85 protein-coding genes, 1 tRNA gene and 2 pseudogenes are annotated in these 84,192 nt (G+C 66.3%); 69 read left to right on the top strand and 19 right to left on the bottom strand.

Translation table 11 applies throughout. The features are described 5' to 3' along the window. From WKF39_RS12150 to WKF39_RS12140, 3 genes and pseudogenes are all read left to right on the top strand, one after another. Positions 1 to 611: pseudogene (locus tag WKF39_RS12150) on the top strand (excinuclease ABC subunit UvrA); the annotation flags it as partial. Between the two features lie 129 nt (positions 612 to 740). Continuing rightward, complete coding sequence (locus WKF39_RS12145) at positions 741 to 3,146, top strand: sodium-translocating pyrophosphatase (protein ID WP_340388729.1); 2,406 nt, start codon at positions 741 to 743, stop codon at positions 3,144 to 3,146. Positions 3,147 to 3,223: 77 nt separating this feature from the next. Further along, on the top strand, positions 3,224 to 4,690 hold the full coding sequence (locus WKF39_RS12140; RefSeq protein ID WP_340388726.1) for a methyltransferase: 1,467 nt from the start codon (positions 3,224 to 3,226) through the stop codon (positions 4,688 to 4,690). Between the two features lie 30 nt (positions 4,691 to 4,720). Here WKF39_RS12140 and WKF39_RS12135 read toward each other — a convergent pair whose 3' ends face one another. Further along, positions 4,721 to 5,938, bottom strand: a complete 1,218-nt coding sequence (locus WKF39_RS12135) for an MFS transporter (RefSeq protein ID WP_340388724.1) — start codon at positions 5,936 to 5,938, stop codon at positions 4,721 to 4,723. Between the two features lie 92 nt (positions 5,939 to 6,030). On the opposite strand from WKF39_RS12135, the gene topA reads away from it, so the two are divergent. Genes topA through WKF39_RS12105 form a run of 6 tightly spaced genes read left to right on the top strand, consistent with a single transcriptional unit; the run spans position 6,031 to position 13,750 of the window. Next, complete coding sequence (gene topA / locus WKF39_RS12130) at positions 6,031 to 8,763, top strand: type I DNA topoisomerase (RefSeq protein ID WP_340388722.1); 2,733 nt, start codon at positions 6,031 to 6,033, stop codon at positions 8,761 to 8,763. Between the two features lie 22 nt (positions 8,764 to 8,785). Then, the gene (locus WKF39_RS12125) at positions 8,786 to 9,955 is read left to right on the top strand and encodes a low temperature requirement protein A (protein WP_340388720.1); all 1,170 of its coding nucleotides are present in this window, start codon (positions 8,786 to 8,788) and stop codon (positions 9,953 to 9,955) included. A gap of 9 nt (positions 9,956 to 9,964) precedes the next feature. Then, positions 9,965 to 10,399, top strand: coding sequence for an MmcQ/YjbR family DNA-binding protein (locus WKF39_RS12120; protein WP_340388718.1), 435 nt, complete (start codon positions 9,965 to 9,967; stop codon positions 10,397 to 10,399). Between the two features lie 38 nt (positions 10,400 to 10,437). Then, positions 10,438 to 11,079 (top strand): dTMP kinase, encoded by a 642-nt coding sequence (tmk, locus tag WKF39_RS12115; protein WP_340388716.1) that lies wholly within the window; start codon positions 10,438 to 10,440, stop codon positions 11,077 to 11,079. Next, positions 11,076 to 12,224, top strand: coding sequence for a DNA polymerase III subunit delta' (locus tag WKF39_RS12110; protein WP_340388714.1), 1,149 nt, complete (start codon positions 11,076 to 11,078; stop codon positions 12,222 to 12,224). Before tmk ends, WKF39_RS12110 begins: the two co-directional genes overlap by 4 nt. Beyond that, complete coding sequence (locus WKF39_RS12105) at positions 12,221 to 13,750, top strand: alpha/beta hydrolase (RefSeq protein ID WP_340388712.1); 1,530 nt, start codon at positions 12,221 to 12,223, stop codon at positions 13,748 to 13,750. Before WKF39_RS12110 ends, WKF39_RS12105 begins: the two co-directional genes overlap by 4 nt. 32 nt (positions 13,751 to 13,782) lie before the next feature. Here WKF39_RS12105 and WKF39_RS12100 read toward each other — a convergent pair whose 3' ends face one another. Next, positions 13,783 to 14,070, bottom strand: a complete 288-nt coding sequence (locus WKF39_RS12100) for a chorismate mutase (protein ID WP_340388710.1) — start codon at positions 14,068 to 14,070, stop codon at positions 13,783 to 13,785. Between the two features lie 95 nt (positions 14,071 to 14,165). Between WKF39_RS12100 and WKF39_RS12095 the strand changes: the two genes are divergently transcribed. Next, positions 14,166 to 14,241 (top strand) — tRNA-Thr (locus WKF39_RS12095). 290 nt (positions 14,242 to 14,531) lie between these two features. On the opposite strand, the gene WKF39_RS12090 is transcribed toward WKF39_RS12095, so the two are convergent. Continuing rightward, complete coding sequence (locus WKF39_RS12090) at positions 14,532 to 15,833, bottom strand: NAD(P)-binding domain-containing protein (RefSeq protein ID WP_340388737.1); 1,302 nt, start codon at positions 15,831 to 15,833, stop codon at positions 14,532 to 14,534. Positions 15,834 to 15,966: 133 nt separating this feature from the next. Here WKF39_RS12090 and WKF39_RS12085 point away from each other — a divergent pair, with 133 nt between their 5' ends. Then, positions 15,967 to 16,314 carry a metalloregulator ArsR/SmtB family transcription factor gene (locus WKF39_RS12085; RefSeq protein WP_340388708.1) on the top strand — a complete coding sequence of 116 codons (348 nt, stop codon included), beginning with the start codon at positions 15,967 to 15,969 and terminating at the stop codon, positions 16,312 to 16,314. A gap of 6 nt (positions 16,315 to 16,320) precedes the next feature. Here WKF39_RS12085 and WKF39_RS12080 read toward each other — a convergent pair. The 5 genes and pseudogenes from WKF39_RS12080 to WKF39_RS12060 form a co-directional block, all read right to left on the bottom strand. Continuing rightward, positions 16,321 to 16,490, bottom strand: a pseudogene (locus WKF39_RS12080) (YnfA family protein); the annotation flags it as partial. A 178-nt stretch (positions 16,491 to 16,668) separates the two neighbouring features. After that, positions 16,669 to 17,100, bottom strand: coding sequence for a MerR family transcriptional regulator (locus WKF39_RS12075; protein ID WP_340388706.1), 432 nt, complete (start codon positions 17,098 to 17,100; stop codon positions 16,669 to 16,671). A 540-nt stretch (positions 17,101 to 17,640) separates the two neighbouring features. Then, complete coding sequence (locus tag WKF39_RS12070; protein WP_340388704.1) at positions 17,641 to 18,165, bottom strand: N-acetyltransferase family protein; 525 nt, start codon at positions 18,163 to 18,165, stop codon at positions 17,641 to 17,643. A gap of 228 nt (positions 18,166 to 18,393) precedes the next feature. Beyond that, complete coding sequence (locus tag WKF39_RS12065; RefSeq protein ID WP_340388702.1) at positions 18,394 to 20,001, bottom strand: VCBS repeat-containing protein; 1,608 nt, start codon at positions 19,999 to 20,001, stop codon at positions 18,394 to 18,396. A 471-nt stretch (positions 20,002 to 20,472) separates the two neighbouring features. Beyond that, positions 20,473 to 21,492, bottom strand: coding sequence for a porin PorA family protein (locus tag WKF39_RS12060; protein WP_340388700.1), 1,020 nt, complete (start codon positions 21,490 to 21,492; stop codon positions 20,473 to 20,475). A 230-nt stretch (positions 21,493 to 21,722) separates the two neighbouring features. Between WKF39_RS12060 and WKF39_RS12055 the strand changes: the two genes are divergently transcribed. From WKF39_RS12055 to WKF39_RS11915, 29 genes are all read left to right on the top strand, one after another. Next, positions 21,723 to 23,318, top strand: coding sequence for a bifunctional 3-(3-hydroxy-phenyl)propionate/3-hydroxycinnamic acid hydroxylase (locus tag WKF39_RS12055; protein WP_340388698.1), 1,596 nt, complete (start codon positions 21,723 to 21,725; stop codon positions 23,316 to 23,318). Between the two features lie 43 nt (positions 23,319 to 23,361). Then, positions 23,362 to 23,667: a hypothetical protein gene (locus tag WKF39_RS12050; RefSeq protein ID WP_340388696.1), complete on the top strand. Its 306-nt coding sequence runs from the start codon at positions 23,362 to 23,364 to the stop codon at positions 23,665 to 23,667. A gap of 60 nt (positions 23,668 to 23,727) precedes the next feature. After that, positions 23,728 to 24,528, top strand: a complete 801-nt coding sequence (locus WKF39_RS12045; protein WP_340388735.1) for an IclR family transcriptional regulator — start codon at positions 23,728 to 23,730, stop codon at positions 24,526 to 24,528. A gap of 36 nt (positions 24,529 to 24,564) precedes the next feature. Further along, the gene (locus WKF39_RS12040) at positions 24,565 to 25,026 is read left to right on the top strand and encodes a MarR family transcriptional regulator (RefSeq protein ID WP_340388695.1); all 462 of its coding nucleotides are present in this window, start codon (positions 24,565 to 24,567) and stop codon (positions 25,024 to 25,026) included. Positions 25,027 to 25,316: 290 nt separating this feature from the next. Then, positions 25,317 to 26,063, top strand: a complete 747-nt coding sequence (locus WKF39_RS12035) for a hypothetical protein (protein ID WP_340388693.1) — start codon at positions 25,317 to 25,319, stop codon at positions 26,061 to 26,063. Further along, the gene (locus WKF39_RS12030; protein ID WP_340388691.1) at positions 26,063 to 26,605 is read left to right on the top strand and encodes a hypothetical protein; all 543 of its coding nucleotides are present in this window, start codon (positions 26,063 to 26,065) and stop codon (positions 26,603 to 26,605) included. The genes WKF39_RS12035 and WKF39_RS12030 overlap by 1 nt, the downstream gene beginning before the upstream one ends. Before the next feature lie 56 nt (positions 26,606 to 26,661). Then, a complete protein-coding gene (locus tag WKF39_RS12025) occupies positions 26,662 to 26,931 on the top strand; it encodes a hypothetical protein (RefSeq protein ID WP_340388689.1) in 270 nt (89 codons plus the stop codon). Beyond that, on the top strand, positions 26,928 to 27,941 hold the full coding sequence (locus WKF39_RS12020) for a TAXI family TRAP transporter solute-binding subunit (RefSeq protein WP_340388687.1): 1,014 nt from the start codon (positions 26,928 to 26,930) through the stop codon (positions 27,939 to 27,941). Before WKF39_RS12025 ends, WKF39_RS12020 begins: the two co-directional genes overlap by 4 nt. 3 nt (positions 27,942 to 27,944) lie before the next feature. Next, a complete protein-coding gene (locus WKF39_RS12015; protein WP_340388686.1) occupies positions 27,945 to 28,946 on the top strand; it encodes an NAD(P)/FAD-dependent oxidoreductase in 1,002 nt (333 codons plus the stop codon). 2 nt (positions 28,947 to 28,948) lie between these two features. Beyond that, positions 28,949 to 29,284, top strand: a complete 336-nt coding sequence (locus tag WKF39_RS12010) for a ferredoxin family protein (RefSeq protein ID WP_340388684.1) — start codon at positions 28,949 to 28,951, stop codon at positions 29,282 to 29,284. Continuing rightward, a complete protein-coding gene (locus WKF39_RS12005) occupies positions 29,281 to 29,982 on the top strand; it encodes a class II aldolase/adducin family protein (RefSeq protein ID WP_340388682.1) in 702 nt (233 codons plus the stop codon). The genes WKF39_RS12010 and WKF39_RS12005 overlap by 4 nt, the downstream gene beginning before the upstream one ends. Continuing rightward, positions 29,979 to 30,677 (top strand): maleylpyruvate isomerase N-terminal domain-containing protein, encoded by a 699-nt coding sequence (locus WKF39_RS12000; RefSeq protein WP_340388680.1) that lies wholly within the window; start codon positions 29,979 to 29,981, stop codon positions 30,675 to 30,677. Before WKF39_RS12005 ends, WKF39_RS12000 begins: the two co-directional genes overlap by 4 nt. 33 nt (positions 30,678 to 30,710) lie before the next feature. Beyond that, positions 30,711 to 31,346, top strand: coding sequence for an MBL fold metallo-hydrolase (locus tag WKF39_RS11995; RefSeq protein ID WP_340388678.1), 636 nt, complete (start codon positions 30,711 to 30,713; stop codon positions 31,344 to 31,346). Further along, positions 31,336 to 32,433: a cupin domain-containing protein gene (locus tag WKF39_RS11990; protein WP_340388676.1), complete on the top strand. Its 1,098-nt coding sequence runs from the start codon at positions 31,336 to 31,338 to the stop codon at positions 32,431 to 32,433. Before WKF39_RS11995 ends, WKF39_RS11990 begins: the two co-directional genes overlap by 11 nt. Beyond that, a complete protein-coding gene (locus WKF39_RS11985) occupies positions 32,430 to 33,134 on the top strand; it encodes a maleylpyruvate isomerase N-terminal domain-containing protein (protein WP_340388674.1) in 705 nt (234 codons plus the stop codon). The genes WKF39_RS11990 and WKF39_RS11985 overlap by 4 nt, the downstream gene beginning before the upstream one ends. Further along, on the top strand, positions 33,131 to 34,345 hold the full coding sequence (locus WKF39_RS11980) for an FAD-dependent monooxygenase (RefSeq protein WP_340388672.1): 1,215 nt from the start codon (positions 33,131 to 33,133) through the stop codon (positions 34,343 to 34,345). The genes WKF39_RS11985 and WKF39_RS11980 overlap by 4 nt, the downstream gene beginning before the upstream one ends. Continuing rightward, a complete protein-coding gene (locus WKF39_RS11975; RefSeq protein WP_340388670.1) occupies positions 34,342 to 35,253 on the top strand; it encodes a fumarylacetoacetate hydrolase family protein in 912 nt (303 codons plus the stop codon). The genes WKF39_RS11980 and WKF39_RS11975 overlap by 4 nt, the downstream gene beginning before the upstream one ends. Positions 35,254 to 35,290: 37 nt before the next feature. Then, positions 35,291 to 35,752 (top strand): DUF1772 domain-containing protein, encoded by a 462-nt coding sequence (locus WKF39_RS11970; RefSeq protein ID WP_340388668.1) that lies wholly within the window; start codon positions 35,291 to 35,293, stop codon positions 35,750 to 35,752. A gap of 174 nt (positions 35,753 to 35,926) precedes the next feature. After that, complete coding sequence (locus WKF39_RS11965; RefSeq protein ID WP_340388666.1) at positions 35,927 to 36,697, top strand: ABC transporter permease; 771 nt, start codon at positions 35,927 to 35,929, stop codon at positions 36,695 to 36,697. Next, the gene (locus tag WKF39_RS11960; RefSeq protein WP_340388664.1) at positions 36,694 to 37,581 is read left to right on the top strand and encodes an ABC transporter permease; all 888 of its coding nucleotides are present in this window, start codon (positions 36,694 to 36,696) and stop codon (positions 37,579 to 37,581) included. The genes WKF39_RS11965 and WKF39_RS11960 overlap by 4 nt, the downstream gene beginning before the upstream one ends. Then, on the top strand, positions 37,581 to 38,795 hold the full coding sequence (locus tag WKF39_RS11955; RefSeq protein WP_340388662.1) for an MCE family protein: 1,215 nt from the start codon (positions 37,581 to 37,583) through the stop codon (positions 38,793 to 38,795). The genes WKF39_RS11960 and WKF39_RS11955 overlap by 1 nt, the downstream gene beginning before the upstream one ends. A 26-nt stretch (positions 38,796 to 38,821) precedes the next feature. Beyond that, entirely contained in the window at positions 38,822 to 39,832 is a 1,011-nt protein-coding gene (locus WKF39_RS11950; RefSeq protein WP_340388660.1) for an MCE family protein, read from the top strand. Beyond that, complete coding sequence (locus WKF39_RS11945; RefSeq protein ID WP_340388658.1) at positions 39,829 to 40,836, top strand: MCE family protein; 1,008 nt, start codon at positions 39,829 to 39,831, stop codon at positions 40,834 to 40,836. The genes WKF39_RS11950 and WKF39_RS11945 overlap by 4 nt, the downstream gene beginning before the upstream one ends. Then, positions 40,833 to 42,047 carry an MCE family protein gene (locus WKF39_RS11940; protein WP_340388656.1) on the top strand — a complete coding sequence of 405 codons (1,215 nt, stop codon included), beginning with the start codon at positions 40,833 to 40,835 and terminating at the stop codon, positions 42,045 to 42,047. Before WKF39_RS11945 ends, WKF39_RS11940 begins: the two co-directional genes overlap by 4 nt. Continuing rightward, positions 42,044 to 43,270, top strand: coding sequence for an MCE family protein (locus WKF39_RS11935; protein ID WP_340388654.1), 1,227 nt, complete (start codon positions 42,044 to 42,046; stop codon positions 43,268 to 43,270). Before WKF39_RS11940 ends, WKF39_RS11935 begins: the two co-directional genes overlap by 4 nt. Further along, positions 43,270 to 44,631, top strand: a complete 1,362-nt coding sequence (locus WKF39_RS11930) for an MlaD family protein (RefSeq protein ID WP_340388652.1) — start codon at positions 43,270 to 43,272, stop codon at positions 44,629 to 44,631. The genes WKF39_RS11935 and WKF39_RS11930 overlap by 1 nt, the downstream gene beginning before the upstream one ends. Further along, positions 44,628 to 45,116, top strand: a complete 489-nt coding sequence (locus tag WKF39_RS11925; RefSeq protein ID WP_340388650.1) for a hypothetical protein — start codon at positions 44,628 to 44,630, stop codon at positions 45,114 to 45,116. The genes WKF39_RS11930 and WKF39_RS11925 overlap by 4 nt, the downstream gene beginning before the upstream one ends. Beyond that, on the top strand, positions 45,113 to 45,646 hold the full coding sequence (locus WKF39_RS11920; RefSeq protein ID WP_340388648.1) for a hypothetical protein: 534 nt from the start codon (positions 45,113 to 45,115) through the stop codon (positions 45,644 to 45,646). Before WKF39_RS11925 ends, WKF39_RS11920 begins: the two co-directional genes overlap by 4 nt. A gap of 164 nt (positions 45,647 to 45,810) precedes the next feature. After that, positions 45,811 to 46,593 carry an IclR family transcriptional regulator gene (locus tag WKF39_RS11915; RefSeq protein ID WP_340388733.1) on the top strand — a complete coding sequence of 261 codons (783 nt, stop codon included), beginning with the start codon at positions 45,811 to 45,813 and terminating at the stop codon, positions 46,591 to 46,593. Positions 46,594 to 46,673: 80 nt separating this feature from the next. Here WKF39_RS11915 and WKF39_RS11910 read toward each other — a convergent pair whose 3' ends face one another. Next, complete coding sequence (locus WKF39_RS11910; RefSeq protein WP_340388647.1) at positions 46,674 to 47,393, bottom strand: FCD domain-containing protein; 720 nt, start codon at positions 47,391 to 47,393, stop codon at positions 46,674 to 46,676. Positions 47,394 to 47,586: 193 nt separating this feature from the next. Between WKF39_RS11910 and WKF39_RS11905 the strand changes: the two genes are divergently transcribed. Further along, the gene (locus tag WKF39_RS11905; RefSeq protein ID WP_340388645.1) at positions 47,587 to 48,459 is read left to right on the top strand and encodes a fumarylacetoacetate hydrolase family protein; all 873 of its coding nucleotides are present in this window, start codon (positions 47,587 to 47,589) and stop codon (positions 48,457 to 48,459) included. A gap of 1 nt (position 48,460) precedes the next feature. Beyond that, positions 48,461 to 49,384 (top strand): VOC family protein, encoded by a 924-nt coding sequence (locus WKF39_RS11900; RefSeq protein WP_340388644.1) that lies wholly within the window; start codon positions 48,461 to 48,463, stop codon positions 49,382 to 49,384. Between the two features lie 124 nt (positions 49,385 to 49,508). Here the strand turns inward: WKF39_RS11900 and hppD are convergent, their stop codons facing one another. Beyond that, positions 49,509 to 50,708, bottom strand: coding sequence for a 4-hydroxyphenylpyruvate dioxygenase (gene hppD, locus WKF39_RS11895; RefSeq protein ID WP_340388642.1), 1,200 nt, complete (start codon positions 50,706 to 50,708; stop codon positions 49,509 to 49,511). Positions 50,709 to 50,828: 120 nt separating this feature from the next. Here hppD and WKF39_RS11890 point away from each other — a divergent pair, with 120 nt between their 5' ends. Further along, positions 50,829 to 51,317, top strand: coding sequence for an Lrp/AsnC family transcriptional regulator (locus tag WKF39_RS11890; RefSeq protein WP_340388640.1), 489 nt, complete (start codon positions 50,829 to 50,831; stop codon positions 51,315 to 51,317). A 93-nt stretch (positions 51,318 to 51,410) separates the two neighbouring features. On the opposite strand, the gene WKF39_RS11885 is transcribed toward WKF39_RS11890, so the two are convergent. After that, positions 51,411 to 52,574, bottom strand: a complete 1,164-nt coding sequence (locus WKF39_RS11885) for a pyridoxal phosphate-dependent aminotransferase (protein ID WP_340388638.1) — start codon at positions 52,572 to 52,574, stop codon at positions 51,411 to 51,413. 35 nt (positions 52,575 to 52,609) lie between these two features. Here WKF39_RS11885 and WKF39_RS11880 point away from each other — a divergent pair, with 35 nt between their 5' ends. The 7 genes from WKF39_RS11880 to fbaA all read left to right on the top strand — a co-directional run bounded on the left by WKF39_RS11880 (position 52,610) and on the right by fbaA (position 58,918). Continuing rightward, entirely contained in the window at positions 52,610 to 53,776 is a 1,167-nt protein-coding gene (locus WKF39_RS11880; protein WP_340388636.1) for an MFS transporter, read from the top strand. 232 nt (positions 53,777 to 54,008) lie between these two features. After that, positions 54,009 to 54,686 carry a sortase gene (locus tag WKF39_RS11875; RefSeq protein ID WP_340388634.1) on the top strand — a complete coding sequence of 226 codons (678 nt, stop codon included), beginning with the start codon at positions 54,009 to 54,011 and terminating at the stop codon, positions 54,684 to 54,686. Between the two features lie 19 nt (positions 54,687 to 54,705). Beyond that, on the top strand, positions 54,706 to 55,362 hold the full coding sequence (gene pyrE / locus WKF39_RS11870) for an orotate phosphoribosyltransferase (RefSeq protein WP_340388632.1): 657 nt from the start codon (positions 54,706 to 54,708) through the stop codon (positions 55,360 to 55,362). Then, the gene (locus WKF39_RS11865) at positions 55,359 to 55,988 is read left to right on the top strand and encodes a TrmH family RNA methyltransferase (protein ID WP_340388630.1); all 630 of its coding nucleotides are present in this window, start codon (positions 55,359 to 55,361) and stop codon (positions 55,986 to 55,988) included. Before pyrE ends, WKF39_RS11865 begins: the two co-directional genes overlap by 4 nt. Then, a complete protein-coding gene (locus WKF39_RS11860; RefSeq protein WP_340388628.1) occupies positions 55,985 to 56,446 on the top strand; it encodes a GNAT family N-acetyltransferase in 462 nt (153 codons plus the stop codon). The genes WKF39_RS11865 and WKF39_RS11860 overlap by 4 nt, the downstream gene beginning before the upstream one ends. 22 nt (positions 56,447 to 56,468) lie before the next feature. Then, positions 56,469 to 57,827 carry an FAD-dependent oxidoreductase gene (locus tag WKF39_RS11855; protein ID WP_340388626.1) on the top strand — a complete coding sequence of 453 codons (1,359 nt, stop codon included), beginning with the start codon at positions 56,469 to 56,471 and terminating at the stop codon, positions 57,825 to 57,827. Positions 57,828 to 57,898: 71 nt separating this feature from the next. Then, positions 57,899 to 58,918 carry a class II fructose-bisphosphate aldolase gene (gene fbaA / locus WKF39_RS11850; RefSeq protein WP_340388624.1) on the top strand — a complete coding sequence of 340 codons (1,020 nt, stop codon included), beginning with the start codon at positions 57,899 to 57,901 and terminating at the stop codon, positions 58,916 to 58,918. Here fbaA and WKF39_RS11845 read toward each other — a convergent pair. Next, a complete protein-coding gene (locus WKF39_RS11845) occupies positions 58,915 to 59,349 on the bottom strand; it encodes a MarR family transcriptional regulator (RefSeq protein ID WP_340388622.1) in 435 nt (144 codons plus the stop codon). The genes fbaA and WKF39_RS11845 overlap by 4 nt on opposite strands. 84 nt (positions 59,350 to 59,433) lie before the next feature. On the opposite strand from WKF39_RS11845, the gene WKF39_RS11840 reads away from it, so the two are divergent. Next, entirely contained in the window at positions 59,434 to 60,894 is a 1,461-nt protein-coding gene (locus WKF39_RS11840; protein ID WP_340388620.1) for an MFS transporter, read from the top strand. 9 nt (positions 60,895 to 60,903) lie between these two features. Beyond that, positions 60,904 to 61,317, top strand: coding sequence for a DUF3151 domain-containing protein (locus tag WKF39_RS11835; RefSeq protein ID WP_340388617.1), 414 nt, complete (start codon positions 60,904 to 60,906; stop codon positions 61,315 to 61,317). Positions 61,318 to 61,335: 18 nt separating this feature from the next. Here WKF39_RS11835 and WKF39_RS11830 read toward each other — a convergent pair whose 3' ends face one another. Together WKF39_RS11830 and WKF39_RS11825 are read right to left on the bottom strand one after the other, a co-directional pair. Further along, the gene (locus WKF39_RS11830; protein WP_340388616.1) at positions 61,336 to 62,223 is read right to left on the bottom strand and encodes a YegS/Rv2252/BmrU family lipid kinase; all 888 of its coding nucleotides are present in this window, start codon (positions 62,221 to 62,223) and stop codon (positions 61,336 to 61,338) included. 12 nt (positions 62,224 to 62,235) lie between these two features. Beyond that, complete coding sequence (locus WKF39_RS11825) at positions 62,236 to 63,213, bottom strand: DMT family transporter (protein WP_340388614.1); 978 nt, start codon at positions 63,211 to 63,213, stop codon at positions 62,236 to 62,238. A 39-nt stretch (positions 63,214 to 63,252) separates the two neighbouring features. On the opposite strand from WKF39_RS11825, the gene WKF39_RS11820 reads away from it, so the two are divergent. The 5 genes from WKF39_RS11820 to WKF39_RS11800 all read left to right on the top strand — a co-directional run bounded on the left by WKF39_RS11820 (position 63,253) and on the right by WKF39_RS11800 (position 68,766). Continuing rightward, positions 63,253 to 63,786: a CGNR zinc finger domain-containing protein gene (locus tag WKF39_RS11820; RefSeq protein WP_340388612.1), complete on the top strand. Its 534-nt coding sequence runs from the start codon at positions 63,253 to 63,255 to the stop codon at positions 63,784 to 63,786. A gap of 89 nt (positions 63,787 to 63,875) precedes the next feature. Beyond that, entirely contained in the window at positions 63,876 to 65,159 is a 1,284-nt protein-coding gene (locus tag WKF39_RS11815; RefSeq protein ID WP_340388610.1) for an adenylosuccinate synthase, read from the top strand. 29 nt (positions 65,160 to 65,188) lie between these two features. Then, positions 65,189 to 66,457 (top strand): phosphoribosylamine--glycine ligase, encoded by a 1,269-nt coding sequence (gene purD / locus WKF39_RS11810; protein ID WP_340388608.1) that lies wholly within the window; start codon positions 65,189 to 65,191, stop codon positions 66,455 to 66,457. Beyond that, positions 66,454 to 67,875 carry an adenylosuccinate lyase gene (purB, locus tag WKF39_RS11805; protein WP_340388606.1) on the top strand — a complete coding sequence of 474 codons (1,422 nt, stop codon included), beginning with the start codon at positions 66,454 to 66,456 and terminating at the stop codon, positions 67,873 to 67,875. The genes purD and purB overlap by 4 nt, the downstream gene beginning before the upstream one ends. Positions 67,876 to 67,902: 27 nt before the next feature. Further along, entirely contained in the window at positions 67,903 to 68,766 is an 864-nt protein-coding gene (locus WKF39_RS11800) for a phosphoribosylaminoimidazolesuccinocarboxamide synthase (RefSeq protein ID WP_340388604.1), read from the top strand. Positions 68,767 to 68,769: 3 nt separating this feature from the next. On the opposite strand, the gene WKF39_RS11795 is transcribed toward WKF39_RS11800, so the two are convergent. Next, positions 68,770 to 69,681 carry a serine/threonine-protein kinase gene (locus WKF39_RS11795; RefSeq protein WP_340388602.1) on the bottom strand — a complete coding sequence of 304 codons (912 nt, stop codon included), beginning with the start codon at positions 69,679 to 69,681 and terminating at the stop codon, positions 68,770 to 68,772. Positions 69,682 to 69,723: 42 nt separating this feature from the next. Between WKF39_RS11795 and WKF39_RS11790 the strand changes: the two genes are divergently transcribed. Both WKF39_RS11790 and WKF39_RS11785 read left to right on the top strand, forming a co-directional pair. Then, positions 69,724 to 70,272, top strand: coding sequence for an RNA polymerase sigma factor (locus WKF39_RS11790; RefSeq protein ID WP_340388601.1), 549 nt, complete (start codon positions 69,724 to 69,726; stop codon positions 70,270 to 70,272). 63 nt (positions 70,273 to 70,335) lie between these two features. After that, entirely contained in the window at positions 70,336 to 71,040 is a 705-nt protein-coding gene (locus WKF39_RS11785) for a hypothetical protein (RefSeq protein WP_340388599.1), read from the top strand. Between the two features lie 16 nt (positions 71,041 to 71,056). On the opposite strand, the gene WKF39_RS11780 is transcribed toward WKF39_RS11785, so the two are convergent. Further along, positions 71,057 to 71,701, bottom strand: a complete 645-nt coding sequence (locus WKF39_RS11780; protein ID WP_340388597.1) for a carboxypeptidase-like regulatory domain-containing protein — start codon at positions 71,699 to 71,701, stop codon at positions 71,057 to 71,059. A gap of 124 nt (positions 71,702 to 71,825) precedes the next feature. On the opposite strand from WKF39_RS11780, the gene WKF39_RS11775 reads away from it, so the two are divergent. From WKF39_RS11775 to WKF39_RS11740, 8 genes are all read left to right on the top strand, one after another. Continuing rightward, the gene (locus WKF39_RS11775) at positions 71,826 to 73,382 is read left to right on the top strand and encodes a long-chain fatty acid--CoA ligase (RefSeq protein ID WP_340388595.1); all 1,557 of its coding nucleotides are present in this window, start codon (positions 71,826 to 71,828) and stop codon (positions 73,380 to 73,382) included. Positions 73,383 to 73,446: 64 nt separating this feature from the next. Further along, positions 73,447 to 73,689, top strand: coding sequence for a phosphoribosylformylglycinamidine synthase subunit PurS (purS, locus tag WKF39_RS11770; protein WP_340388593.1), 243 nt, complete (start codon positions 73,447 to 73,449; stop codon positions 73,687 to 73,689). A gap of 28 nt (positions 73,690 to 73,717) precedes the next feature. Further along, positions 73,718 to 74,389: a phosphoribosylformylglycinamidine synthase subunit PurQ gene (purQ, locus tag WKF39_RS11765; RefSeq protein WP_340388591.1), complete on the top strand. Its 672-nt coding sequence runs from the start codon at positions 73,718 to 73,720 to the stop codon at positions 74,387 to 74,389. A 109-nt stretch (positions 74,390 to 74,498) separates the two neighbouring features. Then, entirely contained in the window at positions 74,499 to 75,122 is a 624-nt protein-coding gene (locus tag WKF39_RS11760; protein ID WP_340388731.1) for a TOPRIM nucleotidyl transferase/hydrolase domain-containing protein, read from the top strand. A gap of 48 nt (positions 75,123 to 75,170) precedes the next feature. Next, on the top strand, positions 75,171 to 75,389 hold the full coding sequence (locus WKF39_RS11755) for a hypothetical protein (RefSeq protein ID WP_340388589.1): 219 nt from the start codon (positions 75,171 to 75,173) through the stop codon (positions 75,387 to 75,389). Further along, the gene (locus WKF39_RS11750; RefSeq protein ID WP_340388587.1) at positions 75,386 to 75,682 is read left to right on the top strand and encodes a GNAT family N-acetyltransferase; all 297 of its coding nucleotides are present in this window, start codon (positions 75,386 to 75,388) and stop codon (positions 75,680 to 75,682) included. The genes WKF39_RS11755 and WKF39_RS11750 overlap by 4 nt, the downstream gene beginning before the upstream one ends. Positions 75,683 to 75,844: 162 nt before the next feature. Next, positions 75,845 to 77,257, top strand: coding sequence for a DEAD/DEAH box helicase (locus WKF39_RS11745; protein WP_340388585.1), 1,413 nt, complete (start codon positions 75,845 to 75,847; stop codon positions 77,255 to 77,257). A 108-nt stretch (positions 77,258 to 77,365) separates the two neighbouring features. Further along, a complete protein-coding gene (locus WKF39_RS11740) occupies positions 77,366 to 78,598 on the top strand; it encodes an Nramp family divalent metal transporter (RefSeq protein WP_340388583.1) in 1,233 nt (410 codons plus the stop codon). 95 nt (positions 78,599 to 78,693) lie between these two features. Here WKF39_RS11740 and WKF39_RS11735 read toward each other — a convergent pair whose 3' ends face one another. Genes WKF39_RS11735 through WKF39_RS11725 form a run of 3 tightly spaced genes read right to left on the bottom strand, consistent with a single transcriptional unit; the run spans position 78,694 to position 81,953 of the window. After that, complete coding sequence (locus tag WKF39_RS11735; protein WP_340388581.1) at positions 78,694 to 80,010, bottom strand: aminotransferase class I/II-fold pyridoxal phosphate-dependent enzyme; 1,317 nt, start codon at positions 80,008 to 80,010, stop codon at positions 78,694 to 78,696. A gap of 49 nt (positions 80,011 to 80,059) precedes the next feature. Next, positions 80,060 to 80,485, bottom strand: coding sequence for a heme-binding protein (locus WKF39_RS11730; protein ID WP_340388579.1), 426 nt, complete (start codon positions 80,483 to 80,485; stop codon positions 80,060 to 80,062). A gap of 4 nt (positions 80,486 to 80,489) precedes the next feature. Further along, entirely contained in the window at positions 80,490 to 81,953 is a 1,464-nt protein-coding gene (locus WKF39_RS11725; protein WP_340388577.1) for an APC family permease, read from the bottom strand. 164 nt (positions 81,954 to 82,117) lie between these two features. Here WKF39_RS11725 and WKF39_RS11720 point away from each other — a divergent pair, with 164 nt between their 5' ends. Both WKF39_RS11720 and WKF39_RS11715 read left to right on the top strand, forming a co-directional pair. Beyond that, positions 82,118 to 83,185: an alpha/beta fold hydrolase gene (locus WKF39_RS11720; RefSeq protein ID WP_340388575.1), complete on the top strand. Its 1,068-nt coding sequence runs from the start codon at positions 82,118 to 82,120 to the stop codon at positions 83,183 to 83,185. 3 nt (positions 83,186 to 83,188) lie between these two features. Continuing rightward, the gene (locus tag WKF39_RS11715) at positions 83,189 to 84,049 is read left to right on the top strand and encodes a DNA-formamidopyrimidine glycosylase family protein (RefSeq protein ID WP_340388573.1); all 861 of its coding nucleotides are present in this window, start codon (positions 83,189 to 83,191) and stop codon (positions 84,047 to 84,049) included. Positions 84,050 to 84,192: the final 143 nt, after the last annotated feature.

The following is an 84,192-nucleotide window of genomic DNA, read 5'->3' as shown; positions in this document are numbered from 1 at the left end:
ACGGCGCCGGCGTCATCTACACCGACCTGGCGATGATGGCCGGCGTCGCCACCACTTGCGAGGAGTGCGAGGGGAAGCGGTTCCAGGCCGAGGTCCTGGAGTACAAGTTCGGCGGGAAGGACATCAGCGAGGTGCTCGCGATGCCGGTCACCGAGGCCGAGGCGTTCTTCGCCGCCGGCGAGGCGAAGACGCCGGCAGCGCACAAGATCCTCACCCGGCTCGTCGACGTCGGCCTCGGCTACCTCAGCCTCGGCCAGCCGCTCACGACGCTGTCCGGCGGCGAACGGCAGCGACTCAAGCTGGCGGCACGAATGGTCGAGAAGGGCAGTGTCTCGAGTGTCTACGTCCTCGACGAGCCGACCACCGGCCTCCACCTCGCCGACGTCGAGCAGCTGCTCGGCCTGCTCGACCGGCTCGTCGAGTCCGGCAAGTCGGTCATCGTCATCGAGCACCACCAGGCCGTCATGGCGCACGCCGACTGGATCATCGACCTCGGTCCCGGAGCCGGCCAGGACGGCGGCCGGATCGTCTTCGAGGGCACGCCAGCCGATCTCGTCGCCGACCGCTCGACCCTGACCGGCGAGCACCTGGCGACCTACGTAGGGAGCTGAACCCGGCAGGGATGAGTGAGCGCCGCGAGCCCCTCGATGCTCACATACCGACCCCCATGTAACCTCCGTCACGTTGGGCTGGTTGGCTAGCCCACGGTATGTCCTGCCCCCACTCATGGAGGATTTTTCATGGCGAACGCGACTTTTGTTGCGGCAGCCACTGACCTCGATCTCTCGAACGACAACACGATCATCGTGGCTGTCGTTGCGGGAGTCGGCGTCATTGCGCTGATCATGGCGGCGGTTTTCCGCGCCGAAGTACTCAAGGCCTCTGAAGGCACCGAGAAGATGCAGGAGATCGGGCTCGCGGTCCAGGAGGGCGCATCTGCCTACCTCGGCCGTATGTTCAAGACCCTCGCAGGATTCGCGGTCCTCGCCTTCGGACTGCTGTTCCTGCTGCCTGGCGACGCAGACATCAGGATCGGCAGGTCGCTGTTCTTCCTGCTCGGTGCCGGGTTCTCAGCCGTGATCGGCTACCTCGGCATGTGGCTCGCGACGCGCGCGAACATCCGCGTCGCCGCTGCTGCCCAATATGAAGGTCGCGAGAAGGCCATGCGCATCGCCTTCCGCACCGGTGGCACGGTCGGCATGCTGACGGTGGGCCTCGGCCTGCTCGGCGCAGCTGCGGTCGTGCTGATCTATCAGGGCGAGGCACCTTCTGTGCTCGAAGGCTTCGGCTTCGGCGCCGCGCTACTCGCGATGTTCATGCGAGTTGGCGGCGGCATCTTCACCAAGGCTGCCGACGTCGGCGCAGACCTCGTGGGCAAGGTCGAGCAGAACATCCCCGAGGACGACCCGCGCAACGCCGCGACGATCGCCGACAACGTGGGCGACAACGTCGGCGACTGCGCCGGCATGGCCGCCGACCTGTTCGAGTCCTACGCCGTCACCCTGGTCGCCGCGCTGATCCTCGGCTCGGTCGCGTTCGGCGAAGAAGGTCTCGTGCTCCCGCTCGTGATCCCCGCAATCGGTGCGATCACAGCGATCATCGGCGTCTACATCACCCGTCCGCGTGTGGGCGAGCCCGGCCTGACCACGATCAACCGGTCGTTCTACATCTCGGCCGTGATCTCCGCGATCGCGACGGCCGGCTTCGCGTGGGCCTACCTGCCGACCAAGTTCAGTGAGCTGTCGTTCGCCTCCGGCGAGGAGTCGAGCCAGCTCGTGACGCAGTTCTTCGGGAACTCCTCGACCGAGAACCTCGACGGCAACCCGCGCCTCATCGCGATCGTCGCGGTCCTGATCGGCATCGTGCTCGCTGCCCTGATCCTCGCCTTGACCGGCTACTTCACCGGTACCGAGACACGTCCGGTCAAGGATGTCGGCAAGACATCGCTCACCGGTGCGGCCACCGTGATCCTGTCCGGCCTCTCGGTCGGCTTCGAGTCCGCGGTCTACACCGCGCTGGTCATCGGCGCGGCGGTCTTCGGCGCGTTCCTGCTCGGCAGCGGCTCGATCATCGTCTCGCTGTTCGCGGTCGCGCTGGCCGGTTGTGGTCTGCTCACGACCGTCGGCGTCATCGTCGCGATGGACACCTTCGGCCCGGTGAGTGACAACGCACAGGGCATTGCCGAGATGTCGGGCGACGTCGACGCCGAAGGCGCACAGATCCTCACCGAGCTCGATGCCGTGGGCAACACGACCAAGGCCATCACCAAGGGCATCGCGATCGCCACGGCTGTCCTGGCCGCGACCGCGTTGTTCGGCTCGTTCGCCGACGGGATCAAGGACGAGTTCTCCCGCATCCTGCGTGGCATCAACATCGATGACCCCACGGCAGTCGAGAAGTTTGCCAAGACCCTCGAGCCCAGCGATGTCACGGCTCTGCAGGGCGTCCTCAACGTCGGCGATCCGAGCAACCTGGTCGGACTCATCATCGGCTCGGCGGTGGTCTTCCTGTTCTCCGGACTGGCGATCAGCGCCGTCGGCCGGGCCGCCGGCGCAGTCGTCTATGAGGTGCGCCGCCAGTTCAAGGAGATCCCGGGCATCATGGAGGGCACCGGCCGACCCGAGTACGGCAAGGTCGTCGACATCTGCACGCGCGACTCGCTGCGTGAGCTGGCAACGCCCGGCATCCTGGCGATCTTCGCCCCGATCGCGGTCGGCTTCGGCCTCGGCGTCGGGCCGCTCGGCTGCTACCTGGCCGGTGCGATCGGCACGGGACTGCTGATGGCGGTCTTCCTCGCCAACTCCGGTGGCGCGTGGGACAACGCCAAGAAGCTCGTTGAGGACGGCAACCATGGTGGCAAGGGATCGCCCGCCCACGAGGCGACGATCGTCGGTGACACCGTCGGTGACCCGTTCAAGGACACTGCTGGACCGGCGATCAACCCGTTGCTCAAGGTCATGAACCTGGTCGCTCTGCTGATCGTCCCGCTGATCATCAAGTACTCCTACGGCGAAGACGAGAGCGCGTGGCTCCGCTACACGATCGCCGGCGTCTCAGCGGCGATCATCGCTATCGCGGTCTACGTCTCCAAGCGTCGCCCGATCGCGCTCGAGGCAGGACCGGTCGAGGAGACCGTCACCGTCTAGACGGATCATCCGCGAACGGCGCAGACCTCGGGGTCTGCGCCGTTCGCGCGTCCGGGCCTCTCTGACAGGCTGGGTGGATGCTTGACCTTCGGTATGCCGACCAGCTCCGCGCGGCCCTGACCCGGGCCGACTTCACGGTCGACGCGGTCTTCGCGCTGCTCGGCGAGGACGCGCACCGGGCCCTTGCGCGCAATCAGACCGTCCCCGCCCGCCGGGCGACCAGGGGTGGTGGCGCCCTGGCGACCCTCGTCCGGCTGTTCGCCCTTCAGGTCGGTGTCGACCGTCATCGCGCCGACTCAGCACTGCCGGGACTCGTCGACCCGCTCATCGCGGCCGACATGTTGCAGGCCTCGGGCAGCGAGGTTCGCGCGCTCGTGGACGTACGCCCCTATGGCGACGAGGGCCACGACTGGTGGATCGTTTGTGACCCGACGCCGGGCCTGGACGAGCGGCCGACCCCGATGAACCCCGAGCATGTGCTCGGCATCAGCGAGGCCTCGTCCTCGCTGGCCCAGTTGACGGTCCGCGAGCCGGTTGGCACGGCGCTGGACCTCGGAACGGGTTGCGGCGTGCAGGCCCTGCACCTCGCGCAGCACGCCGAGCGAGTCGTGGCCACGGATGTGAACCCCCGAGCGCTGGCGATGGCACGGCTGACCGCGGCGCTCAACGGTCTCGACATCGACGTACGTGACGGGAGCCTGTTCGAGCCGGTCGCGGGAGAGGCCTTCGACCTCATCGCGACCAATCCGCCGTTCGTCATCTCACCGCCTGGCAACGAGGTGCTGGTCTATCGGGACTCCGGGATGCCCGGCGACAGCGTCGTGCGGCACCTGGTCGAGAATGCCGCGACACATCTCAATGACGGCGGTTGGTGCCAGGTCCTGGCCAACTGGGCCCACCGCGCCGGCACCGATTGGCACAGCGGCCTCGAGGAATGGTTCACCGGTCAACCCCTCGATGCATGGGTCGTGCAACGAGAGCTCGTCGATCCTGCGGAGTACGTCGAGATGTGGCTGGCCGATGCGGGCCTCGCGTCGGCGCCGGACCATGCGCAGCGCTACGACGCCTGGCTCGACTGGTTCGCCGAGGTCGGCATCGAGGCAGTCGGCTTCGGCTGGCTGAGCATGCGCAGGACCGATTCCACGCCGGTCCGACGTCTCGAGGAATGGGCTGGTGAGATTGCGCCGCCGGTCGCCCCTGCCGTCGCAGCCTGGGGCCTGCGGACCGACCTCCTGCGCGGGCTCGGCGATGACGAACTGCTCGGCCGCGCGTTCGTCCAGGCCCCCGATCTCGTCGAGGAGACCCGCGGCCCGGTCGGCGCAGAGCACCCCGAGGCCATCGTGCTGCGACTCCAGCAGGGCGTCCGCCGGGCGCGACAGGTCGACACGGTCGAGGCCGGCCTGGTCAGTGCGAGCGAGGGGGACCTGACGGCGGGTCAGATCCTCGACGCGCTGGCCTCGCTGCTGGATCTGGACGCGGCCACGGTGCGGCGGACATATGCCGGCTCGGTCCGCGAGCTGGTCGCAGATGGCTTCCTGAGCTGAGGGAAGCAGCGTCGGTGACCGAAGGGCTGGCTACTCGACCGGCGATATCTCGTTGACCGACGCATAGTGCTCGGGCCGGTATGCCGGGATCAGCTGACCGCCCCAGCAGATTAGCGCGATCCCGGTGGCGATCGCACCGCCGACGACGAACGCGCCCCAGGCGCCGACGCCGTCGATCGCCACACCGACGACCGGGGAGCTCGTGGCGGCGCCGATCGTGAACGCCGTGCCCTGCCAGCCCATCGCCTCGCCTCGGCGCTCCTCGGGCACGAGCTTGGCGATCCACTCGGCGGCCGCGGTCATGGTGGGAGCGCACAGGAAGCCGGTGGGGATGACCCACAACGAGAGCGACCAGACCTCGCCGCCGAGCCCCACCGGGATCGTGGTCAGGCCGAGCGCGAGCAGGAGATAGGTCGGGCGGATCGACCGGCTGAGTGAGCCGTAGATCAGACCCCCCACGAGTGAGGACAGGCCCCACAGGGCGTAGGTGAAACCGATCGCGCCGACCTCGTCGAGCTCGCGCAGCTCGGCGATGATGCCGAGGTCCGTGCCGATCAGCGCCGCCATCGTGCCGCCGGAGATCAGGAAGAGGAAGACCACCGGCACGGACATGAACGGCGTGCGCGTGACGACGTGACCAGGCTCCGCGGGCGGGGTGCTGCCGCCGGGCGAGCGGGTCGGCGGGTTGAGCCGCCAGAAGATGAGTCCGGCGAGGACCTCGCACCCGCCGATCGCATAGAGCGCCACATCCGCACCGGCCTGGGTCACCAGCAGCACCCCGGCAGCCGGACCGATGATGAAGCTTGCCTCGGCGATGATCGAGTCGGCCGAGAAGGCCGTCCGCCGCCGGCTCTCCTCGACCATCACGCTGAGGGAGAGGCGAACGATCGAGAAGACCGGGATGAGGAAGCGCCCCATCAGCAGCGACAGCGGGATCAGCCAGACATACGTCGACAGCGTGGCCACGGGATAGAGGATTGCCACCGCGACGATTGACGGCAGGATCGCTCGCCGCATGCCCAGCCGGTCGATCAGCCGGCCGCGCCAGGGGGAGCCGATCGCGGCTCCGACCGTGGTGGCGGCGGCGATGATGCCGGCCTGTGCGTACGTGCCGTCAAGGTCCTCGACGACGTAGAGCGTGAACACCAGCGGGGCGGCCAGGGCCGGGATACGTGCGAAGAACGCGGCGACGAACAGCGCACGCACACGGCGGTCCGCCCACAGCACCGCATATCCCGAAAAGGCCACAGGACATTCTGTCACCGACAGCCGACAGCTCTGACCGGCGAGCGGGGATCTGACCCTGCGGTGCATGAACTCTTGACAGGACGCGTTAGCGTATGGCGCGTCCCACCCTCACAGGAGTTTCCTTGACCAGTCTCGTCATCGTCGAGTCCCCCAACAAGGTCCGCAGCATCGCGGGCTACCTCGGGGACGGCTACGTCGTGGACTCCTCGGTCGGCCACATCCGCGATCTGCCGCGTGGTGCCGACGAGGTGCCGGCCGCGTTCAAGGGCGAGACCTGGGCCCGGCTCGGCGTCAACATCGACTCGGAGTTCGAGCCGATCTATGTCGTCTCGGCCGACAAGAAGTCGCAGATGACCAAGCTCAAGAAGCTCCTCAAGTCTGCTGACGAGCTCGTGCTCGCGACAGATGAGGACCGCGAGGGCGAGGCCATTGCGTGGCATCTGCTCGACGAGCTCAAGCCCAAGGTGCCGGTCAAGCGCATCGTGTTCAACGAGATCACGAAGGAGGCGATCCTGTACGCCATCGCCCACCCCCGTGATGTCGACATGGATCTGGTCGACGCCCAAGAGACCCGCCGCATCCTCGACCGCCTCTACGGCTACGAAGTCAGCCCGGTCCTGTGGAAGAAGGTCATGAGCGGTCTGTCCGCGGGCCGCGTGCAGTCGGTGGCGACGCGGCTGGTGGTCGAGCGCGAGCGGGAGCGCATGCTCTTCCGGGTCGCGTCCTACTGGGACCTCGAGGCCAGGTTCGACGCTGGCGAGGGATTTGATCCGCGCCAGTTCCCGGCCAAGCTCGCGAGCGTCGATGGCAAGCGGGTCGCTGCCGGCAGCCACTTCGACAACACGGGCGAGCTGACCTCCGACAAGGTCGTCCATCTCGACGAGGGCAGGGCAGGTGCCCTCGCCGACGCCCTCGCCGATCGACCCTTCACGGTCCGGTCGGTCGAGGAGAAGCCCTACACACGCCGCCCCTACGCGCCGTTCCGCACCACGACGATGCAGCAGGAAGCCTCGCGCAAGTTCGGCTTCGGCGCCGCGCGCACGATGCAGGTCGCACAGCGGCTCTACGAGGGTGGCCACATCACCTATATGCGTACGGACTCGACAACCCTGTCGCAGACCGCACTCAATGGCGCCCGGGCCCAGGTCAAGGAGCTCTACGGAGCGGCCTACCTCCCGGAGAAGCCCCGGATCTATGCCAGCAAGGTCAAGAACGCGCAGGAGGCCCACGAGGCCATCCGTCCCGCGGGGGAGAAGTTCAAGACCCCCGAGCAGACCGGGCTGAGCGGCGACGAGCGCCGGCTCTACGAGCTCATCTGGAAGCGCACGATCGCCTCCCAGATGGCCGACGCCAAGGGCAACTCGGTCTCGATCCGCATCGGCGCGACCGCTTCGACCGGTGAAGAGGTCCTCTTCGCCAGCTCGGGCCGTACGATCACGTTCTACGGATTCCTCAAGGCATACGTCGAGTCACACGACGACAGCGACACCGAGGGCGACGACCAGCAGACCAAGCTGCCGAATCTCTCCGAGGGCCAGACCGTCGAGGCCGCCGAGCTCGGCAAGGCCGGCCACGAGACCAAGCCGCCGTCGCGATTCACCGAGGCGAGCCTCATCAGTGAGCTCGAGACTCGGGAGATCGGTCGCCCATCGACATATGCGTCGATCGTCGGGACGATCCAGAACCGAGGCTACGTCTACAAGAAGGGCACCGCGCTGGTGCCGGCGTGGATCGCGTTCTCGGTCATCCGCCTCTTGGAGCAGCATTTCGGCCGGCTCATCGAATACTCCTTCACCGCCGAGCTCGAGGACGTGCTCGACGAGGTCGCGGGCGGCCGTGAGGACCGGCTCAAGGTCCTGACCGATTTTTGGACCGGCGAGGGCGAGGGCAACACGGGCCTCAAGCGCCTGGTCGAGAACCTCCCCGACATCGATGCCCGTGGGCTCGCGACCTTCCCGCTCGGCGAGGGCATCGACGTGCGGGTCGGTCGCTACGGCCCCTATGTCGAAGGTCCTCCGTTCACCGAGGACGCCGAGGGCAAGCAGGTTCCAACCCGTGCCAACGTGCCCGAGGATCTCCCGCCGGACGAGCTGAACCTCGACAAGGCCAGAGAGCTTCTGGCGACGCCGGCGGGACTGGAGAAGGAGCTCGGCCAGCACCCCGAGACTGGGCTGGCTGTCGTGGCCAAGAACGGTCGCTATGGTCCCTACGTCACCGAGGCTCTGCCGGCCGACGCCAAGAAGGCCGACAAGCCCCGGACCGCGAGCCTGTTCAAGGACATGGACCTCGACTCGATCACGCTCGAGCAGGCGGTCCAGCTGCTGACGCTGCCGCGCGTGGTCTACGTCGACGACGGCACCGAGGTCACGGCGCAGAACGGTCGCTACGGGCCCTACCTCAAGAAGGGCACCGACTCCCGCTCGCTGGATCGCGAGGAGCAGCTCCTCACGATCACCGAGGACGAGGTTCGAGCGATCTACGCGCAGCCCAAGACATACGGACGTCGGGCCGCCGCTGCTCCGCTCAAGGAGCTCGGCGCCGACCCGGTCAGCGGGTCGCCGGTCGTGGCCAAGGACGGGCGATTCGGGATGTACGTCACCGATGGCGAATACAACGCGACGCTCCGAAAGGACGACTCGCTCGAGACCCTGACCCCGGAACGAGCGTTCGAGCTGTTGGCCGAGCGTCGCGCCAAGGGCCCGGCCAAGAAGGGCGGCAAGAAGACGGCGAAGAAGTCGGCAGCCAAGAAGAAGACCGCCGCCAAGAAGACCGCGAAGAAGGCTCCGGCCAAGAAGGCCGCAGCGAAGAAGACCCCGACCCGATAGCGCTCGCAGGAGGAAAGCCCCGATGATCGCACCGATCCTCCGGCCTCTCGCGCGGCGTGACCCGCAGGAGCAGCACCGCACGGCCTCACCGCTCGAGCTGTTCACGGATCTTTGCTATGTCGTCGCGATCGCGCAGGCCGCGCTCTCGCTGCACCACGAGGTCTCGGCGGGCCACCCCGGCCACGGTCTGGTCTGGTTTTCGATCTCGTTCTTCGCGATCTTCTGGGCGTGGCTCAACTTCGTGTGGTTCAACTCCGCCTACGACCCGGACGACACCACCAATCGCCTTCTGACGCTGCTGCAGATCTTCGGCTCGTTGGTCCTGGCCGCCGGCATCCCCAGGATGTTCGAGGAGGACCTCACCCTCGGGATCATCGGCTACGTCATCATGCGGGTCGGGCTCGTCCTGATGTGGGTGAGGGCCGCGGCGGGTCATCCCGAACGTCGCCGGACGGCGCTCCGCTATGCGATCGGTTTGATCGCAGTCCAGACCGGTTGGGTCGTGGCGCTGCTGGCGACGCAGGGCCACCTGCCGATCTGGCTGTTCGTCATCGGCGTCTCGCTCGACTTCGCCGTGCCGTTCTATGCCGAGCGGGCCGGAGCGACGCCGTGGCACCCGCACCACATCGCGGAGCGCTACGGGCTGTTCTTCATCATCGTCCTCGGCGAGACGATCCTCTCGGTGACGATCGCCCTGCAGGTCGCATTCGATGAGGGGAAGCCGCCGCCCGAGCTCTGGTATGTCGTGGGTGGTGGCGTGCTCGTCACGTTCGCCGGGTGGTGGCTCTACTTCGCTCGCGACAACGCCGACATCCTGAGCGGCAACCGGGTGGGATTCGTGTGGGGATTCGGCCACTACGTGATCTTCGGAGCCGCTGCCGCGGTCGGCGCGGGACTGGCCGCGCGCGTGGACTTCTACACGGATCACTCCAAGGTGTCCGATGACATGAGCAGCGCCTTCGTGACGGTCCCGGCCGCGGCATTCCTCGCGGCCCTGTGGCTCGTCTCCATCCGCCTGCACGACTCGTCGGCGCGCACCCTCGTGCCGTTCGGCCTGGCGGTCGCGGCGCTGCTCGCGACCACCTATGTGCCCTACTCCGAGCTCTGGGCCGGCCTGATCTTCGTGCTGTTGCTCGTCGCGGAGCTGCGTCTGACGACCGGATCGGATGAGACTGTCCGAGCCGCGTCCTAGATTGACGGCATGCCTGATGTCGCACTGGACGTGGTCGAGCGTCTGCGTGCGATCTGTCTTGGGCTCCCCGAGGCATACGAGGAGACGGCCTGGACCGGTGTCCGGTGGCGTGTGCGGACCAAGACCTTCGCCCATGTGTTGGTGATCGACGACGGCAAGCCTGGCCCCTATGCACGCTTCGTCTCGACCGATGGCCCGGTGACGGTGGTGACGTTCCGGGCGCCGGGTGAGGAGCTCGAGGCGTTCCGGCAGTCCCCGCAGCCGTTCTTCGTCGCCCGCTGGGGTCGTGACGTCGTGGGCCTGGAGCTGCACGGCGACACCGACTGGGATGAGCTTGGCGAGCTGCTGACCGACAGCTTCCGGGTCATGGCCCCGCAAGGACTCGCCGCTCGGGCCAACCTGCCCACGGTCCAGGCGTCGACCTTCGACCCGACCAACGGTTGAGGACGAGCCCGTCAGGGTCGCCGACTAGGCTCACCTCCATGGATCCGCTCTTCACCGAAACCGGGGTGTTCCTCGCCCTCGAGGGAGGGGAAGGTGCGGGCAAGTCGACCCAGGCCGCTCTGCTGGTCGAGTGGCTCGAGACCCTCGGCCACCGCGTGCTGCTGACCCGGGAACCCGGTGGCACGGAGGTCGGCAAGATCTTGCGCCACATCGTGCTCGACAACGACACGGGTGAGCTGTCGCCACGCACCGAAGCGCTGCTCTATGCCGCCGACAAGGCCGAGCACGTGGATCAGGTGGTGCTGCCGGCCTTGGCCGAGGGCACGATCGTGTTGACCGACCGCTACGTCGACTCGACCCTCGCCTATCAAGGCGCCGGCCGACACCTCGACATCGCCGAGGTCGAGCATGTCGCACGCTGGGCGACCTCGTCGTTGCGGCCACACCTGACGGTCGTGCTCGACATCGATCCGACGATCGGGCATGAGCGATTCGAGGGGGCGGACCGCATCGAGGCCGAGCCGCTGGAGTTCCACCAGCGCGTACGCCAGCACTTCCTCGACCTCGCCGCCGCCGACCCCCAGCACTATCTCGTGGTCGGCGGTGGCGGCACTCCCGCCGAGATCCATGCCACGATCCGCGCTTCCGTGGAGCCGTGGCTGGGTCAGGCGACGGCATGAGCATGACGGTGTGGAGTGACCTGGTCGGGCAGGAGCCGGTGGTCGAGACGCTGCAGGGTGCCGTCGCTTCGGCCGGCGGTGATGGCCGGTCGATGACCCACGCCTGGCTGTTCACCGGTCCTCCTGGTTCGGGCCGCTCCAATGCCGCCGGCGCCTTCGCCGCTGCTCTGCAGTGCCAGCGGGGCGGTTGCGGCGAGTGCCACTCCTGCACGACGGCACGGGCCGGAAGCCATCCCGACATCACCAGGATCTCGACCGACGGACTGTCGATCGTGGTCGACGACATCCGTGAGTATGTCCGGGCGTCGTCGTTGCGACCGGCGCTCGGCCGGTGGCAGGTGCTGATCATCGAGGATGCCGACCGGCTCACCGAAAAGGCGGCTGGCGCTCTGCTCAAGGCGATCGAGGAGCCGGCGAGTCATACCGTGTGGATGCTGTGCGCCCCGGCCGCCGACGACGTCATCATCACGATCCGCTCCCGCTCGCGGCTGGTCACGCTGCGCACTCCGTCGACCGCTGCGATCGAGGGACTGCTGGTCGGGCGTGACGGGGTTGAGCCTGAGCTGGCGCACGCGGTCGCGGCGGCGTCCCAGGGTCACATCGGCAGGGCCCGCGGCCTCGCGCGCGACTCCGGTTCACGCGAGCGTCGCCGCGCCATCCTGGCCCTGCCCGCATCGATCCACGACCTGGGCGACTGCCTGCGTGCGGCAGGTCAGATCAACGACGAGGCGACGACCCGCGCCAACGCATACTGTGACCCGACCGACGAGCGCGAGCTCGCCGATCTGCGCCAGGGCTGGGGTGTCGAGGAGCGAGGCAGACGGCCCGCCGGATTCGCTGGCGCGTTGTCGGCGCTGGAGAAGGACCAGAAGCGCCGCCGCACCCGCCTCGCCCGCGACTCGATCGACGGGGTCCTGCTCGACCTGCTGTCTTTTTGCCGTGATGTCCTCACGGTCCAGTGCGCGACCGGTGTCGAGCTGGTCAACGCCGATGTGTCCGCCGACATCCACGAGATCTCCCGCGTGTGGACCCCCGAATCGACGATCCACACGATCGATGCGATCGTCGAGTGTCGGGCTGCCCTGACCGCAAACGCCGCTCCGCTGCTTGCTCTTGAACGGATGATGATGGGACTACGCCGGTGACCCGCTCCAGAACTCTGATCGTGATCTCGGTCGTGGCCGCCCTCGCCCTCCTGGTGGGAGTCGTGGTCGTCGCCGCCGTGATGACCCGGGCCGACTGGAAAGCGCCCGAACCGGCGGCGAAGTCAGCACCGTCCGGGCTCGAGAAGTTCTACGACCAGAAGCTCAGCTGGTCGGACTGCGAAGACTCCGCCAAGTGCGCGTGGATCAAGGTGCCGATCGACTATGCCGAGCCAGCGGGTGCCACGACCCGGCTGCGAGCTGTCGTGCATCCGGCGACCCGCGGCACCGCAAAGCGCAGCATCCTGGTCAATCCCGGTGGTCCCGGTGGTTCGGCGATCGGATTCGCCTCATCGATGTCGTCGAGCTTCGGCGCGGACGTGCGGCGCACCTTCGACATCGTCGGTGTCGACCCTCGCGGGGTGGGCAGGAGCACCCCGCTGAAGTGCCTCCCGGCCAAGGGCTTCGACGCATTCACCACGACCGACCCCGATCCCGACGACGACGGGGAGATCGCGGCGCTGCGCCAGAGCATCACCGACCTCGGCGATGCGTGTGCGGACAACTCCGGTGACCTGTCCGCTCACGTGTCGACGGTCGAGGCGGCCAAGGACATGGACGTCGTACGCGCGTTGCTGGGGCGCTCCAAGCTCGACTGGTTCGGAGCCTCGTACGGGACCCAGCTGGGCGCGGTCTATGCCCAGCTGTTCCCCACCAAGGTCGGTCGCATGGTGCTCGACGGCGCCGTCGATCCGACGTTGGACGCGGCCGGATCCAGCCTGGGCCAGACCACCGGTTTCCAGCGGGCGCTCGATGCCTATGCCGAGGACTGCGTCGAGCAGTCGTCCTGCCCGCTGGGCAAGGATGTCGATGCCGGGCTGGCCAAGATCGCTGACCTGATGAAGGCACTGGAATCGGCGCCCATGAAGGCCACGGCAGATCGCCAACTCACCGAGGCTCAGGCGTTCTACGGCATTGCGGTGACGCTCTATGACAAGACCTCGTGGCCCTATCTCTCCGATGCCCTCACCGCGGCGTTCAACGGTGACGGCAGTGTCCTGCTGGGGTTCTCCGACTTCTACTTCGATCGACAAAAGGACGGCAGCTACGGCGACAACAGCGGCCAGGTGATCTATGCGGTCAACTGCCTCGATGCGTCCAAGCCGCTGACCCAGCCCGAGACCGAAGCGCTCATCCCGCGCTTCGAGAAGGCCTCGCCGGTCTTCGGCCGGGCACTCGCCTGGGGTGCCCTCGCGTGCGCTGACTGGCCCATCAAGGCGACGAACCCGTTGCCCAAGATCACGGCGGACGGCGCGCCCTCGATCCTCGTGCTCGGCACGACCCGCGATCCGGCCACCCCTTATGAGTGGGCCGAGGCGCTGGCGTCGCAGCTGTCGTCCGGTGTGCTCGTCACCCGAGTGGGCGACGGTCATACGGCCTACAACTCCGGCAACGAGTGCATCACCGACGCGGTCGATGCCTTCTTCACCAAGGGCACGGTGCCCAAGGATGGTCTGACCTGCAAGTAGCCGGTCGATCGCCTCGGGACATGCCCGGGTGGTCAGCCGCGGACGGCCTCGTGGTGGTGGATCACTTCGTCGATGATGAAGTTGAGGAACTTCTCGGCGAACGCCGGGTCCAGATCGGCCTCTATGGCCAAGGCTCGGAGCCGGGTGATCTGCCGTGCCTCACGCTCGGGATCGGCAGGCGGTAGGTCGTGCTCAGCCTTGAGCTTGCCCACCCGCTTGGTGTACTTGAATCGCTCGGCGAGCACGTGGATCAACGCGGCATCGATGTTGTCGATGCTCGCCCTGATCTCGTTGAGCTCGGCCTGCGTCGTATCGGTCACACGTGCGATCCTACGGTGCGAGGCCGATGTGATGTCGGGGCGATCAGCCGCTAGACTCAGTGATCGGTTCGGCGGGCGATCCCCGGCGAACCTCGGCCGCTTTAGCTCAGTTGGTAGAGCGTTTCACTCGTAATGAAAAGGTCGTCAGTTCGATTCTGACAAGCGGCTCCACGAATTATTGATCTTCCCCCGCGGACCGCGCGCCCCCACCGGTCCGAACCGGCTCAATCCGGTCTCGTCGGCGCTGGTCCCGAGGTAGTGAAAAGATACTTCTGCGTCGTGCTCAGGTCAGCGTGTCCGAGCCAAGCCTGGACGGTCGTGGGGATACACCGGCCTCGAGCCACAGGCGCGCCTCGGCGTGTCGCAGGTCGTGGAGTCGTCGATGCTCGGCCTGTCGACGCGGTTCTTCCAGAGAGTGATCCAACCAGACACCGCTGGGATGTCAGGTCCCGACGTTGAGGCTACTGGCCGCCGGGGCGACCGAGTGTGATGAGCTCGGGTGCCACCGGAGTCCCGCAGCAACCGCCGCTCTGCTCGGTCTCGTCGTCGAAGACGCCGGCCCCTCCACACACACCGGTGTCGGGAAGTGTCAGCTCGACGCGGGCGGCGGCTTGGTGGTCGCCGGCGATGGCCGCGGCGACCGATCGGGTCTGTTCGAAACCGGTGAGGGCAAGGAAGGAAGTCGCGCGCCCGTATGACTTCATCCCGACGAAGAAGAAGCCGACCTCGGGCTGGGCCAGCTCCTTGGCGCCGTGCGGATAGACGGTGCCGCAAGAGTGCTCGTTGGGGTCGATGAGTGGCGCGAGGTCGCGTGGCGCCTGCAGTACCGGGTCGAGGTCGAGGCGAATCTCCGAGAGCATCTGAAGATCGGGCCGGAAACCGGTCAGCACGATGGCCTCGTCGACGCGATCTACGGTCTGGCCGTCGAACGATCTGATTGTCAGTAGGCCATCGGCATCACGGTCAACTCTTGCCGTCCGGAAGCCGTTGAGAGTCGTGACGGGTCCCTTGGATACTGCTTCCTGTGCCAGCTGACCCAACGCTCCGCGCTCGGGCAGCTCGTCCTGACCGCTGCCGGCGAACGCGTCGCCGACGGTCGCACGTCGCACCAGCCAGCTGACCCGGGTGCCAGGCGCATCTTTCGCCAACGCCGTCAGCGCGATGAGTGCCCCTTTCGCGGATGCTCCGGTGCCGGCGACCACGACGTGTTTTCCCGCATATCGGACAGATTGGTCGCGCAGGTCCGGGATGCGGTAGCTGATTCGGTCAGCTGCCTCCGCCTCGCCGATGGCGAGCACGCCGTCGCCGCCGAGCGGATTAGGGTCGGTCCAGGTGCCCGAGGCATCGACGACCGCTCTCGCCACGATGTGTCCAGCACCCTCGGGGGAGCGGACGTGGACCGTGAATGGTGCTTCATCGCGGCCGGAGCTGACGAGGCGGTCCCGGGATTGCTTTGCCACGGAGGTGACAGTCGTGCCGTACCGGACGGCATCGCCGAGCACGTCGGCCAGCGGCTGGAGATAGCTGCGGACCCAGTCCGAGCCGGTTGGGTACCGCTTGAGGTCTGGCGTGGCCCACCCTGCATCCGCCAGAAGTTTTTCGGCCGCCGGGTCGATGAGCTCGGACCACGCCGAGAACAGGCGCACATGACCCCACTCGCTCACCGCTGAGCCAGCAGTCGGCCCCGCCTCGAGCACGAGCACGTCCATCTCGCGACTGCGCAGATGCGCGGCGGCAGCAAGACCAGCAGGTCCGGCTCCGATGACGACGACGGGCGGGGGGGGTGGTGTCGAGCTCAGGCATTTCGAAACTCCTCGAAGTTCATTGACGTTTGTCGATGGAGTCGACTCTACCTATACATCGAAGAATGTCAATCTATGGCTTACACTGGCACTCATGGCGACCACGATTCCTGTCCTCGACGCTTCGACCGCCGCGTGCTGCTCACCCATCACCGGTGGCGTGATGAGCGCCGAGGAGGCAGCGGAGCTGGCTGCGAAGTTCAAGGCAATAGGTGACCCGACGCGGCTGCGGCTACTGTCGCTCGTCGCTGCGGCCGAGGGCGGTGAATCTTGCGTGTGCGACCTCAACGAACCGCTCGATCTGTCACAGCCAACGGTTTCGCACCACTTGAAGATCCTCGTCAACGCCGGTCTGCTGACACGGACCAAGCGGGGAACATGGTCGTACTACTCGCTCGTTCCCGGCGCGCTGCCGACACTCGCGGACACGATGCGCGTCTAGGGCCGCCTACGCGTTGTGTGGGCCGTACATGATGACGGCGACGCCGACCAGGCAAATGAGTGCGCCGGACACGTTCCAACGATCTGGTTTGAGACCGTCGGCGACCACCCCCAAGCGAGGGAGCCCGCGACGAAGACGCCGCCGTATGCGGCGAGGATGCGGCCGAAGTTCGCATCCGAAGGTCAATCCTTGCGGACGGTCAGGTGAGCGGTTGCGACAGGCGGGCAGTCGATTTCATCAGGAGTTGCTAGAAGGTCGGGTCAAGGTGATCTCGACATCCTGCGGGCCAGGTTCGGCGGCGCACGTTGTTGTCGCGTTCCCGCGCCGAACAGGTGCCTGTCCTTCAGTGAGACTTCACGGGCTGTCCCCTTTCGGGCCTGCGCCTATGTGGACAAAAGGAAGTGGGCAGCAGTCGGACTGGGCGCACTGGGCCAAGTCGTCGCAGCCAGCGTCCCGCGCTGCAAGGAGGCTGGCGCGGATGGCGTTCAGGTCGGCGATCTTCTGGTCGACCTCGGCGAGCTTGGTTTCGGTACGCGACTGGAGGCCCGCGCCGTGGTGGTGCTTGCCCGCCTCGAGCAGATCGGCAACCTCATCGAGGGTGAAGCCAAGACGTTGCGCCGCCTTGATGATGCGCAACGTGGTGACGGTCTCCTCGGGGTAAAGGCGATGACCTCCCAACGAGCGTTCGGGCTCTTCGATGATGCCGCGCCGCTCGTAATATCGAAGTGTCTGCACGTTCACACCGACTGCCGCGGCGACCTGACTGGAACGAAGTGAAGTGGTCATGCCGACCGCCCGACAAGCGATGTAGCCCTGGCTGCGATGGCGTCGAGCACCTGCCGGTGGGTGTCGCCTGTCGATACGGTCATGGTGACCCGGCCGTCAGTGATCGTGAAACCGAAGGTGAAGAACGAGCAGCATCCGGTCTCCGATGTAGCCAGCTCGGCTGCACGTGCAGCTACAACGGGTTCTGCTCGCAAGTTGAATGTCACGACGTGTGAGGAGGTGCGTTCGACACCGAGAACGTCATGCGTGAAGAGGTCATCGAATTCAGCGCGACGCAAGGGTTGCTCGGCCGTGGGCATCGTGCAAGCGGCCGGTATCCAGTCATCCTGGCCAAGAAGATTCGAGTCCATATGTTGACTGTAAACCTGTACCTGAGTACAGGATGCAAATGAGGCGCCCTCAGGGATTTGAAGGAGTCACCCGCGGTCACCACCAACGAGCGATTCGATCAGGCCCTCGATGCGGACCGTGACGAGATCGAGCGAAGGGTGCTCGAACTGCTACCCAGTCTTCGCTCGCACGGGTAGGCACTTCTGACAGTCAGCTGAGCCCTACCGCGTCGCTCCTTCGCTCGATCAGCACGGTGTCGCGCCACTGGCCCGAGTGGGGTCCGGTGGCTGACTTGGCTATCCGGTGACGGGTTCCGACTGCGCGAAATCCGTGGCGCTCGTGAAGCGCGGCGCTGCTGAGATTCTCGGGAAAGATGCTCGACTGGATGGTCCAGATTCCACCTTCCTCAGTCGAGCTGATGAGCTCGGACAAGAGGACGGATCCGATTCGTTGGCCTCTCGCCAGCGGCGCGACGTAGATCGAGTGCTCGACCACGCCCGCGTACGCAGATCGACTTGAGATGGGTGAGCAGGCTGCCCATCCCACCACGTCGCCATCGTGGCTGACGGCGACGAGCCTATGGTCATTGAGTCTGGTGCGATCGAACTCGGCCCAAGATGGGGTGGTCGACTCGAAGGTCGCGTTGCCCTCTGAGATGCCGGCCGCGTAGATCGACTCGACGGCTGGCCAGTCCGCCTCGGTCATCGGAACCACGGGCATGTCAGCGATCTTCATGTCCACCATTGTCGCCGCCGAGTGCGTCCCGCGCGCCCAGGGCTTACGCCAACTGACCGACACTCCCGCTGGACCTGCGGAAATGTGGTGAGGGGCGCTGGGTGGCTTGATTCACCCGGCGCCCCTCTCATATTTCTCTCACGACGTGCGCGCCTGAACGGCCCTGCTGGACCGCCGCGAGCGCTGTGCCCGAAGCCACAGCCACGAGCGCCCCGAACCGCCGGGACCCTACGAACCGCTCAGCGCGCGGCCGAGCTCGGCGCCCTTGCGCGACAGTCCCCTCACCCCGGTGCTGTCGAGATTCAGGGCGACGCTGCCGCTGGCCTTCGGTCCGCCGGCCATGATCGAGAGCTGGTGGAACTGGCCCGCGGCCTCGATCGTGCCGATCTTCTCCAGCGGCGCGCCGATGATGAGGCTGCCCTGGGTCTTGCTCTGCACATTCGCGATCGAGACGGCCCTGCCGAGCGCATCCTGCAGCTCGGCCGTTCCGGCGACGTCGGGCGTGTTCTGGTGGTACCGGGCACCACCCTCCCCGGCAGTCGTCAGCCCAGATGAGCTGCCGAGAAGGATGATCGCCGAGCCGGCCCCACGTTTGCCGTCGATCGTGTCGAACGGGACACCGATCGCCAGGTCGTCGGTCGGTCCGGCGTCGAGCCTGCCCATCGCGAGCGCTGCGCCGAACGAGTCGTCCTCCTCGGGGGTTCCCACGACGCCCGTGTCGCCTTGGTCCCAGCTCGTGACGCCTGCGGAGGTCAACCCGCTCGGCGAGCCCTTGACGACTGCCACGGAGCCGCCCAGCCCCTTCTTCGGCATCCCTACGGCGAGATCGTCCCGGCCATCGGCATTCACGTCGCCCGCGGCCATGATGTTGCCGAAGACGCGTTGCTCACCCTCTCCGTCGTGATCGGGGATGAAGTCGTCAACCCCGAGAGCAGGTCCATTGAGGGGGCCTTGGCTGGGGACGAGGCCGCTGGACGTGCCCTCGACGAGCTGCACCAGGCCCTCGCCGTACGCGATCGCAAGCTCCTCGACCCCGTTGCCGTCGAAGTCGCCGATTGCGAGCGTCTTGCCGACCTCCCCCTGATTCGCGGGGATCCCGGCGCTGCTCCGGTCGAGCACCAGCTTCTGGGTCGTGCTCAGCCCGCCGCTCCCTCCGAGCAGCACGGCGACGGTCCCACGACCGCCCTCGTTCCCGACCGGCTTCACCGGGACGCCAAGCGCGAGATCGGTGACATTGTCGTCGTTCAGGTCACCGGCCTGGAGGATGAAGCCGAAGCCTTGGTCCGCGGGAGTGCCCGGTGCGCCCAGGAGCTGTTCGTAGGTGATGCGCGTGCTTCCTATCGTCTTGAGCCCGGTCTTGGAGCCGTAGAAGATGAAGAGGGATCCGGAGTTGGCCTGCGCCGTGGCTCCGACTGCGAGGTCGGCGCACCCGTCATTGTTGTAGTCGCCGAACTCCACGCCGCTGCCGAACTGCTCGTAGTCCGACGACGAGCCTGCCACGCCGGGCTCGGCCTGGTCGAGGTACTGGTCGTCCAGCGCCGTGCCCGACTGGGCAACCGCGAGTCCCTTCGGGCGACCGTAGAACACGTGCACGGCACCCTTGCCGAAGGACCTGCCGGCCTCGCTGACGGCGACCTCGGCGTAGCCGTCACCGTTGACGTCACCTTCGACGCCAGACGTACAGACCGCTGCAGCGGCAGGGGAAGCGAGTGCCAGCGTCAGGCCGCCGACCATCAGGCCGCCGGCGGTCGCCACTCGCAGAAACGAAGAAGAGGTCAATCGGGCGAGTATGCCTCGGGATTCCGGCCGCGTCGACAGGGCTTTCTGCTGCTTCATGACGATCTCCTGGTCTCGGTGCTCCCCATGGAGCGCCGTCATACGCAGAGATGCACGGGACTGCGCAGAAGTTGTCGACAACGAGTCCCCAACTTCTGAAGTCCGGAGTCTGAGGGGCATTGTCGCCTCGGCGGGGTATGAGGTTGAGGCTCTGATCGTCAAGCGGCCTCTCACCTTTTGTCTCACACACGGTCTGGTATCTCACGAACTCGTGCGGACGCTTGTCTGGCCGTCCTCCGGCTCTTCGGCCGACGTCCGGAGGTAGTGAAGATATCGCTGGGTCGTCATCAGATCCGCGTATCGATCCCTTGCCCTCGGTCATCGACGTCACCAATGGCCACCTGGCGTCCAAGGGCCCGCCCATTGCACATCACAATGGGCGGGCCCCCGGCGCGCCGGGGCAGGTGCTCCACCCTCAAGACGGCGTTTGGAGCAGATAGGTCCCGGTTGAGGTGAGCGGCATGTGCGGCGTCAGGTGATAGGTGTCCCATCTTGGTGTCCCGACCTGCGGCGCTCTCGCACGACCGCAACGGCAACCAGGAGCAGCCCCAGGATGAGGAGCCCGAGCGGGAGAATGGTGTCCACGAGGCGAATCAGTTGGCCGGTCGATGCTGCATCGTTGGACAGGCTCTTGACACTCTCCGGGGTCATGGATGCCTTCACGTCGAACACCGGCATGATCGGCACCGCGGTTCCATCGACTTCGAGCGCCATGGTCGTCTTCAGCTGCAGATCTTGGCCGACTGGGAATCCGGTCGCTTGGTCGGCTGCGACCTTGATGTAGGTGTCGGACAGGTAGGTCATCGGGACGGGGTCCGGAAGGGAATCGAGGGAGGCCCCGAGCTGCTCCTGGAGGTCTTTCGGAAGCGTGCTGGCGATGCCTGCCACAGCCTGCTTCGGCAGCACCGGGGGTAGGTTGGCGAGAATCTTCGGGTCCTTGGTGGGGCCGGTCGCCGTCACCGTGTAGTTGTGGACTTCGAGGTCTCGCACGGAATCGGAGCTCTTGTAGTCCGCCTTGAAGCACTTCTGCGTCGATGGGTCGTAGAACGTGTACGAGTCGTTGGCCTTCGGCGCCAGCGGGAATCCAATCGCTAGGCACCCGGAAGACTTCTCGACCTTCGTGTCGTTGAACGAGGAACGCATCTGCAACGAGCTTCGGTCGACGGCATACGTGTGCTCGATGGGGCTGGTGACCTGTTCACCCTTGATGATCTGATCGTCGCTGACCGCGGCCGTGTCGCCGGTCGCCTTCTCCACCTTGATCCGGCGTTGAATGGTGATGGGCACGTCTTGCAGGAAGATCTCCTGCATGTCGCCGGCCTGTAGCGCCTCGGCGTTCAGCAGGCTGGCTGTTCTTGCATAGGCGAGCTTGATGTTGGTGTCGTCGGGAAACTTCGTGAGCTCAGGCGCGAGCACGTACTCCACCGCGGCGGCTCCCACGATCAAAGCCGCGCCAGCGACCCCCAGTACTACTGAAAAGCGTCTTGCCATGTCTATGTCCCTCCTCGATGTGACCGCGCGCGTGCGCGGTCAGGCTCGACCAGCCCGGCCGAACACAGACGCATCTAATCAATAACTACGGATATGATCAATAGCCTCGAAAAAGGGGTATGCTCGCTCGAGTTGGGGGAGGCAGGCCACTTGTCGGGACCGGGACCATCCCTGGCTCCCTGGCTCGCCAGATCTGTTGGCCACATCTGCATCCGAAAGGAACTGAACCGATGACACTTGGATCGACCGCGAGCGGTCACACGGAGGCCGAGTTTGACGTCGTCGTGGTGGGCGGTGGCCCTGTCGGCAAAATGGCAGCGCTCATGCTGGGACGTCGAGGGCACTCTGTCCTTGTGCTCGAGCGCAAGGAAGAGACCTACCCGCTTCCCAGAGCGGTCGCCCACGATGCGGAGATTGCTCGGCTGCTACAGAGCGTCGGCATGCCCGTGGACTCGATCCCCGACGCCATCGAGCCCTACGACGACCTCTACGTGTGGGTCAATGCCGCCGGAGAGACCCTGCACCTCGTCGACTGGCGAGGCTACGACACCTCCGGCTGGAACAACACGTACTTCTACAACCAGCCAGCGGTGGAGCGACACCTGGAGGCGGAACTCGAGAATTGCACGGGCGTCACCATGAGACGCGGATCCGTGGCCACGGTCGGCGCGCAGGATGAGAGCGGGGTGACAGTCACCTCGGGCGATCAGACATATCGTGCTCGGTACGTGGTGGCAGCGGACGGCGCCAACAGCGCAACCCGTCGCCACGTTGGTATCGAGTGGACCGATCTCGGCTACTTCTTCGACTGGCTGGTGGTGGACGTGATCCCCGGCGCCGACATGGAGGAGCTGACGATCGCCAAGCAGGTCGCGGACCCGGTTCGTCCGGTCACCGTGGTGCCCGCCGGCCCGGGACGTCGGCGCTGGGAGTTCATGCGGCTTGAGGGTGAGACCAATGACGAGCTGACTGATCCCGATCGCATCTGGCAACTGCTCGAACCATTCGGCGTGCACCCTGACAATGCACAGATTGAGCGCGGTGTCGTGTACACCTTCGCGTCGGGGTGGGCCTCCAGTTTCCGCCAGGGTCGGGTGCTGCTGGCAGGCGACGCTGCGCACCTGATGCCGCCTTTCGCCGGACAGGGCCTTGCGGCCGGTCTGCGTGACTGCATGAATCTTTCGTGGAAGCTTGATCTGGTCCTTCGAGGTGTTCTCGACGACGAGGTGCTCGACACCTACGGTTCCGAGCGGTCGGCTCACGTGTCGGACTTCATCGACTTTTCAATCATGCTCGGCAAAATCATCTGCATCCTCGATCCCGATGAGGCAGCCCAGCGAGATGCGGCGATGATCGCCGAGCTTGCTTCGGGCCGGGAGCCTGAGCCGCCGCCGCGGCCCCGTCTGGGTGCTGGTCTTTACCGTGGAGACCAGGGCGGATACCTGTCGTGGCAGGGGCGTATCGACGTCGAGGACCGAACAGACGTGCGGTTCGACGACGTGTTCGGCGCTGCCGCGCTCATCATCCGTGATCGTGAGGACGCTGAGAGCCTGTCGGGGGAGCAGATCGGGCGACTCAACCAGCTCGGCATCACCGTGACCTGCTTCGATGATGCATTCGCCGGCGCCGAAGGCGTGCAGGCCTTCGGTGATGCGCGGGGAACGTATGCCGAGTGGTTCACGTCAATCGATGCCGACGCAGTCCTTGTCCGACCGGATCTGTATGTCTTCGCAGCCGAGTCGGGGCCGGGCGCGGCGCCCCGCCTGGCCGATGCCTATTCGAGCGCTGTCGGCGCACCAGCGTCTGTCTCCCAGGCATCTTCATGAGCATCCTGACCCGCCCATCGCATCCCAACGAGGAGAAGGCCACATGAACAGATGGATCGGCACCTGGGACGTCGAGCAGTCATCGATCGTCGGCACCTTCGTCATGGACATGATTGTCACCGAGCACCAGGGTGGAGTCGACGTCGCATTCCAGTCGCCGCAGGTCGTGGCGACGGTGTCAGACATCGTGTGCGACGAAGAGACCCTCACCATGACCATCAACCTGACCAAGCCGCTCAAGGGCAAGGCAGCGGCGGACTTGGCGCTGACCGGCCCCGACTCCTTCGGGGGCACCGGCAAGATCAAGTTCCTGCCTGCCTCGAAGTTCAAGGGCGTGCGCCGCGCCTAGGGATCGGAAGGCATTCATGAGACGAGGCGTGCCGGGGGGCTCTCATCGCGGGTGCCTGACATGATGGTCGCGATGGACAGCCTGGAGCACGGCAGCGAGAGTCTGGAGCGACGTCCGGACGTCATCGGTGCCGTCGCGAACGCCCTCGAGCTGCTCCAGCTCTTCACGGACGGGCCCAGCATCCAGGTCGGCCAGGCCAGCAAACGACTGGCGCTCTCGCGGTCCACCGTCCACCGGCTCCTGAACACCCTCAGCACCTACGGCTATGTCGTGCATGACCCGGCCGCTCGTGTCTATCGACCGGGTCCCGTGCTTGCCGGCATCGGACTGGTCGCTGTGCGGAGCAGCGACCTCCGCGCGATCGGGCAGGCTTCGGTGTCGAAGCTTGCTGCGCAGACAGGTGAAACGGCCCACCTGAGTGTGCTGCGTGGCGCCGAGATCGTCTGCATCGACAGCGTCGAAAGTGGCCAGACGGTTCGCACCGGCAGCCGCATGGGATGGACCCTGCCCGCTCACGCCACGGCCGCGGGCCGCGCGCTGCTCGCAGAGCTGTCTGATCGTGAGCTGATGGCCGTCTTCCCGAGCGAGACCATCGCCAAGACCGGCCAGACGCCCGCCATGCAGAGGGTCGACCTGCTCGCCGAGCTCGAGCTGGTGCGCGCGCGTCGCTATGCCACCAACTTCGGCGAGAGCGAGCCCGACGTGAGCGCCGTGGGAGTGGTGCTCAGGGACCGCCGGGACCGCGCGAGGGCCGCGCTCTCCGTGACGGCCCCCCGCACACGAGGCGATGAGAAGTGGATGCGTCGAACGGCTGAGATCGCGGTCGCGGTCGCCGACGAGTTCCGAGGAGCCATCGGCTGAGAGACGCACCCCTGCGTCCCGTGTCAGCATGGGTGAATGTTTCGTAGAGACACCCGGCCCATCGACGAGCTCATGTTCGAGATCTTTCGAGTCAACGATCGCCTGATAGCGGCAGGGGACGCAACGGTCAAGACCGTCGGGCTCACCAGCGCCCGGTGGTTGGTGCTGGGCGCGATCGCGCTGTCGAACACACCACTTCCCGTGGCGCAGATCGCCAGGAACATGGGACTCAGCCGGCAGGCAGTCCAGCGGTCGACCAATGAGATGGTCGCTCTCGGACTGGTGGAGACCCAGGAGAATCCTGAACGGCGGGGTTCCAAGGTCATCGCGATGACGGACGCGGGCCGGTCCTCCTACGAGGCAGCCCTGGAGCTCTGGCGTACCGAGTGGACGGGGGCGATGGAAGAAATCCTTACCGACGACGAGATCATCTCGACGATGCGCCTGCTCCGCCGACTTCGCGGGCTGGTCCAGTCTGAGCACCGCAAAGCCCTCTGACAACTACTTGTCATTTCTTCCCGTCGCAGAGGCGGGTATTGGCGGCCCATATGGGCTGCACGCGGTGGTAGAACGTCGCACAGAGACCCACGACAATTTTTGTGCGAGTTTTTCGTCTGTCCAATTCCACTGCAATCGCAGGCACAGTTGAGAGTTGATGCTGTCGGCCGCTCCAACGACCCGAAGAATGCCGTGAGGCTTGCCACATCGCGAAGCGCGGGTTACAGTCGTTTCAGAAAGTGCTTGTATGTGTCGTTCTGCGCGACATGTCCAGATCAAAGGAGATCCCCGTGTCGTTGGTCGTTGACACCCCAGGTGCCGCAGTCCTGCCAGAGATCGCGGCCACCCGTCACGTCGAACCGCCCTCGGGCGAACGTGAACCGTTGAAGGTCAGCATCTACGAGCGCATGTCGAAGTCGAATGCGCAGCTGATGCCGATATTCCCCTACGACGAAGCGGGGGCCATGGTTCCGTGCGGTGCTGTGCTCTACGGGGGGGCGGATCGGACCCACCCGCACTTCTTCCACTGGAACACCGTGTCGGAGCTCCTCGTCGCCTGGGGTTCGAACGAAGCGATGATCGCCAGCGGATCCCTCATGGCGACGCAACCTTTCCACGGCGTCAACTCGTTCCTGCGTGATGAGAAGAAGGAGGGCACGTTCGCGTTGGTCACGATCACGCAGCGGCAGTCGTCCGAGGCTGGTCAGCGCGAGGCCCTCACAGCCAAGTGCGAGAGCTGCAAGAAGGACATCCTCCGGTTCGAGTACGAATCCGCTCCTCACGGTGCCCCCGACTTCGAGGCCGCGGCCTACACCGAGGCCGACGACGTGTTCCGCCAGTTTTCGACGCAGTGGGGAGGTGTCGAGTTCGTGAGGCAGCGTAACTCCGATGCCGTGCGCATCTGCGAGCACTGCGGCCACGAGAACTCGGTGTTCGAGATGTCGGCGTGGGGCTGGGACCGCATGGTGAGCCAGACCTCCGTCGCCAACGCCGCCTATCAGTCACTCAAGGCGAGCGCCGAGGAGGTGCTCGGCTGATGGCGCGGCGGAGGATGGTGCAGGCGTTCCAGGCTGCGAAGGACATCGGCAACTACGCGGACGTGCCGGTGATGCCGGTCGACGTCGACCCCCAGATCACCCTTTCGCGAAACTCCGAACAGCAGCCTTTCTTCATCGCGTTCGAGGAAGACACAGTGATCGCCCTGATGTCAGGGTCCGCGACAGTCCGCATGCGCGACTCGAACGTCAACAGCTGGTCGATGATCACCGGGGACCACGTCTATGTCCCAGCGGGCACACCGCACCTGCTCGAGCCGAACGAGGAGAGCGTGCTGCTCCGCTACATCGGCAACGAGCCCGCCTACCGGGCAGCCGTCTTCGCCTGCGAGGCCTGCGGAGGGGAGCTGCACCGCCTCGAATGGCAGCAGGACCTCGAGGTCGACGCCGTCGCCATCTATTCGGAGGTAGTGCGGCGCTTCAACGAGGACTCCACAGTCCGGACCTGCCGATCCTGCAGCACCGTGGCCGCCGAGATCTCGGTCGAACGGCTGGGCTGGCCGGCCGAGGTCTCGACCGGCTGAACCCTCCCACCTGAACGAAGACCCCCGCTTCATCCCATCGCAGGAAAGAGACACCCATGACCGTTTACGTCAGCGTCCACCAGGCCCCCCCGCTTGCACCTGAGGAGGTCTCCTCCTACGTGCCCGAGATCAAGCAGAACACCTACGCCGAGTTCCAGCAGTGCTTCATCAACATGGAGCTGGGATACATCGTCACCGTCTACGAGTCCGAGTCCGAGGAGGAAGTCCGCAAGGAGTTCGACCGCATCGGGTGGCCCGTGGACACGGTGACCGAGGTCCACTTCTCGGTCGATGCGGCCGGGCTCAACGCGATCCCGGACGAGTGACCGCGGCAAACACTCAGGCGGCCGGGCCTCATCTCTCGTCTCCGGTCAACCTGAGGTTCAAGGCTGATTGGGGGCAGGCCAACCTCACCCGGATATCCGGGTGGCTCGCGCAAGAGGTCGGGGACCGCTCCCCCCGCGAGTCTCAGTTCTCGATCCACGCAGGCCGTGGTGGGATCGACGCGGTCGATGCGCTGCGCGACGGTAGCGTCGACATCGCGCTGGTCACACCCGCCGCGGCAGGACGCTTGCTCCTCGAGGGTGCCGGACCCACCGATAACCCGGCGGCGCCGTGGCTTCGGTCCCTCGGCAAGATCGCGCACCGGGACCGGCTCGTCGTCGCCGTGGACGCCGCACTGCCGGTGCACTGTGTCGCCGATCTGGCCGCCGTCGCGGCTGACCTCGTCATCGGCACATCTGCCGACGACGGCGTCAACGCGATCGGCTTGGCAGCACACCACGGACTGAAGCTGGCGGGCGCCGACCCGGCGCAGCTCCGACGGGACGGCGCTGCGTTCGTCTACGAGGAGCGACCTTTCCCGCTCATCCATGCGTTCGCCACCGGTTCGATCAACGTGCTGATCCAGGAGGCCGTGATGATGCCCGCGTGGCAGCGGATCACCGAGCGTCGCCCGGTCCGTTATCTCGAATGGGGTGACGACGTGCTCGACGGGTTCGCAGCACTCGGGTGGCCGAGCGCCGTCGTGGAGGCGGGATACCTCCCATCGCTCGACAAGGACCTGCTGACCCTCGACTTCGCCGACTTCCTGTTGTTGTGTTGCGAGGACCTCGACGACGAGGTTGCCTACCTGACGACCTGGTGCATGGTCGAGACGAGACTCGCGCTCGAGGGGCAGTACAAGCACATGCCTCCTGACCGGACTCCCGTCGGATATCCCCTCGATCCCGCCGAGATGCAGAAGACGCCAGTGCCCCTCCACGCCGGGGCCGCACGGGCCTACCTGGACCTGGCGGATTCGGGCCCACTCACCGACGGATTGATGTGGACCTGAGTCATGATCCGTTGTGACCTCCTGATTGTCGGCGCAGGGCCAGCGGGCCTGTTCGCGACCTACTACGCCGGCATGCGCGGCCTCGATGTCGTGCTCGTCGACAGTCTCGCCCACCTCGGTGGACAGGTCGCGGCCCTCTATCCCGAGAAGCTCATCTACGACATCGCCGGGATGCCGGCTGTGAAGGGGCGAGACCTGATCTCCGGGCTTGTCGAGCAGGCCCGGAGCGCACAGCCCCAGATCATGCTCGGCGAGGAATGCGCCACGATTGACGACCAGTCAGACGGCTCCGTCGTCGTCACGACCTCCACCGGCACCGAGATCGGTTGTGGCGCAGTCCTCATCACGGGGGGGATCGGACGCTTCACGCCGCGACCGCTCCCCGCGGTGGACGCCTACACGGGCGACGGCATCCACCGCGTCGTCGCTCCTGCCGAGGAGTATGTCGGAGAGGACGTCGTGGTCGTCGGTGGCGGCGACAGCGCAGTCGACTGGGCCAACATGCTCGTGGACAGTGCGAACACGGTCACGTTGGTCCACAGGCGCGCGCGCTTTACGGCACACGAGAGCTCTGTCGATGAGCTGCGCACCTCCGGCTGTCGCATCATCACCGATGCCGAGATCCTGGAGATCACCGGGGCGCCGTCCGTTCGGCGGGTTCTGGTGAAGGCGGCCGATCAGGACGGCATCGAGACCGTTCCTGCGTCGATCGTGATCCCGGCTCTTGGCCACATCGCATCACTCGGACCGTTGCTCGACTGGGGACTCACGATCAAGGGACGTCAGATCGAGGTGGGCACGGACATGGCGACCGGCCGTTCGCGGGTCTATGCCGCTGGTGACATCACCGACTATCCGGGCAAGGTCCGGCTCATGGTGGTGGGCTTCGGCGAGGCAGCGACAGCCGTCAACAACATCGCCGTCGTCCTGCGTCCGGACGAGGACCTATTTCCCGGGCATTCATCCGAGCTGCCGCGGATGTTGGCGACAGAGTCGAGGGGATAGACGTGACGTACGTGATCGGTGAGGCCTGCATCGACGAGATGGATGGCTCTTGCGTGGACGTCTGTCCCGTCGACTGCATCTACGAGGGTGAGGAAAAGCGCTATATCCAACCGGTGGAATGCATCGACTGCGGCGCGTGCCTCACGGCGTGCCCGGTCAGCGCAATCACCTCGCCGAACGACGGGCATGATCGGGTCTGGGCCGTCGACAACAGCGACTTCTTCGAGCTCGCTCTTCCCGGCCGTGGCGAGCCGATCGGGAGTCCTGGCGGCGCGTCGAGTCTCGGCAAGATCGGTGTGGACACCCCGCTTGTCACCCAGCGGGGAGGGGAATCGTGACCACTTCGCACCGTCAGATCGAGGACGTCGTTGCCGCCTGCTCAGCCCTCGCCGCAGCGGGGCTCGCCGACATGATCTGGGGACACCCGTCCGTCCGCGACAGCGGTGGACGGGGTGTGTGGATGAAGGCCTCGGGGCATGGCTTCGAGGAGGTCGACAGCGACCGGGTGGTCCTCGTCTCCTGGACAGGTGAGGTGCTCGAAGGATCGGGCCGCCGGCACCTCGAGCACCCGATCCATACCCAGATCTACCGAGCCCGTCCTGACGTGAACGCGGTCGTTCACACCCACGCGCCCGCCTTCGCGGCCTTCGCGTCGCTCGACGTGCCGCTGCACCCTCTGTCGCACGATGGGGTCCCCTTCACATATCCCCAGATCCCACGGCTCACGACTGTTGGGGGATCGTTGATCTCGACGGCCGCCCTCGGTGACGCCACGGCCACGGCGCTCGGCGATGCGAACGGACTGTTGTTGCCCAGCCACGGAGCGGTGACGGTCGGCCCCGACGTCGCGACAGCGGTGATGTACTCGGTGTTGCTCGAGCGTGCGTGCCGCATCGAGCTGACCGCGCTCGCTGCTGGGGGCCCGAAGATCTGGTCAGATGAGCAGGAGACGGTCCACAAGCGCAGCGAAGTCTGGAACAACTCCCAGCTCGAGGCCGGCTTCGGCTACCTCACCCGCTCCGGAGCGGCACGATGAATCACGCGCCCGGACCGACCCTCGCCGTCGAGCAGGAATTGGTCATCCGATCGATAGACCGCGAGACGCAGGCGCTGCTCGCGAGCGTGCTCGGCGGGTTCCTCGAGATCGATCTGCAGTTCGCACCTGTCCTGGACGGGTTCACCGGCGGTCACGTCATCACCCATCTGTCTCGCGAGGCCGATCGGATGGCAGATGCCCTCCTCGAGGCGACCGGGCTTCCCGTGCCGCCGCTCGACGGCGAGAGGCAGTGGGAGGTTGATCCGGGCGGATTGCGCCCTGCTGCCGTGCTGATCGAGGACTTCGTCGAGTCGTCGTCGCGTCTCAAGGCGGCAATGGCGGGCGTGCACGACTGGTCATCGCTCGCTCATGGCGTCCGCGAAGTGCCGGCGCGGCGTCTCATCCAGCTCGTGGTCCACCATGCCGACCTCCAGCGATCCTGGGAGTCCGTCTCGCACGAGGAAGCTGCCGTCGCAGTGTCACGACTTTCCTCAGTGTTTGCGGCCGAGATGAGCGACCTACTTTTCGTCGTTCGACCGGACCAACCGCTGATCTCGAGTGCACGGGAGGACGGAAGGACGGTGCTCACCGGCGATGCTCGGGCGCTGCTCGCATGGGCCTCCGGTCGCCTCGCCCAGATCAGCTCCGGCTCCGCCGCAGACCTGCCCCCTCGGGACCGCCGAGTCTGGTTCTGAACCCACAACATGCAACTTGGAGGAGACAGATCGATGAAGATCACCCACTTCGGACACGCCGCCGTGCTGGTGGAGACCCCGAGCGGCGTCAGGGCGTTGTTCGACCCTGGGGCATACTCCACCGGTTTTGAAGATCTCGAGGACCTCGATCTGATCCTCGTGACGCACGCTCATCCCGACCACGTCGACGCCGACCGACTCGTCGCGCTGCGTGACGCCAATCCGAACGTCGTGCTGGTCGCGAATGCCGATGCCTCCGCCGAGGCTGGCGCCAGTCGTGACGGCGACCGGCAGGTGTCTGACGAGGACGCACTTGAGGTCGCAGGGGTGCGCATCGAGCTCACCGGTCAGACACATGCGTCCATCCATCCCGACCTTCCCTCGGTGAGCAACACGGGTTTCATCCTCGATGGCGAGGTCTGGCATCCCGGCGACGCCTTCGACGCAGAGCCGAGGAAGGTCGACGTGCTCCTGCTGCCGGTCGGAGGACCGTGGATGAAGATCGCCGAGGCGGTCGACTTCGCTCGGGCGGTCGCTCCCCGAGTGATTGTCCCGATCCATCAGGGCGGTCTTGCCGACGTGCACCGTCAGCTGCACTACGGCCTGCTCCGCAACCTGGTTCCGTCCGAGCTCGTCGTCCTGGAGGAAGGAGTCGAGCGTGAGTTCTGACATGGCCGACCTGCAGAACGCCGACTTCGAATCGACGCCGGAGCTCGAGCGACTTTACGCGGACTTCTCTGCCCATCACCTCGCCCCGCTGTGGACCCAGGCGTCGGAAGTGCTGTCGTTCCATCCGCGCTCGGATGCCGTGCCCCACGTCTGGCGGTGGGACGACCTGTATCCGCTCGCAGAGCGATCCGGCAATCTGGTGCCCGTCGGCCGTGGGGGAGAGCGGCGCGCGATCGCACTCGCCAATCCCGGTCTCGGGGGCGTCCCATACGCCACTCCTACGATCTGGGCGGCGATCCAATACCTCGGTCCGCACGAGACTGCGCCAGAACATCGCCACTCTCAAAATGCCTTCCGCTTCGTCGTCGAAGGTGAAGGAGTCTGGACTGTCGTCAACGGCGATCCAGTCGCGATGCGACGAGGCGACTTCCTGCTCACCCCCGGGTGGAACTTCCACGGGCACCACAACGGCTCCGACTCTCCGATGGCCTGGATCGACGGACTCGACGTGCCGTTGTCCGACCACATCGACGTCGGCTTCTTCGAGTACGGGACCGAGCGGGTCACAGATGAGTCAAGTCCGGAGTTCTCGCGGTCGGAGCGACTGTGGGCCTACCCCGGGCTGCGACCGCTCTCAGGGCTGGACGATCGGGTCAGCTCGCCGATCGCCGCCTACCGCTGGGAATACACCGACAAGGCTCTGGCGGAGCAGCTCAGACTGGAGGACGAGGGGCACCCTGCAACGGTCGAGCAGGGACACGCGGCGATCCGGTACGTCAACCCGACTACTGGTGGGGATGTCATGCCCACCCTGCGAGCGGAGTTTCATCGCCTGCGAGCGGGAGCGACGGCGCCAACGCGGCACGAAGTGGGTTCCTCGGTCTGGCAGGTCTTCGAGGGCAGCGGAGTCTTCGTGATCGACGGAGCCCGACATGTGATGGAGAAGGGAGACCTCGCCGTCGTCCCGTCGTGGGTCCCTTGGTCGATTGAAGCGGAGACCGAGCTCGACCTGTTCCGTTTCAACGACGGCCCCGTCATCGAGCGACTGGGATTCGCGAGAACCCACATCGTGGATGTCGAGCAATGACGGGAGCACGCACGGCGCTGGGCGGACCGAGGAACGACCTGATGCTCGCGCACCGTGGCACGGCCTATTTCCTGCGCGTGCTCGCGCAACTGCCCGAGCGGGCCTACGACGAACCGGGGCACCCAGCCGCGCCGCATGATCGTCGTACGACGATCGCGACAGTCGGCTGTGACGCTCGTGGGTGGGCCACCCTAGTCGAGGCCGTTCGTGAGAAGCGTCGAGAAGCCATCACCTTCGCCGTCGGCGAGCGAGAGGCGGCGATCTCCTCAGGTGCCACCCTTCCTCCACGTGCGCTTCGGCACTTGGTCGAGCACACCGCCGTTCACCTCGCGGTCGAGTGGCGCGACCTGCCGGCCGCCAACTGGAGCGGGGAGGGGGTCGATGATGAGGGTGCTCCCTTGCCGATCTCGCGCACTCCGTGGCTTCGTGCACGGCAGACGTGGCTCGCGGCAGTCGACCTGGGCTCGGGCGGCACATTCGGCGACTTCCCGCCGGCACTCATCGATCGTCTCGTCGCCGAGCAGAGCGCATCGATCAACAGGCGTGGTGATGACCATCAGGTCGAGTGGCGGGGGGCGACGCTGAGCGGATCTCCGGCCTCGATCGTTCGCCGCATGTTGCGCGGTTCCAGCCGCCATCAAGACAAGCCGACCACCTCGCCGGTCGGTGCCCATCTGTCCAGCGTGGAGGAGCCGTCATGACCCAAGAAGCTCACGATGTCATTGTCGTCGGCGGAGGGATCGGGGGGCTTGGCACGGCGCTTGCGCTTGCACGCTCCGGCGTGCCCGCGCACGTCCTCGAACGGGCACCTGAGTTCTCCGAGGTGGGTGCGGGACTGCAAGTGGGCCCGAACGCTGTGCGCGCACTCGATCGACTCGGGCTGCTCGACGAGGTCTATGCCACCGCGGTGTTCCCGCGGCGCGGGGTCGTCTCCAGTGCGCTGACGGGCGAAACGTTGACCACGCTGGACCTTGGTGACGGATTCCGCGAGCGTTTCGGTTATCCGTACGTCGTGCTGCATCGCAACGACGTGCTCTCACCTCTGCTCGAGGCATGCCGCGCGCATCCCCTCGTCTCGCTGGAGAATGACCGCACCGTCGCCCAGGTCGTCGACACCGGCGACCGGGTGCGAGTCTGTTGCGACGACGGCCACGAGCTCACGTCCAAGCTGGTGGTGGGCGCAGACGGTCTCAACTCAAGGGTTCGCACGCTCATTGCTGACGACGACCCCGTCTTCAGTGGTTATGTCGCCTTCCGGGGCGCAACGCCGATCAAGGCGACCACCGCGGCGGAGGACGAGTCCGATGTCAGGCTGTGGATCGGTCCGAACGTGCACCTGATGCAATACCCGGTGCGGAGCGGCACGATGTACAACCAGGTTGCCGTCTTTCGCGTCTCGGACGCGAGCGAGGAGCAAGACGGGTGGGGCAGCGACGCGTTGCTCGAGCGTTTCAGCCCCATGTGCGACGAGGTCCGCAGCACGGTCGCTGCACACGCAGAGGCCACGGCCTACCCCAACTTCGACAAAGAGCCGCTGGGCACGTTCGTGGCGGGGCGGGCGGTTGTGATTGGCGACGCTGCGCACCCGATGCTCCAGTACTTGGGTCAGGGAGCCTGTCAAGCACTCGAGGACGGCCTGACGCTCGCAGCGACGCTCGGCGGACAGGTCGACGACCTTTCGGGATTGGCACGCTATGACGCTCTTCGCGTGCCTCGGACGACGCGCTGTCAGCGTTCGGCCCGGCCATGGGGGGAGTCATGGCACACCACCGACCCGATCCTGGGCGCCTATCGCGATCGCTACCTGCGAATGCGGGCGCCCGATGACTACAACGAGCTGGCATGGCTGTACGACGACGCACTCGCGAGCCTTCTCGGCCCCGTGGAACAAGAGATGGAGACCCGACGATGAAGCTGACCACCTTTTTCGGCCCGGACGAGAGTTACCGATTGGGCGTGGTCGACGGTGAAGACGTCGTCGACATGACCCACTGTGTCGAACGACAGGCGCCTCTCGGGCTGGTGAGCCCGATGCGGGCCTTGCTCGCAATGACCGACTCGCCCGCAACCTTCCTGGGCGATCTCGACGGCGAGCGGCTGCCGCTGTCATCGGTGCGGCTGGCACCGATTGTGCCCGATCCCGCCAAGATCATCGCCGCTCCAGTCAACTACCGGGCCCATCAGGCGGAGATGCAGGAGGACTATCACATCGATGCGCTGGGCATCTTCTTGAAAGCCACGTCATCAGTCATGGGCTCCGGGGGCACCGTGCGTCTTCCGTACTCCGACCGCCGCTTCGACCAAGAGGGTGAGCTCGCGCTGGTCATCGGTCGCACGGCCTCGCATGTGTCTGCCGACGACGCGCTCGGTTACGTGGCCGGCTACACGATGCTGCTCGACATGACGATGCGCGGCGGCGAGGATCGGTCCACCCGGAAGTCCTTTGACGGCTTCACGCCGGTCGGTCCCTACCTCGTGACCCCTGATGAGGCGGGCGCTCCGGACGACATGCGGCTGCAGACCTGGGTCAACGACGTCCTACGCCAGGACGCCGATGTGAGCGACCTGATCTGGGACGTCCCTCGGCTCGTCGAGTACGCATCGTCGGTCATGACGCTCCGACCGGGCGATATTCTCACGACCGGGACCCCGGCCGGTATCGGGCAGGTCTTCGACGGCGACCGCATTGCCGTCGAAGTCACCCATCTGGGCCGGCTCGAGGTCGCAGTCTCGAGTGACGGAGCGGTGAGCTGTCCGACTCGAGGCGCGCAGAGGGGCCCCAAGCCGCCCGAAGAGGTCACACCGGTGCGCGCCCGATGAACCACCCACTCCGCACGCTGCGAGTCGAGGGGCGTCGATGACAACGGTCGAGCGGGTCGCGGCCATCGTCATGCTGGTCCCGGCGGCGATCTGGGCGGGCATCATCGCTTGTTTCGCCGTGGAGCGTGTGAACCTCTGGTCGCGCATGCCGACCGACCAGTACGTCGTGGACTTTCGGCGTTCTCTTCGTCGCGTTGATCCGCTGCAGCCGATCCTGGCAATCGTCTCGATCGCCGGGTCGGCGGTCTATGCAACGAGCACCGGTGGAACGGCGTCGATGTTCGCTTGGGTGGGAGCGGCGCTGATCGTCGTGGTGATTGTGATCTCCCTCGCCGTTCCCGAGCGCATCAACGCGCAGTTCCGGCGGCGCGAGGAGGGCGAGGCTCCGCCGAACGTAGAGATGTTGCGTGAGAGGTGGCGGGCCTTCCATCTCGCCAGGGTCGTACCGGCGGTTGCGGCGCTGATCGCGCTGGTCCTCGCAACCACCTTTGCCGGATGAGGACCTGCTTGGTGGGGCGGGGCCCACGAACCGAAGGGCGATCAAAGGGTGTCCGGATATATAGGAGTTATATCCTGTTAAACAGGAAATGTGCTGGATTCGTGGTAATTTGGGATTGCGCGTCATGACACCGATATGGCGATCGGGCGGCTTGAATGTGAAGGAGGTTTACCCGTGGCATCAGTGAGGAACTCGCCTGCACTACGCCACGCCGGCGACTTCTTCGCTCTGTCCGGGGACTCCATCCGGGCAATCTTCCGCCGGCCGTTTCCGACCCAGGAGTTCCTCGAGCAGACGGTCTTCATCGCGAGCGTTTCTTTCCTGCCGGTGATCTTCGTGACCATCCCGTTCACGATCCTGGTCCAGTTCTTCCTCGGCCAGCTGCTCGCCGAGATCGGGGCTGTCGATCTGTCTGGGGCCGGAGCGGGATTCGCGGTCATTCAGGAGCTCGGCCCGTTCTGTAGCGTGCTCGTTGTCGCAGGCGCCGGTGCGACGGCGGTGTGTGCCGATCTGGGATCTCGTACGATCCGGGATGAAATTGACGCGCTCCGGACGCTCGGTCTGGACCCTGCGCACCGCTTGGTCGCTCCGCGAATCGTGGCTTTCGTACTGGTCTCGGTGAGCCTTTACGGGGTCGTGGCCGTAGTCGGTCTTGTCGGAACATTCATATTCTCGACGCTCGTGCTCGGCGCAAGTCCGGGTCTGTTCGTTTCCAATCTGACGCTCCTCACCAGTTTTAGCGCCTTCGTGCTCAGTCTCATCAAGACCGCTGCCTTCGGTCTGACCGCGGCTCTCGTCGCGTGCTACCTCGGGCTCAACGTCAAGGGCGGAGCCAAGGGCGTTGGCGAGGCGGTCAACCAGACTGTGGTGTTCACTCTGATGCTCCTGCTCGTGATCAACACTGTGCTGACGACGGTCTTCCTACAGATCGGCGGCGGCACATGACCATCGACGAAGAGGCCTTGCCACCTTCGACCTATGAGTTGAGGGATGGACGGATCACCGCGGGGGTGCGGACCGTTGCCAAGGCCCCCGTCAGGGGTCTGGACGCGGCCGGGGACCAGGTCCACTTCTATCTTGCAGCGTTCGCGGGTATCCCCTATGCGCTGACCCGACACCGACGCGAGATCGTGCGGCTGATCGCTGGCGTCACTTTTGGCACCGGCGCCCTCGCGGTCATCGGGGGAACAGTTGTGACGGTCGCCTTCCTGACGGCGTTCACCGGCATAGAAGTCGGCCTCCAGGGATATTCCCAGCTGTCCGACATCGGAGTGGAAGCGCTGTCCGGTTTCATCTCGGCCTATATCAACACGCGCCTTGTCGCCCCTGTCATCGCGGGGATAGCCCTGGTCGCCACAGTCGGCGCCGGATTCACTGCCCAGCTCGGCGCCATGCGTGTGGCTGAGGAGATCGACGCTCTCGAAGTGATGTCGGTGCGCAGCATCCCGTTCCTGGTAAGCACCCGCATCATTGCGGGCTCCGTGGCGATCATCCCCATTTTTGCCGGGGCGCTGCTCTCCTCGTGGGTGTTCACGCGCCTCATTGTCACGGTCGGATTCGGTCAGTCCACTGGAGCCTACGACCACTATTTCAGCACCTTCCTCATCCCCACCGACATCATCATCTCGTTCGTCAAGGTCCTCGGGATGGCCCTGGTCATCATGACGATCCATTGCTATTACGGGTTCACTGCCTCGGGTGGACCTGCCGGGGTCGGCCAAGCCGTGGGTCGAGCCGTGCGGTTGTCGTTGGTCGTCATCCTGTTCACCGATCTGCTCCTCAGCTTCGCCCTGTACGGGTCGACCGACACGCTCAACATCTCGGGTTGATGACGATGACTCTGGTTCGTAGACGCCTGCTCGGCCTTGCCGGGATCGCCCTCGTCATGGCTTTTGTCGTGCTGATGCTCGGGATCTATGAGAAGGCATTCGTATCGACCACGATGGTCACCGTCGATGCTGATCGCGCTGGCCTCTTGCTCGACGAGGGGTCGGATGTGCGTGCTTTCGGAGTGCCGATCGGGGAGGTGCGGTCAATTCGCTCGGTCCGCGGCCGGGTCAGCATCGAGGTGGCGCTGGACCGTGACATGGCCAAGGACATACCAAGCGGTGCCACCTCGACGATTCAAGCCTCGACTGTGTTCGGCTCCAAGTACATCTCGTTGGATGTTCCGCGCGGCAAGACAGGGCCATCGATCCGCTCCGGCGAGGTCATTCGAGCCTCCGATACGACCGTCGAGGTCAATGACGTGTTCGAGTCAACCCTCGACCTCGTGAGTTCAATCGACCCGGCCCAGCTCAACTCGACGCTCACGACGATGGCCACAACGCTTGATGGGCGAGGCGAGAGGCTCGGAGAACTCCTCGAAGGGTCGCGCGACTACCTCCGTGTGTTCAACCGGCGGCTCCCGCAGCTGCGGGAGAACATCGAGCGTTCTGACGATGTCTTGCGAACGTACAAGCAGGCGTCCCCAGAGCTCATCGACACTTTGAGCCAAGCCGGGACCACAAGTCGAACCGTGGCGTCCAAGCGTGGAGCGCTTGACGACCTTCTGGACGACTCCGTCTCATCAGCGGGCACGATCGAAGAGTTTGTCGACACGACTGAAGAGCCGCTCGCGGCGGCGTTGAGACAAGCGCGTCCGGTCACCGGTCTGCTCAGAGACTTCGCGCCCGCCATCACCTGCATCATCACCAGTCTGGATGCGGCGCAGGCAAGCCTCGAGGACGTGCTGGGCAAGGACGTGCCGGGAGTCCAGACGACATCTGGCTTCCTGCCCGCCCAAGATCCCTATCGGACGAGCAAGAATCTGCCGAAGTTCATCACCGGAGTCGGCCCCACCTGTCAGCCCCTGCCAACCGCGGCCAAGCCCAACCCACCCCACATCAACTTCAAGGACGGAACCGAAGGGGTGTACGACAACGACCCGGGTGCCGACCCACAGACCCCGGTGCAGGTCTACGAAGGCGGCTTCGCGGACTTCTTCGGCGACAGTGGGCTGCTTGTTCTTCTGGACGACCTGGCGAACAGAGACGTGCCGTGAGGATCCGGGGTCGCACGTTGCTGGTGGTGCTGATTTTCGTGGCGGTCACCAGTCTCATGACGACGATCGTCGGCCTCACCTTCGCCCGAGTGCGGCTGGACGACTCCGGCACCTACCGCGCAGTGTTCTCAGACGCTTCGGGGCTGCAGACCGGGGTCGACGTGAGGGCTGTGGGGGTGCCGGTCGGCACCGTCAAGTCAGTCGAGTTGAACCGTGGCGGGGGAGTTCTGGTGACGATGACAGTGTCCTCCAAAGTGCCGGTCACGAGTGCGACGAAGGCCCGCATCCGCTATGCGAATCTCACGGGCGACCGATTCCTCGACCTGCGGGAGGCGGTTGGCCGAAGTGGTCGCCGACTTGCGCCGGGCACGACGATCCCGCTTTCACGCACCCAACCGGCCTTGGATCTGGACCAGTTCTTTGCTGGCTTTGATCCCTTGATGCAGGCGCTCGACCCGGACGAGGTGAACCAGTTGACGTCCAGCATCATCTCCGTCACCGAGGGACAGGCGGGATCCGTTGAGAGCCTCCTTGGGAGTGTGGGCTCGTTTACCACCCACATCGCCGAGAGGGACGCGCTGATAGGCGACGTCATCACCAACCTGTCCAGTGCGCTGGGTGTCGTGGACAACCGCCGCGGCGACCTCGACGACCTCATCGTCGGTCTGTCAGACCTCCTCGATGGACTCGCAAAGGACAGGAAGTCCATCGGGGCATCGCTTGCGTCCATCAACACATTGGCCGCGGACACCGCGCGAGTGGTCGGCGACAACCGGGCCGACATCAAAGCGAACGTCAATCAACTTGGAAAAGTGTCGCGGAACGTGCTCCAAGAGCGAGATGTCGTGGACAGAGCGCTCGGCGAGCTGCCGACCGTTATCCAGAAGCTCGGCCGGGCCGGCGCCTATGGATCGTATTTCAACTTCTTCCTCTGCGGCGCACGCGTACGCATCGATACCGGTGACGGTAGCCCCGTCTATCTGCCCGGTGCCGAAAGCACGGCCGACCGCTGCACGTACAAGGCGGGAGAACGATGAAGGCGTTGTTCGACGGCCGCCAGCTCCGCGAGCTGCCCGCTGCGAACATCGGCTTGGTCGGTCTGACGATGGTTGTCCTCGTTGTGGCGTTGGCGCTGAATGTCTCCAACCTGCAGGTCCTGTTCGCCTCCGGGCAGTACACGGCCGACTTCATCGAGGGTGGCGGAGTGCGTGAGGGCGACGACGTACGCGTCGACGGCGTCAAGGTCGGTTCTGTTCGTGGTGTCACGCTGGGCGAAAAGTATGTCGAGGTCTCGTTCACAGTCGACGGCGTCGACCTCGGCGACGGCAGTCGGGCAGAGGTCAAGAGCGCCAACGCGCTCGGGCGCAAGTTCATGGCCGTCAGCCCGGGTGGGGCCGGCAAGATTTCGTCCATCCCCGTCTCACGGACCGACCCGGGCTACTCCGTCAACACTGCTCTGGGAGATCTGACGACCAACAACGCCGAGCTCGACGTCGATCAGGTTGCCGAGTCATTCGAGTCACTCAGCACGATCCTGGCCCAAACCCCCGAGGAGTTCCGCTCAGCCCTGAGCGGTGTCACTGATCTCTCACGCAGCATCACCAAGAGGGACGAGGCGTTGGCCCGTCTTCTACAGCGTTCGACACGTGTGTCGCGGGTGTTGGCAGATCGGAATGAGGAGATCACAGCCATCATGACCGACGGCAGTGCCGTGCTGGGTGAACTGCAACAGCGACGCGAAGTCGTGCGTGCGCTGCTGCGCAACACTGAAGCAGCAGCGCGGCAGCTCGAAGGACTCGCCGACGACAACGCCAAGACACTCAAGCCAGCGCTCACACAGCTGAAGATGGCGGTCAAGATCCTTGAAAAGAATCGAGACTCGCTCGAGTTCGCCGTGCAGAACGTGGGCAGCTTCGTGCGCGGCCTCGGTGAGGCCGTCGGTTCGGGTCCATTTTTCGCGGCTTATGTCCAGAACCTCACCGCCACCAATGTCGTGCCCATCCTTCCTGACCTTCTCGGCGACATCGAGCAGACGCCATGAGGCGGCACGTGACCTGGTTTCGGACCGTCGCCGTGACCGTGGCCGCGATACTCGCTGGCGCCGCCCTCGTGGTGATGCAAACCCCGAAGATGACCGTCGTTGCCCATTTTCCATCGGTCAAGGGGCTGTATGTGGGAGACGACGTCACCGTGATCGGGGTTCCAGTCGGAAAGATCACGGCGATCGATTCGCGCCGCGGCGATGTTCGGGTGGAAATGGAAGTCTCCTCCGATGAGCCACTGGCAGCAGATGTCAAAGCGGCACAGGTTGCGACTTCGTTGATCTCTGTGCGTGCCATCACCCTTGGTCCCCGTTACACGGGAGGGCCAAGGCTGCGTGACGGTGATGTCATCCCGCAGTCGCGCACCGCGGTGCCGGTCGAGTGGGACGAGATCAAGAACCAGCTCATACGTCTCAGCGAAGCCCTCGGACCAAACGGTTCGAACCAGAACGGCGCACTCAGCGATCTGGTCGGGACAAGCGCTACCTTCCTCGACGGGCAAGGCGATGACATCCGAACGACGATCACCCAAGTGTCAGAGGCGCTCTCGACGTTGTCCGACAACCGCGGTGAACTGTTCGCGACGGTGCGCAATCTCCAGGTGTTCGTGACGGCGCTGAACAGCAGCGATCGTCAAGTGCGCTCGTTCAATACCCGACTGGCAGACGTGTCAGGTGTCCTGGCCGAGGACCGAACCCAGCTCGCAGCAGCCCTCGCTCGTCTGCGTTCAGCGTTCGTCGATGTGCGGAAGTTCTTGAAAAGCAACAAGGACGTCACCGCGAGCACGCTCCAGACCCTGCGCAGCACGACGTCGGTGCTAGGCGAGAACCCGCAACCGCTGGCCGACCTCCTCCAGGTAGCGCCGGGCGCCCTGTCGAACCTCTACGGCATCCTCGACCCGCGTGTTCCGGGGCCCACGGGCATCTTGACACTGTCCAACCTCAGCGATCCCGCGAACTTCGTCTGTTCGGGTTTGTACTCGGTCGGCGGAACCGAAGAGATGTGCCGGCAGGCTCTCGGGCCGATCCTCAAATACTTCAAGGTCAATGCCCCGCCCGTCGGCTTGCGTCCCCCCACGGACGGCGGGACAGGCGGTGGCGTGGTCGAGCCCGGCGAGGCTGGAGCAGGATCGGGCGCCAACCCCAACCCACAAACTGACCGTGCAGACATCCTGAAGCAACTGGAATCGGCCCTGGAGGGATCGCCGTGAGGCCACTACGGCAAGCGATAACCGGTGTTGTCCTGTCGGCGCTTCTCGCCGTTTCGGGATGTGGCTTCACGGGGGTCAACTCCATTCCACTTCCGCTCAGCAAAGGTGGGGGATCGGATGCCACCACCGTCACGATCTACCTCGCGGATGCAGCCAACCTGGTGGCGAACTCCGAGGTCCGGTTCGACGAGGTGGTCGTTGGCTCCGTCCGATCGATAGTGTTCGATGGGTGGAAGGCGAAGTTGACGGTAGGCCTCGAGTCCGATGCGAGGGTTCCGGCTGACGCCACAGCAAAGATCGGGCAGAAGAGCTTGCTCGGGGCCGAGTATCTGGAGCTGTCGGCGCCCTCGAACGCCGATGAAGCGTTTCTGGCCAAGGGCGACGTCATCGACCTCGACCGCACAGGCCGCTACCCCGAGACGGAGGAGGTGCTCGCCGGTGCCGCCATGTTGCTCAACAACGGAGGACTGCCTCAAGTTCGCACCATCACGCGAGAGCTGAACAACACCCTTGGTGGACGCGAAGACGTCGTTCGTTCCTACGTCAGTGAGCTCCGCACCTTCGTGCGGACTCTCGACGACCAGCGCGAGAACATCATCGCCACCCTCGCAGAGCTGGATGCGTTCGCAAAGACGGTCTCAAAGCGTAGCGATATCGTCGACCAGGCCCTCGTCGATCTGCCCGACGGCGTCAGAACTCTTGCTGCCGAGCGGGAAGACTTGGTCGCTGCGCTGAGGGCGATCGGGAAGCTAGGTGACACGACGCACCGTGTCGTGACGACCGTCGAGGAAGACTTACGGGCGAATCTGAGGTCTCTGACCCCGATCACCAAGGCGGTCGTGGACGGCGGCACGAGCACCGGGCGGGCGTTCAACGCTTTGACTCTCCCCTTCTCGGTGAGTGGTGCCAACAAGATATTCCGAGGTGACTACGCCAACCTCTTTGCCACATTCAACCTTTCTGTTCCCGAGCTCGACAGATTCTTCCTTGGCGGCACACCTCTGGACGGCCTGTTCACCGGCCTTCTCGGATCAGTGCCCACGGGCGTCATCGACGATGCCGAAGATCCGCTGGCCGGCTTCAAGGCCCAAGGGGGCGAGGCCGGGAAGATCCTTGGGGATCTCGCGGACAAGCCGAACTCACGCAGAGATTCTCCCGGCACCGCCAGCACGCCCAAGCCCGCTCCCAAGGGTCTCCTCGACACGCTGCTTGGGGGTTCGTGATGCTGTCAAACCTCGTTCGGCTGCAGCTGATCGCCTTCATTGGCGTCACTGTCCTCACCGTTGTCATCATGACTCTCAACTACATCAAGTTGCCGTCCATCCTGGGCTTCGGCCGCGATGACGTGCAGCTCGAGCTCGCTGAAGCCGGCGGTCTGTATCCGCGCGCGAAGGTCAGCTATCGCGGCGAGGAAGTTGGCACCGTGACGTCGATCGATGTCCGCGCAGGCGGGGGGGCCGTGGCTGCCCTCAGCATTGACGACGAGGCCGACATACCCGCGGACGCGCAGGCTCAGGTTCGCAGTGTGTCCGCGCTGGGCGAACAGTACGTCGACTTCGTCCCGCCACCTGCAGGTGCCACCCGAGCGTCCCTGACGGACGGCAGTGTCGTGCCTGAGAGCCAGACCGCCCTTCCCACCAGCACGGGTGCGCTCCTCACCTCGATCGACGACCTCGTGTCCTCGGTTCCGCAGGACGACCTCCGAACCACTGTGGACGAGCTGGGTACGGCCTTCGCGCAAAGCGACGACGATCTTGAACTACTCATCGACTCGAGCCTTGCGCTGCTCGACGCCGGCAATGAGAACCTGCCACAAACACTGGCACTGATCGAGGACGCTCCAAAGGTGCTTGCCACCCAGCAGGACCTCGATCCATCGATCCGGTCGTTCGCCACCAGCCTGGACAGCTTCACCGCAGAGCTGCGGCGCAGCGACGGCGACCTGCGTGCGGTGCTGGAAACAGGTTCCCCACTCGTGAAGGAGGTCGCCGCATTGTCGACAAAGCTGCAACCAGTGCTTCCTCCCTTGCTTGCTGACTTCGCAACCGTTGGCGAGGTTCTCCGCACCTACTTGCCAGGCCTGGAGCACATCATCACCATTTTGCCTGCAATCGCCGCTGGTACGGTCGCCTCCACGCGGCCGGATCAAGACCTCGAGGCCGCCGGTCGCAAGGAGCTCAATCTCTACTTCAAAGGCAACGTCAACGACCCCCAACCGTGCACGACCGGCTTCGAAGACTCCGGCAAGGAACGTTCGCCGTATACCGACACTGGCCCTGCGCCCATTCCGCAGGACTCATACTGCAAGGTGGCGGCCGACGATCCGCGGGTCGTCAGAGGCGCGCGAAACCAGCCCTGCCCGAACAACCCCGCCCGACGCGGGGCCACCGCGGTGATGTGTGGCCTGGTGTTCGACAAGGCCTCCGTGAGGCGCACAGCATTTCTCGAGGCGGAGGGCCTGGGCGATGCCGGCGACGACATGGCCAGGTTGATTGCGCCACATGGCCGCCTGTTCCTCGTGGACTCCAGCGGAGACGCGCCCGCGAATTCGTGGCAAAAGTACGTGGAAGGATTGATCAAATGATCCACCGGATTCTCAACGTCAAGCCGGCGGTGTTGATAGTGGTCGCCGTGGTCCTGGTCGCCCTGTTCGTGTGGCAGGGAGCCGCATGGAACTCCCATCGGCGTGAGGACACCCGACGAGACTCCGCCCTGAAGGTCGCCAGAGCCCAAGTCGTGGATCTCACATCTTTGAGCGCAGGCACCGTCGAGGAGCGGCTGGCGGACATGTCGTCGCGTACAACCGGGAGCTTCAAACGCCAGCTCGACGGTATTGCGCAGTCCTTCTCGAGCACAGTGACCAAGAACAAGATCGAGGCTTCGGGAAAGGTCGCCGCGCTGGGTGTTGTGAGCTTCGGTGACGACAAGGCTGAGGTGCTCCTCGCCGCCGACGCGGAGGTCGACAGCGACGAGGCCGAGGCGACAACGGCTCGCGCCTACCGCATCAAGGTCTCCCTCGTTCTGTCCAGCGGACGCTGGCTCGTCAACGGCATGGAGTTCGTCGCGTGATCGGGGTTGAGCAGCTCGTACGAGGCAAGGTCACAGAGCGTCCAGACAACATGCCCGGCGGTGGTGTCCGTCTCAGTTTGACCATCGCGGTCGGTGTGCTCATAGTCGCATTGGCATCGGTCGCGTGGGTCAACCTGCGACATGACCAGAGAATCAAAGCGTCAGCAGACGCGCGGGACGCGAGTATCTCCAGCGTCGAGAAGTTGCTGAGCTACGATCCGGGAACTGTCTCCAAGGAACTCGACAGCGAGCTGGCGCTGCTGACCGGGTCATTCCGGACCGAGTACCGCTCGCTGGTCAAGACCACGATTGCGCCGGCAGCGACCAAAGGGAACGTGACCACTGATGCCTCGGTCGCGGCTTCTAGCACCGTCGCGCAGGGGCGTGACCGCGTCGTGTTGCTGACCTTCGTCAATGTCACAACGCGAAGCGACGAACTCGCCGACCCCCGCGTCAGTGGTAGCCGCCTGCGCCTGACGATGGACAAGGATGGCGATCGGTGGCTCATCAGCAAAATGGAGCCGGTGTGACGAGGTCGCCAGGACGACCGGAGCAGAGGCCGAGACCAAGCGCGCCCCGACCCACCGCTATCCCGCGCCCCCGGGGACCTGCCGCGCGCTGGCTGCTACCGCTCCCAGTCCTCCATGTCAGGACGGCCTTCGCGCCAAGCGAGTGACTCTGATTGAATGAAAGTGTGACCTCTGGTAGTGGCTATCGCGAACGCAACAGCACGGCGGACCGGGCGCTGACCCTGCTTGAGATGTTCACCGACGATCGCCTGGAGGTGTCGGCGGCTGAGGTCGCAGAGAATCTCGGCGTCGCGCGTTCCACGGCGTATCGATATCTTCAGACGCTGGTGCAGTCACAGTTCCTCTCAGAGGACGGGCGAGGCGGATTTCGGCTCGGGATGAAGGTTTTGCAGCTAGCGCGCCTGGCGCGCCAGGGTTTTGGGCTCTCAGAGATGGCCTTGCCCGTCATGCGGGAGCTCGCAAACGAGTTCCACCAAACGGTGCTCCTCACCAGACAGATGGGCAGCGCCATCATCTGCCTGGAGCGCGAGGAATCGTCGGCGCAATATGTGCGGTTCTCGTTTGAACGAGGCAGCATACTCAGCCTCAACGCTGGCGCGTCCGCCATGGTGCTGCTCGCTTGGCTCCCCGAGTCGCAGGCTCGGGAGCTGCTGACGACCGTCAAGCTCCAACGGTTCACGTCTACGACCCTCACCGATCCGGACGAGATTCTCGCAAGGCTTCGGCTGATCAAGGCAGAGGGTCACGCATTCAGCGTCGGCGAAGTCGACGCGACATCCGCAGGAATCGCGGCGCCGATCTTCCGACCGAATGGCGAGGTTCTTGCGGCCGTCAGCGTGGCGCTGGTTCGGTCTCGGGTCTCAGACCTGGACGTAGATCGGATCACCGCCAGGGTGGTCGAATCAGCGGCCCTACTCACCGAGCAAGTTGCTGTTCTGGATGTATAGGCCGCGACGTGAATGGCGGGGTCCCGAGCCAAAGCGCGCATGACTCGGGCGGACAGTCTTTCCACGCCGTCAGAGTCGTGTCAGCCGCGGTCACTGGTGTTGTGCTCGATGATGAGCCGCTGCGCCTCGTCGCGGTCGCGGGCACCGATGGCGTTGACGAGGCGCTCGTGCAGAACAAATCGAGCGGAGATGTAGTCAGGAAGTGGCTCGGCGTCACTGGCGGCGACTCCACGGGTGTGCAGCTGGATGAGCTCGAGGAGGCTGATGTAGACCGATCGCAAGATGGCGTTAGGGCTCACCTCGGCGATGCGCCGGTGGAGTGCCCAGTTGGCATGGACGAACGCGACAGGATCGCCGGCGTCCCGCGCCACGGCCATCTCCTGCAGGCATGTCCGCAGATCGCGAAGGTCGGAGGCGGAGGAGTGCCAGAGGGCGTCGTCGACGAGCAACGGGTCGAGCGCGTCACGCATCCGGACCGCGTCCGCGACGCTGGTAGCACTGCCGTCCAGCGCCAGCACAGAATTGCCCAGACGCACGATGGGTGAGCGCTCGGTGGCAAAGAGGCCACCGCCGGGCCCCGACCTCGAGCTGACGTACCCACGGCTCTGTGCAAGCTTGACCGCCTCGTTGAAGGTGCCCACCGAGACGTTGCACCGGTCTCTCAGGGCCACCTTGGTCCCAAGGTGCTCACCGGGCTCGGCGTGGTCGGCCAGCTCCTGGAGGATGCGTGCGGCGTACTCCGCCCGACTCTCGGGACGAGCGACGGGTCGCGATCCGGCGACGCTCACCAGGTCGGTCATTATGGGCCTCCGGTTAGGGTCGACAGATTCCGACCTCATTCATCATCATTGATGTTATCGCACGCCTTGACAGTGGCCGGCAGTACGCGCATGATCGAATCCATCATGATCGATCACATCGATAAGCGATGAGCGACCGAAGGAGTCGGGCCGCTCACGGCACGTCGTTGGCCGCACAAGGAGAGGGACCAGCATGAGAATCGCCAACGTGGAGGGCCGTGCCTTTCTGCTGACTGCCGACGACCGGGGGCTCGACGTTGCCGAGGCTTCCGAAGGCAAGTTCGGCCCCGATCTGACCTCGCTGTACGAGGACTGGGACGGCTTTCGTGCTTGGGCCGAGCAGACTCCTGAGGGAGTTGAAAAGAACTTCTCGCGGAGACAACTGGGATCGCCGTCACCGGCGCCGCGGCAGATCGTCGCCATCGGGCTCAACTACCGCGCGCATGCCGCGGAGTCGGGCTTCGATGCGCCGGACCGGCTGCCCCCGACCTTCACGAAGTTTGTCTCCAGCCTCACGGGCCCTGACGCTGAGGTCGTGATCCCACAGGGCGGAAACGTGGACTGGGAGGTCGAGCTGGTGGTGGTCGTCGGGCGTACGGCCACAGCCGTCGCCGAGGACGAAGCCTGGGAGAGCGTCGCAGGGGTGACGATCGGCCAGGACATCTCCGAGCGGGTGTCGCAACTGGCGGGTCCGGCCCCTCAGTTCAGCATGGGCAAGTCATTTCCGAAGTTCGCCCCGGTGGGACCGTGGCTCATCACGCCAGACGCTCTGGTGGACAAGGACGATCTCCCGCTTGGATGTGCTGTCGACGGCGAGACGATGCAGGACGGAAGCACACGCGACCTCATCTTTCCAGTCGCGCGTCTGGTGGCAGAGCTGTCCCGCACCATCACGCTTTATCCGGGGGACATCATTTTTACTGGCACCCCGGCGGGTGTCGGCGTCGGACGGGATCCGCAGCGGTTCCTGCAGCCCGGTGAGGAGCTTGTCAGCTGGATCGAGGGCGTCGGGGAGATGCGGCAGACGTTTGTCGCGGCGGATGACCTCGCGCGCAAAGGCTCCTGACATGGCGCTACACAGGTTGACCAGGGTGACGATGGGCGTGCCCAATGTGACGGAGACCATCGCGTACTACAGCGACTTCGGTCTCACGCACCTGGGCAGCGGCTCCTTGGCCACCGAGGACGGGGGCGAGCAGTTGCGCGTCGTCAATGCGCCGTCGCGACGGCTCGTGGAGCTGGGCGTCGGGGCCGACGACCAAGATGACCTCGCACGAGTCGCCGCCCGACTGGAGCGACTGGGGGTCCCGCGCAGCGTCGAGGGTCAGGCACTCACGGCGGTCGAACCGGTGTCTGGATTCACCGTGCGGATCGAGGTGGCGCCCCGGCTGGACCAGCAGACCGTCGCGCCCACTCCCTACAACGGTCCCGGCCGCATCGACCGCTTCGGGCGTGCTCCGGGGGTGGTGCGCGATACTCCGATCAAACCCAAGAAGTTGGGCCACTGCGTGGTGGGGACAACGAACCTCGAGGCAACGATGGGCTTCTTCACCGAAGGTCTCGGCTTCAAGGTGAGCGATCACATCGGCGGCAAGGGTGTTTTCATGCGCTGTTCGGTCGATCACCACAACGTGCTCGCCCTGGCAGCGCCGGTCAACTTCCTGCACCACACGTCGTGGCAGGTCAATGACATCGACGACATCGGTCGAGGCGCCAAGGCGATGCTCGAGGGCAATCCGGACCGTCATGTCTGGGGTCTCGGCCGACACCACGCTGGCTCCAACTTCTTCTGGTACCTCAAGGATCCGGCCGGCAACTTCAGCGAGTACTACTCCGACATGGACTGCATTCCCGAGGAGGAGCTGTGGGAACCGGAGGTCTTCCAGGGCGCTGAGGGCTTGTTCAACTGGGGTCCGCCGCCGCCTCCCTCCTTCCTGGAGCCAGACGACTTGGCGGCGCTGATGACCGGTCAGCACGCGCCGGTGCACTGAGCCAGCCGGAGGGTCAACGCCTGGAAGAAGGAGACAGGTGGGGCTCGTTGTTGCGACTGCGCAATCGTTCGCAGTGGTCTGAGGCGGAAAGCCTGCGAGGCGGTGCGCCCAGGTCAGACCAGGATCAGAAGTTGCCGCGCTTGGCCTGTTCGCGCTCGATCGCCTCGAACAGAGCCTGGAAGTTGCCCTTGCCGAAACCGAGCGATCCGTGTCGCTCGATCAGCTCGAAGAACACTGTCGGGCGGTCGCCGATCGGCTTGGTGAAGATCTGCAGGAGATAGCCGTCCTCGTCGCGGTCGACCAGGATCCCGCGCTGCTGAATCTCCTCGATCGGGACTCGCACCTTGCCGATGCGCTCCCGCAGCTCGGGGTCGGTGTAATAGGAGTCCGGGGTGTCGAGAAACTCGATGCCTGCCGCGCGCAGCCGGTCCACGGTGTCGAGGATGTCGTTGGTCGCGAGCGCGAGGTGCTGGGCGCCAGGGCCGCGGTAGAACTCGAGATACTCGTCGATCTGTGACTTGCGTTTGCCGACCGCGGGCTCGTTGAGGGGGAACTTGACCCGGTGGTTGCCGCTGGCGACGACCTTGCTCATCAGAGCGCTGTACTCGGTCGCGATGTCATCACCCACGAACTCGGCCATGTTGGTGAAGCCCATGATCCGGTTGTAGAAGTCGACCCACTCGTCCATGTGGCCGATCTCGACGTTGCCGACGACATGATCGAGGGCCTGGAAGATGCGCTTGGGCGCGTCGGCCGCGCGGACCAGCGTGGACGCGCGCTCGACATAGCCGGGGAGATAGGGCCCGGTGTAGGCACTGCGGTCGACGATGGTGTGACGGGTGTCGCCGTATGCCGCGATGGCGGCGATGCGGACCGTGCCGTGCTCGTCGGTGAGGTCGTGCGGCTCCTCGAGGATGGTCGCGCCCTCGGCGCGCGCGTGGTCGACGCACGTGTCGACGTCTGGCACCTCCAGAGCGATGTCGATGACACCGTCACCGTGCGCACGGTGATGGTCGAGGATCGGGCTCGCGGGGGCGACCCCGCCCGTCAGGCCGAAGCGGACGGCCCCCCAATCCAGGCCGGAGGAATGATGGTCGCGGTTGCCGGTCACGGGACCTGAGTAGGCGACCAGATCCATCCCGAACGCGGACATGTAGAAGTGCGCAGACTGCGTGGCGTTGCCGACCGCCCAGACCACGGCGTCCCATCCGGTGACTGGAAAGGGGTCGGTGGTCGTGTCGTACTCGACCAGACCGACCAGTTGCTTGAGCTGGGCGAGGTCGAGCTCGGCAAGGCGTTCGGCGTCAGTCAGGTCGATGGTCATGCGACCAGCCCACCCCATCGTGCTGCGATGGGCAAGCGGCACAGTCGGCGATGCACACATGTGCCATGAACGAGGCATAGACTGCAGATCTGGTAGACAATCTGCTCAGCCGGAGGCGATATGGATCAGCTCGATGCGGCACTCATCGATGCGTTGCGCGAGCACCCGAGGGTCGGGGACCTCGAGCTGTCCCGGCTCACCAAGGTCGCCCGCGCGACTGTGCAGTCGCGACTGGCGAAGCTCGAGCGGTCCGGCGTCATCACCGGATATGGTCCCGACATAGACCTGGTCGCCGCCGGCCACCCGGTTCTGTCGTTCGTCACCCTCGAGATCGCGCAGGGCTCGCTCGATGCCGTGACCGATGAGCTCGAATCACTCCCCAATGTCCTCGAGGCCTATGTCACGAGTGGGACAGCCGATGTGGTGTGCAAGATCGCGGCAACCTCGCACGAGGACCTCCAGGCCACGCTGCTGCACATCAGTCAGTCCGGTTCGGTCGTACGCTCGACCAGCGTCATCGTGCTGTCTGAGCTCGTCCGCCCGAGGGTCCAGCCGATGCTCCACAAAGGGGTCGTCGCGGGCACCGGCCGGGCGCCCAACTACCGCTGACCACGTCCCGCGCAGCGAGCGGTGACCTAGCGACCTTTCCGCCACTTTGATAGGTCGCCAACTCACCGCCGTACGGAGGTGGGAGCGGCCAACTCACCGCCGTATGGTGAGGCCGGTCAATCGGTCGAGCGCCTCGGCGATGACCTCGGGACGTTTGCAGAAAGCCCAGCGCACGAGCGGCCGGCCCGCCTCGACGTCGTCGTAGAACACCTGATGGGGGATCGCGACCACGCCGACCCGGTCCGGCAACATCCGGCAGAACTCCAGCCCGTCCTCGAAGCCGAACGGCCGGATGTCGGTCGTGGCGAAGTAGGTGCCCTCGGGAATGTGCACTTCGAAGCCGATGTCGGCAAGACCGCCGCAGAGCAGGTCGCGCTGGACCTGCAGCTGGGCGGTGAAGTCATCGAAGTAGGCGTCGTCAGCGCCCAGAGCCTGGGCGATTGCCGGCTGCAGGGGTGACCCGGAGGTGTAGGTGAGGAACTGCTTGGCACCGAGCATCGCCTGCACGAGCGGCTTGGGGCCGGCGGCCCACCCGATCTTCCACCCGGTGAAGGAAAAGCTCTTGCCGCCGCTGGAGATCGTCAAGGTCCGATCCGACATGCCGGGCAGGGTCGCGATCGGGATGTGGTGAAGGCCGTCGAAGGTGAGGTGCTCGTACACCTCGTCGCTGATCACGACGAGGTCGTGCTCGATGGCGATGTCGGCGATTGCGTCGAGCTCGTCGCGTCGCAGCACGGTTCCGGTGGGATTGTGCGGCGTGTTGAGCAGGATCGCCGTGGTCCGCGGCGACACGGCAGCTCGCAGCTCGTCGAGCGGCAGTCGGAAATCCGGTGCGCGCAGGGTCACTGGACGGCGTACGGCCCCCGCCATCTGCAGCACCGCGACGTAGGAGTCGTAGTAGGGCTCGAGCACGATGACCTCGTCGCCGGGATCGATGAGCCCGAGCAGGGCGGCCGCGATCGCTTCGGTCGCCCCGGTGGTCACCGCGATCTCGCTCTCGGGATCGTGGTTCAGGCCATAGAAGCGACGCTGGTGGTCGGCAATCGCCAGACGCAGCTCGGGCACGCCGGCGCCTGGAGCGTATTGGTTGCGGCCGTTTCGCAGCGCATGGACCGCCTGGTCGATGATCTCCGACGGGCCGTCGGTGTCGGGAAAGCCCTGACCGAGATTGACCGAGCCGGTCCGGCTGGCGAGGGCACTCATCTCGGCGAAGATCGTGGTGCCCAACCCTGCGATGCGTGCGCTGGAGGTCTTCATGTCTCCTCGACCCTAGCCGCGCCTACGATGGCGCGATGAATGCCGACCTCACCCGGACGCGAGTCGCAGTAGCCGCCGGCTTCTTCGTCCAGGGCCTCGTGTTCGCGGCGATCGTGACGCAGGCCCCGCGGATCAAGGACACGTTCGACATCGGCGACGGCGGGTTGACCGGCATCCTGGTGCTCGTCGCAGTGGTCTCGGGCGTTGGCAGCGTGTTGGCCGGCATGATCGCCGAGCGCCGGACGAGCGCCATGGCATTCAGGCTGGCTCTGCTCACGATCGGCCTGGGCGCGCTGCTGGTCGGCATCGCACCGACCCTTCCGCTCGTCGTGATCGCGTTCATCGTCTACGGCCTGGGGGTCGGCGCGGTCGATGCGGGCATGAACATGCAGGGCGTACGCGTGCAGCATGCCTACGGCCGAAGTGTCATGGCGAGCTTTCACGGGCTGTGGTCGGTGGGTGGAATCGTCGGCGCCCTGTTTGCGGCCGGCGCGGCCGAGGTCGAGCTGCCGTTGGCGGTCTCCCTCGTGGTGATCGCGATCTTCGCGTGGATCGTCGCCATCGCGGCGGCTCCGCACTTCATCGAGGTGCAGGAGCATGACGCGGGGTTGTCGGCGAGGGGACTGGACCTGCCCTTGCGACCGATTCTGGTGTTCGGCCTGGTGATCCTGCTGTTCTATGCCGCCGACACCGGGATCCTCACGTGGAGCAGCGTCTATCTCGAGGACGCGCTCGACTCCACCGCCAGCGTCGCCCCGCTGGCCTATGGGGCATACCAGGCCGGGGCGCTGATCTCTCGATTCGGTGGTGACATCGTGGTCCGCCGGGTCGGTGCGACGACAGTCGTTGCTGTCGGTACGGTCACCGGCATTGCGGGCTTGGCGGTGGTGGTCTCGGCAGCATCGTCGGTGATGGCGATCGTGGGCTTCTTCGTCGCTGGACTCGGCCTCGCGATCCTCGCTCCGTTGTCCTTCGCCGCCCTGGCCGGCGCCGTTCCGCCCACGGCCCTGGATGTGGCGATCGCCCGGATGAACATTGCCAACTACCTCGGCGCGATCCTCGGAGGAGGGCTCATCGGGGCGGCGGCGTCGGCCGACCACCTGCGCTGGGCGTTCGTCATCCCGCTGGTCCTGATCCCGTTGGTCCTGCTGTTCGCCAGGTCGTTCCGGACGGCGGATGCGGCGAGTCTCGACGTCGTGTGATGCGGCGGTGTCGTCAGGCAGTGTCACACGGCTGGGGACATAAGTCGCCCCACCGTTCTCGGGGGGTGAAACGGTGGGGCGACAACAGGCGCCAACAGCAAAATGTGCCCGTTGACCCTGCGGTCATAATATTACGGCAGTAGGACAAGCGCGAACACCGTTTCGACAATTTTCAAGTATTTCTTTGCCACTTTCGAGGAGCGGCCGAGGAGCGAAGTGACACAATCACCCCATGACTGTCACGACGACCCCGACGCGGCCGCGCAAGGGCGCCGGGCGCCGCCTTGCGACAGTCCTCGGCATCACCTTGATCCTCGCAGGACTCGGGGTCATGCTCTATTTCGCGTGGCAGTACTTCGGCACCAACATCGTCGCCAAGCAGCGACAGGCCGACATCAAGCAGAGCCTCGAGGTCGACTGGGGCAAGGGCATCGATGGCAACGCGATCGGGCTCCTGCGGGTCGAGCGCTTCGGCGACGACTACGAGGTGCCGATCGTCAAGGGGTTCGATGACAAGGCATTGGCGCGCGGGATCGGCTGGGACACCACGTCAGCCAAGCCTGGCCAGATCGGCAACTTCGCGATTGCTGGCCACCGCGTCACGCACGGCGAACCGTTCAGCAAGTTCCCCAAGCTCAAGCGGGGCGACCTCGTCGAGGTGGAGACCCGCCGCAACATCTACACCTACAAGCTTCGCAACTCCGGCACCTCGATCACGGTCGACTTCGCGGTCGGCTGGCCGTTGTGGCCTGTGCCGGACCCGAAGGCGCGCGCTCAGCGGCCGACCGAGGCTCTCATCACGATGTTGACCTGCTCCGAGCTGTTCCACACCCGCAACCGCAACGTCGTGATCGGCGAGCTCATCGAGACGATCGACAAGAGCAAGCCCCGCCCCGTCGACCAGGACTGATCGCCCTACCCTTGCTCCCATGCAGGACTACCAGCGCGAGTTCATCGAGTTCGCCCTCGAGCACGAGGTGCTCCGCTTCGGCGAGTTCACGCTGAAGTCCGGTCGCACGTCGCCCTACTTCTTCAATGCCGGGCTGTTCAACACCGGCGAGCGGCTGGCCGGCCTCGGCCGGTTCTACGCCGCCGCGATCGACCGGAGCGGCATCGAGTTCGATGTGCTGCTCGGCCCGGCATACAAGGGAATTCCGATTGCTTCGGCTGCCGCTGTGCAGCTGTCCGAGCGGTATGCCCGTGACGTGCCGTGGTGCTTCAACCGCAAGGAGCCCAAGGATCACGGTGAAGGCGGCCTGATCGTCGGATCGCCGCTCGCCGGGCGGGTTCTGGTCGTCGACGATGTCATCACCGCCGGTACCGCGATCCGTGAGGTCATGGAGATCATCGAGGGGGAGGGCGCCCGCTCCGCCGGGATCCTGGTCGCTGTCGACAGGCAGGAGCGTGGTCGCGGCGAGCTGTCGGCGATCCAAGAGGTCGAGCGTGATTTCGGCATCCCGGTTCTGTCGATCATCGACTTCGGTCAGATCGTCGAGTATGTCGAGCAGACCGGACACCATGCCGAGCACCTCGACGCGATCCGGGCCTACCGCGTCGAGTTCGGGATCGTGGCACCGCCGGCATGACCGAGCCTGAGGCCGGCGTCGGCGTCGGCCCATGGGAGGGCGTGGAGCCGGACGGGGATCACTACGATCCGGAGCTCCTGCGCGATGGCGACCGCCGCAACGTCGTCGATCGTTACCGCTACTGGAAGCTCGAGGCGATCGTCGCCGACCTTGACCTGCGCCGGCACCCCCTGCATGTGGCGATCGAGAACTGGCAGCACGACTTCAACATCGGATCCATCGTGCGCACCGCCAACGCATTTGCCGTCGCCGAGGTGCACATCATCGGCAAGAAGCGCTGGAACCGTCGGGGCGCCATGGTCACGGACCGCTACCAGCACGTGCGCCACCACGTCTCGGTGGCTGACTTCGCGGCCTGGGCCGGCGATTCGAAGCTCGCCGTGATCGGTATCGACAACGTCGAGGACTCGGTGCCGATCGAGTCCGCGGAGCTGCCGCACGACTGTGTGCTGGTCTTCGGGCAGGAGGGGCCGGGGCTCTCGGCCGAGGCGCGCGACGCCTGTGGACGTACGCTCTCGATCGCCCAGTTCGGCTCGACGCGTTCGATCAACGCTGGCGCGGCGGCCGCGATCGCCATGCATACCTGGATCCGTCAGCACGCGGACCTCGGACCGGAGGTCTCGTGACAGTCGTGATCGACGTCGTCGACGTGAGGTCGCCATCCGCGCGGACCGCGATCGGGGCATACCTGCGGGAGCTGGACGAGACATTTGCAGCGGGCTTCGATGTGGCTGAAGCGGCCGCCGACGAGGAGGCGCTGGGCGGTCGGACGGGCCGCTTCGTGGTCGCCAGCAGCGATGGGGTGGCGGTCGGCTGCGGTGGCCTGCAGGCGTTGGCAGATGGCGCCGCGGAGATCAAGCGCATGTGGGTGCACCCGCAGTGGCGGGGCAAGGGACTCGCTGGCAGGCTCCTGCGCCGGCTCGAGTCGGAGGCGCTCGCGATGGGGCACGACGTCGTCCGGCTCGACACCAACCGGGCGCTGACCGCCGCGATCGCGATGTATCGCGCGGCCGGCTATGTCGAGGTCCAGCCCTACAACGACAACCCCTATGCCGACCACTGGTTCGAGAAATCACTCGTCTGACGGGCGTCGGTAAGGTCGAGGCATGGGCTTTCGAGTGGTGGTCATCGGTGGGGATGCGGCCGGTATGTCCGTGGCCTCCGGCGTGCGCAAGCGCCTGGGCGAAGACGATGAGGTGATCGTGCTCGAACGCGGCACCCGGACGTCCTACTCCGCCTGCGGCATCCCCTATTGGGTCGCAGGCGACGTCGCATCGGCGGACGATCTGGTGGCCCGGACGCCCGACGAGCACCGCGCCAACGGCATCGACCTTCGGCTCGAGTCAGAGGCGACCGCCATCGACCCGCAGGCACGCACCGTGTCGGTCGGTGGAGGCGATGATGTCGCCTACGACCGGCTGGTGATCGCGACGGGAGCCGAACCCGTGCGCCCCGACCTGCCGGGCATCGATGCCGCCGGCATCCACGGCGTACAGTCGCTCGACGACGGACAGGCCCTGATCGACGGGCTCGCCGCCGGTCCGCGCAATGTCGTGGTCGTCGGCAGCGGCTACATCGGCCTCGAGATCGCCGAGGCCTGCGTCGTGCGTGGCTTCGACACGACGGTCGTCGAGCAGGCGCCGAACCCGCTACCGATCGTCGAGGCTGAGCTGGGCGAGCAGATCGCCGACGCGATGCGCGGCCGCGGCATCCACCTGAGGCCGAGCACCGCGGTCACCGGCTTCGCGGTCGCCGATGGGCAGGTCCGCGCGGTCGAGACCGACGACGGCACTTATCCGGCTGACCTGGTGATCCTTGGTCTCGGGGTCACGGCCCGCTCCACGATCGCCGGCGAGGCAGGACTGCCGCTCGGCGCCAAGGGCGGAATCGTCGTCGACGACCACCAACGAGTGGAGGGGTTCGACGACATCTGGGCGGCCGGCGACTGCGTCGTGACAACGGACCGGGTGACCCGCGAGCTGGTGCACCTCCCGCTCGGGACCCACGCCAACAAACAGGGGATGGTCGCCGCCGACAGCATCGCCTCCGACCTGCTGGGAGAAGCGCCCACCCTGACGTTCCCGGGTGTCGTGCAGACGGCGATCACCAAGTTCTGTTCGCTGGAGATTTCGCGCACGGGGCTGGGCGAGCAGCAGGCCCGTGATGCGGGATTCGACCCCGTCGTCGTGTCGATCGAGACGACCAACTTCGCCGGCTACATGCCCGACCCCGGCACCATGACGGTCGTGATGATCGCCGATCGGTCGTCGAGGCGACTGCTCGGCGCGCAGATCGTCGGCGCCGAGGACGCGGCCCTGCGCATCGACGTGGCGGGCACCGCGCTCGCGGCCGGCCTCACGATCGACGAGGTCGTGATGCTCGACCTCGCATACGCGCCCCCATTCTCCTCGGTCTGGAGCCCGATCCAGGTGGCTGCGCGGGCCGCGGTCAAGGCATTGGCCTGAGGTGACTCGCCGGTAGACGCTCGGACTGGGATACTGGTGCGCAACCCCCAGCCAGCCCCCAGGAGATCCGCATGCCCATCGCCACACCCGAGGTCTACGCCGAGATGCTCGACAAGGCCAAGCGCGAGTCGTTCGCCTATCCGGCCATCAACGTCTCGTCGTCCCAGTCGCTCAACGCGGCGCTGGCCGGGTTCGCCGAGGCCGAGAGCGACGGGATCATCCAGGTGTCGACCGGCGGGGCGGAATACCTCTCCGGGCCGACGGTCAAGAACATGGTGGCGGGCTCGATGGCCTTCGCGGCCTTCGCCGCCGAGGTCGCCAAGAACTACCCGGTCAACGTGGCGCTGCACACCGACCACTGCCCCAAGGACAAGCTCGACGGCTTCGTCCGACCCCTCGTGGCGCTGTCAGCCGAGCGGGTCAAGGCCGGCGGACTCCCCTATTTCCAGTCGCACATGTGGGATGGCTCGGCCGTGCCGCTCGAGGAGAACCTGCAGATCGCCGAGGAGCTGCTGGCCGCCTGCGCCGCCGCCAACATCATCCTCGAGGTCGAGATCGGTGTCGTCGGCGGCGAGGAGGATGGCGTCGAGGGCGGCATGGGGGAGCACCTCTACACGACCCCCGATGACGCGCTCGCGACGGCGGCAGCCCTCGGCCTCGGTGAGCAGGGGCGCTACATGACAGCGCTTACGTTCGGCAACGTCCATGGCGTCTACAAGCCCGGCAACGTCAGCCTCCGACCGGAGATCCTGAAGGCCGCCCAGGAGGCCGTCTCCGAGAAGTACGGCAAGGAGTCGCCGTTCGATCTGGTGTTCCACGGCGGCTCGGGCTCGCTGCCCGAAGAGATCTCGGCGGCTGTCGACTATGGCGTGGTCAAGATGAATGTCGACACAGACACGCAGTATGCGTTCACGCGTCCGGTCGCAGCGCACATGTTCGCCAACTTCGACGGCGTCCTCAAGGTCGACGGCGAGGTCGGCAACAAGAAGGTCTATGACCCCCGTGCCTGGGGCAAGGCCGCCGAGGCCGGCATGGCGACGCGTGTCGCCGAGGCCTGCGCCAACCTTCGCAGCGCCGGAACCAAGCTCTAGACGGCGGAGTCGGCGGCTGGGAGCAGCACGCCGGTGGCGAGTTGTGCGCAGTCGCCGGACTCCTCGCGCAGGATCGCGCGTTGCGTCGGGCGCGCGGCCTTGTAGCGCGCGCGGCCCTCGGTGGTGATCTCTGTCCACTGGGCGCGACGGTCGTCCGAGCAGGTGTTGCGGCACACGAGCCTGTCATTCTCCAGGCGGCTGATGAGCCGCGACAGCGCGCTCTGGCTCAGGTGCACGCGGTCGCCGAGATCGGCAGTCCGCACCTTGCCGCCGGCCTTGGCACCGTGGAGCAGCTGCAGGACCTCGAACTCGCTGGAGGTGAGTCCGTGCTTGGCGCCGAGCTCACGATCGAGCCGGCAGGCCAGCCGGTTGTAGCGCCCCATCAGCTCATGCCACGAAGCGGCAAGCTTGTCATCGGACACGTTCGACACGTGTGAACACTATCACTGCTCATGCATAGTATGTTCATGCATTAGTTGCTTGCGCATTAGATGCAGATGCATAAGACTGATGACATGACCTCAGTCCTGACAGACCTCAAGCCTGACCCCACCGATCTGCACGTCACCGAAGGCAGTGGGTGGTCCGGGAGGACCTGGCTCCTGCTCGTCGTCCTGGGCGGTGCCCTGTTCCTCGACGGCCTCGACATCTCGATGGTCGGCGTCGCCCTGCCATCGATCGGTGAGGACCTCGGCATGTCACCGGCCGGTCTGCAGTGGATCGTGTCGGGATATGTCCTCGGCTACGGCGGCTTCCTGCTCCTGGGTGGCCGCGCCGCCGACCTGCTCGGCCGCCGGTCGGTGTTCCTCATCGCAGTCGGTGCGTTCGGCGTCGCCTCGGTGGTGAGCGCCTTCCTCAGCAATGACCTGGCTCTGATCGGCCTTCGATTCTTCAAGGGCGTCGCGGCCGCGTTCACCGTGCCGGCCGGTCTGTCGATCATCACGACGACCTTCGCCGAAGGTCCGGCCCGCAACCGCGCCTTCAGTGTCTACACCGTCTGCGGTGCCAGTGGATTCTCGATGGGGCTGGTCTTCGGCGGCATCCTCACCGAGCTCGGTTGGCGCATGACCTTCCTGCTCCCCGGCCCGGCGGCCCTGCTTCTGCTGTTCGTGGGCCTCAAGGTCGTACCCCGGGCAGCGCGTCAGACCTCTTCGCTCAAGCACTTCGACCTCCTCGGAGCATTCACCAGCACGGCCTCCCTGCTGGTCCTGGTCTATGCCGTCGTTGAGGCGCCCACCCGCGGCTGGGACAACCCGGCGACATGGGCCTTGCTTGTGACGAGCGCCCTCCTGGCAGTGGTGTTCGTCGTGGTTGAGCTTCGTCACGAGCACCCGCTCGTACGTCTGGGGATCCTGCGATCGGCCAGCGTCGTGCATGCCAACCTCGCCGGCGCGGTGATGTTCGGCGGCTACGTCGCGTTCCAGTTCGTCGTCACGCTCTACCTGCAGAATGCACTCGGCTGGTCGCCGATGGCGATGGCTCTCGGGTTCCTGCCTGCCGGCATCCTGGTCGTCGCCAGCGCGGTCAAGATGGGCTCCGTCCTCGAGCGATTCGACACTCGTCTGGTGATTGCCGCCGGACTCGCGTCGTTCGCGACCGGCTATGCGCTGTTCCTGCGAGTGACGCCCGACATGGGATACGCCAACTTCCTGCTGCCGACGATGCTCCTGCTCGGACTTGGCTTCGCCCTGTGCTTCCCGGCGATCAACGCGCAGGCGACCTCCGGGGTCGCCGACCACGAGCAGGGGTTGGCATCTGGGCTGGTCAACACCAGTGTCCAGATCGGAGGCGCGGTGATGCTCGCGGTGATCTCCGCAGTCATCGGAGCAGGCTCGGGAGTCACCGAGAAGGACACGTTGCTGCCCGGCATGACCACCGCGATCCAGATCATCGTGGCGCTGACGGTGGTTGGTCTGCTGGGCACCCTTGCGGTGATCGGCCTGCGCCGCCCGTCCGGTGTCGAGAGCACGCCGTAGGGTGCGGGCATGACCAATTTGTTCGGTGAACCGCCCGCTACCCTGCTGCCCGAAGATCCCGGTGCGGCCTCGCTCGCCGAGGGTGACGACCCCAAGAACGTGGCCGCTTCCCACCCGGAATCGGCGCTGGCCTGGATCGTGCTGGCGGAGCTGGCGCTCGCAGACGGACTCGATCTCGAGGCGTATGCCTTCGCGCGCACCGGCTATCACCGCTCGCTCGACCTGCTTCGGCGCAACGGCTGGAAGGGTCACGGTCCGCTGCCATGGAATCACGAGCCCAACCGCCCGTTCCTCCGTGCGCTCGTCGCCCTCGCGGATGCGTCGGAGCGATTCGGTGACGAAGGTGAGGCGCACCGCTGCCGTGAGTTCCTGCACGAGTCGAGCCCCGAGGCATATGCAGAGCTGGTCGCGCCTCAGGGCTGACCTACGCCGGGCCTCGGGTCAGGGGACGTACATCGTGAGTGCGGCCGCCTTGATACGCCAGCCATGCTCGGTCGACGGCGAAGTGATCTCGCCGTCACTCGTGCACGGCAGGGCCTCGCCCCGCACGGTGACGCGGGTGCCGCGCACATAGACGACGTCGTCGCGGCGGTGATGGTCTCCTCGACGGACGTTCCAGGCATAGGCGATGCGGCGCCGGGGCGACTCGGTGTAGGAGACCGACACGTCGAGCAGCCCGTCGGACGGTTCGGCCCGCGGCAGCAGCGGTGCCCCGCCGCCGACATAGCGGCCATTGCCGATCGCGACCTGGATGACCGGCTCCGTGCGCGGGAGGGTCTCGTCATCGACGGTGATCTCCAGGTGCGCGCCCGGGCGGGTGAGTCCCCGCAGGCCGGTGAGGACTGCGCCGATGACATATCCCGCCGGACCGAGCTTCTTCCAGGGGCGGGCCGCCCGGGCGGCTTCCGCACCGATGCCGATGTGCGCCGCATTGACCACGACCCGGTCCTCGTCGTCGATGATCAGGTCGATCTCCTGGGTGCGGCCGGCGATGATCACCTGGGCCGCCTTGACACAGTCTTCGGGCAGGGCGAGGGTCGCGGCGAAGTCGTTGCCCGTGCCGAGCGGCACGAGTCCGATCACGACATCGTCAAGTCGTCCGTCGGTCCGCAGCGCAGCAACGACCGCGTGCAGGCTGCCGTCTCCACCGAGCACGACCACGGAGTGCAGCTCCGGCCGCGCGGCCAGAGCTTCTGACAGGTCCTCGGGCGTCGAGGTCGTGACCAGCTCCACGTCGAAGTCGTCTCGCAGGGCCGTCACGACGCTGTCGACGGCTTCTTCGTCGGCGGTGCCGGCGTCGGCATTGGCGATTGCGAGGAGAGTCTTCATGAGACCGCCAGCCTAGGGTGTTGCAGCGTCACCGACATCTGGACCGCTCGTCACGCGCGGCTCGCCCAGGCGTACGGCGACGACTCCGAGAAGGATCAGCACTCCTCCAGCGAGCTGGATCGCGGCAGGCGCCTCGTCGAGCAGGAGCCAGGCGAACACCACACTTGCCACCGCCTCGGTCAGTCCCACGAATGCCGCCAACCGTGAACCGAGTCGGCGGCTGGCAGCGATCCCCAGGACGTACGCGAGGCCCGCCGTCACCACACCAAGAGAGGTCACCGGGATCCACCACGGCACGGGCGACCCGGCGAGGACGACATCGGCGCGTGAGGTCGCGATCGGGACGATCCCTATCAGTCCAGCCACCAGGAGCACGATCCCGCCGACCAGGAGCCCACCGGCAGCGAGCACGATGCCCGGCAGGCCGTTGTCCTCATCCGCGGAGATGATCCAGTAGAACGCTGCACCGGCCATCGCGCCCAGCGCCCAGAGGACGCCGACCGTGTCGAGGTCAGCCCCGGACACCAGGTTCAGCACGAGCATGAGCCCGATGATGGCGAGCACCGCACCTGCGACGGTGAGCCGGCTGGGTCGTTGGCCGTGCCGGAACCACAGCCAGCCGATCACTGCGACTGGTGACGTGAACTCGATCAGGATCGCGACGCCGACCTCCATGTGGTCGACGGCGTTGAAGTAGGCCAGCTGGCAGCCGGCGATCGCGATGAGTCCGTATGCCACGAGCAACCCGAGGTTGCGGCGCACGAGGAACCAACGCCCCCGCAGAGCAACGAGCGCTGGCCCGATCAGGACGGCCGCAGCGATCAGGACGCGTGCCGTCACGGCTGCACCGGCCGTCCACCCTGAGTCGATCAATCCTTTGGCCAGCGGCCCGGAGAGTGCGAATGACGCCGCAGAAAGGAGGGCGAGCACCAGCCCAGGGGCTGTGCGAGAGGGTGGGGCGATCCGCTTGTCATGGGTCAACGTGGACATGACACATGACAGTACGTGTCCGCGATGTAAGGTGTCAATGTGCTCTTTGCTCATGACACGGGACTCGCATTGCAGTCGGCTGTCGCCCTGGTCAACTCCGCGGAGGAGCCCGACACCATGACGACGACCGAACAGCTCGGCGAGTTCTTCGTCGAGCACGGATACACCGGGAGACTGGTCGGTGATCGCGCCGAGCTGGACGAGGTCCGTTCGCTGCGCGGGATGCTCCGTGAGCTCCTCACGAGCCCGCGTGACGAGACGGTGGAGATCATCAACCGGGTGCTTCGCGACGGCGAGGCTCGCCCGCAGCTGGTGCGCCATGGCGAGGTCGACTGGCACATCCACGCGGCCGACGACGACGGGCCGCTGGCCACCCGCATAGCGGTCGAGAGTGCGATGGCGATGATCGACGTGATCCGGGCCGACGAGCTGTCGCGGCTGGGCGTGTGCGCCGACCCGGACTGTGACGACGTCGTGCTCGATCTGTCCCGCAACCGGTCCCGCCGGTTCTGCAGCGTGACCTGCGGCAACCGGGCGGCGGTCGCGGCCTACCGCGCACGTCGGGCGGATTGACCCACACGACCGTGCGCCATTTCGGCTAGACTGTCGCAGTAAGAGCCCCGCGCGAACGGGGCTTGTCGCATGTGTGAGGGGTGCATCCCATGCCCGCAGTCGTGATCGTCGGCGCCCAGTGGGGCGATGAAGGCAAAGGCAAGGCCACGGACATCCTTGGCAGCCGGGTCGACTATGTCGTGAAGTTCAACGGCGGCAACAACGCCGGTCACACCGTCGTCATCGGTGACCAGAAATATGCCCTCCACCTCCTGCCCAGCGGCATCCTCAGCCCCGGCTGCGTGCCGGTCATCGGCAACGGCGTCGTGGTCGACCTCAAGGTCCTGTTCGAGGAGATCGACGGCCTCGAGGAGCGTGGCATCGACACCTCCAAGCTCGTGATCAGCGCCAACGCTCACGTCATCGCCGACTACAACCGGACGATGGACAAGGTTGCCGAGCGCTTCCTCGGCAGCCGCAAGATCGGCACGACGGGGCGGGGAATCGGCCCGACGTACGCCGACAAGATGAACCGGCTCGGCATCCGCATCCAGGACCTGTTCGACGAGAAGATCCTGCGCCAGAAGGTCGAGGGCGCCCTCGAGCTCAAGAACCAGATCCTGACCAAGATCTACAACCGCCGTGCGGTCGAGGTCGACGAGATCGTCGAGGAGCTGCTGTCCTACGTCGATCGGCTCCGCCCGATGATGGCCGACACACCGCTCCTGCTGCACGAGGCGCTCGCCGCCGACAAGACGGTGTTGCTGGAGGCAGGACAGGCGACTCTGCTGGACGTCGACCATGGCACCTACCCGTTCGTGACCTCGTCGTCCGCGACGACCGGCGGCGCCTGCACCGGGTCGGGCATAGCGCCGACCGAGATCACCCGGGTCATCGGCATCGTCAAGGCATACGCGACGCGCGTCGGTGAGGGGCCTTTCCCGACCGAGCTGTTCGACGACGACGGCGAGCGGCTCCGCAAGAACGGCGCCGAGTTCGGCACGACGACCGGCCGTCCCCGCCGCTGTGGCTGGTATGACGCGCCGATCGCGCGCTACGCCGCTCGAATCAACGGCGTCACCGACTTCGTCCTCACCAAGCTCGACGTGCTGACCGGGTGGGACCGTATCCCGGTGTGCGTCGCCTATGACGTCGACGGCGAGCGGGTCGAAGAGATGCCGATGACGCAGACCGGGTTCCACCACGCCAAGCCGATCTATGAGCACTTCGACGGGTGGCACGACGACATCTCCGGCGCGCGCGAGTTCGAGGATCTCCCGCAGTCGGCGCAGGACTATGTGCTGGCCCTCGAGAAGATCTCGGGCGCACGGATCTCCACGATCGGCGTCGGACCTGACCGCGAGCAGACCATCGTCCGGCACGACCTGCTCTGATCGGCGAGGTGCCGATAGGCTCGACTTCCGTGAAGACGCTAGTCATCGGCACCGGCGGCCGCGAGCACGCCCTCGCCCTCGCCCTGTCCCGAGACCCCCAGGTCACCGAGGTTCATGCCGCGCCGGGCAACCCCGGCATCGCCGAGGTCGCGACGCTGCACCAGGTCGACCCGATGGATGGAGCGGCGGTCGCCGCTCTGGCAACCACGATCGGCGCCGACCTCGTCGTGATCGGTCCGGAGGCTCCGCTCGTCGCGGGGGTGGCCGACGACGTACGCGCCGCGGGCATCGCCTGCTTCGGACCGTCGCGCGAGGCGGCCCAGCTCGAGGGTTCCAAGGCATTCGCCAAGCAGGTCATGGCGGGCGCCGACGTGCCGACCGGGATGGCGCACGTGTGCGAGACCGCCGAACAGGTCCAGGATGCGCTGGATGCGTTCGGTCCGCCCTATGTCGTCAAGGACGATGCGCTCGCGGCCGGCAAGGGCGTCGTCGTCACGGACGACCGTCAGGCGGCGATCGACCATGCGGCAGCGTGCGATCGGGTCGTCATCGAGGAGTTCCTCGACGGCCCCGAGGTGTCGCTGTTCGCGATCACCGACGGCGAGACTGTGCTGCCGTTGCAGCCGGCCCAGGACTTCAAGCGCGCGCTGGACGGCGACGGTGGGCCCAACACCGGAGGCATGGGCGCCTACACACCGCTCGACTGGACTCCCGACGACCTGGTCGCCGAGGTGTCGCGGCGGGTGCTCGTGCCGACCGTGCAGGAGATGGCTCGTCGGGGGACTCCCTTTCAGGGCCTGCTCTATGCGGGTCTCGCGCTGACCAGTCGCGGGGTGCGGGTCATCGAGTTCAACGCCCGTTTCGGCGATCCGGAGACGCAGTCGATCCTGGCCCTCCTGCGCACGCCCCTGTCAGCGCTGCTCTACGGCGCGGCGATCGGCGGACTCGCCGAGGTCGGCCTGCCGCAGTGGGCATCGTCGTCGTCGGTCACGGTTGTCGTCGCGGCCGAGGGCTATCCCGAAGATCCCCGCAAGGGTGATGTGATCGATGGCCTCGACGAGGTTGCCGCGCTCGACGGAGTCGACGTGATTCACGCCGGCACGGCGCTCGAGGACGGCAAGCTGGTGACCTCCGGTGGCCGCGTCCTGTCGGTCACGGCGGTCGGAGCGGACCTCGCGGAGGCGCGACGGCGCGCATACGCGGGGGTCGACCTGATCCACATCCGCGGCTCCCACCACCGGACCGACATCGCCCTGGCGGCCGAGCATGGCCAAGAACAGGAGAGAATAGAGCCGTGACCACTCCCAATGTCCTCGCCAACCGATACGCCTCGCCAGAGGTGGCGCGGATCTGGTCGCCGGAGCACAAGATCGTGCTCGAGCGCCGGCTCTGGATCGCCGTGCTCAAGGCGCAGAAGGATCTGGGTGTGGAGACGCCCGACGGCGTCATCGAGTCCTATGAGTCGGTCATCGACCGGGTCGATCTCGGCTCGATCGCCGCACGCGAGCAGATCACCCGCCACGACGTGAAGGCCCGCATCGAGGAATTCGCCGCGCTGGCCGGCACCGAGCACATCCACAAGGGGATGACCTCGCGTGACCTGACCGAGAATGTCGAGCAGCTGCAGATCAAGGCATCGCTCGAAGTGATGCGCGATCGTGCCGTGGCGACGCTGGCCCGACTCGGGCGGCTCGCGACCGAGCATGCCGAGCTCGTGATGGCGGGTCGGAGCCACAACGTCGCAGCCCAGGCGACGACCCTGGGCAAGCGCTTCGCCACGGTGGCCGATGAGCTGATCGTCGCGGTCGAACGACTCGATGACCTCATCGCGCGCTATCCGCTGCGCGGCATCAAGGGCCCCGTCGGCACGAGCCAGGACCAGCTGGACCTGCTCGGTGGCGACGAGGCCCGGCTCGCGGAGCTGGAGCAGCGCGTCGCCCGTCACCTCGGCTTCGACAAGGTTCTGACGAGTGTCGGGCAGGTCTATCCGCGCTCGCTCGACTATGACGTCGTGACCGCGCTCGTCCAGCTGGTCGCCGCGCCGTCCAATCTCGCCACCACGATCCGTCTGATGGCAGGCAACGAGACCGTCACCGAGGGCTTCCGTCCCGGCCAGGTCGGCTCCAGCGCGATGCCGCACAAGATGAACACGCGGTCGTGCGAACGCGTCAACGGGCTCGCGGTCATCCTGCGCGGCTATGCGTCGATGGTCGGCGAGCTGGCCGGCGACCAGTGGAACGAGGGCGATGTGTCGTGCTCGGTGGTCCGGCGGGTGGCCCTGCCGGATGCCTTCTATGCCGCAGACGGGCTGTTCGAGACATTCCTGACGGTGCTCGACGAGTTCGGCGTCTTCCCGGCCGTGGTCCAGCGTGAGCTCGACCGCTACTTGCCCTTCCTCGCGACGACCAAGGTCCTGATGGCGTCCGTTCGGCACGGGGTCGGTCGGGAGTCGGCCTATGAAGCGGTCAAGCAGCATGCCGTCGCGGTTGCCCTCGAGATGCGCGAGAAGGGTGCGGCCGACAACGACCTGTTCGCCCGGCTTGCCGGCGACGAGCGGCTGGGCCTGTCAGAGGCCGACCTCGCCTCACTGGTCGCCTCGCCGATCGATTTCACCGGCGCCGCGGTGAGCCAGGTGCGCGCTGTCGTGACTCGCATCGAGCAGCTCGTCGAGGCCAACCCGCACGCCGCGGCATACGCCCCCGGCTCGATCCTCTGAGCAGCCACCGACCACTAGGCTGAGCCTGTGCCACTTGAGATTCCCGGAACCCGCCACCTCCACTCTGGAAAGGTGCGCGACCTCTACGAGGTCGACGACGCGAACCTGCTCATGGTCGCGTCCGACCGCATCTCGGCCTACGACTTCGCGCTGACGCCGGGCATCCCCGACAAGGGCGAGATCCTCACACGGATGTCGCTGTGGTGGTTCGACCAGCTCAGCGACATCGTCCCCAACCACGTTGTCTCGACCTCGGTGCCCGAGCGCGTGCGCGGCCGGGCCCTGATCGTGGAGAGGCTCGAGATGTTCCCCGTCGAGTGCGTCGCGCGCGGCTACCTCTCGGGTTCGGGCCTTGCCGACTACGCCGCGACCGGCGAGGTCTGCGGCGTCCCGCTGCCGGCCGGGCTGGTCGATGCCTCGCGGTTGCCCGAGCCGATCTTCACCCCCGCGACCAAGGCCGAGATGGGTGAGCACGACGAGAACGTCTCGTTCGAGCACGTCACCGAGACGATCGGGGCCGAGAGTGCCGGCGCCCTGCGGGACCTGACCCTGAGGGTCTACGCGCGGGCCGAGGAGATCGCCCGTGAGCGGGGCATCATCTTGGCCGACACCAAGCTCGAGTTCGGCTCCCGTCCTGACGGCACGATCGTGCTGGCCGACGAAGTGCTGACTCCAGACTCCTCGCGCTTCTGGCCGTCCGGCTCATGGCAGCCCGGTCGGGCACAGCCGTCGTACGACAAGCAGTTTGTTCGTGACTGGCTGACCTCGCCGGACAGCGGCTGGGACCGTGCCAGCAACCGGCAGCCCCCGGCACTCCCCGCCGAGATCGTCGAGAAGACCCGAGAGCGTTATGTCCAGGCCTACGAGCGGCTGACCGGCGAGACCTTCTGATCCTCAGCGGATCTGGTACCACGTGACCGCAGCCGACAGCGCGAACGCGAGCATCGCCAGTGTGAGGGCGAGCGCAGGGGACACCTCGCGGCGTATGCGCCGGACGGTCCGGACCTTGGTCCCCCCCGCCACCTGCTCGAGCGCATCGGCGAGCTCGCCTGCCGACGCTGGGCGATCGGCCGGCCGGGTTGCGAGAGCGGATGCGAGGACATGGTCCAGGGTCCGGGGCAGCTGGTGCGCTCTGGCCAAGGCGGCCGGCCGACTGTCGACCGGCCGAGTGAGCAGTGATCTCGGGTCACCGGCGTCGTATGGCGGGTGGCCCGCGAGGAGCTCGTAGGCCACGGCGCCGAGCGAGTAGACGTCAGATCGCGCGTCGACGGGCGCGCCACGAGCCTGCTCGGGTGCCATGTAGGCCGGTGTTCCGGTCGTGACCGTGACGCCGCTGGCCTCGGCGAGTCGCTTGGCGCTACCGAGATCGGCCACGAGGACGCGCTCGCCCTCGCCGACCAGCAGATTGGTGGGTTTGACGTCGCGGTGCAGGACGCCGGCGTCGTGGAGGACCTGTACGGCGCGCGCAGACTCGGCGGCGAGCCGAAGGGCTTCGGCGGTGGTTGCCTTGGCCTTGACGCGGTCGGCGATCGTGCCGCCGGGCACGAAGTCCATCACGAAGAACGGGCGATCCTCGTGCATCCCGATGTCGTGGACGCGGACGACGCGGGGATCGTGGATACGCCGCAGCAGCCGGGCCTCAGCGAGGAAGCGCTCGCGCACGTCGGCGTGGTGGGCCCAGTTCTCGGCCAGGACCTTGACCGCGACGCGGATCTCTAGCTCGGTGTCGAAGCCGCGCCAGACTGTCGCGAAGGCGCCGACGCCTTCAACCGCGTCAAGTCGATAGCGCCCGATGTGTCTCATCATGGATCAGTATGGTCGATGTCACGGATGAGGATGGTCGATGTCATGGATGAGGACGAACAGCTGGTCGCCCGTGCGCGTGCCGGTGAGGCGTGGGCGTTGGAGGAGCTGCTGGCCGCCATCCGTCCGCGAGTCGTGCGCCGGTGCGCCCGCCTCCTGCCGCACACGCTCGATGCTGAGGAGGCCGCGCAGGACGCGCTCCTGTCGGTCGCGACGCACCTGCGTGACTACTCGGGGCAGGGGTCGTTCGAGGGTTGGGTCACGGTCATCGCCTCCAACTCTGCCCGTCAGACGTACCGGACGCTGAAGCGCAGGTTTGCCGAGCGGGCCGTCGAGGAGCTTCCGGTCAGCCCCGATCCGCGCACCACCAGCGTCATCGCTGGCAGCCGCCTGGACCTCCTCGACGCGATCGAGGCGCTCGAGCAGGTTCATCCGGCGGCCACCGAGGCGTTTGTGCTCCGCGACATCGCAGCGCTGCCGTACGAAGAGATTGCTCAGCTGACTCAGACGCCGCTCGGCACGGTCAAGGCGCGCATTCACACCGCGCGCGGATTCGTGCGGGAAAGGTTGGGGGTCGATGTCGACAACTTTTGAGCGCCGTGCGGCATCTCTGCCTCTGAGGAGTGCTCCTCTGAGAGCGCCGGCGAGGAGACCATCATGAAGCAACAGATAGCCGCAGGCATCCTGGCAGTGAGCATGGCGGGCGGCGTGGGCGCCAGCGCGGCGGTCCATCAGTGGCGCTCGGGAGACGACCAGGAGCCGAGTTCGAAACCGACCGCGACCGCGACAGCGACTGCGACGAAGAAGCCCTCGGTGGCCCCGAAGGCGCCCGCCACTGCAGGATCCGGGACGTCGAAAGGCGGTGGGACCAAGACCGCCGAGCCGAGCCTGCCGGCAGTGCCGGTGGGTTCGTTGCAGATCACCGCTGGAGCAGTCGGCCCGGTGCAGGTGGGGCTGGGCAAGCAGGCGGCCTTCGGCACCGGCTACTTCGACACTGACGTGGCGGCGCCCGGGTGTGAACCGGTCGTCGACCTGGTCTGGAGGCCGGCCTATCGGGACACGCTCGACGTGTTCACGAACGATGACGGCTCGATCCGCTCGATCGGCATTCGCCAGGCCGGCCCGCGTACACGCTCGGGCTTGGGTGTCGGCAGCACATACGAGAGCGTCCAGGGGGTTCTCGGTGATGTGCCGCCTGAGGTGGCGGGCTACGGTCAGACGGGGCTGTTCGTCAGCGAGGGCAACGGGTGGATCGGATTCTTGTTCAATGCCACACCGGAGGCCGTGCAGCCCACCGACCCGGTCACCTTCATCGAGGTCACCCGCGGTGCCAAGCCCGGCCTGATGCGAGACGGCTGCTGACGTCGGCCAGGCTGACTCAGGGTGTGGTGCCGGTCGGGTGGGTGAGGACCTGATCGTCGATCGTCGTCGCCCGGCCCGGGGTGACGGTGACCCACATCGAGCGGGGCCGGGCCTCGTCTCCCGTGATGTCCGTGTCGTGGAATGCCAGCAGGTAGTCCCCGGCGGACAGTCCGCCGATCCGGAATGTGCCCATGGCAGAGACGTGGACGGCATGGACGGCGCTCTCACTCTCAGCCGTCACGCACACGTGCGTCGCCGGCTGGTCGGGGGCGCCGCCCTCGTGTGAGGTGACCCTGCCCTGGATGTGGCCGGCGATCGACATGGTCGCGTGATGCTTCGTCATGGCGCCCGACTTGACCTCGACGGTCGAGCACGTCGACACGTGCGAGCCGGAGTCGTCCGTGGCCTCCACCCGGTAGGAGTCGCCCACCGCGGCGCGGAGCCGGGTGAACCGGTAGGCGCCGGCGTCGTCCGTGGTCGTGCTGCCGACATACGGGCTCTCGTCGGGTCCTTGCTCCGCCAGTGCGACTGTGATGCCGGGAAGCGGGAACCCCTCCGGGTCCGAGATCGTTCCCGTGATGGTGACGGCGGTCAGTGCAGCCGGCGTCGTGGCCATCGCGGTCGCCCTGGCGGCGGCCTCGCTTGTCGTCTGTGAGGTCATTCTTCCCCCTGAAGTCGAAGTTGTGTCCTAGGGGAGATGCGGCGCGGGCCGAAAAGGTTGCCTCGGTCGCCGGATACTGCGGGTATGGTGAGAGGCCCGTCACACACACCCCGAGGAGACGTCCGTGAGCAATCTCGCCGCCCTGCTGGAGCAGTCCACCGAGAAGTACGCCGACCGCACCGCGATCGTGTTCGGTGACACCCGTCTGAGCTATGCGCAGGTCAATGGCGCGGCCAACCAGGTGGCCAATCTGCTGGTCTCGCGCGGGATCCAGCCCGGCGACAAGGTGGCGCTGTCGTGCCCGAACCTGCCCTACTTCTCGATCATCTACTTCGGGATCCTCAAGGCCGGTGCGACGGTCGTCCCCCTCAACGTGCTGCTCAAGGGCCGAGAGGTCGCCTATCACCTGGCTGACTCCGACGCGAAGGCCTTCTTCGCGTTCGAGGGCACACCCGAGCTGCCGATCGGCGAGGCCGCTTGGGAGGGCTTCGGGGCGACCGAGTCGTGCACCGAGTTCTTCTTGATCAAGCTCGACTCGGCCCAGCCCGAGCCCATCGACCCGCCCGAGTTCTATGGACCGCTGGTCGCGCAGCAGCCGCCGACCTTCGAGACCGTCGAGCGCGATGACGACGACACCGCGGTGATTCTCTACACCTCCGGGACGACCGGCCAGCCCAAGGGCGCCGAGCTGCGGCATCGCAACATGCGGGACAACGCCTTGGCCGGCACCGAGCTGTTCGGCGCTGATGCCGAGAACCCCGACACCTATCTCTGTGTGCTCCCGCTGTTCCACTCGTTCGGGCAGACCGTGATCCAGAACGGTGGTTTCGCCTTCGGCGGCACCGTCGTGATGCTGCCGCGCTTCGAGGCGGCGGCTGCCCTCGGACTGATGGCGAGCAACAACGTGACGTTCTTCGCCGGCGTGCCGACGATGTACTGGGGCCTGCTCGGTGCCCTGGACGACACCGTCGACGTGGCCACGCTGGCCAAGAACCTGCGCGTCGCGGCCGCCGGCGGATCGGCGCTGCCAGTCGACATCCACAAGCAGTTCAAAGAGCGCTTCGGCGTGACGATCCTCGAGGGATACGGTCTCTCCGAGACCTCGCCGGTGGCGAGCTTCTCCCGCTTCGGAGAGGACCCACGGGTCGGCTCGATCGGCGTGCCGATCCCGGGTGTCGAGATGAAGCTCATCAACGATGACTGGTCCGACGTCGAGCCCGGTCCCGACTCAGTCGGCGAGATCGCGATCAAGGGCCACAACATCATGAAGGGCTATTACAACCGACCTGAGGCAACGGCCGAGGCGATCCGCGACGACTGGTTCCGCTCCGGTGACCTGGCCAAGAAGGATGACGACGGCTTCTACTACATCGTCGACCGGTCCAAGGACATGATCATCCGCGGCGGCTACAACGTCTATCCGCGTGAGCTCGAGGAGGTCCTGATGGAGCACCCGGCAGTCTCGCTGGTCGCAGTCATCGGCGTACCGCACGAGTCGCACGGCGAGGAGATCAAGGCAGTCGTGGTCAAGAACAAGGACCATGACGACGTCTCCGAGGCCGATCTCGTCGCGTGGGGCAAGGAGCAGTTCGCGTCCTACAAGTACCCACGGATCGTGGAGTTCATCGACGAGCTGCCGATGACCTCGACCGGCAAGATCCTCAAGCGCGAGCTGTCTTAGCGGCGGCGACGGCGGGCTGCGACGCACCGATAGACTGGGTGCACCGACCACTCAAGGAGCGTCCGTGGCCCGCGTCATCGTCGATGTCATGCCCAAGTCCGAGATCCTCGACCCGCAGGGCAAGGCCGTCCATGGCGCCTTGCCTCGCCTCGGCTTCAACGCCGTGACCGACGTACGCCAGGGCAAGCGGTTCGAGCTCGAGGTCGACACGGCCGACGACGCAACCCTCGCTGAGGTGCACGAGCTGGCCGGCTCGCTGCTCTCCAACCCGGTGATCGAGGACTATTCGGTCCGGGTCGAGGCATGAGCGAGCTCCGGCGAGCAGGGAGCAGCGCATGAAGGTCGGCGTCGTCACGTTCCCGGGGTCGCTCGACGATGTCGATGCCCAGCGCGCCGTCCGCCTTGCCGGCGGCGATCCGGTCGCGCTCTGGCACGGCGACCACGACCTCCGTGGGGTCGACGCTGTCATCCTGCCGGGGGGCTTCTCCTACGGTGACTACCTTCGCTGCGGTGCGATCGCCCGCTTCGCCCCGGTCATGACCGAGGTCGTCGCGGCCGCACATGGCGGGATGCCGGTGCTCGGCATCTGCAACGGGTTCCAGATCCTGTGCGAGTCTCACCTCCTGCCGGGAGCCTTGATCCGCAACGATCACCGCACGTTCATCTGCCGGGACCAGACCCTCAAGATCGAGAATGCGTCGACGGCATGGACGTCCGAGCTGACGGTCGGTCAGGAGATCGTGGTGCCCCTCAAGAACGGCGAGGGCGGCTTCGTCGCAGACCAGGACACGCTCGACCGACTCGAGGGTGAGGGGCAGGTCGTCTTCCGCTATGTCGACGTCAACCCCAACGGCTCGTTGCGCGACATCGCCGGCATCACCAATGAGCGGGGAAATGTCGTCGGGCTCATGCCCCACCCCGAGCACGCCGTGGAGGACCTCACCGGTCCCGGTACCGACGGGTTGGCCCTCTTCACCTCAGCGCTGGCCACCCTCACCTCTGCCTAGCCCCTCCCGCCCCCGCTGGGAGTGGCGGGTTTGGGGGGGCCGGCGGCGTGTCGCCGCAATTGCGTCACTCCCAGCGCCGGGTGTTGGCCAGACTGGGGTCGTGGAGGACATGACGCGGCTGCGTGAGGCCGTCGTCACGTGGGCAGCCGCTGGCACGGATGCCTCGACGGCCGGCGTGTATGCGCGGGAGCTGGCCGTTGCGGTCACGCTACGCACGGTCGTCCTGGTCGAAGGTGTCAGTGACCAGGTCGCGGTGGAGCGGTTGGCCATCCGTCGCGGGCGGGACCTCGCTGCCGAAGGTGTCTGTGTCGTGCCACTCGGGGGCGCGACCAGCATCGGCCGATTCCTCACCCTGCTAGGCCCAAGAGCGCTTGACGTCGCCGTCGCAGGTCTGTGCGATCTCGCCGAGCAGGCGTTCTTCGATCGTGCGCTGGAGAGGGCGGGACTCGCCTCGGAAGGGTTCTTTGTGTGCGACGCCGATCTGGAGCACGAGCTCATACGGGCGGTCGGGCTGGCCGGTGTCGAGACCGTCATCGAGGCTCAGGGCGATCTGCGTGCGCTACGTACGTTCCAGCGCCAGCCCGCCCAGCGCTCCCGCAGCAGCGAGGATCAGCTCCACCGTTTCATGGGCTCGATCGGCGGTCGGAAGGCGCGATATGCCGGCGCGCTCGTCGACGCCCTCGAGCTCGACAGGGTGCCGCAGCCACTCGACGATCTGCTCGCCCATGTCTGACCCCAGCGGGGTCGGGCGGGGGCGGCCGGGGTGGGGGACAATGGGCGCATGGATCTCCCCGTCGCCTGGTCGCTGCTTCTGCTCGCCACTGCGGTCTGGAATGTCGTGATCTGGCCGCCGTTCCTGAAGCGCGTACGCAACGACGACCGCTCGCGCGATGGTGCCGGCAAGGCCACACCGTTCCTGCGCGTGCACACGATCCTGATCGGGATCTCGCTGACCCTCGCCGCCGCGGTGGGCATCCTCGGAATCCTCACGCTGGCATGAGCGTTGACGCCGACATGGGCAATCAGGTCACGATCAACCTCGACGAGCGTCGCTTCGAGATCAAGGTCGACGGAGTCCTCGCCGGCTTCACCGAGGCGATCGAGGAGGGCGATGTCGTGACGTTCCCTCACACCGTCGTCTACGAGCGGTTCGAGGGCCAAGGACTCGCCTCCGAGCTGGTCACCGGCGCACTGGACGACGTACGCCGCCGAGGCAAGAAAGTCGTCGCGACCTGCTCCTATGTGGCCCGCTTCATCTCCAAGCACCCTGGCTACGCCGACCTGTTGGCGTGACGACAGGCACACGCAGCGATTCGTTGGCTGAGACAACCAACTGATATCCTGTGACAACGCGAACGCACCAGTCCGGTGCTGTTCCGGCCCGACGAAGTAGCGCGAATCCGCGTGAAATGGATATCGGGCATTCGTTCCCGAATCGTCTGTGAGTACTGCTCTGTGAGCAACACCAAGCCTGACGGCAGCACTGTGCTGCCCACCTTTTCCACCCTCGACCTCCCCGCCGCGTTGGTATCCGCGTTGGCGCGCCAGGAGATCGTCAACCCCAGTCCCGTCCAGCTCGCGGTGATCCCCGATGCGCTCGCGGGACGCCACGTCCTGGGCCGCGCCCGGACCGGCTCCGGCAAGACCCTGGCCTTCGGCCTTCCGGTCCTCGTCCGGCTCGCCGGCCGCACGAGCCGCCCCAAGGCACCCCGCGGGCTGATCCTGCTCCCGACCCGTGAGCTCGCGACCCAGGTGCGTACGGCCATGGAGCCGCTCGCACAGAAGATGGGCTTGCGCCTCACCACGGTCTACGGAGGTGTGCCGATCAACAAGCAGATCAGCACCCTGCGCAACGGCGTGGACATCGTCATCGCGACCCCCGGCCGACTGACCGACCTGCTCGACCGTCGCTGCATGACGCTCGACGACATCGAGATCACGGTCCTCGACGAGGCCGACCACCTGTGCGACCTCGGCTTCTACAAGCCGATCGACGCGCTGCTGACCAAGACTCCCGAGTCGAGCCAGCGGATGCTGTTGTCGGCGACGCTGGACGGTGACGTCAACCGGCTCGTCAAGCGGCACCTGCCCCAGCACTCCCTCCACGAGGTCGACTCGGCAGACAGCCACGTCGACACGATGGAGCACCACGTGCTCGTCAGCGCCGCGACCGAGAAGTCCCGGACCGCATTCGACCTGCTTCGCGCCAACCCGCGCAGCATCGTCTTCACCCGTACGCGTCGCGGCGCCATGCGTCTCGCGCGCCAGCTGACACAGAACGGGATCGAAGCCGTCGACATGCACGGTGACCTCTCGCAGCGTCACCGCGAGCGCAACCTCGAGGCCTTCAGCAGCGGTCGTGCCAGCGTCATCGTCGCCACCGACGTCGCCGCGCGCGGCATCCACGTCGACCGGATCGGCCTGGTCGTGCACTACGACGCGCCGGCCGAGCACAAGGCCTACCAGCACCGCTCGGGCCGTACGGCTCGCGCCGGCGAGTCCGGGTCCGTCGTCACGATGACGACTCCGGAGGCCCTGCGCGACGTCATGCAGCTCCAGAACAAGGCCGGCGTCACCGCACGTCACCACGACGCTCGCACCGCTCCGTCACCCATGACGGCCGAGGCGCTCTCCGGCGCCGGAACCGCGGCTCCGCACGCATCGTCGGTCCGCCAGGGTGCTCGCAGCACGGGCTCGGGCAATGGCGGCGGCCAGAACCGCGGCGGAGGTCGCTCGCAGGGCGGGTTCCGCGGCAACGGTGGCGGACGTCCGCAGGGCAATGGCGGAGGCAACCGTGGCGGTGGCGGCGGACGTCGCCGCAGTGGCGGCGGCTCGGGTGGATCGACCCGCGTCTACTCCTCCTCATAACAGCCGGAACGTCATCCCGCCTGTGCCAGACACGCCACGGGCGGGATAACGTGAGGCCGCCCCGGCCCGTTGCGACCTCGCCGTGATCGATGCGAGATGCTGGGCACCATGTCGGTACGCAGTGGGTTGAAGGCAGCGAAGCTGCCACGCATCGGGCTGCTGGGTCCCGCCTTCATCGCCGCAGTCGCCTACGTCGATCCGGGCAACGTCGCGACGAATGTCACCGCCGGCTCCCGCTTCGGCTACACCTTGGTGTGGGTCGTCGTGATGGCGAACATCATGGCGGTGCTGGTCCAATATCTCTCGGCCAAGCTCGGCATGGTCACGGGCCAGTCGCTCGCCGGGCACATGGGACAGCGGTTGCCCACGGCGCCGCGCATCGCCTATTGGCTGCAGGCGGAGTCGATTGCGATCGCGACCGACCTCGCGGAGGTCGTCGGTGGTGCGATAGCCCTCTATCTGCTGTTCGACCTGCCGCTCGTGCTCGGCGCGATCATCACCGCGACTGTGGCGATTGTCGTGCTGAGGATCGGCGACCTGCGCGGGCAGCACACCCTCGAGCGGGTCATCGTCGGCTTCCTCGCGCTGATCGCCGTCGGCTTCATGGCCGGGCTCTTCGTCAACCCCCCGGAGGCCGATGCGTTGGCCGGCGGCCTGGTGCCGACGTTCGAGGGCGCCGACAGCGTCCTGCTGGCCTCGGGCATCATCGGCGCGACCGTCATGCCGCACGTGATCTATCTCCACTCGAGCCTGACCATCACCCGCCTGGGACACCGCGGCGAAGGCCTCACGGTGCGGCAGCTGCTGTCTGCCACCCGAACCGACGTGGTGCTCGCCCTGATCCTCGCGGGGGTCCTCAACCTGTCACTGCTCGTCGTCGCGGCAGCGAGCCTCGACGGACTCCCCGGCACCGACACCCTGCAGGGCGTGCACGCCGTCGTGACGACAGAGCTCGGCGCAGGAGTCGCGCTGTTGTTTGCGGTGGCCCTGCTGGGCTCCGGACTCGCGTCGACGTCGGTGGGCAGTGCTGCCGGCGCAGAAGTCATGAACGGGCTGCTCGGTATACGCCTGCCGCTGCTGGTCCGCCGGGTGGTGACCCTCATCCCCGCCCTGGTCGTCCTGGCCTTGGGCTTCGAGCCGAGTCGAGCACTCGTCATCTCCCAGGTCGTCCTGTCGATCGGCATCCCGTTCGCCCTGATCCCGCTCGTCGTGCTCACGGCCCGCCGCGATGTGATGGGGGAGTATGTCAATCGGCGCGCCACGACCGGTGCGGCCTGCCTGGTGGCGACGATCGTCATCGCACTCAACGTCTCGCTGATCTGGCTGACGTTCACCGGCTGAGGTGCGACAGTCGCCTGACGGCGCCACGCTGTCCGCATGACTCCCGGCCCATTGACCATCGGTCACCGTTCTGCGTCTTCATGACGTAGTCGCGATCAGGACGATGCGGCCGCCGCGAGAGCCGCGCCGATCATTGCGGTGTCCTCGGCAATCAAGCCCGAGGTGACCCGCACGTGGTGGGCTGGGTCGGCGCCGACCCAGAAGGGGCGCCCCGGCGCGACTCCGATGCCACGTCCGCTCAGGGCGATCAAAGCGGCGGCCTCGTCGACCACCGGCAGCCAGATGTTCAGTCCATCGCCCCCCCGCACGACGACATCATGGTGGGCCAGGGCGCGGATGAGAGCGACTCGCCGGCGGGCGTACTCCCGGGCGGCCCGATCAATCTGGGCGACCGACTCGTCGTGCGTGAGCAGGTCCAGGAGGACCCGTTGGAGCAGGTGGCTCGTCCAGCTCTGACCGAGAAACCGTCGATTGACGATCGGCTCGACCAGTGCCGCCGCCCCTCCGACCGCTGCCAGACGCAGATCAGGCCCGTGCGACTTGGAAAAGCTCCGTACGTGCAGGCAGCGGCCAGGCAGTCGAGCGCCGATGCTGTGCAGCGACGACGCGGCGATCATGCCGGTCGAGTCGTTCTCGACCACGAAGGCGTCATGGCCCTCCATGACACCGGCCAGCTCATCGGCGCGGCGCTTGGTGAACGATGCGCCGGTGGGATTTTGGGCACACGGTTGCAGGAAGACTGCGCGGGGCTCGGACCGAAGTGCCGCGGACAGGGCCTCAGGCCGGATGCCCTCGTCGTCCAGATCCACCGGAACGATCCGGACCCCGGCCGCATCCAGCAGGTCCAGGAGCGGCGGGAAGCTCGGGTTCTCCACGACGACACGATCGCCGAACTGCAGATGCGTCGTGACGATGAGGTCGAGTGCATCCATGGCGCCGTCGACCACGGTGATCGTGTCGGCCGGGAATGCCCAGGTCGATCGCAGGTGCTCGCCGAGCTCGGGCAGGACGGGCTCGGTCACGTAGGTCGCCGCGGCCTGGCACACGCCCACGCGCGACAGTGATGCTGCGAGGTCTGGCAGCAGCGCGGGATCGGGGACGCCGGTGGACAGGTCGATCGAAAGAGTCGTCGTGCGCTCGAGCGCACGACGGTAGCGTCCCCGGCCTGACGGTGACTGCGGGATGACGGTCGTCCCAAGCCGGCGGTTGCTGTGGATCAGTCCGGCACGGGTCAGGATCGTCCAGGCAGCACTGACCGTCGTGGGGGAGCAGTGGAACTCGGTGGCGAGCCGGCGGATGGGTGGGAGCTGGGATCCCGCCGGCAGGGCCCCGTCACGGATCGCGCGGCTGATGCCCTCGGCGATGCCGCGGGCAGAGTAGTCAGACGTGTAGTCGGCGATGGTCTGGATCATGGATGTGTGACGGTACATGGCAACCACGTGTCCTTCGGGCAATCTCCGGTCAGATCCGAACCCCCACCGCCTCATGGAACACGGCGGCTGCAGCCTCTGCGCATCGGGCATCGTCGTCGGCGCTTGCGCCACTGACCCCCACCGCGCCGATCACGACTCCGTGAGCGTGCAGCGGAACGCCGCCTCCGAAGATCACGAAGCGCCCACCACCGTTGGCTTGCAGTCCGAACAGCTCGCCGCCGGGCGCCGCAAGCATCGCCAGCTCCGCTGTCGAGATGTGGTTGGCAACGGAGGTGTACGCCTTGTCGACCGCGAGCGTGGGACCGGCGATCTCGGCGTCGTCCATGCGACCGAAGGCGACCAGGTGTCCGCCGCCGTCGACGACAGCGGCGGACACCAGTACCTCGCGGTGGGTTGCCTCGGCGAGCGCCGAGGTGATCAGCTCCTGGGCCAGCTCAAGAGTCAGATCGTTCACGGTGTCATCGACCCGCCGACTCGGCCTCGCCGGCGGGCAGGGCCTCGGCCTCACCAGTTGCCAGCACACCGCCTGCACGCAGCAGCACCTCTGGCCGTACCCGTCCGATCTGGATCGCGATCATCGACATCACGACGATGAACAACAGGACCAGATAGGGGAAGTAGCGCACTGGCGCGTCGGGGACCGGATAGACCTGGCCGTAGATCGGGATCGCGAGCAGCGCGATGCCTAGCACGGGGAGCACCGCATGGCGAAGCAGTGACCTCTCGGAGCGCCCCAGGTCGCCGAAGTGCCGCATGCAGGCGATGTTCGTGAGGATGTAGACGGGGATGATCGCAAGGGTGAGGATCGAGCCGAGATATACGTACGCGTTGAACGGGCCAGACAGGAGTCCGACACCGAAGGTGAAGACGACCGCGACGGCGCCCTGGAGCCAGATCGCCGTCGATGGCGTCTGGTGCGTGGTGCTGACCCGTCCGAGCGCGGCCGGCAGCATGCCCTCGCGACCCATCGCGAACACGATGCGCACGATGCCGTTGTTGGAGTTCATGATCACCGCAAAGATGCTCGAGATGCCGGCGAGGCCGACAAGCAGCTTGAGCCAGGGCGCGTACATCGTCGCCAATGTGGTGAACGGGGCCGTGTCGCCGACCAGTCGATCGACATTGTCGGTGCCGAATCCGATCATCTCGCTGTATGTGCAGAACAGGTAGATCGCACCGACGAACAACAGGGACAAGAACATGCCTAGCGGGATGTTGCGTCGCGGATCGCGTACCTCTTCGCCCAGCGTCGTGGCGGCCTCGAATCCGACGAACGACAAGATGCCGAACACCATGCCGAGGGCTATGCCGGAGAGTCCGCCGCTGGATTCACCCGGGTTGAACGGTGCGAGGCTCAGTCCGTCCGCACCGCCCTTGATGAGCACGATCGCGCTCAGGAGGACGATCACCAGGACCTCGGCGGTGAACAGGATCAGGGCGGTCCGCAACGAGCCGGTGATCCCCCGCAGCGACAAGACCAGCATGAGGACGATGAAGATCGCCGAGATGATCGTCCAGTGGAGCTGGATGCCGTGCTGCGCCAAGACGTCGTGGGTGTAGACCCCGATGAGGGCCAGCTCGGCCGGCACGAGCAACGCGTACGCCAGGAACATCAGTCCGCCGGTGACGAAACCTGCGCGTGGTCCGATGCCGCGTGAGACGAACGTGTAGAAAGCGCCCGCACTCGGGAACACCCGCGCCATCTCCATGATGCTGCTGCCGACGATGAGCATGACCGCCAGCGCCGCCACGAACACGAAGGGTGTGGCAACGCCCGCGTGTGAGGCAGAGACCTGCGGATTGAAGTAGACCGACACCGCGGGACCCATCAGCGCCGCGGACATGATGACCGCCCCGCCGAGGCCTATCGCGTTGGGGCGCAGCGACGCAGCCGCAGGCGCCTGGGTGTGAGAGTTGTCCATCTCTGCTCCTTCGAGTAACCGTCGTCGGGACGCTATGCCCCACGCTGGGAGAAGACAATAGGGTCATTGTGTCGGTACAAGAGGCACCCGCGAGGGTCGTTTCCGTCCGAGGTGATCTGGGACGAGAGCGGTGCTGGGCTCGCGCCGTCTGCCACACTCGGGGCGTGGCACTCCCAACCATCAGGATTCCGCGCGACCTCGGCTCCGTGCGCACGAACCTCAACGACAAGCTCCACCGCACGCCGATCGCCGACCTGCGGTTCATGTCTCGCGACATCGTGGAGCGGCGCTCGTCGTTCACGCTCTATCGCTATTCCGCCATCAAGGGCATCAAGTCCCGCGGCAAGCCTTTGCTCCTGATCCCGCCCCTGGCCGCGCCGGCGATGGCCTTCGACCTGCGTCGAGGCTGCAGCCTGATCGAGTACTTCGTCGGCAAGGGCCGCCCGGTCTATCTCGTCGACTACGGCCCGGTCAACTTCAAGCACCGCGGACTCGGCATCGAGCACTGGGTCGACTCGGTCCTGCCTGCGGCGATCGAGATCGCGGCGGAGCACTCCGGCGCCGACTCTGTGCACACCGCCGGCTGGAGCCTCGGTGGCATCTTCACGATGTTCGCGGCCGCCGCCCACCCGGAGCTTCCGATTGCCTCGGCGACCGCGGTCGCGAGCCCGTTCGACCTGCGCGAGGTGCCGCTGCTTGCGCTGGCGCGACCGATCGATCGCATCGCGGGCCCGCTGGTCTCCCCGCTCTACCGGTCGATGGGCGGCATCCCCGCGCCGCTGACCCGGATCGGCTTCCAGCTCTCGAGCATCGACAAATACCTCACCAAACCGATCGCGATGTTGACGCACGCCGACGACCGCGACTTCCTCGCCCAGCTCGAGGCCGTCGATCGCTTCATGTCCAACATGTATGCCTATCCCGGCCGGACGTTCGGGCAGCTCTACCACGTCGTGATGCGGACCAACGAGTTCGCCACCGGCACGATGGAGCTCGCCGGACGCGACGTCAGACTCGCGAAGGTCGATGTCCCGGTGCTCGTGGTCGCCGGCATGAACGACACCCTGGCGCCGCATGCGGCGGTCGAGCACCTGCTGGACCTGGTGACCGCGTCACCCGACGCGCAGCTCGTCCAGGCTCCGGGTGGTCATCTCGGCGTCCTGACCGGGCGCGCCGCACGCAGATCCACGTGGCCGGCTATGGAGAAGTTCTTCACCAAGCACGATCATTGAGTCATGCCAGAGCTGCCTGAGGTCAACGCGCTCGTCGAGTTCCTCGACCGGGAGACGACCGACGCCGTAGTGGCGGGCGTCGAGCTCGCGTCGTTCGCGGTCCTGAAGACGTTCGACCCACCGGTCTCGGCACTGCCCGGACTGGCGGTCACGGGAGTCAGCCGGCACGGCAAGTTCATCGATCTCGATGTCGACGGGATCCACATCATCATCCACCTGGCCAAGGCCGGCTGGCTGCGCTGGTCCGACAAGCTCCCCGACACCAAGCTCAAGCTCGGTGCCAGCAACATCGCTGCCCGCGTACGGCTGGACCGGGGCGACGGGCCGACGATCGGCTTCGACGTCACCGAGGCCGGCACCCGCAAGGGCCTTGCGATGTATGTCGTTCGGGATCCTGCCGAGGTGCCGGGCATCGCGGCACTCGGCCCCGATCCACTCGTACCTGGATTCGAGCTGCGCCCGCTGCTAGGGCGCCGGATGCAGGTCAAGCGGCTGCTGCGCGACCAGAAGATCATCGCCGGGGTCGGCAATGCCTACAGCGATGAGATCCTGCATGCCGCCAAGCTCTCGCCGTTCGCGATCGCCGAGAGTCTCAAGGACGACGAGATCATGCGCCTCGAGGCCGCGCTGCAGGAGATCCTTCGTGAAGCGGTCGAGGAGGCTCGGGGGAAGCCGGCAGAGGAGCTGAAGGACGACAAACGTACGCGGATGCGGGTGCACGGTCGGGCCGGCGAGACGTGTCCGGTCTGTGGCGACGTCGTGCTCGAGGTGACCTACGCCCAGTCCGCCCTGCAGTACTGCCCGACGTGCCAGACCGGCGGCAAACCGCTCAAGGACCGCACCACCAGCAAGTTCCTCAAGTAGGGCGCGCGCGGCTCGTCCCTCGCCGCTCCAACGGCTCCTCTGTCGCCGCTGCCGGGCTTCGCCCGGGCGCCTGCCTCGCTGCGCTCGGCCCTCGCCGCTCCAACGGCTCCTCTGTCGCCGCTGCCGGGCTTCGCCCGGGCGCC

The organism is Aeromicrobium sp. (genome assembly GCF_037719875.1).
In the GTDB taxonomy this organism is placed as follows: Bacteria; Actinomycetota; Actinomycetes; order Propionibacteriales; family Nocardioidaceae; genus Aeromicrobium.
Note: the sequence above shows the minus strand (reverse complement) of the source record. Positions and strands in the feature narration are given on the sequence as shown.

Coding starts and splice junctions, on each gene's coding strand:
- WKF39_RS11875 (WP_340388634.1), top strand. CDS start 54,009: ATGACTGTCACGACGACCCCGACGCGGCCGCGCAAGGGCGCCGGGCGC.
- WKF39_RS11955 (WP_340388662.1), top strand. CDS start 37,581: ATGACGATGACTCTGGTTCGTAGACGCCTGCTCGGCCTTGCCGGGATC.
- WKF39_RS11815 (WP_340388610.1), top strand. CDS start 63,876: ATGCCCGCAGTCGTGATCGTCGGCGCCCAGTGGGGCGATGAAGGCAAA.
- WKF39_RS11825 (WP_340388614.1), bottom strand. CDS start 63,213: ATGTCCACGTTGACCCATGACAAGCGGATCGCCCCACCCTCTCGCACA.
- WKF39_RS11945 (WP_340388658.1), top strand. CDS start 39,829: ATGAAGGCGTTGTTCGACGGCCGCCAGCTCCGCGAGCTGCCCGCTGCG.
- topA (WP_340388722.1), top strand. CDS start 6,031: ATGGCGCGTCCCACCCTCACAGGAGTTTCCTTGACCAGTCTCGTCATC.
- WKF39_RS12045 (WP_340388735.1), top strand. CDS start 23,728: ATGATGGTCGCGATGGACAGCCTGGAGCACGGCAGCGAGAGTCTGGAG.
- WKF39_RS12075 (WP_340388706.1), bottom strand. CDS start 17,100: ATGACCACTTCACTTCGTTCCAGTCAGGTCGCCGCGGCAGTCGGTGTG.
- WKF39_RS12050 (WP_340388696.1), top strand. CDS start 23,362: ATGAACAGATGGATCGGCACCTGGGACGTCGAGCAGTCATCGATCGTC.
- WKF39_RS11835 (WP_340388617.1), top strand. CDS start 60,904: ATGACCAATTTGTTCGGTGAACCGCCCGCTACCCTGCTGCCCGAAGAT.
- WKF39_RS11890 (WP_340388640.1), top strand. CDS start 50,829: ATGGATCAGCTCGATGCGGCACTCATCGATGCGTTGCGCGAGCACCCG.
- WKF39_RS11740 (WP_340388583.1), top strand. CDS start 77,366: ATGTCGGTACGCAGTGGGTTGAAGGCAGCGAAGCTGCCACGCATCGGG.
- WKF39_RS11975 (WP_340388670.1), top strand. CDS start 34,342: ATGAAGCTGACCACCTTTTTCGGCCCGGACGAGAGTTACCGATTGGGC.
- WKF39_RS12065 (WP_340388702.1), bottom strand. CDS start 20,001: ATGAAGCAGCAGAAAGCCCTGTCGACGCGGCCGGAATCCCGAGGCATA.
- WKF39_RS11995 (WP_340388678.1), top strand. CDS start 30,711: ATGAAGATCACCCACTTCGGACACGCCGCCGTGCTGGTGGAGACCCCG.
- WKF39_RS11960 (WP_340388664.1), top strand. CDS start 36,694: ATGACCATCGACGAAGAGGCCTTGCCACCTTCGACCTATGAGTTGAGG.
- fbaA (WP_340388624.1), top strand. CDS start 57,899: ATGCCCATCGCCACACCCGAGGTCTACGCCGAGATGCTCGACAAGGCC.
- pyrE (WP_340388632.1), top strand. CDS start 54,706: ATGCAGGACTACCAGCGCGAGTTCATCGAGTTCGCCCTCGAGCACGAG.
- WKF39_RS11880 (WP_340388636.1), top strand. CDS start 52,610: ATGAATGCCGACCTCACCCGGACGCGAGTCGCAGTAGCCGCCGGCTTC.
- WKF39_RS11930 (WP_340388652.1), top strand. CDS start 43,270: ATGCTGTCAAACCTCGTTCGGCTGCAGCTGATCGCCTTCATTGGCGTC.
- WKF39_RS11900 (WP_340388644.1), top strand. CDS start 48,461: ATGGCGCTACACAGGTTGACCAGGGTGACGATGGGCGTGCCCAATGTG.
- WKF39_RS12055 (WP_340388698.1), top strand. CDS start 21,723: ATGACACTTGGATCGACCGCGAGCGGTCACACGGAGGCCGAGTTTGAC.
- WKF39_RS11970 (WP_340388668.1), top strand. CDS start 35,291: ATGACAACGGTCGAGCGGGTCGCGGCCATCGTCATGCTGGTCCCGGCG.
- WKF39_RS11905 (WP_340388645.1), top strand. CDS start 47,587: ATGAGAATCGCCAACGTGGAGGGCCGTGCCTTTCTGCTGACTGCCGAC.
- WKF39_RS11735 (WP_340388581.1), bottom strand. CDS start 80,010: ATGATCCAGACCATCGCCGACTACACGTCTGACTACTCTGCCCGCGGC.
- WKF39_RS12015 (WP_340388686.1), top strand. CDS start 27,945: ATGATCCGTTGTGACCTCCTGATTGTCGGCGCAGGGCCAGCGGGCCTG.
- WKF39_RS11855 (WP_340388626.1), top strand. CDS start 56,469: ATGGGCTTTCGAGTGGTGGTCATCGGTGGGGATGCGGCCGGTATGTCC.
- WKF39_RS12000 (WP_340388680.1), top strand. CDS start 29,979: ATGAATCACGCGCCCGGACCGACCCTCGCCGTCGAGCAGGAATTGGTC.
- WKF39_RS12060 (WP_340388700.1), bottom strand. CDS start 21,492: ATGGCAAGACGCTTTTCAGTAGTACTGGGGGTCGCTGGCGCGGCTTTG.
- WKF39_RS11925 (WP_340388650.1), top strand. CDS start 44,628: ATGATCCACCGGATTCTCAACGTCAAGCCGGCGGTGTTGATAGTGGTC.
- WKF39_RS11755 (WP_340388589.1), top strand. CDS start 75,171: ATGGATCTCCCCGTCGCCTGGTCGCTGCTTCTGCTCGCCACTGCGGTC.
- WKF39_RS11865 (WP_340388630.1), top strand. CDS start 55,359: ATGACCGAGCCTGAGGCCGGCGTCGGCGTCGGCCCATGGGAGGGCGTG.
- WKF39_RS11830 (WP_340388616.1), bottom strand. CDS start 62,223: ATGAAGACTCTCCTCGCAATCGCCAATGCCGACGCCGGCACCGCCGAC.
- hppD (WP_340388642.1), bottom strand. CDS start 50,708: ATGACCATCGACCTGACTGACGCCGAACGCCTTGCCGAGCTCGACCTC.
- WKF39_RS11910 (WP_340388647.1), bottom strand. CDS start 47,393: ATGACCGACCTGGTGAGCGTCGCCGGATCGCGACCCGTCGCTCGTCCC.
- WKF39_RS12120 (WP_340388718.1), top strand. CDS start 9,965: ATGCCTGATGTCGCACTGGACGTGGTCGAGCGTCTGCGTGCGATCTGT.
- WKF39_RS11840 (WP_340388620.1), top strand. CDS start 59,434: ATGACCTCAGTCCTGACAGACCTCAAGCCTGACCCCACCGATCTGCAC.
- WKF39_RS11760 (WP_340388731.1), top strand. CDS start 74,499: ATGACGCGGCTGCGTGAGGCCGTCGTCACGTGGGCAGCCGCTGGCACG.
- WKF39_RS12140 (WP_340388726.1), top strand. CDS start 3,224: ATGCTTGACCTTCGGTATGCCGACCAGCTCCGCGCGGCCCTGACCCGG.
- purQ (WP_340388591.1), top strand. CDS start 73,718: ATGAAGGTCGGCGTCGTCACGTTCCCGGGGTCGCTCGACGATGTCGAT.
- WKF39_RS12145 (WP_340388729.1), top strand. CDS start 741: ATGGCGAACGCGACTTTTGTTGCGGCAGCCACTGACCTCGATCTCTCG.
- WKF39_RS12110 (WP_340388714.1), top strand. CDS start 11,076: ATGAGCATGACGGTGTGGAGTGACCTGGTCGGGCAGGAGCCGGTGGTC.
- WKF39_RS11790 (WP_340388601.1), top strand. CDS start 69,724: ATGGATGAGGACGAACAGCTGGTCGCCCGTGCGCGTGCCGGTGAGGCG.
- WKF39_RS12125 (WP_340388720.1), top strand. CDS start 8,786: ATGATCGCACCGATCCTCCGGCCTCTCGCGCGGCGTGACCCGCAGGAG.
- WKF39_RS11940 (WP_340388656.1), top strand. CDS start 40,833: ATGAGGCGGCACGTGACCTGGTTTCGGACCGTCGCCGTGACCGTGGCC.
- WKF39_RS11750 (WP_340388587.1), top strand. CDS start 75,386: ATGAGCGTTGACGCCGACATGGGCAATCAGGTCACGATCAACCTCGAC.
- WKF39_RS12025 (WP_340388689.1), top strand. CDS start 26,662: ATGACCGTTTACGTCAGCGTCCACCAGGCCCCCCCGCTTGCACCTGAG.
- WKF39_RS12070 (WP_340388704.1), bottom strand. CDS start 18,165: ATGAAGATCGCTGACATGCCCGTGGTTCCGATGACCGAGGCGGACTGG.
- WKF39_RS11885 (WP_340388638.1), bottom strand. CDS start 52,574: ATGAAGACCTCCAGCGCACGCATCGCAGGGTTGGGCACCACGATCTTC.
- tmk (WP_340388716.1), top strand. CDS start 10,438: ATGGATCCGCTCTTCACCGAAACCGGGGTGTTCCTCGCCCTCGAGGGA.
- WKF39_RS11795 (WP_340388602.1), bottom strand. CDS start 69,681: ATGATGAGACACATCGGGCGCTATCGACTTGACGCGGTTGAAGGCGTC.
- WKF39_RS11985 (WP_340388674.1), top strand. CDS start 32,430: ATGACGGGAGCACGCACGGCGCTGGGCGGACCGAGGAACGACCTGATG.
- WKF39_RS11785 (WP_340388599.1), top strand. CDS start 70,336: ATGAAGCAACAGATAGCCGCAGGCATCCTGGCAGTGAGCATGGCGGGC.
- WKF39_RS12040 (WP_340388695.1), top strand. CDS start 24,565: ATGTTTCGTAGAGACACCCGGCCCATCGACGAGCTCATGTTCGAGATC.
- WKF39_RS11980 (WP_340388672.1), top strand. CDS start 33,131: ATGACCCAAGAAGCTCACGATGTCATTGTCGTCGGCGGAGGGATCGGG.
- WKF39_RS11725 (WP_340388577.1), bottom strand. CDS start 81,953: ATGGACAACTCTCACACCCAGGCGCCTGCGGCTGCGTCGCTGCGCCCC.
- WKF39_RS11715 (WP_340388573.1), top strand. CDS start 83,189: ATGCCAGAGCTGCCTGAGGTCAACGCGCTCGTCGAGTTCCTCGACCGG.
- WKF39_RS12085 (WP_340388708.1), top strand. CDS start 15,967: ATGGCGACCACGATTCCTGTCCTCGACGCTTCGACCGCCGCGTGCTGC.
- WKF39_RS12030 (WP_340388691.1), top strand. CDS start 26,063: ATGGCGCGGCGGAGGATGGTGCAGGCGTTCCAGGCTGCGAAGGACATC.
- WKF39_RS11780 (WP_340388597.1), bottom strand. CDS start 71,701: ATGACCTCACAGACGACAAGCGAGGCCGCCGCCAGGGCGACCGCGATG.